The organism is Bradyrhizobium lupini (assembly GCF_040939785.1).
Classification (GTDB): Bacteria; Pseudomonadota; Alphaproteobacteria; order Rhizobiales; family Xanthobacteraceae; genus Bradyrhizobium; species Bradyrhizobium canariense_D.
This window is the reverse complement of sequence record NZ_CP162553.1, coordinates 496,948-607,669: the sequence shown is the minus strand read 5'-3', so window position 1 is coordinate 607,669 and position 110,722 is coordinate 496,948. Positions and strand designations below refer to the sequence as shown.

110 protein-coding genes and 10 pseudogenes (2 of these 120 running past the window's edge) are annotated in these 110,722 nt (G+C 64.0%); 70 read left to right on the top strand and 50 right to left on the bottom strand.

All coding sequences use genetic code 11. The features are described from left to right. Both AB3L03_RS03285 and AB3L03_RS03280 read left to right on the top strand, forming a co-directional pair. A pseudogene (locus AB3L03_RS03285) lies at positions 1-499 on the top strand (PaaI family thioesterase) (it extends 40 nt beyond the left edge of the window). 59 nt (positions 500-558) lie between these two features. After that, a complete protein-coding gene (locus tag AB3L03_RS03280) occupies positions 559-1,179 on the top strand; it encodes a TetR/AcrR family transcriptional regulator (protein WP_018459219.1) in 621 nt (206 codons plus the stop codon). 3 nt (positions 1,180-1,182) lie between these two features. Here AB3L03_RS03280 and AB3L03_RS03275 read toward each other — a convergent pair whose 3' ends face one another. Further along, a complete protein-coding gene (locus AB3L03_RS03275; protein ID WP_368508237.1) occupies positions 1,183-2,091 on the bottom strand; it encodes a LysR family transcriptional regulator in 909 nt (302 codons plus the stop codon). 101 nt (positions 2,092-2,192) lie between these two features. On the opposite strand from AB3L03_RS03275, the gene AB3L03_RS03270 reads away from it, so the two are divergent. From AB3L03_RS03270 to AB3L03_RS03235, 8 genes are all read left to right on the top strand, one after another. Then, on the top strand, positions 2,193-3,689 hold the full coding sequence (locus tag AB3L03_RS03270) for a CoA-acylating methylmalonate-semialdehyde dehydrogenase (RefSeq protein WP_368508236.1): 1,497 nt from the start codon (positions 2,193-2,195) through the stop codon (positions 3,687-3,689). 24 nt (positions 3,690-3,713) lie between these two features. Then, a complete protein-coding gene (locus tag AB3L03_RS03265) occupies positions 3,714-4,859 on the top strand; it encodes an isobutyryl-CoA dehydrogenase (protein ID WP_018459216.1) in 1,146 nt (381 codons plus the stop codon). Further along, a complete protein-coding gene (locus AB3L03_RS03260) occupies positions 4,856-5,923 on the top strand; it encodes an enoyl-CoA hydratase/isomerase family protein (RefSeq protein ID WP_018459215.1) in 1,068 nt (355 codons plus the stop codon). Before AB3L03_RS03265 ends, AB3L03_RS03260 begins: the two co-directional genes overlap by 4 nt. Positions 5,924-5,951: 28 nt before the next feature. Beyond that, on the top strand, positions 5,952-6,842 hold the full coding sequence (gene mmsB, locus AB3L03_RS03255) for a 3-hydroxyisobutyrate dehydrogenase (RefSeq protein ID WP_085352821.1): 891 nt from the start codon (positions 5,952-5,954) through the stop codon (positions 6,840-6,842). Continuing rightward, positions 6,842-8,560, top strand: a complete 1,719-nt coding sequence (locus AB3L03_RS03250; protein ID WP_018459213.1) for an AMP-binding protein — start codon at positions 6,842-6,844, stop codon at positions 8,558-8,560. Before mmsB ends, AB3L03_RS03250 begins: the two co-directional genes overlap by 1 nt. After that, positions 8,561-9,040: a MaoC family dehydratase gene (locus AB3L03_RS03245; protein WP_018459212.1), complete on the top strand. Its 480-nt coding sequence runs from the start codon at positions 8,561-8,563 to the stop codon at positions 9,038-9,040. 236 nt (positions 9,041-9,276) lie between these two features. Further along, positions 9,277-10,194, top strand: coding sequence for an SDR family NAD(P)-dependent oxidoreductase (locus AB3L03_RS03240; RefSeq protein ID WP_018459211.1), 918 nt, complete (start codon positions 9,277-9,279; stop codon positions 10,192-10,194). A 38-nt stretch (positions 10,195-10,232) separates the two neighbouring features. Next, complete coding sequence (locus AB3L03_RS03235; protein WP_368508235.1) at positions 10,233-11,417, top strand: TIGR03862 family flavoprotein; 1,185 nt, start codon at positions 10,233-10,235, stop codon at positions 11,415-11,417. A 9-nt stretch (positions 11,418-11,426) separates the two neighbouring features. On the opposite strand, the gene AB3L03_RS03230 is transcribed toward AB3L03_RS03235, so the two are convergent. Beyond that, the gene (locus AB3L03_RS03230) at positions 11,427-12,644 is read right to left on the bottom strand and encodes an MFS transporter (RefSeq protein ID WP_368508234.1); all 1,218 of its coding nucleotides are present in this window, start codon (positions 12,642-12,644) and stop codon (positions 11,427-11,429) included. A 91-nt stretch (positions 12,645-12,735) separates the two neighbouring features. On the opposite strand from AB3L03_RS03230, the gene AB3L03_RS03225 reads away from it, so the two are divergent. Beyond that, the gene (locus tag AB3L03_RS03225; RefSeq protein ID WP_204510951.1) at positions 12,736-13,638 is read left to right on the top strand and encodes a LysR family transcriptional regulator; all 903 of its coding nucleotides are present in this window, start codon (positions 12,736-12,738) and stop codon (positions 13,636-13,638) included. Here AB3L03_RS03225 and AB3L03_RS03220 read toward each other — a convergent pair whose 3' ends face one another. From AB3L03_RS03220 to AB3L03_RS03210, 3 genes are all read right to left on the bottom strand, one after another. After that, entirely contained in the window at positions 13,639-14,718 is a 1,080-nt protein-coding gene (locus AB3L03_RS03220; RefSeq protein ID WP_368508233.1) for an alanine racemase, read from the bottom strand. A gap of 64 nt (positions 14,719-14,782) precedes the next feature. Further along, on the bottom strand, positions 14,783-16,588 hold the full coding sequence (locus AB3L03_RS03215; protein ID WP_018459206.1) for an ABC-F family ATP-binding cassette domain-containing protein: 1,806 nt from the start codon (positions 16,586-16,588) through the stop codon (positions 14,783-14,785). An 8-nt stretch (positions 16,589-16,596) separates the two neighbouring features. Continuing rightward, positions 16,597-17,094: a YaiI/YqxD family protein gene (locus tag AB3L03_RS03210; RefSeq protein ID WP_018459205.1), complete on the bottom strand. Its 498-nt coding sequence runs from the start codon at positions 17,092-17,094 to the stop codon at positions 16,597-16,599. A 141-nt stretch (positions 17,095-17,235) separates the two neighbouring features. Here AB3L03_RS03210 and AB3L03_RS03205 point away from each other — a divergent pair, with 141 nt between their 5' ends. Continuing rightward, entirely contained in the window at positions 17,236-18,042 is an 807-nt protein-coding gene (locus AB3L03_RS03205; RefSeq protein ID WP_368508232.1) for a hypothetical protein, read from the top strand. Between the two features lie 162 nt (positions 18,043-18,204). Here the strand turns inward: AB3L03_RS03205 and AB3L03_RS03200 are convergent, their stop codons facing one another. Further along, positions 18,205-20,577 carry a xanthine dehydrogenase family protein molybdopterin-binding subunit gene (locus tag AB3L03_RS03200; protein WP_368508231.1) on the bottom strand — a complete coding sequence of 791 codons (2,373 nt, stop codon included), beginning with the start codon at positions 20,575-20,577 and terminating at the stop codon, positions 18,205-18,207. 210 nt (positions 20,578-20,787) lie between these two features. On the opposite strand from AB3L03_RS03200, the gene AB3L03_RS03195 reads away from it, so the two are divergent. After that, on the top strand, positions 20,788-21,855 hold the full coding sequence (locus AB3L03_RS03195; protein ID WP_368508230.1) for a Ppx/GppA phosphatase family protein: 1,068 nt from the start codon (positions 20,788-20,790) through the stop codon (positions 21,853-21,855). Position 21,856: 1 nt separating this feature from the next. Next, positions 21,857-22,603, top strand: coding sequence for an RlmE family RNA methyltransferase (locus tag AB3L03_RS03190; protein WP_368508229.1), 747 nt, complete (start codon positions 21,857-21,859; stop codon positions 22,601-22,603). Here the strand turns inward: AB3L03_RS03190 and AB3L03_RS03185 are convergent. Next, positions 22,551-24,041, bottom strand: coding sequence for an MFS transporter (locus AB3L03_RS03185; protein WP_368508228.1), 1,491 nt, complete (start codon positions 24,039-24,041; stop codon positions 22,551-22,553). The genes AB3L03_RS03190 and AB3L03_RS03185 overlap by 53 nt on opposite strands. Before the next feature lie 380 nt (positions 24,042-24,421). Between AB3L03_RS03185 and guaB the strand changes: the two genes are divergently transcribed. From guaB to AB3L03_RS03170, 3 genes are all read left to right on the top strand, one after another. Next, the gene (guaB, locus tag AB3L03_RS03180) at positions 24,422-25,912 is read left to right on the top strand and encodes an IMP dehydrogenase (RefSeq protein ID WP_007609139.1); all 1,491 of its coding nucleotides are present in this window, start codon (positions 24,422-24,424) and stop codon (positions 25,910-25,912) included. Positions 25,913-26,125: 213 nt separating this feature from the next. After that, positions 26,126-27,148: an NADP-dependent oxidoreductase gene (locus AB3L03_RS03175; RefSeq protein WP_085395926.1), complete on the top strand. Its 1,023-nt coding sequence runs from the start codon at positions 26,126-26,128 to the stop codon at positions 27,146-27,148. A gap of 150 nt (positions 27,149-27,298) precedes the next feature. Further along, complete coding sequence (locus AB3L03_RS03170) at positions 27,299-27,589, top strand: hypothetical protein (RefSeq protein WP_085396004.1); 291 nt, start codon at positions 27,299-27,301, stop codon at positions 27,587-27,589. A 16-nt stretch (positions 27,590-27,605) separates the two neighbouring features. Here AB3L03_RS03170 and AB3L03_RS03165 read toward each other — a convergent pair whose 3' ends face one another. Both AB3L03_RS03165 and AB3L03_RS03160 read right to left on the bottom strand, forming a co-directional pair. Then, entirely contained in the window at positions 27,606-28,448 is an 843-nt protein-coding gene (locus tag AB3L03_RS03165) for a metallophosphoesterase (protein ID WP_368508227.1), read from the bottom strand. Between the two features lie 70 nt (positions 28,449-28,518). Then, positions 28,519-29,178, bottom strand: a complete 660-nt coding sequence (locus tag AB3L03_RS03160) for a hypothetical protein (RefSeq protein WP_018459197.1) — start codon at positions 29,176-29,178, stop codon at positions 28,519-28,521. Between the two features lie 169 nt (positions 29,179-29,347). Here AB3L03_RS03160 and AB3L03_RS03155 point away from each other — a divergent pair, with 169 nt between their 5' ends. Together AB3L03_RS03155 and AB3L03_RS03150 are read left to right on the top strand one after the other, a co-directional pair. Next, entirely contained in the window at positions 29,348-29,770 is a 423-nt protein-coding gene (locus AB3L03_RS03155) for an MAPEG family protein (protein ID WP_007592199.1), read from the top strand. 34 nt (positions 29,771-29,804) lie between these two features. After that, positions 29,805-31,103, top strand: coding sequence for an RsmB/NOP family class I SAM-dependent RNA methyltransferase (locus AB3L03_RS03150; RefSeq protein ID WP_368508226.1), 1,299 nt, complete (start codon positions 29,805-29,807; stop codon positions 31,101-31,103). A 133-nt stretch (positions 31,104-31,236) separates the two neighbouring features. Here AB3L03_RS03150 and AB3L03_RS03145 read toward each other — a convergent pair whose 3' ends face one another. The 3 genes from AB3L03_RS03145 to AB3L03_RS03135 form a co-directional block, all read right to left on the bottom strand. Further along, on the bottom strand, positions 31,237-31,446 hold the full coding sequence (locus tag AB3L03_RS03145; protein WP_007592195.1) for a cold-shock protein: 210 nt from the start codon (positions 31,444-31,446) through the stop codon (positions 31,237-31,239). Between the two features lie 259 nt (positions 31,447-31,705). Then, positions 31,706-32,038, bottom strand: a complete 333-nt coding sequence (locus AB3L03_RS03140) for a DHCW motif cupin fold protein (RefSeq protein WP_085362172.1) — start codon at positions 32,036-32,038, stop codon at positions 31,706-31,708. A 92-nt stretch (positions 32,039-32,130) separates the two neighbouring features. Next, a complete protein-coding gene (locus AB3L03_RS03135; protein ID WP_368509122.1) occupies positions 32,131-33,315 on the bottom strand; it encodes an MFS transporter in 1,185 nt (394 codons plus the stop codon). A gap of 182 nt (positions 33,316-33,497) precedes the next feature. Between AB3L03_RS03135 and AB3L03_RS03130 the strand changes: the two are divergent. Next, positions 33,498-33,949, top strand: a pseudogene (locus tag AB3L03_RS03130) (winged helix-turn-helix transcriptional regulator). A 41-nt stretch (positions 33,950-33,990) separates the two neighbouring features. Here the strand turns inward: AB3L03_RS03130 and AB3L03_RS03125 are convergent. Then, positions 33,991-34,363 (bottom strand): annotated as a pseudogene (locus AB3L03_RS03125) (nuclear transport factor 2 family protein). 131 nt (positions 34,364-34,494) lie between these two features. Here AB3L03_RS03125 and guaA point away from each other — a divergent pair. The 4 genes and pseudogenes from guaA to AB3L03_RS03105 all read left to right on the top strand — a co-directional run bounded on the left by guaA (position 34,495) and on the right by AB3L03_RS03105 (position 38,721). Then, positions 34,495-36,093 (top strand): glutamine-hydrolyzing GMP synthase, encoded by a 1,599-nt coding sequence (gene guaA / locus AB3L03_RS03120; RefSeq protein WP_018459190.1) that lies wholly within the window; start codon positions 34,495-34,497, stop codon positions 36,091-36,093. Between the two features lie 43 nt (positions 36,094-36,136). After that, a complete protein-coding gene (locus AB3L03_RS03115; protein WP_368508225.1) occupies positions 36,137-37,924 on the top strand; it encodes a DUF262 domain-containing protein in 1,788 nt (595 codons plus the stop codon). Positions 37,925-38,185: 261 nt separating this feature from the next. Further along, positions 38,186-38,278 (top strand): annotated as a pseudogene (locus tag AB3L03_RS03110) (integrase); the annotation flags it as partial. 59 nt (positions 38,279-38,337) lie between these two features. Then, positions 38,338-38,721: a hypothetical protein gene (locus tag AB3L03_RS03105; RefSeq protein WP_368508224.1), complete on the top strand. Its 384-nt coding sequence runs from the start codon at positions 38,338-38,340 to the stop codon at positions 38,719-38,721. A gap of 145 nt (positions 38,722-38,866) precedes the next feature. Here AB3L03_RS03105 and AB3L03_RS03100 read toward each other — a convergent pair whose 3' ends face one another. From AB3L03_RS03100 to AB3L03_RS03080, 5 genes are all read right to left on the bottom strand, one after another. Next, positions 38,867-39,499: a methyltransferase gene (locus AB3L03_RS03100; RefSeq protein ID WP_368508223.1), complete on the bottom strand. Its 633-nt coding sequence runs from the start codon at positions 39,497-39,499 to the stop codon at positions 38,867-38,869. 11 nt (positions 39,500-39,510) lie between these two features. Continuing rightward, entirely contained in the window at positions 39,511-39,921 is a 411-nt protein-coding gene (locus tag AB3L03_RS03095) for a nuclear transport factor 2 family protein (protein WP_085352861.1), read from the bottom strand. Positions 39,922-40,006: 85 nt separating this feature from the next. Next, positions 40,007-40,606, bottom strand: a complete 600-nt coding sequence (locus AB3L03_RS03090) for an NADPH-dependent F420 reductase (protein WP_085352862.1) — start codon at positions 40,604-40,606, stop codon at positions 40,007-40,009. Between the two features lie 32 nt (positions 40,607-40,638). Next, positions 40,639-41,391, bottom strand: coding sequence for an SDR family NAD(P)-dependent oxidoreductase (locus tag AB3L03_RS03085; protein WP_247455685.1), 753 nt, complete (start codon positions 41,389-41,391; stop codon positions 40,639-40,641). 49 nt (positions 41,392-41,440) lie between these two features. Beyond that, positions 41,441-42,175 carry an SDR family NAD(P)-dependent oxidoreductase gene (locus AB3L03_RS03080; RefSeq protein WP_085352864.1) on the bottom strand — a complete coding sequence of 245 codons (735 nt, stop codon included), beginning with the start codon at positions 42,173-42,175 and terminating at the stop codon, positions 41,441-41,443. A gap of 265 nt (positions 42,176-42,440) precedes the next feature. On the opposite strand from AB3L03_RS03080, the gene AB3L03_RS03075 reads away from it, so the two are divergent. Continuing rightward, positions 42,441-43,337, top strand: coding sequence for a LysR family transcriptional regulator (locus tag AB3L03_RS03075; protein WP_018459184.1), 897 nt, complete (start codon positions 42,441-42,443; stop codon positions 43,335-43,337). A 149-nt stretch (positions 43,338-43,486) separates the two neighbouring features. After that, positions 43,487-44,389, top strand: a complete 903-nt coding sequence (locus AB3L03_RS03070; protein ID WP_368508222.1) for an HNH endonuclease — start codon at positions 43,487-43,489, stop codon at positions 44,387-44,389. A gap of 15 nt (positions 44,390-44,404) precedes the next feature. Here the strand turns inward: AB3L03_RS03070 and AB3L03_RS03065 are convergent, their stop codons facing one another. Further along, on the bottom strand, positions 44,405-45,301 hold the full coding sequence (locus AB3L03_RS03065; protein WP_368508221.1) for a LysR family transcriptional regulator: 897 nt from the start codon (positions 45,299-45,301) through the stop codon (positions 44,405-44,407). Between the two features lie 110 nt (positions 45,302-45,411). Here AB3L03_RS03065 and AB3L03_RS03060 point away from each other — a divergent pair, with 110 nt between their 5' ends. From AB3L03_RS03060 to AB3L03_RS03045, 4 genes are all read left to right on the top strand, one after another. After that, the gene (locus AB3L03_RS03060) at positions 45,412-46,056 is read left to right on the top strand and encodes a DsbA family protein (protein ID WP_368508220.1); all 645 of its coding nucleotides are present in this window, start codon (positions 45,412-45,414) and stop codon (positions 46,054-46,056) included. A gap of 70 nt (positions 46,057-46,126) precedes the next feature. Next, a complete protein-coding gene (locus tag AB3L03_RS03055; RefSeq protein WP_368508219.1) occupies positions 46,127-47,023 on the top strand; it encodes an MBL fold metallo-hydrolase in 897 nt (298 codons plus the stop codon). A 70-nt stretch (positions 47,024-47,093) separates the two neighbouring features. Beyond that, entirely contained in the window at positions 47,094-47,429 is a 336-nt protein-coding gene (locus AB3L03_RS03050) for a nuclear transport factor 2 family protein (protein ID WP_368508218.1), read from the top strand. Positions 47,430-47,800: 371 nt separating this feature from the next. Continuing rightward, entirely contained in the window at positions 47,801-48,259 is a 459-nt protein-coding gene (locus AB3L03_RS03045; protein WP_368508217.1) for a suppressor of fused domain protein, read from the top strand. 91 nt (positions 48,260-48,350) lie between these two features. On the opposite strand, the gene AB3L03_RS03040 is transcribed toward AB3L03_RS03045, so the two are convergent. Further along, complete coding sequence (locus AB3L03_RS03040; protein WP_368508216.1) at positions 48,351-48,767, bottom strand: hypothetical protein; 417 nt, start codon at positions 48,765-48,767, stop codon at positions 48,351-48,353. 293 nt (positions 48,768-49,060) lie between these two features. Here AB3L03_RS03040 and AB3L03_RS03035 point away from each other — a divergent pair, with 293 nt between their 5' ends. Both AB3L03_RS03035 and AB3L03_RS03030 read left to right on the top strand, forming a co-directional pair. Further along, entirely contained in the window at positions 49,061-49,942 is an 882-nt protein-coding gene (locus AB3L03_RS03035; RefSeq protein ID WP_368508215.1) for a GyrI-like domain-containing protein, read from the top strand. Between the two features lie 167 nt (positions 49,943-50,109). Next, positions 50,110-50,868 (top strand): SDR family oxidoreductase, encoded by a 759-nt coding sequence (locus tag AB3L03_RS03030; protein WP_204510964.1) that lies wholly within the window; start codon positions 50,110-50,112, stop codon positions 50,866-50,868. 90 nt (positions 50,869-50,958) lie between these two features. Here the strand turns inward: AB3L03_RS03030 and AB3L03_RS03025 are convergent, their stop codons facing one another. Beyond that, positions 50,959-51,309 carry an ethanolamine utilization protein gene (locus AB3L03_RS03025; protein WP_085395943.1) on the bottom strand — a complete coding sequence of 117 codons (351 nt, stop codon included), beginning with the start codon at positions 51,307-51,309 and terminating at the stop codon, positions 50,959-50,961. A 238-nt stretch (positions 51,310-51,547) separates the two neighbouring features. Between AB3L03_RS03025 and AB3L03_RS03020 the strand changes: the two genes are divergently transcribed. Then, complete coding sequence (locus tag AB3L03_RS03020; protein ID WP_368508214.1) at positions 51,548-52,804, top strand: serine hydrolase domain-containing protein; 1,257 nt, start codon at positions 51,548-51,550, stop codon at positions 52,802-52,804. A 7-nt stretch (positions 52,805-52,811) separates the two neighbouring features. Here AB3L03_RS03020 and AB3L03_RS03015 read toward each other — a convergent pair whose 3' ends face one another. Then, positions 52,812-53,519 carry a carboxylesterase family protein gene (locus AB3L03_RS03015; protein WP_368508213.1) on the bottom strand — a complete coding sequence of 236 codons (708 nt, stop codon included), beginning with the start codon at positions 53,517-53,519 and terminating at the stop codon, positions 52,812-52,814. A 38-nt stretch (positions 53,520-53,557) separates the two neighbouring features. After that, positions 53,558-54,361 (bottom strand): carboxylesterase/lipase family protein, encoded by an 804-nt coding sequence (locus AB3L03_RS03010; RefSeq protein ID WP_368508212.1) that lies wholly within the window; start codon positions 54,359-54,361, stop codon positions 53,558-53,560. Between the two features lie 121 nt (positions 54,362-54,482). On the opposite strand from AB3L03_RS03010, the gene AB3L03_RS03005 reads away from it, so the two are divergent. Genes AB3L03_RS03005 through AB3L03_RS02995 form a run of 3 tightly spaced genes read left to right on the top strand, consistent with a single transcriptional unit; the run spans position 54,483 to position 56,361 of the window. Beyond that, on the top strand, positions 54,483-55,280 hold the full coding sequence (locus AB3L03_RS03005) for a helix-turn-helix domain-containing protein (RefSeq protein WP_231188590.1): 798 nt from the start codon (positions 54,483-54,485) through the stop codon (positions 55,278-55,280). Positions 55,281-55,336: 56 nt separating this feature from the next. After that, positions 55,337-55,999, top strand: coding sequence for an SRPBCC family protein (locus AB3L03_RS03000; RefSeq protein ID WP_018459177.1), 663 nt, complete (start codon positions 55,337-55,339; stop codon positions 55,997-55,999). Next, on the top strand, positions 55,999-56,361 hold the full coding sequence (locus AB3L03_RS02995; RefSeq protein ID WP_368508211.1) for an ArsR/SmtB family transcription factor: 363 nt from the start codon (positions 55,999-56,001) through the stop codon (positions 56,359-56,361). Before AB3L03_RS03000 ends, AB3L03_RS02995 begins: the two co-directional genes overlap by 1 nt. A 361-nt stretch (positions 56,362-56,722) precedes the next feature. Here the strand turns inward: AB3L03_RS02995 and AB3L03_RS02990 are convergent. Then, positions 56,723-57,004, bottom strand: a pseudogene (locus AB3L03_RS02990) (GFA family protein); the annotation flags it as partial. 59 nt (positions 57,005-57,063) lie between these two features. After that, positions 57,064-57,561 (bottom strand): peptide deformylase, encoded by a 498-nt coding sequence (locus tag AB3L03_RS02985; RefSeq protein WP_085395946.1) that lies wholly within the window; start codon positions 57,559-57,561, stop codon positions 57,064-57,066. A 76-nt stretch (positions 57,562-57,637) separates the two neighbouring features. On the opposite strand from AB3L03_RS02985, the gene AB3L03_RS02980 reads away from it, so the two are divergent. Together AB3L03_RS02980 and AB3L03_RS02975 are read left to right on the top strand one after the other, a co-directional pair. After that, positions 57,638-58,222 (top strand): TetR/AcrR family transcriptional regulator, encoded by a 585-nt coding sequence (locus tag AB3L03_RS02980; protein ID WP_085352877.1) that lies wholly within the window; start codon positions 57,638-57,640, stop codon positions 58,220-58,222. A 105-nt stretch (positions 58,223-58,327) separates the two neighbouring features. After that, the gene (locus AB3L03_RS02975; protein ID WP_018459172.1) at positions 58,328-58,906 is read left to right on the top strand and encodes a membrane protein; all 579 of its coding nucleotides are present in this window, start codon (positions 58,328-58,330) and stop codon (positions 58,904-58,906) included. 31 nt (positions 58,907-58,937) lie between these two features. Here the strand turns inward: AB3L03_RS02975 and AB3L03_RS02970 are convergent, their stop codons facing one another. Beyond that, positions 58,938-59,399: a cupin domain-containing protein gene (locus AB3L03_RS02970; RefSeq protein ID WP_368508210.1), complete on the bottom strand. Its 462-nt coding sequence runs from the start codon at positions 59,397-59,399 to the stop codon at positions 58,938-58,940. A gap of 420 nt (positions 59,400-59,819) precedes the next feature. Between AB3L03_RS02970 and AB3L03_RS02965 the strand changes: the two genes are divergently transcribed. Further along, positions 59,820-61,040, top strand: coding sequence for an MFS transporter (locus AB3L03_RS02965; RefSeq protein ID WP_368508209.1), 1,221 nt, complete (start codon positions 59,820-59,822; stop codon positions 61,038-61,040). A gap of 22 nt (positions 61,041-61,062) precedes the next feature. Here the strand turns inward: AB3L03_RS02965 and AB3L03_RS02960 are convergent, their stop codons facing one another. The 3 genes from AB3L03_RS02960 to AB3L03_RS02950 all read right to left on the bottom strand — a co-directional run bounded on the left by AB3L03_RS02960 (position 61,063) and on the right by AB3L03_RS02950 (position 62,807). Then, entirely contained in the window at positions 61,063-61,449 is a 387-nt protein-coding gene (locus AB3L03_RS02960; protein WP_204510968.1) for an ester cyclase, read from the bottom strand. A 56-nt stretch (positions 61,450-61,505) separates the two neighbouring features. Further along, the gene (locus tag AB3L03_RS02955; protein WP_204510969.1) at positions 61,506-62,378 is read right to left on the bottom strand and encodes a bifunctional helix-turn-helix transcriptional regulator/GNAT family N-acetyltransferase; all 873 of its coding nucleotides are present in this window, start codon (positions 62,376-62,378) and stop codon (positions 61,506-61,508) included. Between the two features lie 75 nt (positions 62,379-62,453). After that, the gene (locus tag AB3L03_RS02950) at positions 62,454-62,807 is read right to left on the bottom strand and encodes an MmcQ/YjbR family DNA-binding protein (RefSeq protein ID WP_368508208.1); all 354 of its coding nucleotides are present in this window, start codon (positions 62,805-62,807) and stop codon (positions 62,454-62,456) included. Between the two features lie 162 nt (positions 62,808-62,969). Here AB3L03_RS02950 and AB3L03_RS02945 point away from each other — a divergent pair, with 162 nt between their 5' ends. From AB3L03_RS02945 to AB3L03_RS02905, 9 genes and pseudogenes are all read left to right on the top strand, one after another. Beyond that, entirely contained in the window at positions 62,970-63,317 is a 348-nt protein-coding gene (locus AB3L03_RS02945) for a Lin0512 family protein (RefSeq protein WP_026233749.1), read from the top strand. Positions 63,318-63,321: 4 nt separating this feature from the next. Beyond that, complete coding sequence (locus AB3L03_RS02940; protein ID WP_204510970.1) at positions 63,322-64,014, top strand: GNAT family N-acetyltransferase; 693 nt, start codon at positions 63,322-63,324, stop codon at positions 64,012-64,014. 74 nt (positions 64,015-64,088) lie between these two features. Then, on the top strand, positions 64,089-65,273 hold the full coding sequence (locus AB3L03_RS02935) for a serine hydrolase (RefSeq protein ID WP_085395952.1): 1,185 nt from the start codon (positions 64,089-64,091) through the stop codon (positions 65,271-65,273). 98 nt (positions 65,274-65,371) lie between these two features. Then, positions 65,372-65,581: a DUF2892 domain-containing protein gene (locus tag AB3L03_RS02930; protein WP_162496413.1), complete on the top strand. Its 210-nt coding sequence runs from the start codon at positions 65,372-65,374 to the stop codon at positions 65,579-65,581. Beyond that, the gene (locus tag AB3L03_RS02925) at positions 65,578-66,099 is read left to right on the top strand and encodes an RNA polymerase sigma factor (RefSeq protein ID WP_085352883.1); all 522 of its coding nucleotides are present in this window, start codon (positions 65,578-65,580) and stop codon (positions 66,097-66,099) included. The genes AB3L03_RS02930 and AB3L03_RS02925 overlap by 4 nt, the downstream gene beginning before the upstream one ends. A 3-nt stretch (positions 66,100-66,102) precedes the next feature. After that, positions 66,103-66,463 (top strand): annotated as a pseudogene (locus AB3L03_RS02920) (carboxymuconolactone decarboxylase family protein). Next, a pseudogene (locus tag AB3L03_RS02915) lies at positions 66,460-66,979 on the top strand (DUF429 domain-containing protein). Before AB3L03_RS02920 ends, AB3L03_RS02915 begins: the two co-directional pseudogenes overlap by 4 nt. A 114-nt stretch (positions 66,980-67,093) precedes the next feature. After that, positions 67,094-67,237: a hypothetical protein gene (locus tag AB3L03_RS02910; protein WP_162847292.1), complete on the top strand. Its 144-nt coding sequence runs from the start codon at positions 67,094-67,096 to the stop codon at positions 67,235-67,237. 93 nt (positions 67,238-67,330) lie between these two features. Beyond that, positions 67,331-68,035 (top strand): glutathione S-transferase family protein, encoded by a 705-nt coding sequence (locus AB3L03_RS02905; RefSeq protein ID WP_204513924.1) that lies wholly within the window; start codon positions 67,331-67,333, stop codon positions 68,033-68,035. A gap of 2 nt (positions 68,036-68,037) precedes the next feature. On the opposite strand, the gene AB3L03_RS02900 is transcribed toward AB3L03_RS02905, so the two are convergent. The 3 genes from AB3L03_RS02900 to AB3L03_RS02890 form a co-directional block, all read right to left on the bottom strand. Next, complete coding sequence (locus AB3L03_RS02900; protein WP_368508207.1) at positions 68,038-68,820, bottom strand: sulfite exporter TauE/SafE family protein; 783 nt, start codon at positions 68,818-68,820, stop codon at positions 68,038-68,040. Positions 68,821-68,823: 3 nt separating this feature from the next. Next, complete coding sequence (locus AB3L03_RS02895; RefSeq protein WP_085362174.1) at positions 68,824-69,456, bottom strand: TetR/AcrR family transcriptional regulator; 633 nt, start codon at positions 69,454-69,456, stop codon at positions 68,824-68,826. A 212-nt stretch (positions 69,457-69,668) separates the two neighbouring features. Then, complete coding sequence (locus AB3L03_RS02890) at positions 69,669-70,040, bottom strand: tRNA-binding protein (protein WP_247391370.1); 372 nt, start codon at positions 70,038-70,040, stop codon at positions 69,669-69,671. A gap of 107 nt (positions 70,041-70,147) precedes the next feature. Here AB3L03_RS02890 and AB3L03_RS02885 point away from each other — a divergent pair, with 107 nt between their 5' ends. Beyond that, on the top strand, positions 70,148-70,522 hold the full coding sequence (locus AB3L03_RS02885) for an ArsC family reductase (protein WP_018459155.1): 375 nt from the start codon (positions 70,148-70,150) through the stop codon (positions 70,520-70,522). 3 nt (positions 70,523-70,525) lie between these two features. On the opposite strand, the gene AB3L03_RS02880 is transcribed toward AB3L03_RS02885, so the two are convergent. Beyond that, positions 70,526-71,209 carry a PAS domain-containing protein gene (locus AB3L03_RS02880; protein ID WP_018459154.1) on the bottom strand — a complete coding sequence of 228 codons (684 nt, stop codon included), beginning with the start codon at positions 71,207-71,209 and terminating at the stop codon, positions 70,526-70,528. A 336-nt stretch (positions 71,210-71,545) separates the two neighbouring features. Here AB3L03_RS02880 and AB3L03_RS02875 point away from each other — a divergent pair, with 336 nt between their 5' ends. The 7 genes from AB3L03_RS02875 to AB3L03_RS02845 all read left to right on the top strand — a co-directional run bounded on the left by AB3L03_RS02875 (position 71,546) and on the right by AB3L03_RS02845 (position 78,029). Then, complete coding sequence (locus tag AB3L03_RS02875) at positions 71,546-72,301, top strand: ABC transporter ATP-binding protein (protein ID WP_018459153.1); 756 nt, start codon at positions 71,546-71,548, stop codon at positions 72,299-72,301. After that, the gene (locus tag AB3L03_RS02870) at positions 72,294-73,040 is read left to right on the top strand and encodes an ABC transporter ATP-binding protein (protein WP_007609233.1); all 747 of its coding nucleotides are present in this window, start codon (positions 72,294-72,296) and stop codon (positions 73,038-73,040) included. Before AB3L03_RS02875 ends, AB3L03_RS02870 begins: the two co-directional genes overlap by 8 nt. Positions 73,041-73,073: 33 nt before the next feature. After that, positions 73,074-74,297 carry an ABC transporter substrate-binding protein gene (locus AB3L03_RS02865; RefSeq protein WP_018459152.1) on the top strand — a complete coding sequence of 408 codons (1,224 nt, stop codon included), beginning with the start codon at positions 73,074-73,076 and terminating at the stop codon, positions 74,295-74,297. Between the two features lie 72 nt (positions 74,298-74,369). Further along, on the top strand, positions 74,370-75,233 hold the full coding sequence (locus tag AB3L03_RS02860) for a branched-chain amino acid ABC transporter permease (protein ID WP_018459151.1): 864 nt from the start codon (positions 74,370-74,372) through the stop codon (positions 75,231-75,233). Position 75,234: 1 nt separating this feature from the next. After that, on the top strand, positions 75,235-76,203 hold the full coding sequence (locus AB3L03_RS02855) for a branched-chain amino acid ABC transporter permease (protein WP_007592084.1): 969 nt from the start codon (positions 75,235-75,237) through the stop codon (positions 76,201-76,203). Between the two features lie 158 nt (positions 76,204-76,361). Then, positions 76,362-77,006, top strand: coding sequence for a DUF47 domain-containing protein (locus AB3L03_RS02850; RefSeq protein WP_018459150.1), 645 nt, complete (start codon positions 76,362-76,364; stop codon positions 77,004-77,006). A gap of 15 nt (positions 77,007-77,021) precedes the next feature. Next, positions 77,022-78,029 carry an inorganic phosphate transporter gene (locus AB3L03_RS02845; protein ID WP_085395960.1) on the top strand — a complete coding sequence of 336 codons (1,008 nt, stop codon included), beginning with the start codon at positions 77,022-77,024 and terminating at the stop codon, positions 78,027-78,029. Here AB3L03_RS02845 and sugE read toward each other — a convergent pair. Beyond that, positions 78,022-78,336, bottom strand: coding sequence for a quaternary ammonium compound efflux SMR transporter SugE (sugE, locus tag AB3L03_RS02840; RefSeq protein ID WP_085395961.1), 315 nt, complete (start codon positions 78,334-78,336; stop codon positions 78,022-78,024). The two genes, AB3L03_RS02845 and sugE, sit on opposite strands and share 8 nt — an antisense overlap. A gap of 163 nt (positions 78,337-78,499) precedes the next feature. Here sugE and AB3L03_RS02835 point away from each other — a divergent pair, with 163 nt between their 5' ends. The 8 genes and pseudogenes from AB3L03_RS02835 to AB3L03_RS02800 all read left to right on the top strand — a co-directional run bounded on the left by AB3L03_RS02835 (position 78,500) and on the right by AB3L03_RS02800 (position 87,325). Further along, positions 78,500-80,119 (top strand): peptide chain release factor 3, encoded by a 1,620-nt coding sequence (locus AB3L03_RS02835; protein ID WP_085352891.1) that lies wholly within the window; start codon positions 78,500-78,502, stop codon positions 80,117-80,119. Between the two features lie 227 nt (positions 80,120-80,346). Beyond that, a complete protein-coding gene (locus tag AB3L03_RS02830; RefSeq protein ID WP_085352892.1) occupies positions 80,347-80,925 on the top strand; it encodes a hypothetical protein in 579 nt (192 codons plus the stop codon). Between the two features lie 71 nt (positions 80,926-80,996). Beyond that, on the top strand, positions 80,997-81,581 hold the full coding sequence (locus AB3L03_RS02825) for an NnrU family protein (protein WP_026233743.1): 585 nt from the start codon (positions 80,997-80,999) through the stop codon (positions 81,579-81,581). A gap of 72 nt (positions 81,582-81,653) precedes the next feature. Continuing rightward, positions 81,654-83,247 (top strand): annotated as a pseudogene (locus tag AB3L03_RS02820) (class I adenylate-forming enzyme family protein). A gap of 167 nt (positions 83,248-83,414) precedes the next feature. After that, on the top strand, positions 83,415-84,068 hold the full coding sequence (locus AB3L03_RS02815; RefSeq protein ID WP_018459142.1) for a tetratricopeptide repeat protein: 654 nt from the start codon (positions 83,415-83,417) through the stop codon (positions 84,066-84,068). Between the two features lie 26 nt (positions 84,069-84,094). Next, a complete protein-coding gene (locus AB3L03_RS02810) occupies positions 84,095-84,643 on the top strand; it encodes a hypothetical protein (RefSeq protein WP_026233742.1) in 549 nt (182 codons plus the stop codon). 49 nt (positions 84,644-84,692) lie between these two features. After that, positions 84,693-86,075: a ribosome biogenesis GTPase Der gene (gene der, locus AB3L03_RS02805; protein ID WP_018459140.1), complete on the top strand. Its 1,383-nt coding sequence runs from the start codon at positions 84,693-84,695 to the stop codon at positions 86,073-86,075. Next, positions 86,072-87,325, top strand: a complete 1,254-nt coding sequence (locus AB3L03_RS02800) for a tetracycline resistance MFS efflux pump (RefSeq protein ID WP_018459139.1) — start codon at positions 86,072-86,074, stop codon at positions 87,323-87,325. The genes der and AB3L03_RS02800 overlap by 4 nt, the downstream gene beginning before the upstream one ends. A 121-nt stretch (positions 87,326-87,446) precedes the next feature. On the opposite strand, the gene AB3L03_RS02795 is transcribed toward AB3L03_RS02800, so the two are convergent. The 7 genes from AB3L03_RS02795 to AB3L03_RS02765 all read right to left on the bottom strand — a co-directional run bounded on the left by AB3L03_RS02795 (position 87,447) and on the right by AB3L03_RS02765 (position 95,557). Then, a complete protein-coding gene (locus AB3L03_RS02795; protein ID WP_368508206.1) occupies positions 87,447-88,673 on the bottom strand; it encodes an ABC transporter substrate-binding protein in 1,227 nt (408 codons plus the stop codon). Between the two features lie 169 nt (positions 88,674-88,842). Further along, entirely contained in the window at positions 88,843-89,991 is a 1,149-nt protein-coding gene (locus tag AB3L03_RS02790) for a hypothetical protein (RefSeq protein ID WP_247297480.1), read from the bottom strand. Positions 89,992-90,069: 78 nt separating this feature from the next. After that, positions 90,070-90,810, bottom strand: a complete 741-nt coding sequence (locus AB3L03_RS02785) for an SDR family NAD(P)-dependent oxidoreductase (protein ID WP_018459136.1) — start codon at positions 90,808-90,810, stop codon at positions 90,070-90,072. Between the two features lie 144 nt (positions 90,811-90,954). After that, complete coding sequence (gene purF / locus AB3L03_RS02780; protein WP_018459135.1) at positions 90,955-92,460, bottom strand: amidophosphoribosyltransferase; 1,506 nt, start codon at positions 92,458-92,460, stop codon at positions 90,955-90,957. A 28-nt stretch (positions 92,461-92,488) separates the two neighbouring features. Beyond that, positions 92,489-93,118 carry a CvpA family protein gene (locus AB3L03_RS02775; RefSeq protein ID WP_007592055.1) on the bottom strand — a complete coding sequence of 210 codons (630 nt, stop codon included), beginning with the start codon at positions 93,116-93,118 and terminating at the stop codon, positions 92,489-92,491. A gap of 165 nt (positions 93,119-93,283) precedes the next feature. After that, positions 93,284-94,729 carry a DNA repair protein RadA gene (gene radA / locus AB3L03_RS02770; protein WP_018459134.1) on the bottom strand — a complete coding sequence of 482 codons (1,446 nt, stop codon included), beginning with the start codon at positions 94,727-94,729 and terminating at the stop codon, positions 93,284-93,286. A 102-nt stretch (positions 94,730-94,831) separates the two neighbouring features. Continuing rightward, positions 94,832-95,557: a sulfite exporter TauE/SafE family protein gene (locus tag AB3L03_RS02765; RefSeq protein WP_018459133.1), complete on the bottom strand. Its 726-nt coding sequence runs from the start codon at positions 95,555-95,557 to the stop codon at positions 94,832-94,834. 194 nt (positions 95,558-95,751) lie between these two features. On the opposite strand from AB3L03_RS02765, the gene AB3L03_RS02760 reads away from it, so the two are divergent. From AB3L03_RS02760 to AB3L03_RS02750, 3 genes are all read left to right on the top strand, one after another. Beyond that, complete coding sequence (locus AB3L03_RS02760) at positions 95,752-96,618, top strand: L,D-transpeptidase (protein WP_026233741.1); 867 nt, start codon at positions 95,752-95,754, stop codon at positions 96,616-96,618. A 629-nt stretch (positions 96,619-97,247) separates the two neighbouring features. Continuing rightward, entirely contained in the window at positions 97,248-97,616 is a 369-nt protein-coding gene (locus AB3L03_RS02755) for a GFA family protein (RefSeq protein WP_018459131.1), read from the top strand. A gap of 99 nt (positions 97,617-97,715) precedes the next feature. Next, positions 97,716-98,531, top strand: a complete 816-nt coding sequence (locus AB3L03_RS02750; protein ID WP_018459130.1) for a hypothetical protein — start codon at positions 97,716-97,718, stop codon at positions 98,529-98,531. Between the two features lies 1 nt (position 98,532). On the opposite strand, the gene AB3L03_RS02745 is transcribed toward AB3L03_RS02750, so the two are convergent. Continuing rightward, a complete protein-coding gene (locus tag AB3L03_RS02745) occupies positions 98,533-99,303 on the bottom strand; it encodes an exodeoxyribonuclease III (protein ID WP_204510983.1) in 771 nt (256 codons plus the stop codon). Between the two features lie 40 nt (positions 99,304-99,343). Here AB3L03_RS02745 and AB3L03_RS02740 point away from each other — a divergent pair. Continuing rightward, positions 99,344-99,556, top strand: a pseudogene (locus AB3L03_RS02740) (hypothetical protein); the annotation flags it as partial. 17 nt (positions 99,557-99,573) lie between these two features. Here AB3L03_RS02740 and alr read toward each other — a convergent pair. The 3 genes from alr to AB3L03_RS02725 form a co-directional block, all read right to left on the bottom strand. Further along, positions 99,574-100,854 (bottom strand): alanine racemase, encoded by a 1,281-nt coding sequence (gene alr, locus AB3L03_RS02735; protein ID WP_368509121.1) that lies wholly within the window; start codon positions 100,852-100,854, stop codon positions 99,574-99,576. Between the two features lie 51 nt (positions 100,855-100,905). After that, the gene (locus AB3L03_RS02730; RefSeq protein WP_018459126.1) at positions 100,906-102,414 is read right to left on the bottom strand and encodes a replicative DNA helicase; all 1,509 of its coding nucleotides are present in this window, start codon (positions 102,412-102,414) and stop codon (positions 100,906-100,908) included. Between the two features lie 756 nt (positions 102,415-103,170). Next, positions 103,171-104,421 carry a cyclopropane-fatty-acyl-phospholipid synthase family protein gene (locus AB3L03_RS02725; RefSeq protein WP_204510984.1) on the bottom strand — a complete coding sequence of 417 codons (1,251 nt, stop codon included), beginning with the start codon at positions 104,419-104,421 and terminating at the stop codon, positions 103,171-103,173. 281 nt (positions 104,422-104,702) lie between these two features. Between AB3L03_RS02725 and AB3L03_RS02720 the strand changes: the two genes are divergently transcribed. Beyond that, the gene (locus tag AB3L03_RS02720; protein ID WP_204510985.1) at positions 104,703-105,731 is read left to right on the top strand and encodes a hypothetical protein; all 1,029 of its coding nucleotides are present in this window, start codon (positions 104,703-104,705) and stop codon (positions 105,729-105,731) included. A 59-nt stretch (positions 105,732-105,790) separates the two neighbouring features. Next, a pseudogene (locus AB3L03_RS02715) lies at positions 105,791-105,996 on the top strand (PaaI family thioesterase); the annotation flags it as partial. A 37-nt stretch (positions 105,997-106,033) separates the two neighbouring features. On the opposite strand, the gene rplI reads toward AB3L03_RS02715, so the two are convergent. From rplI to AB3L03_RS02690, 5 genes are all read right to left on the bottom strand, one after another. Beyond that, positions 106,034-106,639 (bottom strand): 50S ribosomal protein L9, encoded by a 606-nt coding sequence (gene rplI / locus AB3L03_RS02710; RefSeq protein WP_007609316.1) that lies wholly within the window; start codon positions 106,637-106,639, stop codon positions 106,034-106,036. A gap of 63 nt (positions 106,640-106,702) precedes the next feature. Continuing rightward, a complete protein-coding gene (locus AB3L03_RS02705) occupies positions 106,703-107,680 on the bottom strand; it encodes a hypothetical protein (protein ID WP_204510986.1) in 978 nt (325 codons plus the stop codon). A gap of 220 nt (positions 107,681-107,900) precedes the next feature. Beyond that, positions 107,901-108,362, bottom strand: coding sequence for a hypothetical protein (locus AB3L03_RS02700; RefSeq protein WP_368509120.1), 462 nt, complete (start codon positions 108,360-108,362; stop codon positions 107,901-107,903). 146 nt (positions 108,363-108,508) lie between these two features. After that, a complete protein-coding gene (locus AB3L03_RS02695) occupies positions 108,509-109,087 on the bottom strand; it encodes a hypothetical protein (protein WP_368508205.1) in 579 nt (192 codons plus the stop codon). Between the two features lie 648 nt (positions 109,088-109,735). Further along, on the bottom strand, positions 109,736-110,722 hold the 3' end of the coding sequence (locus AB3L03_RS02690) for a phage tail tape measure protein (RefSeq protein ID WP_368508204.1). Its footprint extends 2,361 nt past the window's final position; the window shows 987 of its 3,348 coding nt (coding positions 2,362-3,348); its start codon lies beyond the right edge, outside the window; it ends in the stop codon at positions 109,736-109,738.

Below are 110,722 nucleotides of genomic sequence, written 5' to 3'. Positions count from 1 at the left end.
GCCGGCGCGAGCGGGTGGTTGAATGGCAGGTGCCTGCGCCGGTTGCGAAAGTGGCGATGGGCCTGTCAGGCATGGATGCGATGCTGGGCATCCGCGACGGAAGGCTGCCGCCGCCACCCTTTGCCAAGCTGATCGGCTTCATCATGGCCGTGGTCGAGCCGGGCCGGATCGTCATGGAACTCGAGCGCGCGAGGATCTCGAAAACACCATAGGCCTCCTGCACGGGGCCACAGCCGCCGCGCTGCTCGACACCGCCATGGGGTGTGCGGTCTCGACCCGGCTGGAGCCCGGGCAGGGCTCCGTCACCCTCGATCTGAAAATGACCTTCCTGCGTCCGCTCTCGGTCCGGTCCGGGTTGATCTCCGCCGAAGGCAAGGTGATCAAGCTGGGACGCCAGACCAGCTACGCCGAGGGATTTGTCCGCGACGGTAAGGGGGCGCTTGCGGTGCACGCAACGGCGACCTTTTCCATGATCGACAACAATTTTACCGGGAATTAATGCGCCGTCCGGCCGATATCCGTGTTATTAGATGACCCCCGACATCCAATGAGATCCGCATGCGCTATTCCCGGGAACACAAGCAGGAAACCCACGACCGCATCGTGAAGAAGGCTTCCGTGCGGCTGCGCGAAAAGGGCGCCCACGGCATCGGTGTCGCCGACCTCATGAAGGAAGCGGGCCTGACCCATGGCGGCTTCTACGCCCATTTCGATTCCCGCGAGGCGCTGGTGATCGAGGCGTTTGGCTACGCTATGGATCGCTCGATGGAGCACTGGCGCAAGCAATCCGATCAGGTCACGCCGGAGAAGCAGCTCAGTCAGATCGTTGAGACCTATCTCTCCGCGGTGCATCGCGACAACCCCGGTCACGGCTGCTCGATCCCCGCGCTCGGCGCCGAGATCGCCCGAGAGAGCCCGAAGACGCGAAAGGCCTTTGCCGGCAAGCTCGACGAGATGATCGAGATGATCACGGACTTCATCCCGAATCTGCCGCGCAAGGCCGCGCGCAAGCAGGCGATCGCGACGCTGGCGACCATGGCCGGCACCATGTTGCTCGCGCGCATTGCCGGCTCGAGCGAGCTGTCGGATGAGGTGCTGAAGACGGGCAAGGACAGCGCGCTGGACGGCGCGCGGCGTGAGCCGAAGGCTGCGGCGGCGAAAAAGGCGAAGCAGAGCTAGGCTTCAGAGCCCCGCAAACAACGCCCGCTCGCGCTCCACAATCTCGGAAATATAATCCGCCACCGCGCGGATGCGTGCGAGGTCCTTGCTGTCGGCGTGCATCAGCATCCAGAAGGTGCGGGTGATCGAGACCTCTTCCGCCAGCACCGCAATCAGCTGCGGATAGTCGGCCGCCATGAAGTGTGGCAGCACGGCGATACCGAAGCCGGCGAGCGTGGCGTTGAGTTGTGCGATCAGATTGGCGCTGCGCAAGCGCGCGGAGATCTTCGGCGAGACCTGCGGCAGATAGTCGAGCTCGGGCGTGAACAAGAGTTCCTCGATATAGCCGACGAATCGATGCTGCGGCAGGACCTCGCGCGAGGTGATTTTCGGGAAGCGGTCGAGATAGGCGGGCGCGGCATAGAGTCCGAGCCCGTAGTCGAGCAGCTTGCGGCCGACGATGCGGCCTTCCTTCGGCATGGTCAGGCTGATGGCGATATCGGCCTCGCGCTTGGAGAGGCTGAACAGCCGCGCGGTGGCCACCAGTTGCAGGTCGAGATCGGGATACCGGTCCGCGAACGGCGCCAGTCGCGGCGCCAGGAAGGCGGTGCCAAAACCGTCCGGCGCGCCGATCCGCACCGTGCCGGTCAGCCGCGCCACGGAGCCACCGACCTGCTCCTGGTTGGCGACGATGGTCGATTCCATCGATTCAGCGCTGTCGGCGACGCGCTGGCCGGCCTCTGTCAGCAGGTAGCCGGTCTTGCGCCGGTCAAACAGCTTGGCCGAGAGGTGCTTCTCCAGCCGGTCGACGCGGCGGATCACGGTGGCATGGTCGACGCCGAGCTGTTTTGCCGCAGCCGAAACCGAGCCGCCCCGCACGATGGCCAGCACGAAGCGGAAGTCGTCCCAGTCGATAGCGCCTTGATCCAGCATTTTCGCACATCTATGGTGCATTATCTCAGACTTGAATCCTATAAAATGCAGGTCGATAGGATTTGTCAAAGCGTTCAAGCTCGCCTCAAGGAGACCATTCCATGCGTTCAGTCGGACATTTCATTGGTGGCAAGGAGGTCAAGGGCACCTCGGGCCGCACCGCCGACGTTTTCGAGCCGATGACCGGTGACGTTCAGGCCAAGGTGGCGCTGGCGTCCAAGGCCGAGGTTCGCGCCGCCGTGGAAAACGCCCGCGCCGCGCAGCCGGAATGGGCCGCGACCAACCCGCAGCGCCGCGCTCGCGTCATGATGAAGTTCGTCGAGCTGGTGCAGCGCGACTACGACAAGCTGGCCGAACTGCTTGCCCGCGAGCATGGCAAGACCGTTCCTGACGCCAAGGGTGACATCCAGCGCGGCCTCGAGGTCGCGGAGTTCGCCTGCGGCATTCCGCATCTGATGAAGGGCGAGTACACCGAAGGCGCCGGCCCCGGCATCGACATCTATTCGATGCGCCAAGCGCTCGGCGTCGTCGCCGGCATCACGCCGTTCAATTTCCCGGCGATGATTCCGATGTGGAAGTTCGCTCCTGCGATTGCCTGCGGCAACGGCTTCATCCTGAAGCCGTCGGAGCGCGATCCCGGCGTGCCGATGATGCTTGCCGAACTGATGATCGAGGCGGGCCTGCCGCCCGGCATCCTCAATGTCGTCAACGGCGACAAGGAAGCGGTCGACGCCATCCTCGACGATCCCGACATCAAGGCCGTCGGCTTCGTCGGCTCCACCCCGATCGCGCAATACATCTACGAGCGCGCCGCCCAGACCGGCAAGCGCTGCCAATGTTTTGGCGGCGCCAAGAACCACGCCATCATCATGCCGGATGCCGACATGGACCAGGCAGTCGACGCACTGATCGGCGCCGGCTACGGTTCGGCCGGCGAACGCTGCATGGCCGTGTCAGTCGCGGTTCCGGTCGGCAAGGCCACTGCCGACCGCCTGATGGAAAAGCTGGTCCCGCGCGTCGAGAGTCTCAAGATCGGCACCTCGATCGATCCCTCCGCCGATTACGGTCCGCTGGTGACGCGCGAGGCGGTCGAGAAGGTCAAGGGCTATATCGACATCGGCATCAAGGAAGGCGCGACGCTCGCCGTCGACGGCCGCGGCTTCAAGATGCAGGGCTACGAGAACGGCTTCTATCTCGGCGGTTCGCTGTTCGACAACGTCACCAAGGACATGCGGATCTACAAGGAAGAGATTTTTGGCCCCGTGCTCTCGGTCGTGCGCGCGCACGATTACAAGGAAGCGCTGGCGCTGCCGTCGGAGCATGATTACGGCAACGGCGTTGCGATCTTCACCCGCGACGGCGACGCCGCGCGCGACTTCGCGGCCAAGGTCAACGTCGGCATGGTCGGGATCAACGTGCCGATCCCGGTGCCGATTGCGTATTACACCTTCGGCGGCTGGAAGAAGTCGGGCTTCGGCGATCTCAACCAGCACGGCCCGGATTCGGTCCGCTTCTACACCAAGACCAAGACGGTGACCTCGCGCTGGCCGTCCGGCGTCAAGGAAGGCGCGGAGTTCTCGATCCCGCTGATGAAGTAACCGTCGTTGGAGCGAAGCTAACAGATGCAGTTCGCTCTGAACGAGGATCAGATCGCGGTTCGCGACATGGCGTTGGCGTTTGCGGCGGAAAAGATCGCGCCGCACGCGCTGCGCTGGGACGAGGAGAAGCATTTTCCCGTCGAGGTGATGCGCGAGGCCGCCACGCTCGGCATGGGCGGCATCTACATCCGCGAGGATGTGGGTGGCTCCGCCATGACACGGTTCGACGCGGCGCTGATCTTCGAAGCGCTGGCGACGGGCTGTCCGACCACCTCGGCCTTCATCTCCATCCACAATATGGCGTCGTGGATGATCGATGCCTACGGCAGCGACACCCAGCGCCACAAATGGCTGCCCAAGCTCTGCACCATGGAGCTGATCGCGAGCTACTGCCTGACCGAGCCCGGCGCCGGCTCGGACGCGGCAGCGCTCCGCACCCGTGCCGTGCGCGACGGCGATCATTACGTTCTCAACGGCCAGAAGCAGTTCATCTCCGGCGCCGGCGGGACCGATCTCCTGGTCGCGATGGTGCGCACCGGCGGCGATGGCCCCGGCGGCATCTCGACGCTGGTCATCGACGGCAACACGCCGGGCGTCTCGTTCGGCGCCAACGAGCGCAAGATGGGCTGGAACGCGCAGCCGACCCGCGCCGTGATCTTCGAGAACGCCCGCGTGCCGGTCGCCAACCGGCTGAGCGAGGAGGGCGTCGGTTTCAAGATCGCGATGGCAGGCCTCGACGGCGGGCGTCTCAACATCACAGCGTGCTCACTAGGCGGCGCGCAGACCGCGCTCGACAAGGCGCGTTCCTACATGAAAGAGCGCAAGGCTTTTGGAAAACGCCTCGACGAATTCCAGGCATTGCAGTTCCGTCTCGCCGACATGGCGATCGAGCTCGAGGCCGCGCGTACGTTCCTGTGGCGCGCAGCGGCGGCGCTAGACCGCAAGGATCCCGACGCCACGATGCTCTGCGCGATGGCCAAACGCTTTGGCACCGATGCCGGCTTCGAGGTCGCCAACCAGGCGCTTCAGCTGCACGGCGGCTACGGCTATCTCAGCGAATACGGCATCGAGAAGATCGTGCGCGATTTGCGCGTGCACCAGATTCTCGAAGGCACCAACGAAATCATGCGGCTGATCGTGGCGCGCAAATTGATCGAGGGCGCCCGATGAGTGGAGCGGAGGAGGGCGATCTGGTCGCATGGGTCGAAGGCTCGGCCGGATTTATCAGGCTCAACCGCCCCAAGGCGATCAATGCCGTGACGCTGGAGATGTTTCGCGACATCGACAAGGCGCTCGACCGTTTTGAGGCCGATCCCGCCGTTGCCGTGATCGTGCTGGAAGGTGCCGGCGAGCGTGGCTTGTGTGCCGGCGGCGACATCCGTGCGCTCTGGGAAAGTTCGAAGGTCAATGGTGACCTCGGCAAGATCCTGTGGCGGGAAGAGTACATCCTCAACGCCCGGATCAAGAAATTCCCGAAACCTTATGTCGCCTTCATGGACGGCATTGTGATGGGCGGCGGCGTCGGACTCTCGGCGCATGCGAGCCATCGAATCGTGACTGACCGTACGAGGCTTGCGATGCCCGAGGTCGGGCTCGGTTTCTTTCCCGACGTCGGCGGCACTTGGCTGTTGTCACGCTCGCCGGGCGAGATCGGCACTTATTTCGGCCTGACCGGCCAGACCATGAACGGCCCCGATGCGATCCATGCCAGGTTTGCCGACGCGGTGGTATCGGCGGCCAAATGGCCCGAGTTGCGCGACGCGCTGACCAAAGTTCGCCAGGGCGTCACCGCGGCCGATGTCAGCAAGCTCATCAACGGTTTTGCGACCGGGGAGATCGCGGGGCCGGTCGCCGCAAAGGAGCCGGCGATCGACGCACTGTTCGGCTTCGACCGCATGCAAGACATTTTTGCCGCGCTCAAGCGCGACGGTTCCGAGTTCGCGCTGGCGACGTTGAAGGCGCTCAACGAAAAATCGCCGCGCGGCATGGTGGTGACGCTCAAGCTGCTGCGGCTCGCGCGCACCGCGTCGAGCCTGGAAGAATGCCTGGTGCGCGAATATCGGGCTGCGCTGGAAGTCTTCCGCAGCGACGACTTTCGCGAAGGCGTGCGCGCCGCCGTGATCGACAAGGACCGCAATCCGACCTGGTCGCCGTCGCGAATCGAGGACGTCACGCCGGACATGCTTGCGCACTATCTCGCCGAGATCGGCGCCGACGAATTGAAGTTCAACTAACAACGTCTTTCAAGCGGAGGAAACCAAGATGGCCACGATCGCATTCATCGGTCTCGGCAACATGGGCGGCCCCATGGCCGCCAATCTGGTCAAGGCCGGCCACAAGGTCGTCGCTTTCGACCTCGCCGAGGCCTCCCGCAACCAGGCCAAGGCCGACGGTGCCGGCATCGCAGAGAGCGCTGCGGGCGCCGTGAAAGGTGCCGATGTGGTCGTCACCATGCTGCCGGCCGGCAAGCATGTGCTCGGCGTGTGGGGCGAGGTCGTTCCCGCGATGACCAAGGGCGCGTTGATCATCGACTCCTCCACCATAGACGTCGAGAGCGCGCGGCAGGCGCATGCGCTCGCGGCCAAGCACGGCGTGCTTTCGGTCGACGCGCCGGTGTCCGGCGGCACCGGCGGAGCCAAGGGTGCGACGCTCACCTTCATGTGCGGCGGCGAGGACAACGCGTTTGCAGCGGCAAAGCCCGTGCTGGAGAACATGGGCAAGAAGATCGTGCATTGCGGCGGTGCCGGCGCGGGCCAGGCGGCAAAAATCTGCAACAACATGATCCTCGGCATTTCCATGATCGCCGTGAGTGAGGCGTTCGCGCTGGCCGAGAAGCTCGGGCTCTCGCACCAGGCGCTGTTCGACGTCGCCTCGACCTCGTCGGGCCAGTGCTGGTCGCTGACGACCTATTGTCCGGTGCCCGGGCCGGTGCCGACCTCGCCCGCCAACAACGACTACAAGCCGGGCTTTGCCTCGGCACTGATGGTGAAGGATCTGACACTGGCGCAGGACGCCGCCAAGGCCGCCGGCGCGGCGACGCCGCTCGGCAAGCATGCGCAGGAAATCTATCAGGCCTTTGACGCAGCCGGCCAGGGCGGGGTGGATTTTTCCGGAATTATCGAGCACGTTAGGGGGCTGGCCGGGAAAGCCTAATGACGACATTTCAGGAAGCGCGCGCGTTTCTGCTTCACAACCGCACGGACTATGAGACAGCGGTCAAGGGCTTCCGCTGGCCGGATCCGATTCCCTTCAACTGGGCGCTCGACTGGTTCGATGCCGAGCTAGCGGCGAATGCGGACAGCAAGGATCGTCCTGCGCTCTGGATCGTCGATGCCGCGCAGGATCGGCAGACCAAGCTCTCGTTCGGGGCGTTGTCGCGCCGCTCCAACCAGGTCGCCAACTTCCTCCGCGCGCAAGGCTTGAAGCGCGGCGATCATCTCCTGCTGCTGCTCGGCAATGTCGTTCCGCTGTGGGAGACGATGCTGGCCGCGATCAAGCTCGGCGTCGTCGTGATTCCCGCGACGACGCTGCTCACCGCCGACGAGCTGCGCGACCGGCTCGATCGCGGCAAGGCAAAGGCGGTGGTGGCCGCGCAGGACCAGGTTGCGAAGTTCGCAAGTCTTGGCGCCGATAATATCGTCCGCATCGTCGTGGGCGAGGCCTCCGATGGCTGGCTTTCCTATGATGACGCCGCAAGGGCGTCGGAGAGCTTTGCAGCCGACGGCCCGACCAACGCTGACGACCCGATGCTGCTCTATTTCACCTCGGGCACCACGGCAAAGCCGAAGCTGGTGCGGCACAGCCAGCGCAGTTATCCCGTCGGCCATCTCTCGACCATGTATTGGATCGGGTTGAAGCCCGGCGACGTCCATCTCAACATCTCCTCGCCCGGTTGGGCCAAGCACGCCTGGAGCTGTTTCTTTGCGCCGTGGAATGCGGGCGCGACCGTCTTTGTGGTCAACCAGCCGCGCTTCGACGCCAAGGGGCTGCTTGCCACCATTGGCCGCTGCGGCGTCACCACGCTGTGCGCGCCGCCGACGGTGTGGCGGCTGTTCATCCAGGAGAATCTTGCGTCGTTCAAGGTGGCCTTGCGCGAGGTCTGCGGCGCCGGCGAGCCCCTCAATCCTGAAGTGATCGAGCAGGTGCAGGCCGCCTGGGGCCTCACCATCCGCGACGGGTACGGCCAGACCGAAACCACGGCGCTGGCCGGCAACTCGCCGGGGCAAAAGATCAAGGTCGGCTCGATGGGCCGGCCGCTGCCGGGCTATCGCGTGCAGGTCAGCGACGCCGATGGTCATCCGGCCAAAGAGGGCGAGGTGGCTCTAGTGCTCGGCGAAAACCGCCCCGCCGGCCTGATGCAGGGCTATCAGGGCGACGACGGTGGGCTGTCCGGCGCCGAAGGCGAGCTTTATCGCAGCGGTGACGTCGTGTTCGAGGATGACGATGGCTATCTCACTTTCGTCGGCCGCTCCGACGACGTATTCAAATCCTCCGACTATCGCATCAGCCCGTTCGAACTCGAGAGCGTGTTGCTCGAGCACGAGCTCGTCGCGGAAGCTGCCGTGGTGCCGAGCCCGGACCCGATCCGGCTCGCGATCCCCAAGGCCTATGTGCTGCTGACATCCGGTGCGGAGCGTTCGCCGGAGACGGCGCTCTCCATCTTCAGGCATCTGCACACGCGCCTTGCACCGTTCAAGCGCATCCGGCGCCTCGAGATCGTCACGGAGCTGCCGAAGACGATCTCGGGAAAGATCCGCCGCGTTCAGCTGAGACGGCTGGAGCGTGACGACGACCGCAATGATGCCCTGCGCGGCCGGGAATTCCGCGAAGAGGACTTTCCGGAGCTGCCGAAAACACGGAGTGAGACCTAAGTGAACGAAGTCTGGAAGAAGCCGCCGATTTCCTTGGACGCCTATCAGGCCATGGTTGGCAAGGAGATCGGCGTGTCGTCGTGGCACCTGGTCGATCAGCCCCGCATCGACACCTATGCCGACGTGATCGAGGATCACCAGTTCATTCACGTCGACCCGGAGCGTGCGAAGAACGAGACGGCGTTCGGCACCACCATCGCGCACGGCTTCCTGACGATGTCGCTGCTGTCGATTATGTCCTACGAGGTGATGCCCGTCATCGCGGGCACCACGATGGGGGTCAATTACGGTTTTGACAAGCTGCGTTTCATCTCGCCGGTGCGCTCGGGCAAGCGCGTTCGGGGCCGTTTCGTGCTGGCGGAAGCCAAGCTGCGCAAGCCGAATGAATTGCAGTCGCGCACCAACGTCACCGTGGAAATCGAAGGCGAGGACAAGCCCGCGCTGGTCGCGGACTGGCTCGGGTTGATCTATTTCGCCTGAGTGGGCCGTCGCTGCCGGGCTTGACCCGGCAGCCCATCGCTGCTCAAAAGTTGTCCAAATCGGTGCGCTCGAACCCTCTCCCTCGCGAGAGAGGGTGGCGAAATCGAGCGGAGCGAGATGAAGCCGGGTGAGGGGTATCTCTCCACACGCTCATCTGCCGAGACAGATCCCTCATCCGGCGCTTCGCGCCACCTTCTCCCACAAGGGGAGAAGGGAAGACAGCACAAGGAAGCACAATGGCAATCAGGTTCGACGGACGCGTCGCCATCGTCACCGGCGCGGGCAATGGTTTGGGGCGCGCGCATGCGCTGGGATTGGCAAGCCGCGGCGCGAAAGTCGTGGTCAACGATTTCGGCGGCGCGCGCGACGGCAGCGGCGGCTCGCTGTCGCCGGCGGAGACCGTTGTCGAGGAGATCCGCAAAGCGGGCGGCACCGCCATGGCCGACGGCGCCGACGTCTCGAATTTCGAGCAGGTCACCGCGATGGTCGAGCGCGCCACCAAGGAGTGGGGCAGCGTGGACCTCTTGTGTGCCAATGCCGGCATTTTGCGCGACAAGTCGTTCGGCAAGATGGAAGCGGCCGATTTCCAGAAGGTGCTCGACGTGCACCTCGTCGGCACCTTCTATTGCTGCAAGGCGGCCTGGGCCGGCATGCGCGATCGCAACTATGGCCGCATCGTCCTGACGACGTCGTCCTCCGGCCTCTACGGCAATTTCGGCCAGGCCAATTACGGAGCGGCCAAGTCCGGCATGGTCGGCCTGATGAACGTGCTGGCGGAAGAAGGCCGCAAGAGCGACATCCGCGTCAACATCATCTCGCCGACGGCAGCGACCCGCATGACGGAAGAGCTGCTGCCGCCGCAGGCGCTGCAGTTGATGAAGCCGAACGCGATCACGCCCGCGGTCGAGTACATGCTGAGCGAGGACGCGCCGACCCGCACCATCATGGGCGCCGGCGCCGGCTCGTTCGCGGTGATCAAGATCGTCGAGAGCGAAGGCATCAACCTGCCGGAGTCCGAGTGGACCCCGGATGCGGTCGCGGCGCATTTCGCCGAGATCAGCGACATGTCAAAAGCGAAGGCGCTGCAGGGAGCTTTCGAGCAGACGCAGAAATACGTGGCGCAAGCCGCTGCGCGCGCCGGGGTAAAACTCTGACAGCGGTCGCCGTCATCGGCGCCGGCCCTGCCGGTCTGATGGCGGCCGAAGTGCTCGTGCAGGGTGGTGCTCGCGTCACCGTCTACGATTCGATGCCGTCCGCTGGCCGCAAATTCCTGATGGCCGGCCGCGGCGGGCTCAATCTCACCCACAGCGAACCGCTGCCTCAGTTCATCACGCGCTACCGCGAGGCGGCGCAGAGGTTGCAGGCTGCGATCGAAGCGTTTCCGCCTGACGCGCTGCGCGCCTGGAGCGAGGCGCTGGGCGAGCCGACTTTTGTCGGCTCCAGCGGGCGTGTGTTTCCGAAGGCCTTCAAGGCCTCGCCCTTGCTGCGGGCCTGGCTGCGACGCCTCGATGCCGCCGGCGTGCACTTTGCGTTTCGCCAGCGCTGGATGGGCTGGGACGGGGACGGACAACTGGTCTTTGACCCACCCGGCGGCGAAGACGCCATCGCCGCGGACGCCACGGTGCTGGCACTCGGCGGCGCCAGCTGGCCGCGACTGGGCTCCGATGGCGGCTGGACGACGATCCTGGCCGACAAAGACGTTGCGATCTCGCCGCTGCGGCCGGCGAACTGTGGCTTCACCGTCGATTGGTCCGAAATTTTCCGCACGCGCTTCGAAGGCCAACCCCTCAAGGGTATCACGCTGTCCTTCGGCCCACACCGCGCCCGCGGCGAGGCCACGATCACAAGCGGCGGGATCGAGGGCGGGGCGATCTATGCGTTGTCCGCCGAGCTGCGCGAGGCGATCGCAGCGAACGGCGCAGCGGTCCTTCACGTCGCGTTGCGGCCGGATGTCGATCATGGCGAACTCGTCAAGCGCCTGTCCGCCTCGCGCGGCAAGCAATCCTTCTCCAGCTTCCTGCGCAAGGCTGCGCAGCTGTCGCCGGTCGCGGGCGGGCTGTTGCAGGAAGTCGCCATCGGTGCCGGCCGGTCGTTGTCGGCAATGTCGGCTGAACAATTGGCGGAGCTCATCAACGCCGTGCCGGTCAAGCTCATGGGCGTCGCGCCGATCGCGCGCGCGATCTCCAGCGCCGGCGGGATTTCCTTCGATGAACTCGACTCGGACTTCATGATCCGCAAGCTGCCGGGCGTGTTCGCAGCCGGTGAGATGCTGGACTGGGAGGCGCCGACCGGCGGCTATTTGCTCCAGGCCTCGTTCGCGACGGGAGCGGCGGCGGGCAGGGGTGTGTTGCGACGGCTCGCCGAACTGTCGTCCTGACCATCCGCATCATGACGTCCCGGTCCGGGTTGCGAGATCCGTGAGGAGGCCGAGCACGCCGAAGCTTGCCGCCACTGCGCAGACCATCGTCCAGCCCCCGTAGCTCCAGGCCAGCGATGCCGCCGCCGCGCCGATGCCACCGCCAATGAAGAACAGCGCGACGAACAGGCCGTTCATGCGACCGCGGGCCTCGGGGCGCAACAGGTTGATGGCGCGGCGGCCCAGCGTCTGGTCGGTGGTGATGCCGACGTCGAGCAGGATCGTGCCGAGGCTCAGTACCAGCAGACCGGTGATCTGGGATTCAAGCACGCTCGCCCAGGCACAGAGCGCAAGCGAGCCGATGATGAGCAGATGGGCGGCAAAGAACATCGGCCGCGCCCGGCCCTTGTCGCCCCAGCGTCCCGCGATCGGTGTCGCCGCGGCACCCGCCACACCGATCAGCGCGAAAGCCGCAATTCCCTTGGCATCGAGCTCGAACGGCGCATCCGGCAGCCGTAGCGCGACCGCCGACCAGAACGCCGTGAAGGAGGCCATGACAAGCGAGGCGGTCCAGGCCCGCACGCGTAGCACCGGCTCTTCGCGCAGCAGTCTTGGAAAGGACAGCAATAAATCGGCGTAACTCGCGCGTGCCGACGGTCGAAGGGTTGGAAGGTAACGGGCGAGTGCGCCGGCAAGCAGGGCCATCAGAGCGGCCGAAACGACATAGTAGGCGCGCCAGCTCCAGAGATCGGCGATCAGGCTCGCTGCAGGTCGTGACAAGAGGATGCCGATCATCAATCCGCCCATCACCTCGCCGATGGCCTGACCGCGGCGATCCGGCGCCACCATGGATGCGACCAGCGGAACCATCATCTGGATCGCCACGCAGCAGGCGCCAAGGATGAAGGTGGCGAGCAGCAGGAGCGCAGGCGTCGGCGCGAGCGCCGTCGCGAGAGCGGCGAGGATGGCGCAGCCGAGCGTGCGGAGGATGACAAGCCGGTTCTCGACGAGATCGACCAGAGGCACGAGCAGCAGCAGGCCGAGTGCATAGCCGAGCAAGGTCAGCGTGCTGATCAGGCCCGCCTGCCACGCAGGCATGGACATTGACCGGCCGATCAGGCCAAGCAGGATCTGCGGCGCGAACAGATTGGTGACGACGACACCGGCGGTGATCGCGCCGAGCCAGATCAGCGGCCGCTCGGCGAACTGGTTTCGGGACGCGGGCCTGGCGGTTTCGGAGATACTCATGGGACCTCGCAGCTGTGGCGCGGGACCCTTTAAGCGGGGACATCAATATGCTACAATTCAAATAAGCCTATAAAGAATATGCGAGTTTGTTATGAATACCCATGACCTTGTTGCCTTCGTCGCCGTGGTCGAGACCGGATCGATTGTCGCAGCTTCGGCGCGTCTCAATCTCACCCAGCCTGGCGTGACCCGACGCATCCAGAATCTCGAGGAGATGTTGGGGGCGCAGCTTCTGGATCGGCTCTCGAAGCCCCTGAAGCCGACGGCAGCGGGGCATGAGGCCTACGAGCAGGGCAGGCGCCTGCTCAGGATGCTGGACGACCTCAAGTCGGGCGTTGCCAGCGACGGAATGGTCCGCGGCGAGTTCAGGCTCGGCCTGACGCCGTTTCTCTCGGAAGCGGGCTTGACCGCACCACTCGATGCGGTGCGCGCCGAATTTCCCGCGCTGGCGGTGCGGGTGGTCTCCGGTTGGTCGCCGAACCAGCTCGAGCGTGTCTGCCGCAACGAGCTCGATGCAGCCGCGATTTGTCTCCCCGACGGTGCAGTGCCGCCCGCCGATCTGGCGGCCGACGATCTCGGCGCGCAGCCCGTCGTCTTCGTCGTCGCACGCGAGATGAAGATCCCGCGCACCGTCGACCTGGAACGGCTGTCCCAACTGTCGTGGGTGATCAACCAGGACGGCTGTGGATTTCGCGATACGCTGAAGCGAAAATTCGATGCCTCGCATCTGCCGTTCAACATCGCCGTCGAGGCGCTGGACAGTGAGCTCCGCCTGTCGCTGGTGTCGCGCGGCCTCGGCGTCGGGCTGGTCACCCCGATCGCCCTGAAACGTAGCGCATTTCGCGACAGGCTCAAGCCGGTCGCCGCGCGCGACTTCAAACCCGCCGTGCGCGCTTGGGTGGTGCATCGCGCCCCCGCCGGTCGGCTGGAGCGGCCGATCAAACTCTTTCGCGACGGATTGGTCCGGGAACTCCAGGCACTGATCGGGGGCTAGCTATCTCAGCTTCCCCCGTGCCGCCACCGGCAGCGTGCCGATGATCTCCTCGCCGCGCACCATCACCACTTCGTCCATCATGTTGACGACGACGCAGACATGATTTGGCACGACCCGCACGACGTCGCCGACGTTAGGCCGGGTGTTGCTGCGGGAGAGGTCGAGGAAGCCGTGCTCCTCGGCGAAGCGTGCGATCTTCGCTTCGGGGTGCTCCAGGATGAGGCCGTGGCCGTCGAGGCCGCCGGTGTCCGTCGTCAGAGTCTTTGAGCCGGCGTCCAGAATCCCGCGCTCAGGCGCGGCGCGGCTGACCACGGTCGAATAGATGTGCAGCGCGCAGTCGTCCCAGGTGGCGACGCCGGCCGCGACCTGCATGCGGTCGTTATAGATGTAGGTGCCGAAGCGATGCTCGGTGCCGCCCTTGAGCTTGCCGAGGTTCTTCAGGTTCGGCGTGCCGCCGGTCGAGACGATTTTTGCATCCAGCCCGTGTGCGCGCACGCCGGCCAGAGCTTCGTCATAGAATTTTTGGGCGTCCGCCCAACCAGTCTCGGTCGGATACAGCATGAAGCCGGCGAATTGCAGGCCCTTGGATGCGGCAATCTTCTGCGCCAGTGCAATCGCCTCGGCGGGCGTCTCGACGCCGGCGCGCTGGCGGCCGGTATCGCATTCGACCACGACCGATAGCGGTCGACCTGAGGCTGCGGCGGCCTTGGGCAGGCCGGCGACGACGGTCGAATTGTCAGCGGCGACCGTCATGTTGGCCTTCGCCTGCAGCGCCCCTAACCGCGCCATCTTCTCTTCGCCGAGCAGGTTGTAGCTGATCAGGATATCGTCGATGCCGGCATTGGCCATGATCTCGGCTTCACCGAGCTTCTGGCACGTGATGCCCTTGGCACCGGCCGCGATCTGCATCTTCGCGATGGTGGGGTTCTTGTGCGTCTTGACGTGGGGACGGTTGGCGATCCCGGCGTCGTCGCAAGCCTTCTGAATCCGCGCGATGTTGCGCTCTACCTTGTCTATGTCGATAACGGCGCAGGGCGTGCCGTATTCGCGGGCGATCTTGGCGGCAAGGGTCGTTGTCATGGAAGTCTCTGAGTTGGCGCGCATCCCGTTTGCAAAAGCGGTGCCCACTTTTGCGGAATGCACGCTAGGCCTGTTCAATCTCTTCGCGCCGCACTTCGAGCTCCAGCCATTTGTCCTCGGCCTCGGCCAGTTCCTTTTGCGCCTTCGTCAGAGCGTCGGAGGCCTGGTCGAAGCGCTTGCGATCCTTGCGAAAGAGATCGGGGTCGTCAAGGAAGCGCTGCTGCTTGGCGATCTCGGCCTGCAGCTTGGCGATGGTCTTGGGCAGCGTCTCCAGCGCGTGTTGCTCGTTGAAGGTCAAGCGTCGTCTCGCGACGCCGGACGGCACGGCTGATCGCTGCTCTCTCGTCTCTTCGACGGCCTTCGCGGTCGCGCGCTTCACGTCGGCGCCGCGCTGGGCCAGCATGTCGGTATAGCCGCCGGCATATTCGAGCCAGCGTCCGTTGCCCTCGGGCACGATCACTGACGTCACCACGCGGTCGAGAAAATCGCGATCGTGGCTGATCAGAATCACGGTGCCCTCGTAGTCGCTGAGCATCTCCTCGAGGACGTCGAGGGTCTCCAGGTCGAGGTCGTTGGTCGGCTCGTCCAGCACCAGGAGGTTGGAGGGTTTTGCCAGCGCGCGTGCCAGCATCAGCCGGCCGCGCTCACCGCCCGACAGCACCTCCAGCGGCGTGCGCATCTGTTCCTGGGCGAACAGGAAGTCCTTCATGTAACTGACGACATGCTTCGGCTTGCCGCCAACCATGACATGGTCGCCGCGGCCGCCGGTCAGCGCCTCGGCCAGCGTCGTCTTCGGATCGAGACTTTCACGATGCTGGTCGAGCGTCGCCATCTCGATGTTGGCGCCGAGCCGTATGCTGCCGCTGTCCGGTGCGCTGCCGCCGGTCAGCATCTCGATCAGCGTGGTCTTGCCGGCGCCGTTCGGGCCGACGATGCCGATGCGATCGCCGCGCTGGACGCGGATCGAGAAGCCGTCGACGATCTTTCGCTCGCCATAGGACCGGCTGATATTCTTGGCCTCGATGACGAGCTTGCCGGACTTGTCGGCCTCGGCAGCCGCCAGGTTGGCGTTGCCCGTCGCGCCGCGATGGGTGCGGCGCTGGTCGCGCAGCGCGTGGAGATTGCCGAGTCGCTTGACGTTGCGCTTGCGGCGGCCCGAGACGCCGTAACGCAGCCAGTGCTCCTCGTTGACGATCTTGCGGTCGAGCTTGTGCTGGTCGCGCTCTTCCTCCGCGAGCACCTCGTCGCGCCAAGCCTCGAAGGCACTGAAGCCGCGGTCGATCTGCCGGATCTGGCCGCGGTCGAGCCAGGCGGTGCTGCGCGAGAGATTGCCGAGGAAGCGCCGATCGTGGCTGATGATCACCAGCGCGCAGCGGCGGCTCTCCAGTTCACTCTCCAGCCATTCGATGGTCGGAAGATCCAGATGGTTGGTCGGCTCATCCAGCAGCAGGATGTCGGGCGAGGGCGCCAGCACGCGTGCCAGCGCGGCGCGGCGCGCTTCGCCGCCGGAGACATGCGCCGGATCTTCTTCGCCGCTGAGACCGAGCTGCTCGACCAGATAGCGCGCCTGATAGTGGTCGTCGCCAGCATTGAGGCCGGCCTCGACATAAGCGAGCGTGGTGGAGAAACCGGAAAAATCCGGCTCCTGCGGCAGGTAGCGAATGGTGGCGCCGGGCTGCACGAAACGGCTGCCGCCATCCGGTTCGACCAGGCCGGCGGCGATCTTGAGCAGCGTCGATTTGCCGGAACCGTTGCGGCCGATCAGGCAGACGCGCTCGCCGGTCGAAACCGACAGTTCGACGCCCGCCAGGAGCGGCGTGCCGCCAAAGGTCAGCTTGATATCGCGCAGTTGAATCAGCGGTGGCGCCATGCGGTGTCTCAGTCCTGTCTTGTTGCGGCCTGGTCGGCGCGGCGGCGCTGAATGCGGCGGATGGTCTGGTCGAGCGTCGACAGAAACGTCGAGCGGTCGCGCGGTGAATACGATTTCGGACCGCCGGTGACTTCGCCGGCCGAGCGCAAATCGGTCATCAGGTTGCGGACCGCGAGCGTCATCCCGATCGATTCCTCGGTGAACGCCTTGCCGTTGGACGCGATCACATCGGCGCCGGCCTTCACGCAGCGGCTTGCGAGCGGAATATCCGAGGTAATGACGATATCGCCGGGCCCGGCGCGTTCCGCGATCCAGTCATCGGCTGCGTCCATGCTGGCACCAGCGGCGATCCGCTCGATGAGTGGATCCTGGGGCACGCGGATGAAATTGCCCGCGACCACGCTCACGGGCAGGCCGTGCCTGCCGGCAACGCGATAGATCTCGTCCTTCACCGGACAGGCATCGGCGTCGACATAGATACGAGTGGTGTTTTGAGGGTTCGTCATGGTCCGTAGATGGGGCTTGCGAAGCGGTTCCGCAGCAGCCGCGTGGTACCCCATTCGGGCCGCAAAGGCGAGGGGATTGACCCCGGTTCCTCAGGGCCTACGATCGGGCCGAAACAACAAGAAATTGGGGAAAGCCAAGCCATGCCGAACCGGCTCGAAACCTATCGCGTCCAGGCCTACAACACGGCCAAGCAATCCGAAAACAAGATGCATGACGATGCAGTGGCGCGCCGCTTGGGGTTCTCCGGCGGGCTGGTCCCCGGCGTCGACGTCTTCGCCTACATGATGCATGTGCCGGTGTCGCGCTGGGGCCGCGATTTCCTGTCGCGCGGGCTGATCGAGGCGCGTTTCATCAAGCCGGTCTATGACGGCGAGACCGCCGACGTCGATGCGACCGAGCACAACGGCCTGCTCACCATCGAGGTGTTCAGCCGCACCGAGCTCTGTGCCACCGGCACGGCGGCGCTGCAGGCAACTGCGACTGCGGCTGCGGTGTCGTTGAGCGACTATGTCGAGGTCCCCGCGGTTGCCGAGCGCAAACCGGTCAGCCCAGCAACCTTCGAGACCGGCAAATGGTTGGGCACGACGCCGCGCCGCTGGGCCGGGCAGGATGCCGCCGACTATCTCGCCGACATCCGTGAGACCGATCCGATCTTCGCGGGCGAGGGGCTCGGCCATCCCGGCCTGATCCAGCGCGTCATGAACCGCGTGCTGGTGGACAACACGATGCTCGGCCCCTGGATCCATGTCGGCAGCCGCATGCAATTGCTGTCAGCCGCGCGCGCCGGCGACGAGATCACCGCGCGGGCAAAAGTCACCGCGAACTACGAGAAGAAGGGCCACCGCTTCGTCGAGCTCGACGCGCTGGTGGTCGCCAACGGCACGACGCCGCTGGCGCACTGCCAGCACATCGCGATCTACCAGCCGCGCGAGCAGGCGGCGGCGTAGGGAAGGAGCACAGCGCGTCCTCACACTCGCTGTCATTCCCCGCGAAGGCGGGGAATCCAGTACGCCGAGGCTCCTCCGTATCCCACGACCGTCTCTGGAATACTGGATCGTCCGCTTTCGCGGACGATGACAGCGGAGTTTGTGGCGACGACGGAACGCCCTTTACGCCGCTTTCCCCTTCGCATCCTGGATCGCGCGCCACACGCGTTCCGGCGTCAGCGGCATGTCGATGTGCTTGATGCCGTATTCGGAGAGCGCGTCGATCACCGCGTTCACGACCGTCGACAGGCTGCCGGCGCAGCCGGCTTCGCCGCAGCCTTTGCTGCCGAGCGGATTGGTCGTGGCCGGCACCGGGTGGTCGCCGACCGTCATGTTCGGAACGTCCTCGGCGCGCGGCAGAGCGTAGTCCATCAGCGAGCCCGTGATCGGCTGGCCGCTCTCGTCGTAGCGGACGTGCTCCATCAGCGCCTGGCCGATGCCCTGGACCACGCCGCCATGGAGCTGGCCCGCGACCAGCAGCGGATTGATCACCGTGCCGAAATCGTTGACCGCGCTGTAGCGCACGATCTGCACGACGCCGGTCTCAGGGTCGATCTCGACCTCGGCGACATGGCAGCCGTTCGGGAAGGCTGATGGCACCGGTTCGCTGGTGTGATCGACGTCGAGGCTGTCGGGTACGCCCTCCGGCATCTTGCTGTCGTGCAGGCGTTTGGCGAGCTCCATGATGTCGATGCTGCGGTCGGTGCCGGCGATCGTAAAGCTGCCGCCTTCGAATTCGATATCGGCTTCGGAGGCCTCCAGCATGTGCGCGGCGGCGCGCTTGCCCTTTTCGATCACGAGCTTGGCGGCGCCCACGATCGCCATGCCGGTCGCGGTGATCGAGCGCGAGCCACCGGTGCCGTTGCCGGTGTGGACGATGTCGCTGTCGCCCTGCACCAGCTTGACGCTGTCGAAGGGAACGCCGAGCTGCTGGCAGAGGACCTGCGCGAATGCGGATGCGTGGCCCTGACCGTAATCGAGCGTCCCGGTGATGAGCTGCACCGAGCCATCGGGATCGAACACGATCTTGCCGAGCTCGACGCCGGGAGGTGCGGTCACCTCCAGATAGGAGCCGACGGCGATGCCGCGCAGCTTGCCGGACTTCTTGCTCTCCTTCTTGCGCTTGGCAAAATTCTCGTGGTCGGAGATTTCGAGGGCCTTGTTGAAGACGGCCTGGAAGTCGCCGCTGTCATAGGTGACGCCGGAGGACGCGGCGAACGGCATCTGGTTCTGCTTGATGAAGTTGCGCTTCCGCAGGGTCAGCCGGTTGATGCCCATCTCGTCCGCGGCGCGGTCGATTAGCCGCTCCATGTAGTAGTTGGCCTCGGGCCGGCCGGCGCCGCGATAGGCGCCCATCAACGTGGTGTTGGTCAGCACCGTCTTGATGTCGACGGCCATCAGCGGCGTGCGATAGACGCTGGAAAAGTTCTTGCTGGTGTTGAGCGAGAGCGGACTGGGAGCAACGCCGGTGATGTAGGCACCGAGATTGCCGTAACCCGAGAGCTTGGCGGCGAGGAAATGCCCCTCGGCGTCCAGCGCGAGCTCGGCATGAATCTTCTGCGCGCGGCCGTGACTATCGGAGAGGAAGCTGGTCGAGCGCTCGTCCAGCCACTTCACCGGTCGTCCCAGCGTCTTCGCCGCGTACAGGATGCACATGTATTCGGGGTAATTGATGTTCTTCATGCCGAAGGAGCCGCCGACATTGGCGGTGAGAATGCGCACGTTTTCGTTCGGCACTTTCAGATTCTTGGCGAGATTGGCACGGTTGCCTGCCACCCCCTGCGTGGGCACCTGAAGAGTGTAGCGCTCGGTCTTCTTGTCATAGGAGGCAAGGCCAACGCGTGGCTCCATCGAGACCACGGCGACGCGGGTGTTCTCGATGTCGACCTTGGTCACGTGAGCAGCACTGGCGAAGGCCGCGTTCACCTTGTCGGTGTCGCCATAGTGGTAGTCGAGCGCGACATTGTTCGGGATGTGGTCGTACAGTTGCGGCGCGCCGGGTTTTGCGGCTTCCTCGGGATCGGTCACCGCCGGCAGCGGCTCGATGTCGAGTTCGACCGCCTCGGCCGCGTCGCGCGCCTGGGCCAGCGTCTCCGCCACCACGAAGGCGACGGGATCGCCGACGAAGCGGACCTTGTCGGTTCCGAGCGGCTGGCGGTTGGTCTGGAGCAGGGGCGAGCCGTCACGGCTCTTCAGCGGCAGGCCGCAGGTGAAGGGGCCGTAGCCGGCCGCATCGAGGTCTTTGCCGGTCCACACCCCGAGCACGCCCGGCATTGCTCTGGCTGCATCGATGTTGATGCCGCGAATGACGCCATGGGCATGGGTCGAGCGAACGATCACGGCGTGGGCCTGGCCGGGCAGGTTGAAATCGTCGGTGTAGCGGCCCTTGCCGCGCACCAGGGTATCGTCCTCCTTGCGGCGGACCGGCTGCCCGACGCCATATTTTTGCAGTGCAATAGCGTTTTCGAGCGTGGAGGATTTGGTGTGTTCTTGCATGGAATTGACCTGAAAAGCCGGCAAATGCGCGGTTTGGGGGGCGCCTGGGGTCCGGACCCCTCAAAAATAACCCACCGGCCCGCTCACGACAACGCACGAATGGGCATGGTCCCATGTGATGCGTTGTTGCGCAGGATTGGTGCGCTGCTAATGTTTCAGGCGAAAAAGCAATTCCAGATCGGCCTAACCGGCCGCGGAAAGACAGTTTGTATGAATGACCACACGCGGCTCCGCGACGGCCTTGCGCCGCACGGTGAGCTGGGGTCGATGGCGGCGGCGTTCGCCACTGAACCGGCCGTCGGCGCGCAAGTGCCGGGAACCGGCGTCTACGCGGCGCTCGACCTCGGCACCAACAATTGCAGGCTCCTGATCGCCTGTCCGACCCACGACGGCTTTCGCGTGGTCGATTCCTTCTCGCGCATCATCCGGCTCGGCGAGGGCGTCTCGGCAACCGGGTGCATCAGCGAGGCCGCGATCGAACGCGCCATCGTGGCGCTTGGCATCTGCCGCGACAAGATCAACCTGCGCAAAGCGCGGCGGCTGCGGCTGATCGCCACCGAAGCGTGCCGCGCCGCCTCGAATGCCGAAGGCTTTCGCAGCCGCGTCGCTGCCGAGACCGGGATCGAGCTCGAGGTAATCGACCGCGAGACCGAGGCGGCGCTTGCCGTGCTCGGCTGCTCGCCGCTGGTCGATCCCAGGGGGCGCGGCGCAATCCTGTTCGACATCGGCGGCGGCTCGACCGAGCTGGTACGGATCGAGCGCGACGCCGCAAATCCGGAGCCGCGCATCAAAGCCTGGATGTCGATCCCGTTCGGTGTGGTCACGCTTGCCGAGCAGTTCGGGGGCCGCGACGTGACGCCCGAGATCTACGCCGCGATGGAGCGCGAGGTCGCCCATCACATCGCGCCGTTCGCCGAACAGCATGGCGGCGATCTCACTGATATGCATCTGCTCGGCACGTCAGGCACTGTGACGACGCTCGCCGGCATCCATCTCAACCTCGCGCGCTACGACCGCCGCCGCATCGACAGCGTCTGGATGAACGATACCGACGTCACCGCGACCATTAACAAGCTGCTTGGCATGAGCTACGAGGAGCGCGCCGCGAACAGCTGCATTAGCGTTGAGCGCGCCGATCTCGTCCTGGCCGGCTGCGCCATCCTCGACGCGATCCGCCGCGCCTTTCCGCTGCCACGCCTGCGCGTCGCCGACCGGGGCTTGCGCGAAGGCATGCTGGTCGAGATGATGCGCGAAGACGGCGCGCTCAGGAGCTGGTGAGATGGTCAAGGACACCACCGGCCGTTTGCACGTCCAGGTCAAGACCCACGGCAAGCGCAAATTGTCGTCGAAGCTCTGGCTGGAGCGGCAGCTCAACGATCCCTATGTGGTGAAGGCGAAGGCGCTGGGCTATCGCTCGCGCGCCGCGTTCAAGCTGCTCGAGATCGATGACAAATACCGGCTGCTGAAGCACGGCATGGCTGTGGTCGATCTCGGCGCCGCGCCGGGCGGCTGGAGCCAGATTGCCGCCAAGCGCGTCGGCTCGGTCGACGGCAAGGGCAAGGTCATCGCGATCGACCTGCTCGAAATCCCCGAGATTGCCGGCGTCGAGTTCGCGCAGCTCGACTTCATGGACAATGACGCGCCGGACAAGCTCAAGGCCATGCTCGACGGCGGCGCCGACATTGTCATGTCCGACATGGCTGCCAACACCACCGGTCATCGCAAGACCGACCAGCTTCGCATCGTCGGCCTGATCGAGACCGCTGCCGCGTTCGCCTGCGATGTGCTGAGGCCGGGCGGGACCTTCCTGGCGAAGGCGTTCCAGAGTGGCGCCGACGCCGAACTGCTCGCCCAGCTCAAGCGCGATTTCGCCACGGTGCGTCACGTCAAGCCGGCCGCAAGCCGTGCGGATTCCTCGGAGCGCTACGTTCTCGCGACGGGATTTCGGGGGCTCGCAACGACGAGGTGGAGCACTAGCCCAGCCGCTGATCCCGCACATCCTGCGTATCCTCGGTCGCCGCCTTGACGGCCGCCTTGGCCGCGCCCTTGCCGGCACCTTTGCGGCTCGCGATCTCCACCGCTTTGCGGCCGGAAACTTCGTGGCCGGCATCGGTGGGCATCTGCCAGAAGAACCAGCTCGACGCCGCCGAAGTCAGGGCGATCACGAGAAAGGCCGGCGCAAACACGGTGGCGTCGAGCTCGCTGACGTGGCTGAACCACATCGTCGTCTCCACGGAGGCGGCGCCGACCGCGACGCCGGCCGAGACCGCGAGCTGCTGGTTGACGCTGACGAGCGTGGTGGCGCGGCTCATCTGCGCCTGCTCGACCTCGGCATAGGCCACCGTGTTGATCGCGGTGAACTCGAGCGAACGGAAGAAGCCGCCGACCACCAGGATGATCATGATGATCAGCAGGGGCGTCGTCACGGTGAAGAGGGCACAGGCGGCCAGGAAAACCGCACTGATGATCGCGTTCACCGTCATCAGGTTGCGGAAGCCGAAGGCGCGGATGATGCGCGCGGCCAGCGCCTTCATGCCCATGGCGCCGAGCGAGGAGCCAAACGTGACGAGGCCGGACTTGAACGGCGAGAGGCCGAATCCGATCTGCATCAGCAGTGGCAGCAGGAACGGCAGCGCGCCGATGCCGAGCCGGAACATGAAGCCGCCGAGAACGGCCGCGCGCAGTGTCGGCAGCCTCAGCAGCGTAAAGTCCAGCACCGGCGACCCCGTTCGCCGCGCGTGAAGGACATACAGCGTCATCGAGATCGATCCGCCGACGACCAGGGCGGCAACCGTGCTCCATGGCAGCAGATTGAGTCCGGCGACCGACAGCCCGAAGGCGATGCCGGCGAGCCCGAGGCCCGCGAGCACCATGCCGTAGAGGTCGAACGGCTCTCGTTCCTCGCTTTTGATGGGATCGATGAAGCGCAAGGCCATGAAGATGCCGAGCAGCCCGATCGGGATGTTGATCAGGAAGATCCAGTGCCATGACGCGTAGGTGGTGATGAAGCCGCCGAGCGGCGGCCCGATCACGGGGCCGATCAGGGCAGGGACCGTCACCCACGCCATCGCGTTGACCAGCGCGCTCTTGTCGACCGACCGCAGCAGCACGAGGCGCCCGACCGGCGTCATCATTGCCCCGCCCATGCCTTGGAGGATGCGCGCGAACACGAAATCGGTGACCGATGTCGAGAGCGCGCAGCCGACCGAGCCGACCATGAACACGCCGACGGCAATCGCAAACACCAGGCGCGCGCCGAACCGGTCGGCGGTCCAGCCGCTCGCCGGGATGAAGACCGCAAGCGACAGCAGATAGGAAGTGATCGCGAGCTTGAGCGTCAGTGGGCTGGTGCCGATGTCGGCCGCAATCGCGGGCAGCGACGTGGCGATCACCGTCGAGTCCATGTTCTCCATGAAGAGAGCAGTGGCTACGATCAGCGGAATGATGCGTTGCTTGTCGACCATGACGGATTGGTAATGGACATCGGGAACGAAGGGCGAGAATTGCGGCTTATCACCGCCACTGGGCCGCGACCATTGCGGATCGACGCATAGCACCTAAATCCCGCGTGACCCCAGGCGGGTGCGCCCTGCGCCGGAGATCACGATGATCTGCCGTTCGCCAGTACGTGCCGCCGCGAAGGCTATCCGCCACCGAACTTGCCCAAAAAAGCCTGTGCATGGCTGGCCGGCGGTCCGAATTGCTTTGATTCGTCGCCCGCCCGTGCTATCGACCCGCGTCAACCCCACCGATGGGCTCCGATTCTCCGGCGTTGCCGCAAGGTACGCCGAGGGCGGCGCTCATCCATAGCTATTTGCGGCAGGGCCGCGGAAGGAGTTGGCACATGGCCACGGTGCAACAAGGCATTCGCGAAGCCCTCACATTCGACGACGTGCTGCTGAAGCCGGGCCTGTCGGACGTCATGCCGGGCGAGGTCGACATCCGCTCCCGCGTCACCCGCGCCATTCCGCTCAACATCCCGATCATGGCCTCCGCCATGGACACGGTCACCGAAGCCCGCATGGCGATCGCCATGGCGCAGGCCGGCGGCATCGGCGTCATCCATCGCAATTTCGATCCCGAAGGGCAGGCTGCCCAGGTGCGGCAGGTCAAGCGCTACGAGTCGGGCATGGTGGTGAACCCGCTCACGATCAGCCCGGACGCCACGCTGGACGACGCGCTCAAGCTGATGAGCGATCACGGCATCTCCGGCATTCCCGTCGTCACCGGTGCGGGCAAATCCACGCCGGGCAAGCTGGTCGGCATTCTCACCAACCGCGACGTCCGCTTCGCCACCGACCGCCAGCAAAAAATCTCCGAGCTGATGACCCATGAAGGTCTCGTCACGGTGCGCGAGAATGTCAGCCAGGACGAGGCGCGGCGGATGCTGCATCAGCATCGCATCGAGAAGCTGCTTGTGGTCGACGAGCAGTATCGCTGCGTCGGCCTGGTCACCGTGAAGGACATGGAGAAGGCGGTCGCCCATCCGCTGGCCTGCAAGGACGCGCAGGGCCGCCTCCGCGTCGCCGCCGCCACCACGGTCGGCGATAGCGGCTTCGAGCGCACCGAGCGGCTGATCGATGCCGGCGTCGATCTCGTCGTGGTCGACACCGCGCACGGCCATTCCCGTCACGTGCTCCATGCGGTCAACCGCATCAAGCGCCTGTCCAATTCCGTGCAGGTCGTTGCCGGCAACGTCGCGACCTCGGAGGGTGCGCAGGCGCTGATCGATGCGGGCGCGGACTGCATCAAGGTCGGCATCGGCCCGGGCTCGATCTGCACCACGCGCATCGTCGCCGGCGTCGGCGTTCCCCAGCTCACCGCGATCATGGATGCGGTCGAGGCGGCGAAGAAGTCGGACATCCCCGTCATTGCCGACGGCGGCATCAAGTTTTCCGGAGACCTTGCCAAAGCGCTCGCTGCCGGTGCCGACATCGCGATGGTCGGCTCGCTGCTCGCCGGCACCGACGAGACGCCCGGTGAAGTGTTCTTGTGGCAGGGCCGATCCTACAAGGCCTATCGCGGCATGGGCTCGGTCGGCGCGATGGCGCGCGGCTCGGCCGACCGCTACTTCCAGCAGGACATCAAGGACACGCTCAAGCTCGTGCCCGAAGGCATCGAGGGCCAGGTGCCCTACAAGGGCCCGGTCGGCAACGTCATGCACCAGCTCGCCGGCGGCCTGCGCGCCGCGATGGGCTATGTCGGTGCAAAGGACATGAAGGACCTGCACGACAAGGCCCAGTTCGTCCGCATCACCGGCGCGGGCCTGCGCGAAAGCCACGTCCACGACGTCACCATCACGCGCGAGGCGCCGAACTATCCGGGCGGGGGTTAGGCTCGCGGCTGCGCGTTGGAATTGCCCAAATGACCATGCCCCGCGAAGGCGGGGCATCCAGTACGCCGCGGCCTTTCGGCTCTACCACGACCCTCTCGGATTACTGGATCGCCCGCCTTCGCGGGCGATGACAGCGAGAGTGTGCTTTTGTGTTGACGTGCTCCGCTCCCTCCGCTTCCGTTCGCGCCGAAGCATAATCAGGAGGAAGCCATCATGTCCCAAGGCAAACGCATCGTTCTCGCCGCGCGTCCCGTCGGCGAGCCAAAACCGTCCGATTTCCGCATCGAGGAATTCGCGGTTCCTACGCCTGCCGCAGGCGAAGTCCTGCTGCGCACGATCTGGCTCTCGCTCGATCCCTATATGCGCGGGCGCATGAGCGACGGTCCATCCTACGCGACGCCGGTCCCCGTCGGTGGTGTGATGGAGGCCGGTACGGTCTGCGAGGTCGCAGCCTCCAACAATCCAAACTTTGCCAAGGGTGACATCGTGCTCTCGCGCGCGGGCTGGCAGACGCACGCGATCTCCGACGGCAAGGGGCTGAACAAGATCGACCCGAAGCTCGCGCCGATCTCGACGGCCGTCGGCGTGCTGGGCATGCCCGGCATGACCGCCTACACGGGCCTACTCGATATCGGCAAGCCGCAGCAAGGCGAGACCGTCGTCGTCGCCGGCGCCTCCGGCGCGGTCGGCTCGGCCGTGGGACAGATCGCGAAGATCAAGGGCGCACGCGCGGTTGGAATCGCCGGCGGCAAGGACAAATGCGATTACGTCGTGAAGGAGCTCGGCTTCGATGCCTGCATCGATCACCGCGATCCCGATCTGGCGACGAAGCTGAAGGACGCCTGCCCGAAGGGTATCGACGTCTATTTTGAGAATGTCGGCGGCGCCGTGTTCGAGGCGGTGTTCCCGCTGCTCAATGCGTTTGCGCGCGTACCCGTCTGCGGCCTCATCGCCCACTACAACGACACTGAAGCGAAGCCGCCGAAATGGGCCGCCAGCATGATGCGCGCGACCCTGACCAAGCGGCTGACCTTCCGCGGCTTCATCGTCTCCGACTTCGCCTCCCGCCATGGCGACTTCCTGCGCGACATGTCCGGCTGGGTCCGCGAGGGCAAGGTCAAGTACAAGGAGTTCGTCACCGAGGGCCTGGAGAGCGCGCCCGAAGCCTTCATGGGGCTTCTCAAGGGGGCCAATTTCGGCAAGCAGCTGGTGCGGGTCGGGCCGGACAAAGCTTGATCGGCCGCTCTCGCCCCCTCGGGGGCCGGGTATGGTTAACAAAGAGTGACTGATCGGCCACACCCGCCCGTAAAATCCGCAGGTGTGACCGTCGGTTCATTGACGGGCTCGCGAAGGCATTGAATCATTGCGCATATTTCAGGTGCGATGATGTTAGAGCTTGTTGTTTTCTGCGTAATCCTGCTGGCTGCCGGTTATTGGGCGACCATGTTTGTCATGGGCCGTCGCGACGACGTCATCCATGGCAAGTTCGTCCATACCGAGGACGTGTTCGCGCAATCCGCGATGCCCACACCCACGCCGCCATTCCCCAAGCGTCCGGCCAAAGCCGCGCGGCCTGCCAATGTTCCGCCTGCCAGTAACGGGGCCAGGCCGGTGAACAGCGACGCGCTGCAGTCCTTGCTTGCCGCGATCCAGCAGGATCTCAAAAGCGTCGCTTGAGCAGCGATGGGCGGCGCTAATGCGCACCGCCCATCTGGGCGAGCAGCTCCTCGATATCGATATCGACCTGGCCCGCAGCCCTGACGTGGCGAACCTCGAAGCCGTCGGGCTGGAAGCGGTACTCCACGAGCCCGACCTCCTTGATCGCGATCCGGTCCTGGCGCGCATCGTTGATCTTGAAGCCGGCCGACGGCGCCCAGACGTGGCGGGTGTGGCGCCAGGTAAAGTCGCGCCGCTGGTGCACGTGACCGCTGGCGATGAGGCGCAGGTCGACATGTGCAAACATCTCGATCAGCCGCGCGCGGGCCGGCTGCGGCACATAGCGGATCGACGTCTCCGGCGTCTCGGGGTCGTCGGGCCCGTTGAGAAATACCGGCTTGTGTACGAACAGCGCGACCGGCTTGCCGTTCGTGCGCGAAACTTCCGAAGCAAGCCAATCGAACTGCTCGGCCTCGAAGGCGAGCCCTGAGTTCATCACCAGCGAGTTGAGGCCGAGGAAGCACCAGCCCGCGGCCTCGAACGACCAATGGTCCTCGCCGATGATCTCGCGGAATTGCTGACGATGCGCTTCCGCGACCGGCGGCTTCGGCGCAGGGCCGATCGCGGTCGGATTGTCGCCAATGTCGTGATTGCCGGGGATGTAGCGGCAGGCGGCGGGCAGGGCATCGTGCAGGCCCTTGGCGAATTCGACATCGTCGCGGCTGGTCGGCCCGTCGAACGAGACGTCGCCGGTGTTGACAACGAGATCGGGCCTATCGGTGTCGATATGCTCGCTGAGCGCCTGGAAGTTGGCGATCAGGCCAGGGAAGCGCCGGCCAAGATGGGTGTCGGAGATCTGTGTCAGGCGAAATTCGGACATGGATCGATCATAGGCCACGCCCGACGTCGGAACGATGACGGCGCGTCCGCGGTCAGCGATCGAACAAAGTTTAAAGCACGCGATAGCGGATTGTGTAGGCGTCTTGCGGGGCGACCGGGCTTGCCAGCGGCGAGGCGATGCGGTCGGCGAGGTGCCAAGGGCCGAACTGAGGGCCGAACTGAGCGCCGGACTGTTCGGAGCGATGCGGCTCGGCCGGCAGGCGGAGGCGGAATTCGAAGGTGCCCTTGCCGGGCAGGTTCACGACCAGCACGCGGTCCGCAGTGCGGTGGTTGAGCGGTACCGCGCCACGCAGCACGGAGCGGCCATCACCGAGCTCCCGCACGCCCTCGACCAGTGCCAGCGTCTGGTTGCGGTCGGTATGCAGCTCGATCTGGGTGTCGGACGCCGCCGCCAAGGTCTCCTTGGGCATGCGGATCTCGAACTCGACCGCGGGTTTCGAGGGATTGAGGCCGAGATAGGCCAGCGCGGCATGGCGCATGTCGTAGGCGGCAAACGCAAACAGAGCGAGGGCGGCGAGCGCAGCGAGGCCATGCCTGAGGACATCGCGCCAGGTCCGATAGCTCATTCGGAAGTAGACCGTCATTGCCAGCGCCACCGCGAGCGCCGTCGCGATGCCTGCCAGCGCCGACATCAGGATGCCGAACTGGCCGTCGGCGGACTCGGTCAAAGCGCCGGTCAGGCTGCCGAACTGGCTGAAGAGGGTGTTCATGGCGGTCTCTCGCCTTGCGCCCCCGAGGGGCCAAAATCGCTTTAACTGTCGACAGTTGGTCGCCTCATCGGGAACGCCGGTTCAACTCGTTGATTGTCAGGACCAGCGGTGACCGCTAATGGACGCTAGCTGTGCCTTCCGCCGGATGGGAAAATCCCGAGAAATTCCGATGTCCATTCAAATGGTTTTGCTGCCGGTCTTCGTGCAAGTCGGCCTCACCTTCGCGCTCCTGATCGCCATGGCGATGGGACGCCGGCGCGCGCTCGTTTCCGGCGAGACCAAGAGCCGCGACATTGCGCTCGGCGAGCCGAACTGGCCGAAGGGCGCCACACAAATCGCCAATTGCTACCGCAACCAGTTCGAGCTGCCGGTGCTGTTCTACGCCCTGATCGCGCTGGCGCTCCCGTTGCGCCATGCCGATTTGTTCATCGTGCTGATGTCCTGGGTGTTCGTGGTGACGCGCTTCGTCCATGCTGGAATCTTCGTCTCCTCCAACAATCTCGGCCGCCGCTCCACGATCTGGCTCGCCGGCGTGCTCGTCCTGCTCGCGATGTGGATCTACTTCGCACTGAAGATGCTCTTGTTGATCTGACGGTTAGCCGTCGGATTTGATCTGAAAGATTCAAATGACTCCCGCTGCCCGGCTGTCCGCAGCCATCGAACTGATCGACACCATCGAGAAGGACCGCGTGCCCGCGGCCAAGGCGCTGAAGGAGTGGGGCACCGCGCACCGCTTCGCCGGATCCGGCGACCGCGCCGCCATTGCCGGCCTCGTCTGGGACGTGCTGCGCCGCTATGCTTCGAGCGCCTACCTGATGGATTCGGACACCGCGCGTGCTCGGCTGATCGGCATGCTCCGCCTCGAGTGCAACATGGACGCGGCGACCATGGCCGCGCTGTTCGACGGCAGCCGCTTTGCCCCCGCGCCGTTGACCGAGGCCGAGCAGGCCGCGCTCGCCTCGCGGTCGCTTGAAGGTGCCCCGGCCGCGATCGCCGGTGACTATCCGGAATGGCTGGATCCGTATTTGGCAAAAGCGTTCGGCGACGAACGCGTCGCGGAGGCGGCCGCGATGGCGAGCCGGGCGCCGCTCGACCTGCGCGTCAACACGTTAAAATCCAATCGCGACAAGACGCTGGGGGCGCTTGCTCACCTTCATGCGAAACCGACGCGTTGGTCCGCAACCGGCCTGCGCATCGAGCTTTCGGCCGATGCGCGCAACCCCGGTATCCAGGCCGAAGAGGATTTTATCAAGGGTGCCATTGAAGTGCAGGATGAGGGGTCACAGCTTGCGGCTGCCTTGACCGCGGCAAAACCTGGCGAGCAGGTGATCGATCTCTGTGCGGGGGCCGGCGGCAAGACGCTGGCGCTCGCCGCGATGATGCAGGGCAAGGGCCGGCTGATCGCGACCGACAGCGACAAGCGGCAACTTGCGCCCATTCACGAACGCCTGTCGCGCGCCGGCGTCCACAATGCCGATGTGCGCACGCCCAAGGGCGAGGCCGATCCGCTGGCGGAGATCAGCGCGACCGCCGACCTCGTCGTGATCGACGCGCCCTGCACGGGAACCGGAACCTGGCGCCGCAATCCCGATGCCAAATGGCGCATGCGTCCGGGCGCGTTGGAGATCCGCTTGCGGGACCAGACCGCGGTGCTCGATCGCGCGGTTCCGCTGCTCAAGGCCGGCGGCCGCATTGCCTACATCACCTGCTCGGTGCTCTCAGAGGAGAACGGCGACCAGGTGAGGGCGTTCACCGCCCGCCATCCCGAGTTCGCTGTGGTGCCGCCCGAGCAGACCGCGAGCGTGCTCTGGGACAAGGCCGAGGAGTTTGCGCAAGCCGCGCTGCAATCGCCGGAAGGCTGGCTGATGACGCCGCGGCGGACGGGGACGGACGGGTTCTTCGTCTCGGTCTTGAAGAAGGCATAGCCCACCCCACGACATCGCGGATGACGCGACGCCTGTCACACCAAACAAGAACCCCGCGAACCGGAACCCGGTCGCGGGGTTTTCTAACTCGACGTTCTGCCGGTACGTCCGTGGTCAGAACGGTGCGCGGGCTTTAGCCGACGCGGAGATTGTCAGCCGAGGACTTGCCGCTGCGACGATCGGCGACGATGTCGAACGAGACCTTCTGACCTTCGTTGAGGGTCGAGAGGCCAGCGCGCTCGACGGCGCTGATGTGCACGAACACGTCCTTGTCGCCGTCATCCGGCTGAATGAAACCAAAACCCTTTTGATTGTTGAACCACTTCACGGTGCCCATAGCCATGGGAATTTCCTTTGCTTAAGAAGTTAACACGCGGACCGGTACGCACTATTGCGCCCATAGTCCTGATCAGTCGATGTTGGAGAAATCATCTGAAGCGTGCGCGCCCGTCAGCAACGAAGCGAAGCGGCCCAGTCGTTCGGCCAAGTATCGATGATCACAATATAGCGAGATTTTGGGGCCACTTCAAGGCACCACCCGCCGCTCGGGATGTCGCCGAATTTTGCTATTTTGCGGTGCAAATTAACCCTTCCGGGGCGCCTCAATCGACGATAAACAGCGTCGCCCCCGTCGTCGTCGAGGATCGGTGCGCTGCATCGCCGAAATCCGAGACCTGGTAGCTCATCCCCGCCGTGAGCTTGAACTTGCGGCCGTCGCGCAGCTCGCTGTCGAGCTCGCCCTGCAGCACGTACAGCACGTGGCCGCGGTCGCACCAATGGTCGGCGAGATAGCCCGGCGAATATTCGACCATCCGCACCCGGAGATCGCCGATGTCGAGCGTACGCCACTTGGCTTGCCCGGTCTCGCCGGGATGGACGGTCGGCTCGACCTTGCTCCAGTCGGTGACGGTGAAAGGGGAGGTGGGGAGCTTCATGATGGTGATCCTGAGGCGGCGACGGCAGTGCCGTTACTATCGGATGCTTTCGCGGTAGTCCTCATTTTTACAGTTCTTATTGTTTTCGGCCCTTATTTTTGCCCATGCATCAGCGCGCAATCTGCCGTCACCGGCATCCTGCTTGCGATGATGACCCAGACCAGCAGCGCGGCGGCACTGATTCCCGCGCCGAGCACGCAGACGCCGGACCAGCCGGCCATCGCGTACACCATCGTCGACGCGATCGCGCCAATCGCGCTTCCGACCGAGTAGAACACCATGTAACCGCCCACCAGTCGGCTCGCCGCATCGGGCCACACGGCGATGATCAGGCTCTGGCTCGTCACGTGCACGGCCTGGAGTCCCAGATCCAGCACGATCACGCCGGCGACGACCAGCCAGAGCGAGCTTTGCAGGCAGGCGATCGGAGCCCAGGCACCCAGCATCAGCAGCAGTGACAGCCCGGTGGTCCGCTGGGCCCATCCGAGATCGGCAAGCCGCCCGGCATTGCGCGCCGCGAGCGCTCCGGCGAACCCGGCGACGCCGAGCAATCCGATGGTGGTATGCGACAGCGCGAAGGGAGGCGCCGAGAGCGGCAGCACGATCGACGTCCAGAACACGTTGAGATTGGCGAAGATCAGAAACGCAAACAACGCGCGCTCGCGCAGTATCGGCTCCTCGACAAACAGCGAGGCGGTTGAGCGCAACAGCGACAGATAAGAGGATCGGGCCAGCGCCGACTGCCGGCCGCGCGGCAGCACGCGCAGGAGCAGCGCCGCCATGGCCAGCATGAGGCCGGCCGAGACCAGGTAGACCATTCGCCAGCCGCCGAAATCGGCCAGCGCGCCCGAGGCGAACCGCGCCAGCAGGATGCCGGCGACGACGCCGCTCGTGACGGTGCCGATCGCGCGGCCGCGCCCGTCCGGTCTGGCCAGCGTCGCGGCAAAGGCGACGAGGACCTGGACGACGACGGCGAGCATGCCGACTAGCGCCATTCCCACAAGCAGCACGGCGGCATGCGCCGCCGTGCCGACGATGACGAGGCCGATCGCCGACAGCACGGTCTGGCCGACGATCAGGCGGCGGCGATCCCAGAGGTCGCCGAGCGGCACGATTAGGATCAAGCCGAACGCGTAGCCGATCTGGGTAAAGGTCACCACCATCCCGATCGCGGCGGGGTCGATGCCGAGATCGCGCGCCATGGCATCGAGCAGCGGCTGCGCGAAGTAGATATTGGCGACGCTCAGGCCGCAGGTCAGCGCCAGCAGCATCGCCATCCCGCGCGAGAGCCCGCGCCCGGCGGTGTCGTCGGCCTTTTCGTCGGCGTTGGTCGGTCCGGCTGTGGCGGCATCGTGGATTGTCATTGTCGTCTCCGGCACGTTCTATCTAGTCTTAAAATAAGACCAGTTGCACACCGCGCTGTCCAGTCCTATTTTAAGACCAATTTGGAGGGCGGCGAATGAAGCGGACCGGTTTTGCCGAGGCTGACTGCCCGGTGGCGCGTGCACTGGACGCAGTTGGGGACATTTGGTCGCTTCTGATCGTGCGCGATGCCTTCGACGGGCTGCGTCGATTTGGCGATTTCCAGAAGAACCTCGGCATCGCCAAGGGCATGCTCACTGCGCGGCTGCACAGGCTGGTGGAGCTTGGCGTGCTCGAACTGATTCCGGCCTCCGACGGCAGCGCCTATCGGGAATATGCGCTGACCAAGAGGGGGCGCGAGCTGTTTCCAGTCGTGGTCAGCTTGCGCCAATGGGGCGAAGCGATCTCTACGCGCGCGGCGAAGTCCATTCGGACCTGGTGGACGAGACGGGCCAGCCGGTCGGGAAGCTCGTGCTTCCGTCGCGGGCCGGCCGTCCGCTGGCATGGTCCGATACCAGGGTGAGAAAGGCCGGTCTGCGCAAGCGCTGATTCGCGTCGGCCTTGGTGCGTCCTCGAGCTAGAAGCGCGACTCAGGGCACCGGATGATTCGCCGATCCCTGCACGATCTTTCCGGCCGCGTTCAACCAGCAGATATTCGCAGATCCGCTTTCCCCGCTCGTTCTCGTAGAACACCACCACGCTATCAGGGCTGACGAACAATTCGATCAGCGAGAAATGCAGGTTCGGCAACAGCGCGAGCGCCTTGCCCCAATAGGCGCGTAACGCATCCTTGCCGCGCACGGTACCGCTTTCATCGAACCCCAACATGGGGATGCGGTCCGAGGTCATCACGGCGTCCTCGTCATAGAGCGTGAGCACGCGTTCGAGGTCGCGCGCGTTCCAGGCCTCGACCCAGGTGCGGCCGAGCTCTGCAAGCGATGAGGGCTGATGATGGTTTGGCATGGCGTTCTCCCTGATCGGGCCATATAGGTCAATAATACTTACCTATATCGATTTGTCCATACCCCAAAGAAGAATGTGGGCGCGCGGCCCGCGCGGTTGCGGGAAAAGCCCCCGTCGCGTATCTGCTTGCCATGACAGCAGCACAGACCGACCGCTCCGCGTCGACGCCCTCCGTGGCCTCGGCGCATGACAAGATTCTCATCGTCGACTTCGGCAGCCAGGTGACGCAGCTCATTGCGCGTCGCGTGCGCGAGGACGGCGTCTATTGCGAGATCGTCCCGTTCAACAAGGCCGAACAAGCCTTCAACGAGATGAAGCCGAAGGCGGTGATTCTCTCCGGCGGCCCTGAATCGGTGCATGAGGCGGGCTCGCCCCGCGCGCCGCAAGCGATCTTCGATTCCGGCGTGCCCGTGATGGGCATCTGCTACGGCCAGATGGCGATGGCAGAGCAGCTCGGCGGCACTGTCGAGGGTGGCCATCACCGCGAATTCGGCCGCGCCGATGTCGAGGTGAAGGCGCCGAGCAAGCTGTTCGAGGACGTCTGGTTACCAGGCGGCAAGAACCAGGTCTGGATGAGCCATGGCGACCGCATCACCAAGATGCCGCCGGGCTTCTCGGTGGCCGGCACCTCGCCGAACGCGCCGTTCGCCATCATCCAGGACGAGACGCGCAAATATTACGGCCTGATGTTCCACCCGGAAGTGGTGCACACGCCCGACGGCGCCAAACTGATCCGCAATTTCGTTCGCAAGATCGCGGGCCTTTCCGGCGACTGGACCATGCGCGCCTTCCGCGAGGAGGAGATCGCGAAGATCCGCACCCAGGTCGGCAAGGGCAGGGTGCTCTGCGGCCTGTCCGGCGGAGTCGATTCCGCCGTCGCGGCCGTGCTGATCCACGAAGCCATCGGCGAGCAGCTCACCTGCGTGTTCGTCGATCACGGCATGCTGCGCCTTGACGAAGCCAAGACCGTGGTCGACCTGTTCCGCCACCACTACAACATCCCGCTCGTGCACGTGGATGCCTCGAAGCAGTTTTTGGGCGAGCTCGAAGGCGTCACCGACCCGGAAGTGAAGCGCAAGACCATCGGTCGCCTCTTCATCGAGGTGTTCGAGGCGGAGGCCAAGAAGATCGGCGGCGCTGACTTCCTGGCGCAAGGCACGCTCTATCCTGACGTGATCGAGAGCGTCTCCTTCACCGGCGGCCCGTCGGTGACGATCAAGTCGCACCACAATGTCGGCGGTCTCCCCGAGCGCATGAACATGAAGCTGGTCGAGCCCCTGCGCGAGCTGTTCAAGGACGAGGTGCGCAAGCTCGGCCGCGAGCTCGGCCTGCCCGAAATCTTCGTCGGCCGCCACCCGTTCCCGGGCCCCGGTCTCGCCATCCGCTGCCCCGGCGAGATCACCCGCGACAAGCTCGAGATCCTGCGCAAGGCGGACGCGGTCTACATCGACCAGATCAGGAAGCACGGTCTCTACGACGACATCTGGCAGGCCTTTGCCGTGCTGCTTCCTGTGAAGACCGTGGGCGTCATGGGCGACGGCCGCACCTACGACTTCGTCGTCGGCCTGCGCGCCGTCACCTCCACCGACGGCATGACCGCGGACTTCTACCAGTTCGACATGAAGTTCTTGGGCGAGACCGCGACGCGCATCATCAACGAGGTGAAGGGCGTGAACCGGGTGGTGTATGACGTGACCAGCAAGCCGCCTGGGACGATTGAGTGGGAGTAGGGGGCTGCAGCAAGCTCTAGGTATTCAAGGATCGGGAAATCTCATGGCCGACTTGGCGTCTCAGCCTACATCTGTCCAGACCATCTATAGCTGGTACCGTGAGGGCAAGCTTTTAGTAAACCGGCGCTACCAGCGAAAACTCGTGTGGACGCTGGAGGAAAAGCAAAAGCTAATCGAGTCATTCTTGAAAAAATATCCGGTGCCAGCGATCTTGCTCGCTGAGCGTGATGGCGGGCCGGCGACGTACGAAATTATCGATGGGCTGCAAAGGCTCCACTCGATCGTATCGTTCATTGAGAACGCCTTTCCTCTCATGGACGGGAGATATTTCCACGTTGATCTTTTTCCGACAGCAAAAGCTGCTGCGGACGAGGGGCGTTTTTCTAAGGCTAAGGACGTAGCGCTGGTCGGGGCTAAGGAAGTTTCTACTCTGCTCGATTATTCTCTGGCTATGTCTGTGATGAGGAATGCGTCTGACGGCGAGATCAACGACGTTTTCGATCGAATTAACACATATGGGCATCGCCTGAGCGATCAAGAGCGAAGGCAGGCAGGAGTCCAGAACGAGTTTTCTTCGACCGTTCGGAACCTCGCAAGCCTTCTTCGGGGGGATGTTTCTCTCGATATCCTGCCCCTTGAATCGATGCCATCCATCAGCATCGATCTACCGATGTCCAATCACGGCTATGAAGTTAAGGCAGACGAAGTCTTTTGGGTTAACCAGGGAGTTCTCAGATCCACCGACCTGAGAGACAGTCTCGACGAACAGTATATTGCTGATATCGTTGCATGCATTGTTGGCGGTGAGCCCATCGAAAGATCGAAGGATGCACTCGATGAGATCTACGTCAAGGGAGCGAGTGAGTCCGATAGGATCCTAAGCGCCTTGGAGGTCTACGGGGCCAACAAAGTCACTGATGAGATCAAATTTTGCATTGGTGAGGTGTTGAAGGTCTGCAACGCCGGTCAACCTGTTAAGCTCCGTAGTCTAATCTTTCCGAAGACAAACACCAATGCGTTTCCTTCGATCTTTGCGGTTCTCCTGATTGCATTTCATGAGCTGATTGTTGGAGAAGGTAAAAAAGTCGCGGACTACGAAGGGCTCCAAAAAGCACTAGAGAATATCTCAAGTCGAATAGAGGCGGGTCGGAAGGCTACTGCTCCAGAAGAACGGCGCAAGAACGTCAATGCCGTCAAGGGGATCATTGGCTCCAACTTTGTGAAGGGGACAAAGTTGGCGGAAGAAATCTATTCCAATCATACGGCAGTCGACATCGAGAGTGTCATTCGTCGTTCCGAAATCGAACTGGCAAATTATGAGTTGAAGCAGGGGCTGTTGGTTTTGGAGCCCAATGGCGCGGAAGATCCTAAGATGATCGCCAAAGTCGTCAAGACCATTTGTGCGGTCGCAAACATTGGCCCGAAGAGCACAGGAAAAATATCAATCGGCGTTACAGACAAGAAAGCCGATGCAGATCGCATTAAGAAAATTGATGGTATCGATGCCAAGAAGATCGGCAAGAGGTTCGTTGTCGGTGTGAATAGAGAGGCCGATCGCCTTGGTATTTCCGTCGAAAAATACTTCGCGAAATGGAAGGATGGAATCAAGAAATCTGGTCTATCGCCTGTGCTTCGTGATGACGTGCTCTCGAATATGGATTTCAATTCCTTTTACGGCTTGGGTTTAATTGCGATTTCTGTACCGCCGCAAAAGGAGCTGTCGTACGTCGACGATGAAGTTTATTGGCGCAATGGGGATTCGACAGAGCGCGCCACGACATCCAAGCAAGTTGCGGGCATCGCTCTGCGATTTGGATCGAGCGCAGGATGATCAACGACAGTGACGAAGCTGTCGTCCCCGCATGTGGAATTGGTGGTCGATGCACCGTCCAGCTTACACCGCGCCTAGTCGTGCCAATCAAAGCACCGGGTTCGATCAATGAATGAACGGTTTAGGAATTCGACCGGAGTGTCGGATCCCGGTGAAGTGCATAGATCCATGCTTCAGGTAGGACGCTTGTGAGGGCCGTAGGTCACGGCTTTACGAAGCGATAGGCGAAGCGATCGGTCTTGCCCTTGAACGGAGAATACCTTGTTGACCGATACGGGACTTCAGAAGCTCAAGCCTGGCAAGAAGCTTTACAAGCTCGGCGACCTCGACGGCATGTACGTTGCCGTCCTGCCCATCAATGGGCGCAAGCAGGTCTGTGAAAGTGGCGACCACACCATCAAGGTGGTGCATTGATGCGCGCCGCGTTGAAAGTGGTGATGGCCGCAATATTTGCCATGCCGGCTGCGGTGGCTCTGGCGAAGTCTCCGGACTGCGCGAGTTGGCCCACTAACATGGCCCTCGTGCACCTCAAGAACGCCGGCCTGATTGATATCCCATCGGTGATCGAGGCGCAGACCAAGGCCGTTCGTCTCGCATCCGAAAAGATCGGCAAGGACCTCTACCAGCAAATTTACGACATCACCTTTCACACCAGGGATGGCAAGACGATCGAGGTCATCACGAAAAACCAGGCATCGAGCGAGGAATGCTCCATGAGCGGCGTCGACGTCTACGTGGTCTCGAACAAAATCGGTGGCTCGACAGAGCTGCCATCTGCCGGCACGCCTAAAAAGTGATCCGGCTGCACCGAAAGCTCAAGACCTGCAACTGACCCGCGGCGGATGCGTAGGGCGGATTAGCCGCAAGGCGTCATCCGCCCTCTCTCGCCGAGTGGCGCGCAAGATGGCGGATTACGCCTCGCTAATCCGCCTACGATCTCTGTCACGGCTTCACGAATCGATAGGCGAAGCGGTCGGTCTTGCCCTTGATCGCGGGATCGGACGCCTTGATCGTGTGCGGATCGTCCTTGTTCGCGAGCAGGGTGCTTTCGGCGTCCAGGACGAAGCCGGCCGCCTCCACCTCCGCGCGAACGGAGGCAGGCTCGATCCGATGCAGCGATTGGGCCTCGCTCGTGCCCGCCCCGAGGGCGGCGGCGTGGTCTACGATGACGTAGGACCCGCCGGGCTTCAGCCGCTCGTAGACGGCGCGATTGAAGTCGGCCGCCGTCGCGCCCCTGGCCTGGATCAGCGCGGTGTGGAGGTCGTGATAGAACAGGTGCAGCCACAGGACATCCGCTGGTCGAGTGACCTGCGGCATCGCCACGAGGTCCGCTGACACGGCTTCGACGTTGTCTCGGCCCGGCTCCTTCGCAAGCCTCCGCATAAGGCCGAGCGGATCGTTCTTGAAGTGCGCGACTTCGGCCGGCACGAAGCTGTCAACCCGTCCTTCGGGTCCCACGATCTCGGAGAAGACACGGGTCCAGTCGCCGTCGCCTGGGTAAACGTCGATCACGGTGGCGCCCGCATCGATACGTGCGAACCGGATCAACTCGGACAGCTTGGATTGGTCGTACATCTGGATTTCCTTTAGGCTTGGGCATTCGACACGCGCGCGGCTCGTGCCAGTGCCTGCGTGTCGACGTACTCCCGGATGTTCGTCAGTTTGCCGTTGCGAACGGCGATGGCGAAGACCCAGTCGTCCCTAAACGTCTTGTTCGTGGCTTTGATCTTTCCCTTTGCGAATCCGACGACCAGGACCCGGTCTCCTTGCGCCACGAACTCGCGGGGTTCGGTGGACGTTTCGATCGACTTGGATGCCGTCTCGAGCAAATCCGCCACCCCGTCGTGCCCGCGATGCGTTCCGGCCAGCGGCCAGTCCTCGCCGGGGATGATCCACTCGATGTCCTCGCTGACCAGCGCCAGCAGAGCCTCGCTGTCGCCGCGGCCGATCGCGGCGAAGAAGTCCTTCACGGTCTGGATGTTCTTGTCGGTGCTCATAGTCATTTCTCCATGTCACTCGGATCGGATCGCGCGCGATCCGATCCCGTGTGTCGTATCCCCCAGGGTGGGAACCTCGTGTTCGTCAGTCGAACTTGACCAGATCCTTGAAGATCAGTTGACCCCAGCTGTTTCCACGCGCCTGCAGGAGCAGTCCGCCTTCCGAAAGCCCGCCAAGCTTGATCGGCGCGAAGCCGAGAGTTTCCGCAAGCGTGCCAATCTCCACTGTGGCGTCGTGATCGTCGCTCGCCAGGAACACGACTCTCCTGCCACCATGGAGGGCCGGATCCTGGGCAAGGACGGCAGCACCCAAATGGTTGAAGCCCTTGACCAGTCGACCGCCGGTGAAGGCTTGCGCGAGGGCCTTGGACGAAGGTTGTCCCCCCAGTCTCTCAGGCGGCACGCCGTAGGCGTTGGTCACATCGACGATCGTCTTGCCCTGCCAGGTGGGCAGCGCTTTCGCGACATCCTGGTGCGACTCGAAACGGACCGCCAAAAAGACGATGTCCGCCTTGACGGCGTCCGCCAGCTTTTTGGGAATGATCGAGGGTCCGATCACGGCCGCGGCGGATGTAAAGCTTTCCGGGTCGCGCGTGGTTGCAACGGAGACTTCGATGCCGTTGCGGGCAAACGCGCTGGCCAGGGCTTGGCCGATAGGGCCGAAGCCGATGATTGCGTAGCTCATGATGTTTCTCCGAATTTGTGTCGATGGCGCGGTCAGACCTGGGCCATGCCGCCATCGACGGCGAGATCCACGCCGGTGATGTAAGAACTTTCATCGGAGGCGAGGAACGTGACGGCAGCCGCGATTTCCTCCGGCTTGCCCCTGCGACCCATCGGGACCTGTGAAGCAAATTGGCTGGCCGCTTGCTCGGCTTGCTCGCGGGTCAAGCCCGTCGTCGTCTCCAGGGCGGGAGTCTCCGTTGGCCCGGGGCTCATCGTATTGACGCGGATTTTGCGGTCCTTCAGCTCCAGCGTCCAAGCGCGCGAGAAGCTGCGCACCGCCGCCTTGCTCGCGGCGTAGACGCTGAACCCCGGCAACCCCTTCACGTTCGACACCGAAGAGTTCAGGATGATCGAACCGCCGTCCTTAAAGAGGGGGAGGGCTTTCTGCACCGTAAAGAACAGGCCTTTCACGTTCACATCGAAGGTCTGGTCGAAATGGGCCTTGGTCGCTAGCGCGAGCGGCGCGATTGTCCCCGCGCCTGCGTTCGCGAAGAGAATGTCGATGTGACCATGTTTCTCCTTCACGACGGCATAGAGCCGGTCCAGATCTTCCAGGCGCGACACGTCGCTCACGACCGTCGTCACGTTTCTCTCGATGAAGGCTGCGGCCTCCTTCAGCTCTTTCTCGCGTCGCCCGGTGATCACCACGTGCGCACCTTCGTCCACGAAGCGCTTGGCCGTGGCCAATCCAATGCCGCTGCTGCCGCCGGTGATGACGGCGATCTTGCCTTCTAGTTTTTTCATGATGTTTATCTTTCATTGTGTGTGGGCCAGGCGCGGGACCGCGCCGGGATCAGAGTTGCGCCAGGCCGCCGTCGACGGCGACTTCGCTGGCGGTCATGAAGCTGCTGTCCGAGGAGGCGAGAAAGGCAGCCACCGCCCCGATCTCCGCCGGATCGGCCATGCGCTGCAGCGGAGTCATCGCGGCGAACACCTTCTGTCCCTCTTCGCCCAGCGCTTCCTTCGCGAGTTCGGTCGCGGTCGCTCCGGGCGACAGCACGTTGACCCGGATGCCGCTGCCTTTCAGGTCCTCCGCCCAGGTCCGCGCGAGGTTTCGCACGGCCGCCTTGCTCGCGCTGTAGGCGCTCATGGCCGGGGCGCCCGTCGTGCCGGCGCTCGATCCCGTCAGGATGATCGAACCGCCCCGGCGCATCAGCGGCAGCGCCTTCTGCACCGTGAAAATCGTACCCTTCACATTGGTGTCGAAGGCCTCATCGATGTGCGCGGCGGTGATCTTGCCGAGCGCAAGCTGACTTCCCGCGCCGGCATTGGCGAAGACGATGTCGAGGGTTCCGCGCTCGGCCTTCACCGCCGCGTAGAGGCGGTCGAGGTCGGCTTCATCCGAGACCGAGCCCTTCACCGCGCGGGCATTGGGCCCGAGGGCGGCGACAGCAGCGTCGAGGGCTTGCTGTCGGCGGCCGAAGATGAAGACGAAAGCGCCATCCTCGATGAAGCGCTTTGCCGCGGCGCGGCCGATGCCGGTCGCGCCACCCGTGATGACTGCAACCTTGCCGTCAAGCTTTCCCATAATGTCTCCTGTCGTGGTGTCGGGGCAGCATCTGCCCCCGAGGACCCCGACATAGGTCCGCCGGCCCTAAGCGTTGAGTGCGGAAGCGCGCACATCGGTGGTGCGAAATCGATCCGGCCGGACGACTAACGCCGACGGCGACGATCGGTGTCCGTCGCTCAGAAAGGGCCCTGCTGGCCGGAACCGGCTATGATCACTGCCCATACTGCTGTAGGAGGCATCAGATACGGCTTGAAAGGCGCACCGCGCGGTGCGGGATTGCACCATGATCGACTGGGACGATGTTCGCTATTTTCTAGCCGTCGCGCGGGGAGGCTCGGTGCGGGCGGCCGCCGAGCACCTCGGCGTGAACCACGCGACCGTGCTGCGACGCATCGCCCAGCTCGAGGAACGCCTTGGGGTCCAGATGTTCGAAAAGCTGCCTTCGGGCTACCGGCTGACGGCTGCGGGCGAGGAGGTCCTCGAATTCGCCGACCAGATGGAAGCCTCGTCACACCAGCTGGAGACGCGCGTGTTCGGGCGCGATCAGAGCGTGCGCGGGCGTCTGCGGGTGACGCTGGCGCCGCCGATGGCGACACATTTGCTGATGCCTGATTTCGCCGATTTCGCGCGTCTGCATCCCGATATCGAGATGGATGTCCTGTCGTTCGGCGAACTGGCAAATCTGACCAACCGTGAGGCCGACGTCGCGATCCGCGTCGTCTACGAGCGCAAAACCCTGCCGCAAAATCTTCATGGCATGAAGGGACCGGAGCTGTTCGGCGCCGTCTACATGTCCAGGGATCGACTGGCCGCGTGGCGTGCGGGCGCGCCGGATCCCTTCCGCTGGATCGTCATCAGCATGCACGGCATCCCGGATTGGGCCAGCGCGGGCGAGGTTCGCACCACGGACGTTCCATTCAGGACCAGTGACGCCGGAGCGCAGATCGCTGCTGTCCGGCAAGGGCTGGGGATCACGACACTGCCGTGCTTCGTCGGCGATGCCGACCCGCTGCTGGTGCGGGTGCCGGGGACCGACCTGCACATGTACGGAACGGTCTGGCTCCTCACGCAGGGAGAGACGCGCAAGACCAAGCGCGTGCGGCTGTTCACGGAGTTCGTATCACGCAGGCTCGCCGCGTACGCGCCGCTGCTGGCGGGGCTGTCGGTGGCGCGCGAGTGACGCGGGGCGGGTCGTGGGCGGAAAGCTTGGCCTCGACAGATCAAGGCGTTATCGTGCTTCCGAAACAATCGAGTGGGAGTAGGGTTGTGACTGCTATTGATCCAGCATCGCTGGGTGTTGTTTCCTGGAGAGGCAGCGCCGCTTAGGTCATGGGGTTTGGGGTATTCATCCATCGATTGGACTCGATCTACGACGACAGCCCCGCTGAGCAGTACCAATTTCCCAGTCAATATCTTCATCGCGTTGAAGCCTGCATCGGCGATTGGATAGTATATTACGAACCGAGCAAGGTTGCTGAAACGCGCGGTTACTTTGCAATTGCTCGGGTTCAGCAGGTTCTTCCCGATCCCGGTACTTCCGGGATGTATCTCGCTTTAATGGAACCGGGAAGCTATCTCGATTTTGCCAATTCAGTCCCATTCAACGGACCGACGGGTCCAGTAGAGCGCGGTGTTCTTAACGAACAGGGGCGGATTTCAGGACGCGCTCAGTCCGCAGTCCGCCCAATCTCTCCCGACGATTTCAATAGAATATGCGAGCTTGGTTTCGCGGAGAACGCGCCGCTGCTGCCGCGGCGCGACGGCGACCTTCCATCGCTCGATCTTAATGACCAGCCGCAGGTGCCATTCGCGGTTGAGCAGCAGCGCGACCGTGTTAGCGTAACGATCTCGAAAGTCCTGCGTGATCGAGTTTTCCGCCGCATCGTGCTGCGTGCCTATAAAGAGCGTTGCGCCATCACCGGCCTCAAGCTCATCAATGGAATGGGGCGCGCGGAGGTCGCGGCGGCTCACATACGCTCCGTCGAGGCAAACGGGCCGGACATCATCAGCAATGGCGTTGCTCTTTCGGGCACCGCACATTGGATGTTTGATCGTGGTCTCATCAGCTTCGCGGACGATCTGGAGATATTGATCTCGCGCCAGACAAACGATCTGGAGGGAGTGCAATCGATCATCAACAAGACGGAGCGCGCTCTTGCGCCGCGTCGTGCGTCAGATCGGCCACATCCGCACTTCTTAAAGTGGCACCGCGAGCATTGTTTCAAGCAATAAGCAAAACCATACGGCTCATGCGTTCGTACCCGCCCGCCGCTGAGCCGCAATCAGCATCTCCACAAACGCGGTCACCTTCGGCGGGCGGAAGCGGGCTGCGGGGTAGACCGTGTGGATGCCGCCGGATGGCAGTTGCCATTGCGGCAGGATGTGGATGAGGCGGCCCGCCGCGAGATCGTCGGCCACCAGGAAATCCGGCAGCACCGAAAGGCCGCCGCCGGCGAGCACCGCTGCGAGCACCCCCGGCGTCGTGTCGATGGCGATGCTCGCCTGCAGGCGCACGGCGCGTCGGTCGAGATCACCGCGCGAGAACTGCCACAGCAACGGCTCGCGCAGCGCCATGTTGGCGATGAACGGTAGCGTCACCAATTCGTCGGGATCGCGCGCGGCGATCCGATCCGCGAATGCGGGAGCGCCGACCAGACATTGCCGGAACGATCCGATCTTGCGCGCCTGCAGGCTGGAATCGACCAGCCACCCCACACGGATCGCCATGTCGATCTGGCCTGAGGCGAGATCGACGGTCTGATCTTCGAGCGTCAACTCCACGCGGCAGTGGGGATAGCGTGCCGCGTAGGCCGTGACGACGGCGACGACGACGGCGGTGCCGTAGTCGTTGGGCGCCGTGATCCGCAAGGTGCCGGTCGGCGCGGCGGCTGCCTGAGCGAGCTCGTCGAAGGCATCCTCCGCTTCGCGCAGGATCATGACGCAGCGCGCATGAAACATGCGGCCCGCCTCGGTCGGATGAACCCGGCGCGTCGTGCGCACGAGCAGGCTGGTGCCGAGATCGCGCTCCAGCTGCGCCACCTGCTGGCTCACCACGGCCTTGGTGATGCCGAGCCGTTCGGCGGCCCGCGTGAACGATCCGCTGTCCACGACGGCTGCGAAGTAGGCCAGTCGGTTCAGGTTCATGGGCTCTGTCCGGTCAGATTTATTGTCAGTCAATACCATACATTATGTCTGTTTTGTTGATATTTATCTACCAATGTGCGCGTGCCACATTGCGGTTCAAGGAGATCGCCATGTCCGCGCCCATTCAAATCACCTACCTGTTCGATCCGCTCTGCGGCTGGTGCTACGGCGCCGCCACGCTGCTCGAACAGCTCGTGACCTGTCCGGATTTCGCTGTCGAACTTGCGCCGACAGGTCTGTTCGCCGGCGAGGGCGCCCGTCCGATGGACGACGGCTTTGCCGCTTATGCCTGGAGCAACGACCAGCGGATTTCGCGCTTGAGCGGCCAGCCCTTCAGCGAAGCCTATCGCCGCGATGTGCTGGGCGACCGTACGGGCCTGTTCGATTCCGGTCCGGCGACACTGGCGCTCACGGCTGTCGCGCTCACGGCGCCTGATCGGGAGTTCGCGGCGCTGAAGGCCTTCCAGCTCGTCCGCTATGTCGAGGGCCGCGACAGCACGGACATCTCCGTTCTGTCGGATGTGCTGCGCGCGATGAATTTCCCGGAGGTTGCCGCGCGCCTGGCGAGCCCCGACGCCGCGTTGATCGCCGCGTATCGCGCACGCCTCGAGGCCGCGCGTGCCGAGATGCGCCGGTTCGGTGCAAGCGGCGTCCCGGCCCTCATCGTCGGGGCGGGCGATGACCGCCGCCTCGTGCAGGCAAGCGCCCTGTTCGGCAGCCTGAACGTCCTGATCGACGGACTGAAGGCGGCCTGAGCGCAGCGGTCAACACGACCGGACGATAAGTGTGAATTTCCCAATCGCAGACTAGCACCAGGAGACCAACATGCCGACAAGGAGAACCATCATGAAAACCACTCTCGCCGCGGGCGCCGCCGCCGTCTTCGCACCCGCAGGCCTCGGCCATGCCGCGGGCGGGCTCGCCTGGAAGCATTTTCCGGCCGGACAGAACGGCTTCTTCCGGGCGCCCGTTCTGGTGTCCGGGCCAAGCGAAGCCGTGCTGATCGATGGCGGCTTCACGCTGTCCGATGGCAAGGCTGTCGCCGACGCCATCAAGGCCACCGGCAAGAAGCTCACCACCATCTATATCAGCCAGTCGGACCCGGATTATTATTTCAGCCTCGGCGCGATCAAGGCTGTCTTCCCCGAGGCCCGCGTGCTCGCGTCGCCAGCGACATTGGCGGCCATTCACGCCAGCGTCGAAAAGAAGCTTGCCGTCTGGGGGCCGCAACTCAAGGCGAACGGCCCGCAGGTGCTGGCCGATGTGGTCATCCCCGAAGCGTTCGACGGCAAGACGCTCAGCGTCGACGGCGAGACCATCGAGATCGTCAGCGCCGACGGCCTGGCCAACCGGCGCTATCTGTTCGTACCCTCGCTCAACGCGGTGTTCGGCGGCGTGCTGATCTTCTCCGGCGTCCATGTCTGGACCGCCGACACGCCGACCAGGGAGCAGCGCGTCGCCTGGATCGCCAATCTCGAAAAGATCGCGGCGCGCAAGCCGGCGATCGTCGTGCCCGGCCATTTGTCGGCGGATGCGAAGACCGACCTGTCCGGTGTCGAGCACACCATCGCCTACCTCAAGGCGTTCGACGAAGAGTTGGCCAAAACCAAGGATTCGGCGGCGCTCAAGGCGGCGATGGAAGCGCGCTTCCCCGGCCTCGGCATGGGCGTTGCGCTCGACATCGGCGCCAAGGTCGCCACCGGCGAGATGAAGTGGGGTTGAGATGGGGGCGAACCTCGACCTGATCCGCGCCACCTATGAGGGATCATCGTCGTAAGAGAACGGCCGCAACTTGCTGGCCGCTCTCGCTCCCGATGCCGCATGGACCGAAGCGGAAGGGTTTCCATACGCGGGCACCTATGTCGGGGCGCACGCGATCATATCAGGCGTGTTCCGGCGTCTCGCCACCGAATGGACCGGCTACCGCGCCGACGTTCACACCTATCTCGAAGACGGCGACCGCGTCGCCGCCTTCGGCGTCTACTCCGGGACCTACAAGGCGACGGGCAAGTCCATGCGCGCCAATTTCGCGCATCTCTATCTGGTGAAGGACGGCAAGATCGCCAGCATGACCCAATATGTCGACACCGCGATGGTGCAAAAGGCATTGGAGCCTGCCGGCCGGTAACAGCCGCATCACGTCGGAATGCAGGAGGGGGGCCCGCGACATGCGGGCTCCCTTTTTCGTTCCGGCGTCTGCTAGATCTTGATGGAATTGTGCCTGGCCGAGGAAGTCCACCGCGCGCCAGAACGTGGTCATGGATATGACCGCCGGCCCCGTCTATACCGAGGTCCCACGACAGGCCAGAGCGGCGATCGTATGCTCGCAGTCATGGTGTTGAAGATATGACTGCCGACGACCTTGGATTTTTGACGTGAGGAGCCATGGCGGTTTCGGAAGACAACAAATCTCTCGCCCGCTATCTGAGAGATGTTACGCAGAGTTCACCGACGGTTACGAAATATTGGGATGACGCCCACGTCAGTGACGTCGACATCATGATCATCAAGGACGTGCCGGCAGGAGGCGTTTCCACTTATGCCAGCCTCGCGCTCTCTGATGCGAAGACAGGCCTGACATCAGGCGGCAAGGCCCTGGGCGTCGAGATTCTGCTGGCTCTGGCGACGGAATGCGCCGAGGGCGCCAACATGATCGCGACTTGCGCTTTCAGCATCAAGAAGGGCGAGATCACACCCTTGCCCGGCGTCGTCATTCCGCGAGCCCTGGAACTGTATGGCGAAGGGCGCGAGATGAAGCACGCCATGCTCATCTCTCCGTTCTTGTGGGACCTGAAAACACAGTCCTTCTCGGCCAAGTCCGTCGCCTGGCTGCAGGTACTGCCTATTTCCGACGCCGAGCGGGACTACGCGCTGGCGAACGGGCCCGAAGCGCTGGAGGATCTGTTCCAGGACCGACAGATCGACGTGTTCGACATCGATCGTCCCAGCGCTCTTTGATACCCGGACCGCCGCTATCTTCGTGGACGCCTGCGCCTCGCCTGGATGATGCTGATGGCATTCAGCCTGGAGGGTATCGCTTCGGGTCTCCCTACCGCGGCGCCAGCCCCGCGCCGTTTTGAAATGCCAACAGCCCAATGCAGAAAATCGCTGCGCCAACCCACAGCACCACCGGGACCAGGTACGGCGACGAAATGACTTCGAGCACCGGGAACGCCTTGTCTGATACAAACCTTCTGTGCGCCACCCATGCGGTTACGACGAGGGGTGTAAAGGCGACAACGAAGTAAAGCGCCCCCAGGACCCAGCCAAAGGCAGTCAAATCCCTGGATCGCGTGACCTCTCCCGCGAAGCCAAGCGCGGCAATTGATACGAACGCGCCTACGCGCTGATGAGGAGCTCGGCAGCCAGGACGACGATGGATAGAGTTGCAGTCATGCTTGGATTCCGTTTGCGAATGAGATTTCCCTGAAGCCGCAGCCCGATGGCCGGTGACCGCATCAGCCACGATTGAAGTCCTCGAGATCGCGGATGAAGCGTTCGAAGTCGGGCGCCAGTTCGTGTAGAGGAAGGTAGTTCATCCGTACTGACATCTTGAAGGGGAACGCCCACTTTGTGGGTGAAGGGGGGCCGACAGTCTAACGCGTAGAGGAAGGTGCTTGCAATCGGTGTGGTCTTCCCTGAGGAAACCAGTTGCCGGACGTAGCTCCATCCGGGCTAGCGATCCGTGCCAAACCGCAAGATCGGTCGAGCGTGTCATGGCCGTCAGCGACTAGATGGAGCCGCCACGGAGGAGGGACGATGAAGGCGGCGGTGCAAAACTATCAGGACCGCATGCGACGGGTGCTGGACCATATCGACCGGCATCTCGACGGAGATCTGGACCTGGACGGCTTAAGCGCTGTTGCCGCCTTCTCGAAATTTCATTTCCACCGGCAGTTCTCGGCAACCTTCGGATTATCTGTGCATCGCTATGTCCAGCTGGCCCGCATGAAGCGCGCTTCGCACCAGCTGGCCTATATGGACGCCCTTGATGTCACGGATGTTGCGATGGATGCCGGTTACGACGCACCGGATGCCTTCGCCCGCGCCTTTCGGCAACGGTTCGGGCAATCTCCGTCGTCGTTCCGGAAGTCTCCCGACTGGGAGCCGTGGCTTGCGGCCTTAGGGCCTCTCGACAATGCGAGGAGCAAGCTCATGCAGAAGACCCTTACCACTGACGACGTGACGATCCGCGATGTGCCCCCGACACCGGTGGCGATCATGGAGCATCGCGGCGACCCGGCGACGCTTCCCGCCACAATCCAGCGCTTCATCGCGTGGCGCAAGGCGGCTCACCTGCACCCCAGCACAAGTCCGACCTTCAATGTCTGGCGTTCCGAGCGCCGGCCTGCATCACCCGCCGATTACAGCGTGGACCTTTGCGTCGGGACCGCACAAGCGATCGTGGCGAACGGCGAAGAAATCAAGGCCAGCGAGATCCCCGGCGGACGCTGCGCGGTGCTGCGCGTCGTCGGCTACACCGACAATCTCGAGCCGGCCGCGCTCTTCCTTTATCGCGACTGGCTTCCCGCCAGCGGCGAAGAAGCGCGCGACTTCCCGATCTATTGCCAGCGGCTGAGCCTGTTCCCGGAGGTGCCGGAGCACGAGACGGTCGCGGACGTTTTCTTGCCGCTGAAGTAGCGTCTGCTGACGGCGGCCTGTCACTCCGATCGCGGAGACCGGCAGGCCGCCATTCGCGGATCAATACCGCCACGATGTGATCCCGCGTTCAACTCGGGAAACGGGTGGCAGCTCGCTGGTGCCTGATGTCTTGTTCGGCTCCTTTTTGACATCAGGAGAGTCTCACGGTGGAACTGGCAAACAAGACGATCATCGTAACCGGCGCCAGCAGCGGTATCGGTGCTGCCGCAGCATCGTTGTTCGCGTCCGAAGGCGCCGATGTGGTGCTCGGGGCGCGTCGCGGCCCCGAGCTGCAGGCCGTTGTTGCAAGCATCAAGAGCGCCGGAGGGCGCGCGACGTTTCTCGCCGGGGATGTTCGGGACACCGGCCATGCAGCCCGCCTTGTCGAGCACGCCGTCAAGACTTTCGGAAAGCTCGACGGCGCTTTCAACAATGCCGGCATTGTCGGCGAGATGACGCCAGTCCCCGAGATGAGCGTCGAAAACTGGACCGATGTGCTTGCGGTGAATCTCACCTCGGCGTTCCTCAGCGCGAAGGCGCAGATCCCGGCACTGCGCAAGCAGGGCGGCGGTTCGATCGTTTTCACCTCGTCCTTCGTTGGCTTCAGCAACGGGGGCCTGCCGGGAATGGCGGCGTACGCAGCCTCAAAGGCAGGACTGATCGGCCTGGCTCAATCACTGGGCGCCGAGCATGCGGCCGAAGGCATTCGCGTCAACGCGCTTCTGCCTGGAGGGACCATCACCCCGGCGGCGGGCGAAGGAAATCCCGACGCCCTGAATTTCATCGCCGGGCTCCACCCGATGAAGCGGATGGCCAGTCCCAAGGAGATCGCGCAGGCGGCGGTTTTTCTCCTGAGCGACCGGGCATCGTTCATGACGGGCAGCCCCATGACGGTTGACGGCGGCATGTCGGTCCGCCTGACCTGACCACGAATCCGCTCGGGCCCGATCGACGGGGCTCTGCGCCGTCGATCGAGCCAATTGATAGCGGGGCGCGCAGTGCGCGAAAGGCCTGCTTCACCCGTGCGCCTCCTGCCAGTGCGGATAGGTGACATAGGCGGTGACGGCGCCTTGCTCATGCGAGCGAATGGTGACCTGCGTGCCCTTGGGCATGTGGACGGTCTCGCCCGGACCGGCGGTCACGGTGCCGGCGTTGCTCGACACCGAGAGCTTCCCTTCGAGCACGATCATCACGTCGTCGACGGCGATTGTCTCGTCGAGGATCTGGTTCGGCGCGTAGCGGCCGTAGCCGATGGTGATCGGCGCGCCGTGACGCTGGTCGATCACGTTGCCGACGAATATGTCGCCATCCTGGCCGGGCGAACGCTCGAGCGTTGCGTCCGAGATGGCAAACTTGCGAACTTGCATGAGATGTCGTCCGTCTTTTCAAAGTGGGCGGGTTGAGGACGATAGAAGCCTCAGGCAAGTGTTTTGTTCAGCGCGCCTTGCGGGACCGTTTGACGCAGAATGGTGCGACGATGGCTGGCGCGCAGGAGACGATTGGTGCCCAGCCCACGGCGACGGTCGCCTCGGCGCAAACACTGGATGTTCGCCACGCGTCTCCATGATACGAAACCCCCGTCGTTCGCTTCCGGAGCCAATGTTCATGTCTGCCACCGCGCCGAGTCAGTCGCCCGCAACCTCCGCCGAAACCGATCCCGAAACACTCGGCTGGATGAAAGGCTTCCCGCCGTCTCCGGACCGCACCATCAGCTTCCAGGATGGTTCGTTCCGCAGCTTCCCCGAGCTACGCTGGGCATGGAGCAACATGCGCCAGCTGGTGCCGACCGTGAATGTCTGGCGCGGGGCGGGGCCTGCATCGGTGTTGCCGCGGGAAGACCACGACATCGGTGCGTCGGCCTCGACCACCATGGACAGGCGGCCCATGACGTTCGCGAAGATGCTCGAGGAAACCTACACCGACGGCATCGCCGTGCTGCATCGGGGCAAGCTGATGTATGAGCGCTATTTCGGCGCGTTGAAGCCGCACAAGCCGCATATCGCGATGTCGGTGACGAAGTCGTTCACCGGCTTGCTCGCCGGCATTCTGGTCGCCGAGGGCAAGATCGATCCGCAGGCGCCCGTCACGGACTATGTGCCGGAGCTGAAGGCGAGCGCGTTCGGCGACGCGCGCGTGCACGAGGTCATGGATATGACCACCGGGCTCGAATACACCGAAATTTACACCGACAAGAACTCGCATGTGTGGGGACTGCGGCGCGCCAACGGCATGGCGCCGATTCCACCCGACTATGACGGTGCGACCACCATCTTCGATTTCCTGGTCGGGCAAAAGAAGCAGGGCGAGCACGGCAAGGTCTTTGCCTACAAGACCGTCAACACAGACGTGCTGGCCTGGATCATCCGGCGCGTCAGCGGCATGACGTTGTCCGATCTGCTCTCCGAGCGCATCTGGCAGCCGATGGGCGCGGAGGAAGACGCGCATTACCACGTCGATCGCATCGGCACCGAAAGCGGCGGCGGCGGCCTGTCGACCTGCTTGCGCGATCTCGCCCGATTCGGCGAGACCGTGCGCAATCACGGCCGCTTCAACGGCCGGCAGATCGTGCCTTCATCTGTCGTCGAGGACATCGCGCGCGGCGGCGATCCCGAAAAATTCAAGCCGGCTGGCTACACCACGCTAACAGGTGCCTCCTATCGCAATCAATGGTGGGTCACGCACAACGCCCACGGCGCCTATATGGCGCGTGGCGTTCACGGCCAGGGCATCTATATCGATCCCAAGGCCGAGATGGTGATCGCGCGCTACGCCTCGCACCCCGCCGCGGGCAACGCCGCCAACGATCCCGTGACGCTGCCTGCCTACATGGCGCTGGCGAAGGAGCTGATGGCGGGCGGGTGAGGTACGCCTATGGCAGCTCCCGCCAGCGCATCGGCAAAATGCCGTCCTGCCTGAAACTGGCGAGGAAGCGGAACCGGGCGGCTTGCGGATTGGGACGGGCTTCGATCGGTGTGCCCAGGATCTGCACGACGTCGTTCTCGTCATAGGTGGGCCAGGGTGGCAGGCCTGATCCGTTGGGATCGCCGTGCGCTGCGAAATTCACCCAATAGGCCATCATGGTCCGCGCCAGAGCGCGGTCCTCTTCGGCCGGCGGTGCCGAGCTGCCGATCACCTGTTGCGGAGTGAGTGTGCCGAACACGAACGGAATTTCAGTCACGTGCGAGGCGATCGGCGTGTAGTGCGAGGTATAGCTGAAGTGATAGCCGTAGACCGGCGCTCGTCCCCCGCGCCGATGCAGACGCAGCCACTGCCAGCATTGCTCGCCGACCACGATGTCGCCCGTGAGCGCCGCCGCGGAAGTCCTGGCCTCCGCATCGGTCGCCGCGGGATAGACCTTCAAGAAATCGGTCATGCGCTCCTTCCCGAACATCGCCTCGGCCGCGGCGAGAAAGACTTGTGCCGATTGATCGGGGAGTGACTGCGAACGGAAAGGAAATTCCTCGGCCGCATTCCAGCCCGCCAGCAGCGGGATGTGCATCTGTTCGCCGCGCCGGAAGCGCCGCGCGGGCACATCAGGAACGACAAGACCATCGATACTCGGCGAGAAGGCCGTCACGACCGGGCTGGTCCTGAAACTCCACGGCGCGGCTGCATTCAACGATCGGCCGGCATGCTGCGCAAAGCTGCGATCGACGCGTTGTCCTGCTGCCGGGCAAAAGCGAGACCACGCGCGCGGGCTTCTTCAAAGCCCTGAAGCGGGCCGTGTTTGCCATCCCAGAACGCGCCGCTCTGTCCTATGGCCTTGTGAAACAGTCCGTGCGCGAGCGGCGAGGCGATCAGGATTCCGACGGCCATGGCGCCGGCGGATTCGCCGAACACGGTGACGTTCTCGGGGTCGCCTCCGAAGCCGGCGATGTTGGCCTTGACCCAGCGCAGCGCCGCCAGTTGATCCTGCAGGCCGTAATTGCCTGAAGGCGCCTCCGCGTCGAGATCGGGGTGGGCGAAGAAGCCTAAGATGCCGAGGCGGTAGTTGAAGCTGACGACGACGACACCTTTCGCTGCTAGCGCGTTGCCATCGGTTGCGGGATTCGCCGAGGAGCCGAACTGAAAGCCGCCGCCGTGAATCCACACCATCACGGGCCGGTTCTCATCCGCGTGCTTCGCCGCGGTCCAGATGTTGAGATAGAGGCAATCCTCGTCGCGCGGTCCCGGCCGCGGGTCGTTTTCGAGCGCCGATAGACACCCCGCGCCGAACACAAGCGCATCGCGCACGCCATCCCAGGACTCCGGGGGCTGCGGAGCGCACCAACGCAGAGGCCCGACCGGCGGTGCTGCGTAGGGAATGCCTTTGAACGCGATCACGCCGCTTGCATCGCGCGGGCCGCCACGCACGGCCCCCGCTTGCGTGCGGACCACGCGTTGCAGCCCGGCTGCTGTCGTACTCGTGAAACCATGCATGGCCGTTTCGATAGCGTGGGCGGCGCCCGGACGCCCCCGGGCAGGTTCAGGCGGCACCCTATCGACATTCCTCTTCGCTCGATTTAGATGTTCTGCCAATCAATTTCTAAAAACCGGCAACATGCGGCAGCCGCTCCGTTTTCCATGGCCTGATCTTGATGTGGATGATGTCTCCGCGCCCGTTATCGCCGTGCGCGTCGACGTGATCGGGACCAAGGACGAGGTGCCCGATCACAGGCACCGCAAGGGGCAACTTGTCTTTGCGCTGGGCGGCGCCGTGACGTGCCGCGTTCCCACCGGTCTGTGGATGGTGCCGCCGCATTGCGCGGTGTGGATTCCAGGAGGCATGCAGCACAGCAACCTCGCGACGGAAAACGCCCGGCTGTTTTTCGTCTACATCGAGCCTGAGGTCGTGGACCTGCCGGATCGGTGCTGCACGCTTTCGATCTCCCCACTGCTGCGTGAAGTGATCGTCGAGCTGGCCAATCAGATCGCGGATGACGAGGCGAGGGTGGAGCTTCTGGCGAGCGTCCTGCTGCGCGAGCTTCCCCGCATGCCGGTTCAGCAGCTGCATCTGCCGCTCTCGCCCGAGCCGCGGTTGAAGAAGATTGCCGCGGCGCTGGCGAAAAACCCTTCCGATCGCAGGACGCTGGCCGAATGGGCCGATCGCGTCGCGCTGAGCGAGAGCAGCCTCGCGCGTCTCGTGGTCAGGGAGACGGGCTTAAGCTTCGGGCGGTGGCGCCAGCAATTGCACCTGATCGTCGCCTTGCGGGAGCTGACGTCCGGCGCGAGCGTGCAGCAGGTGTCCGCCGATCTCGGCTACGACTCCGTCGCGGCCTTCATCACCATGTTCAAGAAGGCGCTCGGGAAACCACCAGGGAAATATCTGAGCGGTATTTTCCCTGAATATAAGAATTGACTTATATTAGCGTCGACCGATATTAATCCTGGCACGAAACGACAAGGAGGAGCGCCATGGAGATCGACGTCGTCAGGGTATTAGGGCTGGTTACGCGTTCGGTGAGGAATTTCGAGAAGGACGGGAAGGCAGCCAGTGCGGTGACACTGACGCGGCTTTACGAGACCAGCGTCGACGATCTCTGGGACGCAGTGACCAGCGAGCAACGCATTCCGCGCTGGTTCTTGCCGGTCGAGGGAGATCTCCGGCTCGGCGGAAAATACCAGCTCAAGGGGAATGCAGGCGGGACCATCACGGCATGTACGCCGCCGACCCATTTTGCGGCGACCTGGGAATTCGGCGGCGCGATGAGCTGGATCGACGTCAAGCTGACGGCAGAACGAAGCCAGGCGCGGCTGACGCTCGAGCACACCGCGATGATCGAGGATCATTGGAATCAGTTCGGTCCAGGGGCAGTCGGGATCGGCTGGGATCTCGCCATTGCCGGGCTGGAGCGATATGTTGCGACCGGGGCATCGGTCGACCATGAGACGGCCGAGGCATGGATGGGCTCTCCCGCGGGCAAGGAATTCATGACGAGCAGCGGCGAGTATTGGCGCGCAGCGCATGTCGCAAGCGGCGTGGATCCTGCGTCCGCGAAACAGCGGTCGGACCGTACCATCGCTTTCTATCGCGGCGAGACGCCGCCCGACGTGGCGCATCCGGGCACAGGAAGCTGATGCAAATCTTCGAGGTCCTTGCCGACCCCGTCCGCCGTCGCATCCTCGAGCTGCTTGCGCCCGGCGAGATGGCGTCCGGCGAGGTCGTCGAAGTGATCGGAGCGGAGTTCGGGATCACGCAGGCCGCCGTGTCGCAGCACCTCAAGGTGCTGCGCGAGAGCGGCTTCGCGATGGTTCGGGCGGAGGCGCAAAGACGGCTCTATTCGGTCGATGCTGCGGGCCTCCAAGCGGTGGATGCATGGATCGGTCAGTTCCGCAATTTCTGGGAGCCGAAGCTGGATGCGCTGGCGACGGAAATCGCGCGCGGCAAACGCGAGCGTCGTAACGCGCCAATGAGCAAGCGGAGCGGGAAGCGGGCGTGAAGGCATCGCGGCCACGCCTCATGGAGACGTTTCCGTTCTTTGCCCGGCGGGGGATGGGCTTAAGCGGCGGCATCTCGGTGTCGCCCGGGCTGGCGACCCATCTGAGGCCGTACTGCAGGTTCGCGGCCTGCGCGGCGGCGACAAGCTGTACAAAGCCCCAGACGATTGCGGCGGGCAGCATCGATAGCTCGAAGCTCATCGCCATTGGCTGTCCCCCAATCTGCAAGAAATCAGCGCGATCCCGGGTGCCATCCGGGAGTTTGGGAATCTCGGGATCGAGGTGATCCCAGGCATATCCGCGCGAGCAGAACAGCACGACGGACGGTTTGAACGTGCTGGCATCGTCCAGCGTGCCGACATAGATGCCGATTAAGTCCGGCTTCTCGTCCGGCTTGTTGTAGATGGGCGAGCCGCAGTTCGGACAGAACCCTTTGCGCTTGACCGCGCCGCTGACGGCAGTGCGCTCGATTTCGCGCACCTCGCCTGTCACCGCGACTGCGCTGCGCGCGAACACGAAGATGGAGCTGTGGCCGCTGCCGGTATCGCGCTGACAGTCGCTGCACTGGCATTGGAAGCCGCGGATCGGCGCGGACGCAATGGTGTAACAAACCGCGCCGCAGGCACAACGACCTGAATATGTCATTCGTCTCCCTCCCAACGGGCCGGCGCGATTTCACACAAGCCGGATATTTGCCGGCCCGCTCACTCGCGCGACATCTTCTCGAACCTCTTCACCAGCCGCTCCCGCTTCAGCCGCGACAGGCGCTGGATCCAGAACATGCCGTCGAGCTGGTCGATCTCGTGCTGGTGGCAGACAGCACGCAAGGCTTCCGACTCCTCTTTGTGCATGCTGCCGTCGAGATCCCGATAGCTGATCCGCACGCGGGCGTGGCGCTGGACCTCGTCGTTGACGCCGGGCATCGAGACGCTGCCTTCGCGATGCAGGATCATCTCGGGTGAGGCCCATTCGATCTCCGGATTGACATAGGTCTGTGCACCGTCCCTGGCGTCGAGCTCGAGCACGACGACGCGCAAGGGCACGCCGACATGCGGCGCCGTGATGCCGATGCCGGGCGCGGCGCGCATGGTCTCGAGCAGATCATTTGCAAGCTCGCGGAGCGCATCGTCGAACGCGGTGACGGGGTGAGCCGGCATGGCGAGCCGGCGGTCGGGATAGCGGACGATCGGGCGAATGGTCATGCAAGCTCCTAGCACTCACGGATGGTTGAAGCATCCCGTTCTTGACGCCCTACCAACTGGAAGGTAGCTAGGGACCATGACCCACGTTTCCTCGACAGCCGACGACATCCTGGCCTGCGCGCGCAGCTTGATCATCGCGGGCGGCTACAATGGTTTCAGCTACGCCGACGTGGCCGAGGTGGTCGGTATCCGCAAGCCGAGCATCCACCATCATTTCGCCAGCAAGGTCGATCTGGTCCGCACGCTCGTGTCGCGCTACCGCGCCGAAGCCGAGGCGGGACTGTCCGCGCTCGAGCGCAATGTCCCTGATCCGCGCGACCAGCTCGAAAACTATGTCGCGTACTGGAAGGCGTGCATCAATGATGCGACAGCGCCGTTCTGCGTGTGCGCGCTGCTGGCCAGCGAGCTTCCGATCCTGCCGGAGGAGGTTGCGCTCGAAGTCCGTGCGCACTTCCGCTCCTTGGCTTCCTGGCTGACGGCCGTCATGGAGCGTGGCAAGCGGAAAGGGCAACTCAAACTCTCCGGCACAGCCCGCGTCGAGGCCGAAGGATTCATGGCGACCATTCACGGCGCCATGCTGTCGGCGCGTGCCTATGGCGATCCAAAGATGTTCGGTGTGATTACCACCCCGCTGCTGGACCGGCTGTCCAACAAGCACTGAGAGACATCGGCGAGACGATGACGATAGCCAGCAAGTGGGCTGGATCGAAGACGGTTTCGTTGTGTGTAAGAAAACTACCAACTAGTAGGTATAGGAGAGACTGCGATGGCGCGATATCAATTGAATCCGGTTCATTGCGACCGCGAGCGATGGCTGAAGCAATATTACTTCGTGCGAGCGGCGTTCTCGGTTGCCTGGGTCGCTGCTGCGTTTGCCGCCGGGGCTTCTTCTCCAGTGATCGCCGGCGCCTTGCTCGTCCTCTATCCCGCATGGGACGCCGCTGCCAACTTCGCGGACGCGGTTCGCAGCGGCGGACTCGCTCAAAGCCGCCCGCAGGCTCTGAACGTTGTGGTCAGCCTGGCGACCACCGTCGCGGTGCTTGTGACCTTGCAGATGAGCATGAACCGGGTGCTCGGAATCTTCGGGGCATGGGCGATCCTGTCGGGATTGCTCCAACTCGGAACGGCCATCCAGCGCTGGCGGAGTTTTGGCGCGCAATGGGCCATGGTGCTCAGCGGGGGCCAGTCGGCTCTCGCAGGCGGCTTCTTCATCTTTCAGGCCACGATGCCCGCGATTCCCTCGATCGCGAATGTCGCGGGCTATGCTGCAGTCGGTGCGCTCTACTTCCTGGTCTCGGCGGTCTGGCTCACGGTCGGCGAGTGGCGGCGTAGCGCGGCTGTTTGAAGCCTTGCCATTCAAGCCTTGTCGCGGACGCTCACCCGTCCGGATAGGGCGTGCCGTCCTTGTGCACGAATCGGCCGTCGGAGTTGGCGCTCATCATGTCGATGTCGGAGCAAATCGTGAGATCGTCGGGCGAGCGAGAGCCGACTTCGAGATAGAGGGCGATGGCGCTCGAACGGTTGATCAAGTGATGGCCGTTGCCGCTGTTTTTCGCGAAAGCGGCGCAGTCACCGGCGCGGAGCACGATCTCGCATTTGCCCTCGATCAGCGTCACTTCGCCTTCGAGGACATAGACGAATTCGTCCTCATGCGAGTGCCAATGCCGCTGGCTCGACCAGTTGCCGGGCGGCAAGCGCATCAGGTTGACGCCGAAATCGGACAAGCCTCCGGCATTGCCGAGCCGCTGCCGGACCCGATCGGCGCAAGGTGCATCGAAGGGCGCGGGGTAGCCGGCGCCCTTGCGGGCGGGTACGGCAGCGATGTCGATTTTCGGCATAAGCATTTCCCTGCAGTTCTCTAGCGTTGCGTGGCCTGGCACATCGCGGAGCGCCAGGCGCGTCGTCGAACCCGGTCACGGATTTCGCCGCATCCGCACGGCCAGTTCCGCACGGCAAGGCCGGATGGCGCGCGAGGAGGCGGACGATCACGTTAGCGACGGGACGAATTCAATAGCGGCGGGATGATGCCATCATGCAGGTGTTTTGCCCGACGAGTCAAACGGCGGGTCTTCCTTCGCACTGCAAAGAGCTGCGCTGTAAGTCCTTGATCCGACAGCGCCCCGCTACTGTGCATGGGGTTGTTTTCGCGTTTTTTGTTTGGCAGGTCACAAAAGCGTGCCGCAAAAACTTGCGTCGGCCTGTCGGCCCACCATGTTCCCATTCGTCTTCCACCCAGACAGATCTGACGGGAGACCAAAATGAACGCTTCCTCCTATCGCTGGGTGATCGTCGCCGCGGGCGGCTTGCTCGGCTGCGTCGCCATCGGCGGCATGTTTTCGCTGCCGGTATTCCTGCAGCCGATCGCAAAGGACACCGGCTGGTCCGTGACCGGCATCTCCAGCGCCATGACGATCGGCTTTCTGGCAATGGCCTGCACCAGCATGGTCTGGGGCACGTTGACGGACCGGTTCGGGCCGCGGCTGGTGGTGCTGACGGGATCGACGGTGCTGACCGTGAGCCTGTTCGCGGCGAGTCACGCCACCTCGCTGCTGGCGTTTCAGTTCGTCTTCGGGCTTCTGGTCGGAGCGTCCTGTGCGGCGATCTTCGCGCCGATGATGGCGACCGTGACCGGCTGGTTCGACACCCATCGCAGCCTCGCGGTCTCGCTGGTGTCGGCCGGCATGGGCATGGCGCCGATGACGATGGCGCCGCTCGCGGCCTGGCTCGTCTCCGGCCATGACTGGCGCACCTCGATGCAGATCGTGGCGCTGGTGGTCGGCGCCAGCATGATCCCGGTCTCGTTCCTGGTGCGCCGCCCGCCGGCGCTCGCGCACGCCGTGGCCGCGCCTGCGGGCGAGGGGTCCGTGCAAGGTGAGATGTCGATGGGAGAGGCGCTGCGCTCGCCGCAATTCCTGATCCTGCTCGCGACCAATTTCTTCTGCTGCGCCACGCATTCCGGTCCGATCATTCACACCGTCTCCTATGCCGTGAGCTGCGGCATCCCGCTGGTCGCGGCGGTGACGATCTACAGTATCGAAGGCTTTGCCGGCCTCGGCGGACGCATCGCCTTCGGCCTGATGGGTGACCGCTTCGGCGCCAAGCGCGTGCTCGTCTCGGGCCTGCTGTTGCAGGCCTTCGGCGCACTCGCCTATGTCTTCGCGCATCAGCTCGCGACGTTCTACGCCGTCGGGGCCGTCTTTGGCTTCATCTATGCCGGCACCATGCCGCTCTACGCGGTGCTGATCCGCGAAAATTTCCCGCTCAAGATGATGGGCACCGTGATCGGCGGCACCGCCATGGCCGGCAGTCTCGGCATGGCCACGGGCCCGCTCGCCGGCGGCCTGATCTACGATGCGTTCTCGAGCTACGCCTGGCTCTATATCGCCTCCTGGGCGATGGGCCTCGGCGCCTTCCTGATGGCGATGAATTTCAAGCCGTTCCCGAAGCCGCAAGCGGAGTTGGCGCCGGCGGCAGCGTAAGCAGGTTCATCGAGGCGCAGCGCTAGAGCTGCGCCTCGATCGCGAGCTTGTCGACGATGGACCACACGTGCCGTATTTTTCCGTCGCGAAATCGATAGAACACGTTTTCGCAAAAGGACACGCGCCTGCCGTTCACATCCAGCCCCAGAAACTTTCCAGCCGGCGTGCAATCGAACTTCAGCCGGGACGCGATGTGGGGCGGATCGCAGACCAGCAGCTCGATGTCGAAATGCAGATCCGGAATTGCGCGAAAATCCTGCTCCAGCATGGCGCGATAGCCGGACAGTCCGAATGGTCGCGCATTGTGGGCGACGTCATCGTGGACGAACTGTCCGAGGGCGGGCCAATCCTGCCGGTTCAGGCAGGCGATGTAGTCGCGGTAGATGTCGGCGAGGTCGGACCTGGTCATGGCGTGCTCCTGCGGCTCCGGCCCTAACGCGGCAACGAGAGAAAAGGCGCCGGCGCTCACAGGCGTTTTTCGAAGAACAGGTCCGGGTAGGGGTCGTCATTGAAGCGGGGGATCTCGCTCCAGCCGCTTCGTCGGTAGAGCTGGCCGGCTTCCGCCAAGGCGCTGTTGGTGTCGAGCCGCAATAGCTTGATGCCGAGCCCGCGCGCGGCGTTCTCGGTCATGTCCATCAGGCGCCGGCCGAGCCGCAATCCGCGCGCCGCCGGTGCGACCCACAGCCGCTTGATCTCGGCATAGCCGTGATCGGTGCCCTTGAGCCCGACGCAGCCGACCGGTAGCGTGTCCGACATCGCGACGATGAACGTGCCGCGCGGGCGGCGCATATCCTTGGCGTCGGGATCGCGCGACAGCGAGACGTCGAACCCCTGCTTGAAGCGGCGGCCGAGCTCGCCATAATATTCGCCGAGGCAATAGCGCGCCTGTTCGCTCCGCGGGTCCATCTCGTCCAGCGTGACGCGCTCGCGCGTCAGCGCGGAAGCAACCAAATCCATCGCCGCCAGCAGCGCCTCGCGTTGCGCATGTTGGGCGAGGAAGCCCTCGGCCTGCGTATTCGACAGCGCCTCGTAGGCCGCGAACTCGCGCCGGCCCGCACGCGTCAACGTCGCGACGCGACGGCGCGCATCGTCCTCATGCGCATTGGTCTCGACCAGCCCTTCGTCCTCGAGGCAGCGGAGGAGGCGGCTCATCAGGCCGGAATCGAGGCCGAGATAGTCGCGAATCTCGGCCACGTCCGAACGTCCATGCCCGATCGCGTTGAGCACGCGCGCCGCCCCCAGTGGCCGCCCGCGTCCCAGGAATGACGTGTCGAGCGCGCCGACAGCGGACGTGACGGCACGATTGAAGCGGCGGACGCGGGAAACAGGGTCGAGCATGATATATCTGACTTTAGTCAGACATATCATCGAAGTCAATCAGTGCACGTTTTCGCTTCACCAGCGAACTGCGCTTCAATCCAGGCCCAGGACCTTGCGGGATTTCCGCGTGAGTTTCGCCGCGATCAGCGCGAGCGCCTGCGCCAGATAGGCCGTGAGCTCGGCGTCCGGCAGCGCGTTGTTGCCGACGAGTTGCACCCATTTGGCGCGCGCCAGATAGGGCGCCGGCCGCGCAAGGCCGTGCTCGATCAGCATGGCATAGGCCATGTTCGAGACCTTGAACATGTAGCCGCCGGAGCGCGCGGCAAAGCCGCCGCGGAGTGCGAACATCTTGCCGCCGACCTTGAACACGGAGGTGCCCTCCCACTGCACCACCTTGGTGACGGCGGGCAGGCGCAGGCAGCGGGTTTCGAAAGTTTTGGGAGTCATCGCCTAAGCGATAGCACAGCGTACGCGGCTTGCAACGCCGCAACGATGGAGCGCCTCTGCGTGCCGCACCGCGTCCGCGATACGAGAGGAACGACCCCACTTGTATCGTGCCGTCCGATCCCCCACACTCCACATCACTCAATCAGTCACAGGAATAAGGTCATGGCTCGCATTCGCTGTATCACCGAGATGGGGATGGGCGTCGACGTTCACGGCAGGGACGCCACCAAGGCGGCGAAGCGTGCCGTTTCTGATGCCATCAGGCATTCGAGCCTCGGCTTCTTCCGGATGATCGACAAGACTGCGAACGACATGTTCGTCGACGTCACGATCGCGGTGCCGAATCCCGAAGCCGTCGACAAGGACGCGGTCGCGAAGGAACTGCCTTACGGCACCGTCACCGTCAACGCGGTGAAGGGCGGGCTGGAGATTCCCTCGGCTGCGGAGCAGGGTAACGACCCCATCCTCATCGCCAATGCCGCCGTCATCGTCAGCTTCGATAAGGACTAGGCCGGTGTCCGACGGTGACGTGACCCTACTGGATCGCCCGATCTGGAGCGCGCTGACGACCAGCCACAAACATCTGGCCGAGGGTGGCCCGGGAGCGCTGCGCTATCCGGTGGACGTGACGCCTTTTGCCGACATGGTCGACATGTCCGAGACGAGCTTTGCCGAGCTCGGCAATCTCCTGTCGGGCTCGCAGGTCGCCGCGCTGTTCACACCCGAGGCCGTCGACGTTCCCGCCGGTTTCAAGGTCGTGCTGGCCGGACCCTGCGAGCAGATGATCGGCTCCCCGGCCGATAGCCCGCTTCGCGATGCCGAGATCGTCCGGCTGGGTGCAGCCGACGTTCCCGCCATGATGGCATTGACGGATTTGACGAAGCCCGGTCCATTCGCGCGGCGCACGCACGAACTCGGGACGTTTCTTGGCATCCGCGCCGGCGGCGAATTGGTCGCGATGGCCGGCGAGCGCATGAAGCCGGGCAATTTCGTCGAGATGACGGCCGTCTGCGTCCACCCTGATCATCGGGGGCGGGGCTACGCGCAGGCGCTGCTGGCGGCGGTCGCGCGGCAGATCGAGGCGCGCAGCGAAATTCCGTTCCTGCACGTGTTCTCGAGCAACTCGTCGGCCATCGCGCTGTACCAGCGGCAGGGGATGCGGACTCGGCGCCGCCTGCACGTGACTGCGTTCATGAAGCAGAGATGAGCCGCGCCGTCCGGTCAGGCTTCATATCTGGCGAATTCACGCTATATCGATCCCAACCATCATTGGGGAAACACATGGACGCCAGAACACCTGATTTTTCCGCCACGCGGACAGCAATGCAGCGTTACGTCGATCAGGAGATCATTCCGGGTGCATCCTGGGCGGTGCTGCGGGGCCGCGAGGTCGTCGATCAGCAGTGCGTCGGTTTCGCCGATCGCGAGACCAGCACCGCGCTGCGGCCCGATCACATTTTTCGCGCCTTCTCCAATACCAAGATCTTCGTCACCTGCGCGATCATGCTGTTGGCCGAGGAAGGCCGCATCGGGCTCGATGACGTTGTCGAGAAATTCCTGCCGCAACTCGGCAATCGCAAGGTTCTGAAGCCGGGCGCTTTGAGCCTTGCCGACGTCGAACCGGCGAAGAGCCCGATCACGATCCGGCAGCTTCTGACCCATACCTCCGGCCTCAGCTACGGCATCTTCGATCCCGGCACGGTGCTGTTCAAAAGCTATAACGAGGCACGCGTTCTCAATCCGTTGACGCCGCTGACTGACATGATCGACCGGCTCGCCGATCTGCCGCTGTCCTTTCATCCCGGCGCGTCCTGGGAATATTCGGTTGCGACCGACGTGCTCGGGCGCGTCGTGGAGGTCGTCTCCGGCAAGCCGCTCGACGCCGTGCTCAAGGCGCGCATTTTCGAGCCGCTCGGCATGACCGACACCGGCTTCCACGTGCCGGACGCGCAGCAGGGCAGGCTGGTCGCCCTCTACAACGGCGCGGATGTGCTCGATCCCATGAAGCCCGGCCTCACCCGGGCCGACGACCTGCCTTATCCGCAGGCCTATCGGCGGCAGTTCCCGCGGCTGTCGGGTGGCGGCGGACTGGTCTCGACCTTGCCCGACATGCTCGCTTTGATACAGGCGCTGCTTCCCGGCTCGGATGCTCTGCTGAAGCCGGAGACGCTGCGGCAGATGACGACGAACCAGCTGCCCGCCGGCGAGAACATTCGCTTCGCCAATCTCGGCCCGATCCCCGGCAAGGGCTTTGGCCTCGGCGGCGCGGTCACCTTCGCGCCGATGCCGTTCGATCCCCCGAATTCGACCGGCGAATTCCAGTGGGGCGGCCTCGCCGGCACCCATTGGTGGATCTGCCCGCAGGCCAATACCGCCGGTGTGCTGATGACGCAGCGCTACATGGGCTTCTGGAATCCGTTCTTCTTCGAGTTCAAGCGTCTGGCCTATCAGGCCGTCGGAGGCTGATCGCGAAAAAAATTGCAGGTTGCCGCGAATCCTTTCCGGTCGTCGCGCCCTCTCTTGACGGTCGAGGCATTTTGCTTCGGCTCATCTCGGAGGATGTGATGGCATTTTACAGAAAGAACATCGGCGGCCTGCATCAGGCCGTGCGGATCGCCTTAGGCGTCGCGGTGGCGGTCGCGGCATTCGTGTATCTTACCGGCGCTGCGGCGTGGCTGGTTGCGCTCGGCGGCGCCGGCTTCGCACTGACCGGCCTCGTCGGCTATTGTCCGATTTGCGCGATGGCCGGCATCGGAAGAGGAGGCGCGTCGTGAGCGCGGCCGGGATCTCGCCGGACCTGTTCGAGGCCGCGCGCCTCGGCGATCCCCAGGCGATCGCGTCTCTGCTCGAGACGGCGCAACCGAACATCCGCCGCTACGCCCGCGCCACCTGTCGCAGCTCGGCGGACGCCGAGGATGCGACGCAGGAGGCGCTGTGGATCCTGTTTCGCCATGTCGGCACGATCCGCTCGTGGCTGGCGTTTTCGGCCTGGCTGTTCAGTGTGGTCCGCCGCGAATGCCTGCGGCTTGCCCGCAAGGCAGGCCTCGCGCCGGCGATCGACGACGGAGAGGCAGAGGCGCTGCTGCTGTCGCGTCCTGAAGCCGATTTGCGGATCGACATCGCGGCGGCCTTCGAGGCGCTGCCGCCGCACTACCGCGACGTCGCGCTGATGCGCGACGTCAAGGAAATGACCATCGACGAGATCGCCGTCGCGCTCGGCGCGACCCGGCAGACCGTGAAGGCACGTCTGCATCGCGCCCGCGCCCTGATGCGCGAATATCTGACGAGATGAGCCATGACCGATTATCAAAGCCGTGACGACCTGAAATCTATCCCGGCCTTCGTGGCGCTCGCGCCGGTCGAGGCCAACGCGTTCCTTGCGTTCAACCACGCGGTCGAAGGACGGATTGATCCCGCTAAAATATCGCGAGCTGATCTCGCTCGCAGTCGTGCTCACCACGCAATGCGCCTATTGCCTCGACGTGCACACTGCGCAGGCGGCGAAGGCCGGTGCAACGCGCGAAGAAGTCGCGGAAGCCGCGTTGATTGCGGCCGCGGTTCGCGCCGGCGGCACGCTCGGCCACGCGTTGCTGGCGCAGCGCCTGCTCGGCCGGGTCTTGAGCGGCTGCTCGCGCTGCCGCATGCCCGGGCGATGATCGACATGCCGATCGGATTGAAATGGAGTGGTTATCGCATCTGCGATTTGCGCGCACGCGAGCTGGTCGGTCCCGCCGTGTTTCTCGGCGCCCGCCGCGATCTCTGGACGTTCGCCGATATGGCGGCAGCCAATCGCCACTACTGGGAGCGCGAGGGCAAGGGCAGGGGCGTATCGGCGCAGCTCTGGAACATCAGGGACAAGATCAGGGACGTCGACGCGATCATGACGCCGGCGCGGCAGGCGACCATCGGCGAAGCGCATCCGGAATTTGGCTGGGCGGGTCCGGCTTGCAAAGAAGACATCGGCGGAGGGCCGCGGGCAGCGCATCGCACTCCTGCAGCAGCGCGGCTTCGGGCGCTTGCCGACATGGCTGACTCAACGACATGGCACCGGCATCGGCGGTGACGATCTGATCGACGCCTGTGCCTGCGCGATCGCGGCACGCGACAGCACGCAGCGGTTCGGCGGGGAGGAGACCGATCCGCGGGGCTTGCGGATGGAGATCAATTATTGAGGCCGTCGGGGTGCGAGGAGCCGGGAAAAAGCTGCAATTTATTTGAAGCTTGCAGGAACAGACGACGGCTGGCCCGCGTTCCTCGTGCGAACCGAACACGGAGAAGCTCGTCCGATGAGGGATGTCAGTCAGTTCGCGACCGCGATGCTTGCGCTCGTCTTCACCGGAGCACTGCTCGTCACCGGCCAGCTCTTCATCGAGCAACGCGCACAGCGCGATGTGATGCACGCCACCAACCATTTGCTGCGGCCATTGTGACCTGTACGGGAAAATGACCTGACTACTCGACCTTGCGTCGTTCGTCCGCTCGCCTAGACTAGGCGGCATCTCATGAACGAAGCCGGGGTCCTGATGTCCGATCTGTCCGCCTTTCCCATCACCAAGCGCTGGCCGGCCAAGCAACCGGAGCTGCTCCAGCTTTATTCGCTACCGACGCCGAACGGCGTCAAGGTCTCGATCATGCTGGAAGAGATCGGGCTTCCCTACGAAGTCCATCTCGTCGATTTCGGCAAGGATGACCAGAAGACGCCGGAATTCCTCTCGCTCAATCCGAACGGCAAGATCCCGGCGATCCTCGATCCCGATGGTCCCGGCGGCAGGCCGCTGCCGCTGTTCGAGTCCGGGGCGATCCTGCAATACCTCGCGGAGAAGACCGGCAAGCTGCTGCCGCAGGACGCCGCGCGCCGTTATCAGACCATCCAGTGGCTGCATTTCCAGATGGGCGGCATCGGGCCGATGTTCGGCCAGGTCGGCTTTTTCCACAAATTCGCCGGCAAGGACTTCGAGGACAAGCGGCCGCTCGAGCGCTACGTGGGCGAAGCCAAGCGGCTGCTCGGGGTGATGGAGATGCATCTTGCCGGCCGGCAATGGTTCATGGACGACGATTACACCATCGCGGACATCTCCATGCTCGGCTGGGTGCGCAACCTCATCGGGTTCTACGGCGCCCGCGATCTCGTCGAGTTCAGCCAGTTCAAATCCGTCGCCGCCTGGCTCGACCGCGGGCTGGCGCGTCCGGCGGTCGAGCGCGGGCTGAACATTCCGAAGCGGCCGTGAGATCAGGTTAGCGCCTTGTGGGTCATGTAGAGCGCCATCAGCAAGATGAGGGCGATCATGACCCGGCGCAGCACCGATTTGCTGACGCCATTAGCCGCGCGTGCGCCGAGATCGGTGCCGACCCAGAGGCCGGCAAGGATGCCGATGATGGCAGGCCAGCCGACCATGAGGCCCTTGCTCCAGTAGATCCAGGCCGCCGGAATATTGGTCGGGATGACCGAGAAGACGAGGCTGACGAGCTGGGCCTGATGCTGCGGCACCCGCAGGCCCGCCGCGAGCCCGACGGTGATCGCGAGCCCACCGCCGATGCCCATGAAGCCGGAGGAAAATCCGGCAAGCATGCCGATGAGGAGCAGCGGCAGCCAAGGCAGCTTGTCTCGGTCGCAGGTCTCATTGCTTTTCTCCTCGCGGTCGCGGCGCAGGATCAGGAGAGCGATCAGCGCGACGAGATAGACGACGTAGGTCCATTGCAACACCGAGTCGGAGACTGCGGCCGCAGCGTAGCCGCCGCCGGCACCGCCGAAGAGAGACCCGATGCCGATCCAGACGATCCACAGCAACGGGCTGCGATTGCCGCTCTGCCAGTAGCGGCGAACGCCCGCGAGTCCCGTCGGTGGAACCTGCGTGATCAGCGATGTCCCCTGGGCGACGTGTTGCTCGGCGCCCAGTAGCAGTACGCTGAAAATCACGAGGCCGCCTCCGGGACTCGTGCCCATGAAGCCCGATGTCAGCCCGCCGATGAGGCCGACCCCAATGCCTGCGAGCAGGTCATGGACCCACGACATCGCTCAGCTCCTGGTCCGTCGCTTGACGTCGGCCTTTGTGGTGCGAAATCCATCGATCACGCCGGTCACGGCCGCCATGCAGGCCTCGATGTCAAAATCCTGGCCCCAGCATTTTTGCAGCACAAAACCCTGGAAGATCGCGATCAGCACGCGCGCGATCGCTTCCGCACCGAGATCGCGTTTGATGAGGCCGTCATGCTGGCCCCGCTCGACCAGGGCGACGATCAGGGCGCGGGGCATGTCGATGCCTTCCACGACGCTGGTGCGGACGCGGCGGTTGCGTAGGGCTTCGGCCCAGCCATGGATGCCGACACGGCGGCGCGCTTCGCCGGCGGAGTCGGTGAGCCATTGCGCGTAGACGCCGACCAGCGCGTGAAGTCCTTCGATCGGATCGCCGGATCCTTGCGCGACCGAATTGAGCACGGCCTCGCGCCGATGCCGGTCGTCGGCGAGTGCCTCGATCAGATCGTCCTTGCTCTGGAAGTAGAGATAGACCGCACCGTGGCTCAGCCCCGACCGTTTGACGATGTCGGCCATCCCGGTCTGGTGAAAACCGTCCTCGGCGAAGCAGGCAAGGGCGGCTTCGAGAATCTGCTGCCGCCGGCCTTCACGTTGCTTGTCGCTGATTTTCGGCATTCGCCATCCACAAAAAAATGACAAATCAATCGTTTTAGTCGTTCTGCAGGACAAGCGGCTTCGCAACACTGATTTGATAAAAAACGATCAGTCAGTCATTTTTATTATGAAAGGGTATCGTGGTCAAGCCCGAGGAACCGGGGGCCGGGAAACAGGAGGTAACCTTCAAAGGCGCCCCCGGCGGCCAGGAAACGCCCCTTGAGCGCGCGGTCCTAGAACAGCCGTCCGCCGTTCGGCACGGGCTTGCTCGGCTGCACCAGCACGACCTTGCCGTCGGCATCGGGGAAACCGAGGGTCAGCACCTCCGAGACAACGGGGCCGATCTGGCGCGGCGGGAAATTCACGACCGCAGCCACCTGTTGGCCCACTAGCGTTTCAAGCGGATGATTTTCGGTGATCTGCGCCGAGCTCTTGCGCACGCCGATCGCGGGACCGAAGTCGATCCACAGCCGCCAGGCCGGCTTGCGCGCCTCGGGGAACGGCTTTGCATCGACGATGGTCCCGACGCGGATATCGACCGCGAGAAAAGTGTCGAAGTTGATGGTCGGCGATGCGGTCGCGGCTGGATCGTGGGTGACGTGCATGGAGTGTCCGTTCGAAGAGCTGGCATCGTTTTCGCAATATTGTCGCGCGAACCGGAGTTGCGTACAACGCCTTGGGATCACGATACGACGCATGCGCGAGGAACGCTTTGCCCAACATCATCTACGGCATCAAGAACTGCGACACCATGAAGAAGGCGCGCGCCTGGCTCGACAGCCATGGCGTCGCCTACGCGTTTCACGACTACAAGACGGCGGGCGTGGAGAAGGACAAGCTCAAGCAGTGGAGCGAGAAGGTCGGTTGGGAGACGCTGCTCAACCGCGCCGGCACGACTTTCAAGAAGCTGCCCGATGCCGACAAGGAAGGCCTCTCCGAGAAAAAGGCGCTGGCGTTGATGCTAGCGCAACCATCGATGATCAAGCGGCCGGTGCTTGAAGTCGGCGGCAAGCTGCTGGTCGGCTTCAAGCCGGAGATCTATGCCAAGGAAGTCACGACCAAGGAAGCCGCCGCCAAATCGCGCTGACCGCTAGTTCAGCTCGATGATCTCGGTGGGAACACCTGAGCCCTGCTGGTCCGCGAACTCGACCAGTTCGGCCGGCGCGATGCGGCCCGGGGTGCGATGGAACAGGTCGTGGTCGATCACCGCGCGCAATCTCGGGCGCGGCAGCGCGTCATTTCCGCGCATCAGATTCTTGATCTCGAAGCCGCCGTCCTCGCAGAAGGTCTTGAGCGACGCGATGATGTGACAGACCTTGCCGTCGCTCTGGAACGGCAGCAGCAGGCGCTCATAGGCGACGATACGGCCGTAGATGTCATCGACGTCGGCAACGCTGTAGACAGGCAGCCCACGCGCCACGCATTCATGATAGACCGGCATCACCAGGGGCGCGAGACGCGGCCCGATATAGTCGTCGAGCAGAACGCCCTTGCCGGTGTGTCCATAGGCGCGCGAGATGCGCGTGCCTTCGCTCTGGATGGTCAGACGCGGTGTCGGCATCGACGCATCCACCGTATAATAGATCAGATCGGAGAGCTCTTCCTCGAGCCGCGCAGGCTGGTACTCCCAGATCGCCGGGGCCGTCTGCTCGCGCGCATAGAGCCGCAGCCACGTGTTCAGGAGATCACGCTGCCTGATCGACTTGACCACGGAAGGAGCCGCGCTTGCAAAATCCAAGACAATATTCCCGGCGAATAGAAATTCCGGACGCATGAAACCCGCGCATGATCCTCGCTGCGGGAAAATTTTCTATGAAGGCTGGCGCATGGAACGAAAGACCGTTAACGACGGCTTGATGACCGGCGCTTTGCGAACCGGGAAGCCGGGCAGGCGCGACATCAAAACATGTCCGACTAAGGGAGCATAAGTCTCCCGGCCGGAGGCCTGACCTGCTCAGCTTTCCGCCTTGCCTAACCCCCGTCACCTCCGGCATATTCCGCGCCCGGAGGCGGCGTTCCGGATGGGCTCCAGGGAGTGGCTCCAAGGGCCTCCGGAAAGCCGAAGCAACAAGGATAGCCACGCGCGTTGTGCGGGCAGGGGGAAAACTGTTTGGCCGATGAGTTCATTCTCGAAACGGAAGGCTTGACCAAGGAGTTCGCGGGCTTCTTCGCCGTCCGCGACGTTGCGCTCAAGGTTCGCCGTGGGAGCATTCACGCGTTGATCGGCCCGAACGGCGCCGGCAAGACGACGTGCTTCAATCTTTTGACCAAGTTCCTCAAACCGTCTGCCGGAAAAATCCTGTACAAGGGGCAGGACATCACCGCGATGGCGCCCGCCGACGTGGCTCGCCTGGGGCTGGTTCGCTCGTTCCAGATCTCGGCGGTATTTCCCCATCTCACCGCGCTGGAAAACGTGCGCGTCGCGCTTCAGCGCCAGCACGGCAGCTCCTTCGATTTCTGGCGCTCCAAGTCCGTCCTCAACCAATTCAACGATCGCGCGCGCGAGCTGTTGAACGATGTCGGCCTCAGCGAGTTTTCCAATACGCCCGCGGTCGAGATGCCCTACGGGCGCAAGCGCGCACTGGAGATCGCAACCACGCTCGCGCTCGACCCGGAGATGATGCTGCTGGACGAGCCGATGGCCGGCATGGGCCACGAGGACATCGACAAGATCGCGGCGTTGATCAAGCGCATCTCCGCGAAATACACCATCCTGATGGTCGAGCATAATCTGAGCGTCGTTGCCAATCTCTCCGACATCATCACCGTGTTGACGCGCGGCCAGGTGCTGGCGCAAGGCCATTACAGCGAGCTCACCAAGGACGAACGCGTCAAGGAAGCCTATCTGGGAGCCGGTCATGGCTGAGACTGCAACGGCGGAAGCTCCCGCAAAGGCCGCGAGCGGCGGCAACCTCCTCCAGGTCCGCAACCTCGAAGCTTGGTACGGCGAGTCCCACATCCTGCACGGGATCAACTTCGACGTGAACGCGGGCGAGGTCGTCACCCTGCTCGGGCGCAACGGCGCCGGCAAGACCACCACGCTGAAGTCGATCATGGGCATCATCGGCAAGCGCACCGGCTCGGTGAAGTTCAATAACCAGGACATCATCCGCACGACCTCGGACAAGATCGCGCGGATGGGAATCGCGTTCTGCCCGGAAGAGCGGGGAATTTTCGCCAGCCTCGATGTCCGCGAGAACCTGCTGCTGCCACCGGTGGTGCGTCCCGGCGGATTGCCGCTCGAGCAGATCTTCGATCTGTTTCCGAACCTGAAGGAACGGCTCAACAGCCAGGGAACCAAACTCTCCGGCGGCGAGCAGCAGATGCTCGCGATCGCGCGCATCCTGCGCACCGGCGCGAACTTCCTGATGCTGGACGAGCCGACGGAGGGTCTCGCGCCCGTCATCATCCAGCAGATCGGCCACACCATTGCGCGGCTCAAGAAGGAGGGTTTTACGATCCTCCTGGTCGAGCAGAACTTCCGGTTCGCATCCACTGTCGCTGACCGCTATTACGTGGTCGAGCACGGCAAGATCATTGACGGATTTTCCAATGCGGAGCTCGCCGCCAACATGGACAAGCTCCACACCTATCTCGGTGTCTAGAACTGCCAACAAGAAGATTCATAGGGAAGTAGCATGATGACAAAGTCGATTGCGTCGTTTCTGCTCGGCACGGCGCTGGCCGTGACCACCGCGGGCGTAGCCTTCGCGCAGGACAAGACCGTCAAGATCGGCGCGCTGTCCGATCAGTCCGGGCTCTATGCCGATCTTGGCGGGCCGGGCTCGACGCTCGCCGCGCAGATGGCCATTGAAGATTCCGGTCTGGCTGCGAAGGGCTGGAAGATCGACATCATCTCGGGTGATCACCAGAACAAGCCCGACATCGGCACCGCGATCGCGCGGCAATGGTTCGACGTCGACAAGGTCGACCTCATCGTCGACGTGCCGAATTCCGGCGTGGCGCTCGCGGTCAACAACGTCATCAAGGAAAAGAACGGCGTCTATATCAACTCGGGCGCGGCGACCTCGGATTTGACCAACGCGCAGTGCTCGCCCAACACGGTGCACTGGACCTACGACACCTACATGCTTGCCCACACCACCGGCCAGGCGCTGGTGAAGGCCGGCGGCGACACGTGGTTCTTCCTGACCGCGGACTACGCCTTTGGCGCGGCGCTGGAGCGCGACACCACCGCTGTCGTTACCGCAAATGGCGGCAAGGTGGTCGGCGGCGTCAAGCACCCGCTGAACACGCCGGACTTCTCGTCCTTCCTGCTGCAGGCGCAGGCTTCCAAGGCCAAGATCATCGGCCTTGCCAATGCCGGCGGCGATACCACCAACACGATCAAGCAGGCGGCCGAGTTCGGCATCGTCAAGGGCGGCCAGAAGCTCGCGGCGCTGCTGCTGTTCCTCACCGACGTCAAGGCGATCGGGCTCGAGACCGCACAGGGCCTCAACTTCACCGAGACCTTCTACTGGGACATGAACGACCAGACCCGGGCGTTCTCGAAGCGCTTCGCCGAGAAGATGAAGAACAACGCGCCGCCGACCATGGTGCAGGCCGGCGTCTATGCGGGCGTGCGTCACTATTTCAAGGCACTGGAAGCGCTCGGCGGCAACCCGCATGACGGCGTCAAGGTCGTCGAGAAGATGAAGTCGATGCCGACGGAAGACGATCTGTTCGGCAAGGGCGAGATCCAGCCCAACGGCCGCACCATCCACAATGCCTATCTGTTCGAGGTGAAGAAGCCCTCCGAGTCCAAGGGACCGTGGGACTTCTACAAGCTGGTCGGCACGGTGCCGGGCGACCAGGCCTTCACGCCGCTGTCCGAGAGCAAGTGCGCGCTCTTGAAGAAGTAAGCTAACCGCCCGCAGGCCATCAGGCCTGCGGGCGACTTTCAGGGAACGCCGAAGGGACCAGGTGCGGGATCGATGCAGGCTCTTTACGCTCAGCTACTGGTAGGACTGATCAACGGCTCGTTCTACGCGCTGCTCAGTCTCGGGCTTGCCGTGATCTTCGGCATGCTCAACATCATCAATTTCGCCCATGGCGCGCTCTACATGATGGGCGCGTTCGTCGCCTACTTCCTGCTGAACCTCGGCGGCATCAACTACTGGTGGGCGTTGCTGCTTGCGCCTGTTATCGTCGGCATCTTCGGCATGATCCTGGAACGGACCATGCTGCAATGGCTGACCGGGCTGGATCATCTCTACGGCCTGCTGCTGACCTTCGGCATTGCGCTGATCGTGCAGGGCGTGTTTCAGAACTACTTCGGCTCCTCCGGCCTGCCTTACGCCATTCCGGACCAGCTCAAGGGCGGCATGAATCTCGGCTTCATGTTCCTGCCGGTCTATCGCGGCTGGGTCGTCATCTTCTCGCTGGTGGTCTGCATCGCGACCTGGTTTCTGATCGAGAAGACGCGGCTCGGCGCCTATTTGCGCGCCGCCACCGAAAACCCGACGCTCGTGCGCGCCTTCGGCGTCAACGTGCCGCGCATGATCACGCTGACCTACGGCCTCGGTGTCGGCCTTGCAGCGCTCGCCGGCGTGCTGTCGGCGCCGATCAACCAGGTGCGGCCGTTGATGGGCGCCGACCTCATCATCGTGGTGTTCGCGGTGGTCGTGATCGGCGGCATGGGATCGATCATGGGGTCCATCATCACCGGCTTCGCGCTCGGTGTGATCGAAGGCCTGACCAAATATTTCTACCCCGAGGCCTCCAACACCGTCGTGTTCGTGCTGATGGTGCTGGTGCTCTTGGTGAAGCCAACGGGATTGACGGGAAGGGCGGCCTGATATGACAGCCTTGACGGACGACACGCTGCCGGTAACCCCGCGCGCGATCCGCGACGAGATGATCGTGTTCGTGGTGATGGCGCTGCTGCTGGCTTCGGTGCCATTCACGGGGGTCTACCCGTTCTTCGTGATGCAGGCGCTGTGCTTCGCGCTGCTCGCCTGCGCCTTCAACCTGCTGATCGGCTACGGCGGTTTGCTGTCCTTCGGCCATGCGATGTTCCTGGGCACGGCCGGCTATTGCAGCGCGCATGCGCTGAAAGTATGGGCGCTGCCGCCGGAACTCGGCATCCTCGTCGGGGTCGCCGGTGCCTTCGTGCTCTCGCTCATCACGGGCTATATCTCGATCCGCCGCCAGGGCATCTATTTCTCGATGATCACGCTGGCGCTGTCGCAGCTCTTGTACTTCATCTACCTCCAGGCGCCGTTCACCCATGGCGAAGACGGCATCCAGGGTATTCCGCAGGGACGCATGTTCGGCGTCTTCGATCTGACCAAGCCCACCGTGCTCTACTACGTGGTGCTGGTCGGTTTCCTCGCCGGCTTCCTGCTGATCTTCCGCATCATCAACTCGCCGTTCGGCGAAGTCCTCAAGGCGATCCGCGAGAACGAGCCGCGCGCGATCTCGCTGGGTTACCGCACCGATCAGTACAAGTTTCTGGCTTTCGTCCTGTCGGGCACGCTGGCCGGCTTTGCCGGTGCGCTGAAAGTCTTCGTGGCGCAGAATGCCTCGCTCACCGACGTGCACTGGTCGATGTCGGGCGAAGTCGTGCTGATGACGCTGGTCGGCGGACTCGGAACCGTCTTCGGTCCCGTGGTCGGTGCCTTCGTGATCATCGCCATGCAGCAATATTTGGCGGGGTTCGGCCAATGGGTGACCGTGATCCAGGGCTCGATCTTCGTGATCTGCGTGCTCACCTTCCGCCGTGGCGTCATCGGCGAAATCGCGCATTACTTCCGGCGGTCGCTGTAAGTCATTGATATAATAGAAGATGTGTTGACGCGCGAAAGCGGTGGATGATCCAGCTCCACGGGCGTGAGGTGGCACGCGCGTGGATCGAAAATGGTCTATGACAGTTTCATGACGGCCCGCTTGGGCCAGGCCATCATCCAACCGGTAGTCTCTCCCCCATGATGCGATTGTTTCGCGCTTTCCTGCCGAAGGAAGAACGGTTCTTCGACCTGTTCGACCGCCACGCCCAGACCGTGATCCAGGGCTCGATCGCGCTCCAGAGCATGCTCAACGGGGGCGAGGAGACGCCGGTCTATTGCCAGCGCGTCAACCAGTTCGAGAACGATGCCGACAACATCACCCGTGAGGTGCTGACCGCGGTGCGCCGCACCTTCATCACCCCGTTCGACCGCGGCGACATCAAGAACCTGATCACCTCGATGGACGACGCCATCGACCAGATGCAGCAGACCGCCAAGGCCGTGATGCTGTTCGAGGTCCGCAGCTTCGAGCCGCCGATGCGGGAGATCGGCGGGCTTCTGATCGAATGCGCCAATCTGGTCGGCCGCGCGCTGCCGCTGATGCAGAAGATCGGTCAGAACGTGGCCATGCTGACCGCGATCACGGAAGAGCTTGGCAAGCTGGAAGGCCGCGTCGACGATCTCCATGATATCGGGCTGAAGGAACTGTTCCTCAAGCATCGCGGCGGCAACGCGATGGATTTCATCGTCGGCGCAGAGATCTACGACCATCTCGAGAAAGTCGCCGACCGCTTCGACGACGTCGCGAACGAGATCAACAGCATCGTCATCGAGCAAGTTTAGGGCAGGGGCCACGCCGTGGATGTTGCGTTGGGTCTTCCCGTCCTGGTCGGATTGATCGCCGTCGCGCTGCTGTTCGACTTCCTGAACGGCCTGCACGACGCCGCCAATTCGATCGCGACCATCGTCTCGACCCGCGTATTGCGGCCGCAATACGCGGTGTTCTGGGCCGCGTTCTTCAACTTCGTCGCCTTCATGGTGTTCGGGCTGCACGTTGCCCAGACTATCGGCACCGGCATCATCGATCCCGCGATCGTGGATGCTCAGGTGATCTTCGCCGCGCTGGTCGGCGCCATCGTCTGGAACCTGGTGACATGGGCGCTCGGCATCCCATCGTCCTCGTCTCATGCATTGATCGGCGGCTTGTTTGGTGCCGGCGTGGCCAAAGCCGGCCTTTCAGCGGCGGTCTGGAGCGGGTTGTCCAAGACGGTGATCGCCATCGTGCTGTCTCCGCTGGTCGGCTTCCTGCTCGCGATGGTGCTGGTCGCGATCGTCTCCTGGGCCTCGGTGCGCTCCACGCCCTTTGCCGTGGATCGCGCCTTCCGCATCCTGCAATTCGCCTCCGCCTCGCTCTATTCGCTCGGCCATGGTGGTAACGACGCTCAGAAGACCATGGGCATCATCGCCGTGCTGCTCTATTCGCAGGGCCAGCTCGGCGGCGAATTCTTCGTACCCTTCTGGGTGGTGCTCTCGTGCCAGGCCGCGATGGCGATGGGGACGCTGATGGGCGGCTGGCGCATCGTCCGCACCATGGGCCTGCGCATCACTAAGCTGACCCCGATGCAGGGCTTTTGCGCCGAGACCGGCGGTGCCGCGACCCTGTTCATGGCGACCTTTCTCGGTGTTCCGGTCTCGACCACCCACACCATCACCGGCGCCATCGTCGGCGTCGGCGCGGCCCGCCGCCTCTCGGCGGTGCGCTGGAACGTCGCCAGCTCGATCGTCTATGCCTGGGTGATTACGATGCCGGCCTCGGCCATCGTCGCCGCACTGAGCTGGTGGGCGGTCAAGATCTTCGTCAGGTAACCAGCTTCAGTCCGACAATGCCGGCGACGATCAGCCCGATGCTGGCGAGGCGGAACGCGGTGGCCGGCTCGCCGAACAGGATGATGCCGAGCGTCGCGGTGCCGACCGCACCGATGCCGGTCCAGACCGCATAAGCGGTTCCAATCGGCAGCGATTTGAGAGCGAGCCCGAGCAGGATGATGCTGCCGGCCATGGCGCCGAGCGTGAGGATTGACGGAACGAGCCTGGTGAACCCCTCGGTATATTTGAGGCCGATCGCCCAGGAGATCTCCAGCAGACCGGCGACGAACAGGATGCTCCAGGCCATGACGACCCTCCATTCAAGGCAGGGTCGTCCCCGCGACTGGTGTGCTGATAGCAAGGGAAGGCCGTCCCTCCCAACCCAAGCCCGATATGGGGCTGGCCGGAAGCCTCCGCAATCACCAGATCAGGCTTGATCAGGCTCATTTTCCCTGCCAAACGCTGCCGCAATGTCCGACATCGCCACCACAGCCGAATCGACGGCCCGTTCCTCGCTTGCCGCTGAAGTGTCGCGGCGGCGTACTTTTGCGATCATCTCGCATCCGGACGCCGGCAAGACCACGCTGACCGAAAAGCTGCTGCTGTTCGGTGGCGCCATCAATCTCGCTGGCCAGGTCAAGGCCAAGGGCGAGCGGCGCAACACGCGTTCGGACTGGATGAAGATCGAGCGCGAGCGCGGCATCTCGGTCGTGACCTCGGTCATGACCTTCGAGTTCGAGGGCCTCGTGTTCAACCTGCTGGACACGCCGGGCCACGAGGACTTTTCGGAAGACACCTATCGCACGCTTACGGCGGTCGATTCCGCCGTCATGGTGATCGACGCCGCCAAGGGCATCGAGGCGCGCACCCGAAAGCTGTTCGAGGTATGTCGTCTTCGGGATATCCCGATCATCACCTTCATCAACAAGATGGACCGCGAGAGCCGCGACGTCTTCGAGCTCCTCGACGAGATCGAGAAGACGCTGGCGCTCGATACCACGCCGATGACCTGGCCTGTCGGCCGCGGCCGCGAGTTCCTCGGCACCTATGACGTCGTCAATGGCGGCGTGCGCCTGCTCGAAGGCGGTGGCGCCAAGACCGGCGCGGCGCAGCAGATCGAGATCGCCGAGCTCGCCAAGCTCAATGCCAATCTCGACGTGTCGGCGGTCAAGGACGAGCTCGAGCTCGTCACCGCGGCTTCAAAACCGTTCGAGCTCGAAGCGTTTCGCGAGGGCCATCTGACGCCGGTTTATTTCGGCAGCGCGCTACGCAATTTCGGCGTCGGCGACCTGCTGCAAGGGCTCGGCAAGTTCGCGCCCGAGCCGCGCGCGCAGGAGAGCGACCAGCGCAAGGTCGAAGCCACCGACCCGCGCATGAGCGCCTTCGTGTTCAAGATCCAGGCCAATATGGATCCCAACCACCGCGACCGTATCGCCTTCGCGCGGCTGTGCTCCGGCAAGCTGAGCCGCGGCATGAAGGCGAAGCTCGTGCGCACCGGCAAGAGCATGCCGCTGTCCAGCCCGCAATTCTTCTTCGCGCAGGACCGTTCGGTTGCGGACGAAGCCTATGCCGGCGACGTCGTCGGCATTCCCAATCACGGCACGCTGCGCATCGGCGATACGCTGACCGACGGTGAGGATTTCAACTTCGTCGGCGTGCCGAGCTTTGCGCCGGAAATCGTCCGCCGCGTGCGTCTCACCGATGCGATGAAAGCGAAGAAGTTGAAGGAAGCGCTTCAGCAGATGTCGGAAGAGGGCGTGGTGCAGGTGTTCCGCCCGCGCGACGGCGCACCGGCGTTGGTCGGAGTCGTTGGCGCACTCCAGCTCGACGTGCTCAAGGCCCGGCTGGATGCGGAATATTCCCTGCCAGTCGAATTCGAGGTCAGCGAGTTCCAGCTCGCGCGCTGGGTCTCGTCGGACGACCGCAAGAAGCTCGATACCTTCATCGCTGCCAACACCTCCAGCATCGCCGACGATGTCGACGGCGATCCCGTCTATCTGGCGCGGAACGAGTTCTATCTCGGCTACACAAGGGAACGGGCGGAGGGCATCGAGTTCACCAACGTCAAGGACGTCAAGAAGAAGGGCTAGGGTGGGGCTCCGTCCGCTCCTCACCCTCCGCTGTCATGCCCCGGCTTAACCGGGGCATCCAGTACGCCGCGGCCTCTCGGCTCAACAACGATCGCCTCTGGAATACTGGGTCGTCCGATCAAGCCGGACGACGACACCGTGGGTAAACGCGAGCACGTGAACGCGAATGGCTTGAAGCCGCTTCAAGTCCTACCAATTTGAATGTGGTCGCCCGTTTGGTGCTCCCGATGTTGCGCGCAATCCTCGTGCTGTTCCTGACCGTCTTTGCCGTGATCGCCGCCGATGCGCGGCCGCGACAAATCAACCCAATTCCGTTTTCGCACGAGCCGTGCAGCGTCCTAGATGGCCGGCCCTGCACGCCGTCCTATTGCAGCCCGCTCGAGCCTGGCCCCTGCATTCCCGAGATCGACTATCCCTACGGCCAGAACCTCCAGCTCACGATCCAAAGCGTGCCGGCGGAGGCGGATCGCGCCAAATACCAAAAGCCGGATCACGATCTCGATACGATTGGCGATCTCTTCGCCGAGCTGCGCAGCTGCTGGTCGCCGCCATCGGACAATGCGCGCGCGGGCATGCAGATCGCCGTGCGCTTCAGCTTCAACAAATCGGGCGGCCTGATCGGCCCGCCGCGCCTGACCTTTGCGACCGCAGGCGTGCCCGCCGAGACGAGAACTACCTATCTTAATGCAATCAATTCATCGTTGAACGCCTGCCTGCCGCTGAAGTTCACCGGCGGTTTTGGCGGTGCCATCGCCGGGCGGCCGATCGCGATCCGGTATGTCGACAATCGCGAGATCGGCAAGTAGCGCATCAGTTGCGACCCGCGGCCAATCGATGATACGCCATGGGCTGGGGCGCTGGTTGAGGGGAGAATCTCGTGGGTCTGCTGGTTATGATCCTGGGGCTTGCGCTGTTTTTTGCGGCGCATGTGTTCACGACGAAACGCGATGCACGCGCGCAGGCCATCGCGAGAGTGGGCGAGGGGACCTACAAGATCCTCTATTCGCTTGCCTCGCTTGCGGGGCTCGCACTGATCATCTGGGGCTTCGCGCATTATCGCGCGACCGGCTGGATCGACGTCTGGTATCCGCCGAAGGCGCTGAAGCACATCACGCTCGCACTGATGCTGCCCGCGGTCATCCTGGTGGTTGCGTCCTATCTGCGCGGCCGCATTTACGCGACACTGAAGCATCCGATGCTGGCCGGCATCAAGCTGTGGGCGGCGGCGCATCTTCTGGCCAATGGCGATCTCGGCTCCATCATCCTGTTCGGGTCCTTTCTGGGCTGGGCGGTGTATGACCGCATCACGCTGAAGCGTCGCACCGATGGCGGCGGTCCGCCGATTCCGGTCGGCGGCGTCACCAACGATCTGATCGCGGTCGTGGTTGGAATCGTCGCTTATCTGGCGCTGGCTTTTGCGTTCCATCCCGTCGTCATCGGCGTTCCCGTGATGGGCGGCTAGCCGATCAGCACAAGACAGGACCGCATGCCCGTGCGCGGAAGATAACGAAAGTAACAAGCCAAGGGCAATCCGATGGACTGGTCGCATTCTCCAGATCCCGCCAATGCGGTTCGAGGCGCGCTTCGGCGATCGGGTGGTACCGGCATTTTGCGATCGGCCGTCGAGCCTGTGGGCGATGATTGCGGACGCCTGCGCCCGCAATCCCGACGGCGAAGCGCTGATCTCAGGCGGTGTCCGGCTGAGCTGGCGGCAGGCCGTCGAGCAGGCTGCGCGGATCGCGGCGGGATTTCGCAAGCTCGGATTGCAGCGCGGCGATCGTGTCGCGATCCTGCTCGGCAACCGCGTCGAATTCCCGCTGCTGCTGTTTGCTGCCGCCCATGAGGGGCTCGTCACGGTGCTGCTCAGCACGCGGCAGCAGAAGCCGGAAATCGCCTATGTGCTCGCCGACTGCGGCGCCAAGATCCTGATCCACGAGGCGGCACTTGCGGAGCGGCTGCCGGACGCACTGGACGTGCCCGATGTGATCGACCGCATCGCCATCGACCACGATCCGGCTCTGTCGGATTTCGCGGTGCTCGTCGACAACGCCCCGGCCGCGGCACCGGTCGAGACGAGCGAGGAGGACACCGCGATGATCCTCTACACCTCGGGCACGACAGGCAAGCCGAAGGGCGCGATGCTGGCCCATTGCAACATCGTCCATTCCTCGATGATCTTCATGTCCTGCCTGCAATTGACGGCGGCCGACCGTTCGATCGCGGCAGTGCCGCTCGGCCATGTCACCGGCGTGGTCGCCAACATCACGACGATGATCTGCTGCGGTGGCGCGTTGATCATCATGCCGGAGTTCAAAGCCGGCGAATATCTCAAGCTCGCCGCGCGCGAGCGCGTCACCTACACGGTGATGGTGCCGGCGATGTACAATCTGTGCCTGCTCCAGCCCGATTTCGAGAGCTACGATCTGTCGAGCTGGCGCATCGGCGGCTTTGGCGGTGCTCCGATGCCGGTTGCCACCATCGAGAAGCTCAAGGCGATCATTCCCGGCCTCGCGCTGGCGAATTGCTACGGTGCGACCGAGACCACGTCGCCGTCCACGATCATGCCGGGCGAGTTGACGGAAAGCCATATCGACAGCGTCGGACTGCCGTGTCCGGGTGCGCGCATCCTGGCGATGGACGCGGACGGGCGTGAGCTGCCGCCTGGGGAAATCGGCGAGCTCTGGATCCAGAGTGCGTCCGTCATCAAGGGCTACTGGAACAATCCCAAAGCCACGGCCGAAAGCTTCACCAGCGGGTTCTGGCATTCCGGCGATCTCGGCTCGGTCGACGCGGAGGGATTTGTCCGGGTGTTCGACCGGCAGAAGGACATGATCAATCGGGGTGGCCTCAAGATCTATTCGGCCGAGGTCGAATCCGTTCTGGCCGGCCACCCGGCCGTGGTTGAGAGCGCGATCGTCGCCAAGACGTGCCCGGTGCTGGGGGAACGCGTCCACGCCGTGGTGGTGACGCGTGCACCGGTGGACAGCGAGGCCTTGCGCGCCTGGTGCGCGGAGCGGCTGTCGGACTACAAGGTCCCGGAAACCATGGTGATCACCGCGGAGCTCTTGCCGCGCAATGCCAATGGCAAGGTGCTGAAGCGGCAGCTGCGGGAGCCGTTGGGAACCTGACCCGGGGAGGCGGTCTCTCGGGCTGTCCCGGGTGGTTAACGCCTTGATCGGGCTCGCTTTGCCTTGCCACCGCCATATCGTTAGGGTACCCCGCCGCCACGTGGGGACGGGATTCCTGACGCGAACGCTTTGGCGCGCGCACCCGGACGGGCATGGGATTAGCATAAGTGTCTGAATTATTTGACGAAGTCGACGAGGAAGTACGTCGCGAACAGCTCAAGAAGCTGTGGGATAAATATTCGATCGTCTTTATCGCACTGATGGTGCTGATCGTCGCCGCCGTGGGTGGCTGGCGCGGTTACCAATATCTTGAAGCCAAGAAGGCTGCCGAGGCCGGTGCTGCCTTCGAGAAGGCCGCTGAGCTGTCCGAGCAGGACAAGCATGCGGAGGCCGAGGCGGCCTTCACCGAGCTCGCTGCCAAGGCTCCATCGGGCTATCGCACCCTGGCGCGGCTGCGTGCTGCGGCCGAGGCGGCGGCCCGCGATCCCAAGGCAGGCGCCAAGCTGTATGACGACATCGCCGCCGACCGCAGTGTAGGCGGCGAGTGGCAGGATCTGGCAAAGATCCGCGCCGCCGGTCTCCTGCTCGACAGCGCCGGCTATGCGGACATGCAGCAGCGGCTGGAAGCCTCGACCGCACCCAAATCGACCTTCCGTCACACCGCCCGCGAGATGCTGGCGCTGTCGGCCTGGCGCAACAACGATGTGACTGCGGCCCGCAAATGGCTCGACGCGATTGCCGAGGACGGCGAAACGCCGCCCGGCCTGCGCTCACGCGCCGAGGCGCTGCAGGCCCTGCTGCCGCCCGTAGCGAAGAGCTGAGCCGAGAGCTGAGACGAGATACCGACATGCGCCGCACGCCACGCTTGATCGCAACCGCCGTCCTGATCGCCTTCACGGGCGTGCTGGGCGGTTGCTCCAGCTTCGATCCGAGCGACATGCTCGACTTCCTCGACACCAAGAAGAAGCTGCCGGGCGACCGCAAGCCGGTGTTCCCGGAAGGCGTGCCCGGCCTCGAGCAAGGCGTTCCGAAGGATATGTACAAGGGCGCCCAGCAACAGCCCGATCCGAACGGACCCGCCGTTGCGGCTCTGCCCACCGAGCCTGCGCCCGAGCCGAAGCCGGCGAAGGGTGCCAAGGCGAAAAAGACCAGGCAGCCGGCCACCGCAGCCGTCGCGCCGGCTGAGGCGCCCGCCGGCGAAGTCGACGGCGAGGCCCAGCCCGAGGCCGCGCCGCCCGCGGCCACGCCGCCGCCCAGGCAGAAGATCGTGCGCAAGCGCACCACCGCGCCGCCGCCCGATCAATCCGTCCAGCAGGCGCAACCGACCCAGACCACCCAGCAGCAAACGCAGGGCGCCTTCCCGGCGCCCATGCCGAGCGGCAGCTTCTCGCGCTGATTTTTTCATTTCATTGACAGGCGCGGCTCCGGCAGCGCACGAATGACCCATGTCCTTTAAGATTGCCATTATCGGCCGACCCAATGTCGGCAAGTCGACGCTGTTCAACCGTCTGGTCGGGCAGAAGCTCGCGCTTGTCGATGACCTCCCCGGCGTCACCCGCGACCGCCGCGAGGGCGAGGCCAGGCTCGGCGATCTCGACTTCACGATCATCGACACCGCCGGCCTCGATGAGGGTGCCAAGGGCTCGCTGACCGCCCGCATGCAGGAGCAGACGGAGGCCGCGATCGCACAGGCCGACGCGCTGTTCTTCGTGATTGATGCCCGCATGGGCCTCACGCCCAACGATCGCGCCTTCGCCGATTTCGCCCGCAAGGCCAACAAGCCGGTGATGCTCGTCGCGAACAAGAGCGAAGGCAAGCACGGCGATGCCGGCGCGATGGAGGCTTTCGCGCTCGGCCTCGGCGATCCCATCCAGATCTCGGCCGAGCATGGCGAGGGCCTGGGTGAGCTCTATGACGCCTTGAGAGAGCTGATGCCGGAGCCCGTCGAGGAGGATGAGGTCGAGGACGACGAGCCGCTGACGGAGGAAGAGGCGGCCACGCGTCCGATCCGGGTCGCGATCGTCGGCCGGCCCAACGCCGGCAAGTCGACGATGATCAATCATCTGCTCGGCGAGGAGCGCCTGCTGACGAGCCCGGAGGCGGGTACCACGCGCGATTCCATCGCGGTCGAGATCAACTGGAAGGGGCGCGAGTTTCGGGTGTTCGACACCGCAGGTCTGCGCCGGCGCTCGCGGATCGAGGAGAAGCTCGAGAAGCTCTCGGTCGCCGACGCACTGCGCGCGGTGCGCTTTGCCGAAGTCGTCGTGATGATGATGGATGCGCAGAACCGCTTCGAGGAGCAGGATCTTCGCATTGCCGACCTGATCGAGCGCGAGGGTCGGGCCGTCGTGCTCGCCGTCAACAAATGGGACCTGATGGAAAGCAAGGGCGGCGGCGCGATCTCGAACCTGCGCCGCGATGCCGATCACTTGCTGCCGCAGATCAAGGGCGTGCCGATCGTCGCCGTCTCCGGCTTGATGGGCGAGGGCATCGATCGATTGATGCAGGCGATCCAGGATGCCTATGCGCTTTGGAACAGGCGTGTGTCGACCGCGGCGCTGAACCGCTGGTTCGAGGAGGCGGTCCAAGCCAATCCGCCGCCGGCCGTGTCCGGACGACGACTCAAGCTGAACTACATCACGCAGACCAAGGCCCGCCCGCCAAGCTTCGTGTTGTTCTGCTCGCGTGCGGACGCGGTACCGCAGTCGTATCTGCGATATCTCACCAATTCGCTGCGTGAGGCCTTCGAGCTGCCGGGCACGCCGGTGCGCATCACCTTGCGCGAGAAGGCCAATCCGTTCGCCCACAAGCGCAAGCGGCCGTCGTGAGCAACGACGCCGGCGAGGCGATGGCGCAGGGCGCAGCGCCAGTCCGGCGCGGTGCGGTCGCCTTCATCTTCGTCACCATCCTGCTCGACATGCTCGCGCTCGGCGTGATCATGCCGATCCTGCCAAAACTGATCGAGAGCTTCGTCGACAACGACACGGCCCATGCGGCCCGCATCTTCGGCCTGTTCGGCACCGCCTGGGCGCTGATGCAGTTCGTATTCTCGCCGGTGCTCGGCGCGCTGTCGGACCGCTTCGGGCGGCGGCCGGTGGTGCTGCTGTCGAATTTCGGGCTCGCGGCAGACTATGTGCTGATGGCGCTGGCGCCGTCGCTGGTCTGGCTGTTCGTCGGCCGCGTCATCTCGGGCATCACCTCGGCCAGCATCTCGACCGCCTTTGCCTATATCGCCGACATCACGCCGCCGGAGCGGCGCGCAGCGGTGTTCGGCAGGATTGGCGCTGCATTCGGCGCCGGCTTCGTGCTGGGCCCGGCGCTGGGCGGCCTGCTCGGCGATATCGATCCGCGCCTGCCGTTCTGGGCCTCGGCGGCCTTGAGCTTCGCCAATGCGCTCTATGGGCTCTTCGTCCTGCCGGAATCGTTGGCGCCGGACAAGCGCGCGCCGTTCCGCTGGAGGAGCGCCAATCCGCTCGGAGCGCTCCGCCTGCTGCGTTCCAACGCGGTGCTCGCCGCGCTGTCCGTCGTCAATTTCATCGCGCAGGTCGCGCATGTCGTGTTGCCCTCGACCTTCGTGCTCTACGCCACTTATCGCTACGGCTGGGATTCGAAAACCGTGGGGCTGACGCTGGCGATGGTCGGCATCTGCGCGATGGTGGTGCAGGGGCTCGCGATCGGCCCGATCGTGCGTGTGCTCGGCGAGCGGAACGCCTTGTTGCTCGGCCTGTGCTGTGGCGCGATTGGCTTCGTGATCTTCGGCGCGGCGCCGACCGGGCCGCTGTTCTGGATCGGCATTCCCGTGATGTCGCTGTGGGGCATTTCGGGCGCCGCCATGCAATCGCTGATGACGCGGCTGGTCGCGCCGGATCAGCAGGGCCAGTTGCAGGGCGCGACCGCGAGCGTGCAGAGCGTGTCGCAGCTCGTCGGCCCGTTCCTGTTCACGCTGACGTTTTCATATTTCATCGGCGCCAGCGCGCCGTGGCAGCTGCCCGGCGCGCCGTTCCTGCTCGCGGCGGTGCTGATGGTGGCGTGCGCGGCGATCGCGGTGCGGGCGCTGGCTGTCGCCAAGGGGCCTTGAAGAGGGCCGTCATGGCCGGGCTTGTCCCGGCCATCCACGTTCTTCGTCCGGTCCAGAACGTAGATGTCCGGGACAAGCCCGGGCATGACGTCGTGGAGGCAGTTGCGCAATTGCTACGCCCTTACTTCTTCACCAGCGGGCACTCGCTGTCCTTGAGCGGCTTGGCCGCGTCTTCCGCCGCGATCGTGGCGATCTGCTTGTAGTAATCCCACGGTCCCTTCGATCTGTCGGGCTTCTTCACCTCGAACAGATAGGCCGGGATGAGACGACGCCCATCCTCGCGCAGCGGACCCTTGCCGAACAGCGGATCGTCGGTCGGAAGCTCCTTCATCTTGGCGACGACCTTGGCGCCGTCATGCGGATTGCTGCCGAGCGCGTCCATCGCCTTGAGATAATGCAGCACCATCGCGTAATTGCCGGCCTGCGTCATGGAGGGCATCGCATTCTTGTTGGCCAGCGCCGAGAATCGCTTCGACCAGGCGCGGGTCTGCTCGTTCATGTCCCAGTAGAAGGATTCCGTGAAGGTCAGGCCCTGGGCGGTCTTCAGACCCAGCGAATGCACGTCGTTGATGAACAGCAGCAGCGCCGCGAGCTTCTGCCCGCCCTGCACAATGCCGAACTCGGCGGCCTGCTTGATCGAGTTCGTGGTGTCGCCGCCGGCATTGGCAAGGCCCACCACCTTGGCCTTGGACGATTGCGCCTGCAGCAGGAAGGACGAGAAGTCCGCGGTATTGATCGGATGCTTGACGCTGCCGAGCACCTTGCCGCCGTTCGCAGTCACGACCGCGGTGGTGTCGCGTTCGAGCGCATGGCCGAAGGCATAATCTGCGGTCAGGAAAAACCAGCTGTCGCCGCCGGCCTTGGTCAGCGCCTTGCCGGTGCCGTTGGCCAACATGTAGGTGTCGTAGGTATAGGAGACCGTGTTCGGCGTGCAGGCCTTGCCGGTCAGGTCGGCGGAGGCCGCGCCGGAATTGAGCAGCACCGAGTTCTTTTCCTTGACCAGGTTGCTGACCGCCAGGGCGACACCGGAATTCGGCGTGTCGGCGATCGCATCGACCTTGTCGTTGTCGATCCATTGCCGGGCAATGTTGACGCCGACGTCCGGCTTGTTCTGATGGTCGCCGCTGATGACGTCGATCTTCCAGCCCTTCTTGAGCAGGCCGGAATCCTCAACGGCCATCTTGATTGCGACCACGGAGTTCGGGCCGCCGATGTCGGCATAGAGGCTCGACATGTCGTTGAGCACGCCGATCTTGACGGTCTTGTCTTGAGCGAAGGCGGATGTGGCAAAACCGAAGGCGGCACAGGCCAGAAGGGCCGCGGAGCGGCGCGCGAACGTCGTCGTCATAAAAGGTTTCCTCCATTGTCAAACATGCGGACGGCTCTCTTAAACGGAGCCTTGTTCCGGCTGATGGCTCTACCGTGTCCCACGGCCGGCGGCAATGCGCCTAAAGCCGGATGACGCTGCGTCGCAGCGTCCTCCCTCGGTTAACTTTTGGGCAAAATGCGTCGAGACGCTATTTCAGCGCGTCCGATGTCAGCTTGAATTTCTGGATCCGCTTTCCGGTGTCGACCTCGGCGGTATAGACGTTACCCTTGGCGTCGATCGCCATGGCATGCACCCAGTGGAATTGTCCGGCATTGCGGCCGTTGTGCCCGAAGCTGCCGACCACGCTGCCGTCCTCGCGCCTGATCACCCTGATCTCGTTGTTCTCACCGTCGGCGCTGAGCAGCCAGGTCTGCTTCGGATCGGGCCAGATCGCGATGTCCCACACCGCGCCGTTGCCGAGCGTGTTCTTCTCGAAGAAGAACTCCTTCACGAAGGTGCCGTCCGTCTTGAACACCTGGATGCGGTTGTTGATGCGATCGCAGACGTAGACAAGCCCGTCATTGGCGAGCTTCACGCAGTGGACGGGATTACCGAATTGCTGCGCAACCGGCGCTTTGGGATCGTAAGGAGCCTGCTTGGTATCGTCAGGCTTGTTGCCGTAGGCGCCCCAGTGCCGCTTGTAGGCGAGCGTGGTCGCATCGAACACGATGACGCGGCGATTGCCGTAGCCATCGGCAACGTAGATTTCGTTGGCGGCCTTGTCGATCGCGGTCTCGGCGGGCTTGCCGAGCTGGGTCGTGTCGCTGCTGCCGAGGCTCGGCGCGATCTTGCCGATCTGGGCGACGAACTTGCCGTCGAGCGTGAATTTCAGGATGGCGTTGTCATTGTCGGCATTGCCGCCGACCCAGACGAAGCCGCGCTCGTCGACCTCGATGCCGTGCTCGCGGCCGACCCATTCATAGCCTTCGCCCGCGCCGCCCCACGATCGCAGCAGATTGCCATCCGTGTCGAATTCGAGCACGGGCGGCGCCGACACGCAGCATTTCGAGCGGGGCGGGGTGAGGCTCGCGCCTTTCTCGTCGTCGGTGAGCGAGCGTGGGCGATGGATCACCCAGATGTGGCCCTGCCAGTCGACGGTGATGCCGCCGACCTGGCCGAGGATCCAGTTGTTCGGCAACGGCTTTGGCCAGGAAGCATCGACCGCGAAGGTCGGGACGTCGCCGGCGGTTGCCGCGCCCGGAAGCGCGAACGCGACGGCCGCGATCAGGACGGAGAGGACGCGAGAGACATTTGCGAGCGCATGCGTAGAGCCTGCGCGATTCCGCCATGGCGCCATGGCAACCTCCCTTTATTGGCCTGCAGCTTGCTGCCGCTTGAGCGCGGGCAGTCAATCGCGGGGAGGCGGTCAAGTCAATCAGGCCGGGGAGCGGAAGCTCATCAAGGTCCGGGTCTTGTAGTCGTAGAACTTGCCGGTCTCGGTCCAATCCGGCGCGCACATCGGCACGATGAATTCGGCGACCTGCTCGGCTGTATCGAGCGTCGCCGGATCCTCGCCCGGCATCAGCGTCGCGCGCATCCGGGTGCGGACGGGGCCCGGATTGAACAGATTGACGCGCAGCTTGGTGTTCGCGGTCTCCTGCGCCCAGGCGCGCGCCAGCGTTTCCAGCGCCGCCTTGGAGGCGGCGTAGGGGCTGACATAGGCGGTCGCCTTGTTGGCCGCGCCGGAAGTGACGAACACCGCGCGGCCGGCGTCCGACTGCTTGAGCAGCGGCTCCATGCAGCGGATCAACTGGAAATTCGCGGAGACATTGACCGCCATCACGTCGGTGAAGGCCTTCAGCTCGATATGGCCGATCGGCGAGGAGGGGCCGAGCACGCCGGCATTGCCGACCAGGATGTCGAGCTTGCCGTAGCGTTCGTGCAGGCCGGCGCCGAGCCGCGCGATGCCGTCGGAATCGGTGAGGTTGAGCGGCACCAGCGTGGCGCTGCCGCCGTCCTTGCGGATCTCGTCGTCGAGCTCTTCCAGCCCGCCCTGCGTGCGCGCGACCGCAACGATATGCGCGCCGGCCCTGGCCAGCGCTTTTGCCGTGGCGAAGCCGATGCCGCGCGAGGCGCCGGTGACGAGAGCGATGCGGTTGGCGAGGGGATTTGTCATTGAAAGGTTCTATCCAGCGTCGTCCTGGCGAAAGCCAGGACCCATACGCCGTGACGTTTATGGCTAGGGAAGATGATTGTCACACCTTCTTCGAACCAGAAAGGCCTGTGGTAATGGGTCCTGGCTTTCGCCACGACGACGAGCCTAGCTCGCCTCCGCCAGCAACGACAATTGCCGCGGCTGCTGCTCGGTCTGGGTCTGGTCGGTGAGGTGGGTCGGATAAGCCCCGGTGAAGCAATGATCCGAGAATTTCGGATTGGCGGGGTCACGGCCGGGCTCGCCCATGGCGCGGTACATGCCGTCGATCGACAGGAAGGCGAGCGAGTCGGCGCCGATGATCTCGCGCATCTCTTCCAGCGAATGTGTCGCCGCAAGAAGACCACCACGGTCCGGCAGATCGATACCGTAATAGTCGGGATAGAGGATCGGCGGCGAGGCGAGGCGGAAATGCACTTCCTTGGCGCCGGCATCGCGCATCATGCGGACGATCTTCTTCGAGGTGGTGCCGCGTACCAGCGAATCGTCGATCAGGATGATGCGCTTGCCTTCGATCGCGGCGCGGTTGGCCGAATGCTTCATGCGCACACCGGATTCGCGGATCGCCTGCGTCGGCTGGATGAAGGTGCGGCCGACATAGTGGTTGCGGATGATGCCGAGTTCGAACGGGATGCCGGAATGCTGGCTGTAGCCAACCGCCGCGGGCACGCCGGAATCCGGCACCGGCACCACGACGTCGACCGGCACGTGGCTCTCGCGCGCAAGCTGGGCACCAAAGGCCTTGCGCACCTCGTAGACCGAGCGGCCGTGGACGATGGAATCCGGACGGGAGAAGTAGATGTACTCGAAGATGCAGGGACGCGGCGCGATCGGCGGGAACGGCTTGTGGATGTCCTGCCCGTTCTCGTCGAACACGATGACCTCGCCGGGCTCGATGTCGCGGACGAAGCGTGCGCCGATGATGTCCAGTGCGCAGGTCTCGGAGGTCAGGATCGGACAACCATCGAGTTCGCCGAGCACCAGCGGACGGATGCCGCGCGGATCGCGCGCGCCGACCAGCTTCTTGTTGGTCAGCGACACCAGCGCATAGGCGCCCTCGATCTCGCGCAGCGCGTCGATATAGCGTTCGATGAAGCGGCTGCGCCTGGAGCGCGCGACCAGGTGCAGGATCACCTCGGTGTCGGTGGTCGACTGCATCATCGCGCCGTTCCTCACGAGCTCGCGGCGCAGCGTCAGGCCGTTGGTGAGATTGCCGTTGTGGGCGACCGCAAGGCCGCCGGCATTCAGTTCGGCGAACAGCGGTTGCACGTTGCGCAGGATCGTCGCGCCGGTGGTGGAATAGCGGACATGGCCGACTGCCATTGTGCCGGGCAGGCGATCGATCACCTCGCGGCGGGAGAAGGTGTCGCCGACGAGGCCGAGGCGGCGTTCGGAATGAAAGCGGCCGCCGTCATAGGAGACGATGCCGGCGGCTTCCTGGCCGCGGTGCTGAAGGGCATGCAGGCCGAGCGCCGTGATGGCGGCGGCATCGGGGTGGCCGTAGATGCCGAAGACGCCGCATTCCTCGCGCAGCGTATCCCCCTCCAGATCGTCTTGAAGTTCCAGCGCGGCCGGGCCGAGATCAAGTAGGGCGTCCTGGTCAGGATTTCGCATCTCGTCCGAGCCTCTCGTTAGGGCTTAATCAACGCGCCGCGGGTTTCTCGATCAGCTTTTTAAGGCTGTCACGAGCCGGTTTGCTGTATCCGTCGCCACTGCCCGAAGGCTGCTGCTCGGAATCAGTTTGCTCTTCATCTGGTTTGTTTTTCTTGAATCTCTTCAAGATGGTGTTCTCGGGGTCGTCAGGCAAGAGGGCCATCAGCCAATCCCCGGTTCCCTGCAGCACCACGCGGGATTTGGCCCCCGTGACCCAATCCGGGCGCTGCTTGTCCGGCACGAGCCAGGTGAAGAACAGGAAGGCGACCACGACGATCAAAAGTCCGCGCGCCAGCCCGAACAGAAAGCCGAGGGTGCGGTCCAGTGCGCCGATGCGCGAATCCAGGATCATGTCGGAGATCCGGACCGTGATCACGGAGACCACGACCAAAGTGCCCACGAACACGCCGGCAACCACGACCACGCTCGCGACGGTATCGTTGTTGAAATAGGTCTTTGCGGTCGGCAGCAGCTTCGAGAATGAATAAAGCGTGACAATCGCCGCCGTGCCCCAGGCCGCGATCGACAGGATCTCGCGCATGAAGCCGCGAACCATGGCGAGCAGGCCCGAAATCAGCATCACACCGAGCAGGATCAGGTCGAGGATGGTTACTGGCATCGGCTGGTCTGGTCCGCTCGTACTTCAAGGTGCTCAGCGAATCGGTGCTTGGCCGCCGCCCTAAGTGAGGGCCAGACGACGTTCCCGGCAAGGCCGCAACCACGCAATCCCATGCTGCTTTTGTGACGGCTGTATAGCGGCGAGGGCGGGGGACGTCACCACCGGCTAACCCTCTCCACGGCGGAATCTTGCTGGTGTGGCATTTTTCTCTGCCGGTGCGCTCGAGTCGCCCCGCCGGGAGCCGCGTGCGGCGATCTCGGCGACCAATGTCGTCAGGCTGTTGATCGCGTTCAGCGACAAGCCGGCATCGCCGCCGGCTTCGCCCCGGGCCGATTCGGGCAGAACGGCACGCTGGAAGCCGAGTTTTGCCGCTTCTTTCAGCCGGGCCGGGGTCTGCGCTACCGGGCGCACCACGCCGGACAGCGAGATCTCGCCGAAATAGACCGCATCGGAGGGCAACTGCGCATTAACCAGCGAGGACACCAGCGCCGCCGCGGCGGCCAGATCAGCCGCGGGCTCGTGGATGCGCAGGCCGCCCGCGACGTTCAGATAGACGTCGTGGCCGGACAGCTTCACCCCGCAATGGGCTTCCAGCACCGCCAGCACCATCGATAGCCGGCTCGGATCCCAGCCCACCACGGCCCGGCGCGGGGTGCCGAGCGAGGTCGGCGCCACCAGTGCCTGCAATTCGACCAGAACGGGTCTTGTACCCTCGATACCCGCGAAGACTGCGGTGCCGGGCGTGCCGAGATCGCGCTCCGACAAAAACAGCTCGGAAGGATTGGTGACTTCGCGCAGGCCAAGCCCGGTCATCTCGAACACGCCGATCTCGTCGGTCGGCCCGAAACGATTCTTCACGGCGCGCAGGATGCGGAATTGCTGCGAGCCTTCGCCCTCGAACGACAGCACCGCATCGACCATGTGCTCGACCACGCGAGGGCCGGCGATCTGTCCGTCCTTGGTGACATGGCCGACCAGGATGATGGCCGCGCCGGTCCTTTTGGCAAAACGGATCAGGGCCTGCGCCGAGGCGCGCACCTGCGTCACCGTGCCGGGTGCCGATTCCACCGTGTCGGTCCACATGGTCTGGATCGAATCGATCACGATCAGCCGCGGCACCGCGCCCTCAGACAGCGTCGAGACAATGTCCTCGACCGACGTTTCGGCGGCGAGCTGCACCGGCGCATCCGACAGCCCGAGCCGTTCGGCGCGCAACCGCACCTGCGCGACCGCCTCTTCGCCGGAGATGTAGACGACGCGGTGTCCGGCGCGCGCGAGCAGGCTTGTGGCCTGCGTCAGCAGCGTCGACTTGCCGATGCCGGGATCGCCGCCGACCAGCAGCACCGAGCCGCGGACAAAGCCGCCGCCGGTCACGCGATCGAGCTCCGTCATGCCGGAGGACAGGCGCGGGGCGTCCTGGGTTTTTCCGGACAGGCTCTCGAGCGCGAAGGTCCGCCCCTTGCGCTTGGAGCGGATCGACACCGGCACGCTGCCGGTCGTGTCCTCCTCCGCGAGCGTATTCCACTCGCCACAGGACTCGCACTTGCCCTGCCAGCGGTTATAGGCCGCGCCGCAGTTCTGGCAGACGAAGGAAAGTGTGTTCTTGGCCATGGGGACAGCGAGTCCGGGGACAGCGAGTCGGGGGTTTCAGGTTTGCTGATAGCACGGAATGACGGGTCGAGAGAGTGAGTCCGGGCGCTCCCCGAAGCCCGGCTACGGCTGCGCCGCGTTCCAGAGCATGGAGAGGCCGGCCGCGATCATGATTGCGTCCATCACCAAGCGGAACATCTCCGGCTTCAAGCGCAGCACGAAGCGTTTGGCGATGAAGGCGCCGGCCATCAGCGACGATCCTGCGACCAGGCCTTTGACGAACACATCGCCGGTCAGCGCGCCGAAACGTTCGAAGGTCACGGATTTCGCAACATAGAGCCCGAGCGAAGATGCCGCTTCGGTGGCGAGGAAAGCGCCGCGGGACAAGCCGTAGAACAGGAATAGCGGCACGCTGAGCGGGCCGGTGGAGACGACGATGCCGGTGAGATAGCCGATGACGGCCCCACCGATCGCCAGATGCCAGAGATTGGCCTTGAGATCGTGCCGCGCCAGCCAGTGCCGAACCGGCACCATCGCGATCAGGAAGACGCCGATGGCGAGATCGACGGCGTGCGAGGGCAGGGCCAGCAGCGTCCGCGCGCCGAGCACGGCGGCTGGAATGCCTGTCACCGAATAAGCCGTGCAGGCCCGCCAGTCGACCTCGCGCCACCAGGCCAGGATTCGTGACAAGTTGGCCATGACGGCGGCCAATGCCATGATCGGCACCGCCTCCTTTGGCCCATAGGCATAGACCAGCACCGGCATCAGCATGATCGACGAGCCCGTGCCGACGATGCCGGAAATGGTGCCTGCGACGAGGCCGACGATCAGGACGAACAAGAAAGCCAAACCAGTCTCCACGAATCGGGAGAGTTTAGCCGCGGCCAGCGGCGCGGGCGATCCGCGAGGCGAGAGAACCTTATCTTGCCGAGAGCCCGGCGTTAACCATCGCCGACGGTTCCAGTCTGAGCGAAATCGCTTCGAAGTTTCTTAAATCTTACTGGGTACCTCTCTTGGGCATAGTGACCTGGGGGAAGAAGAGTATGGGTAAGCGAGCCAAACGCGGAAAGGCGCAGACGTTCGCAATCCCGATGGCCGCGAGAGTTGCAGTTGGCGCCGTCGCCGTCGCAGCGTTGGGGTACGGCTTGCTGTCCCGACCGGCGAACGTGCAACCGGCACGAAAGCCGTCCGCGCACGAAGCCCAAGCGTCATCAACTCCGGTTTACGTCTCAACGCCTGTTCATGCATCAGCTCCGACGCCGGCTTCGGCTCCGCTTACGGCCCCGGCGCCTCTGGTCGAACCGCCCAAAGCGGCTGACGTTCCCGGAGCATTCGTGCGGCAGGTGGTTGACTACGCCAGCCGCCAGACGCCGGGCACCGTGATCATCGATACCAAGAACACATTCCTCTATCTCGTTCTGAACGACGCGCAGGCACTGCGCTATGGCATCGGTGTTGGCCGCGAAGGTTTCACATGGTCCGGTGAGCAGACTGTGGCTCGTAAGGCAGAATGGCCGGATTGGCATCCGCCTGCGGAGATGGTCTCGCGTCAGCCTTATCTGCCGCGGTTCATGGCCGGAGGTCCTGGCAACCCGCTCGGCGCTCGGGCGATGTATCTGGGCGAGACCGAATATCGAATTCACGGCACCAACAAGCCCGATACGATCGGGAAGCGGGTCTCGTCCGGCTGTATCCGACTGACCAATGAGGACGTCGTTGACCTCTATGATCGCGTGAAAGTCGGCGCGAAAGTGATCGTGCTTCCGACGACCGTTGCCCGCCGAGCACCCCAGGGAGCGCCAGCCGACGCCGCTTTCCGATTACCGGACCCGGCATCACCGCCGAACCGGCCCTCGGCAACTCACGCGCAGATGCCGTCATCTGGAGCGAAGATCGCCGAGGCGCAGTAATTCGTCCTCCGTCCTCATCCTGCAACGGAGGACAAGGAGGCAATTCAAGTCGCCTACGAGGTCATCCGGTCGGAAGCTTGTGACAGGCACAAACAATTTATGGCTTGTAGGGCGGAGGACAGACCACCACCTCGCCCGAAGAACTTCTCCGGCACGGCTCAGTCACCCCGATTGCGGTATGAGTATAAGCGTAGCTCAGAGCTGCGCCGGTTAGAGCAGCACCAAGGATTGCAATTTGCCATCGCAATTTCATGCCGTCGACGTCCCCGAAGAGGGGCGTCGACGGGCTGCCCCTTCATATCGAAGCCCGAGCTGTCTCCCGTAGGCCCTTCGCATCGCATGACGCGCTGCTGCGATGAAGTCCACGCTCCACCGTGTCGACGACCGCTTCTGAAAACATCCCGCCAGTGTTTGCCCGACGCGTCAAATCAGTGTTTCGGAGCATGCGTAACCCATTGATTTGCCAGCCATCGGCTACTGTGCATGGGGTTGTTTTTCATGTTTTTGTTGAGTTGGCGCGGCAAGTCGGTGCTCGCAGCACATGGGGCAAGTCCGGCTGCGCGCTGCTGACAGCATGTTGGCAGCAGGGTCCGGCTACGACCATCTCCTGACAAAACAAAGAGTGGGTCATGCGGGTCGAGGGAAGCTGTCATTGCGGTGAGACGGTGTTCGAGGTGACGGAGGCGCCCGCGAGCGTCACCCGTTGCACCTGTTCGCTCTGCGCCAAGCGCGGCGCGTTGTGGGCCTATTACACGCCGGCGCAGTTTCGGCTGCTGTCGCCCGCGGAGAACCTCGCGACCTATCTCTGGGGCAGCCGAACGGTCAAACACCATTTCTGCGCAAGCTGCGGCTGCGGTACCTATTCGGAGTCGCCGGACTGGTCGACCGGCAAGCCCGATTTCGACAATCCGAGGGTCGCCGTCAACGCGCGCCTGTTCGACGAGTTCGATCTCGAGACCGTGCCGGTGACCATGATCGATGGCAAGAATTTATGGTGAGCATGCGCTCTCGCGCATGTCTGCTGCTCGTCCGTGCTCTTGAGGCACTCTTGAAAAGCTGATCTGTTTCCGGCCCGACAGAAAAAGGGGAGGAAGCCGATGATGCGTCTTTTCGCGCGAGTGATGCTCGCGATGTGTCTGGCCGTTGTAGCCGGCTTCAATGCGCAGGCGCAGACCAGGCCCAAGGTCACGACATCAGGACCGGATTTCCCCAAGGCCGCGCTGTTCGTCGGCAACAGCTTCTTCTATTACAACAACGGCATGCCCGGGCATCTCTCCTTCATGGAGCGGGCTGCGGACCCTGAAAACAAGACGGCCTATCGCAACACCATGGCGACGATCGGCGGTTCCGGCCTCGATTGGCATGACATGGACAACCTGCTGCGGCCGGGTGGCCTCGGCGCCTATTCGTTCGACGAGCAGAACAACGTCGTCTTCAACAAGCCGGGCAGGCAGTACGACGCCGTCGTGATGATGGATTGCAGCCAGTGCCCCATCCATCCGCAATTGAAGGACGCGTTCACGACCTTCGTAAAGAAGGACAGCGAGATCGTCCGCGCCAACGGCATGCGGCCGGTCTTGTTCATGTCCTGGGCTTACGCCGACAAGCCTGAGATGACGGAAGCGTTGGCCGAGGCCTACACAATCGCAGGCAATGCCAATGATGCGCTGGTGATCCCCGCAGGTTTTGCCTTCGCGCGCGTGCGCAAGCTGCAGCCCGAGCTCAATCTGTATGCGCCGGACAAGCGGCACCCGAGCCCCGCAGGCACATATCTGGCGACCTGCGTGACGTTCGCCGCGCTGACCGGCCGCTCGCCGGTCGGCAATTCCTACACGATGGGACTGGACGGCCCGACGGTGGAGCTGCTGCAGAAAGCAGCGTGGGACACGGTGCAGGAGTATTACGGGCGTTGACCTAGCGCAGCACGACCCACGCCGGTGCGTGGTCGCTCGCGCCTTCTTCGCCGCGAACCTTCTTGTCCACGCCGGCTTTTGCCAGGCGTGAGACGAGGGCAGGGCTGAGCAGGAGATGGTCGAGCCGCAGGCCCGCATCTCGCGGCCAGCGGTTTCGCTTGTAATCCCAGAAGGTGTAGATGCGCTGCTCGGGGTGCAGTTCGCGGATCGCGTCACACCAGCCTTGTGCCAGCAGCGAGGCAAAGGCCGCACGGCTCTTCGGTTGGATCAAGGCATCCTTGTCCCACGAGCGCGTCGGATAGATGTCGAGCTCATCAGGTGCAACGTTGTAGTCGCCGGCGAGCACCACGGGCAGCTCCTGCTTGAGCAAGGTTCTGGCATGGCGCTTGAGCCGCGCGAACCAGTCGAGCTTGTAGTCGAATTTCGGTCCCGGCTGCGGATTGCCGTTCGGCAGGTAGATGCTGGTGACGATGACACCGCGTACCGCGGCCTCGATGTAGCGGGCTTCGTGATCGGCAGGTTTTCCCGGCAAGCGATCGCGGGTGAGAATGGGCTCGGCATTGCGGGCCAGGATGGCGACGCCGTTCCAGGTCTTCTGTCCACACCACACTGCGCCGTAACCGGCCTTTTCGATCGCGGTCGCCGGAAATTCGCCATCACTTGCCTTCAACTCCTGAAGTGCGACGACATCTGGCTTCGCCGTTCGCATCCATGCCAACAGATTGGGCAGGCGGCGATTGATGTTGTTGATGTTGAATGTCGCGATCTTCATGTAGAGCTACCGGCTCCTGCCTTCCGCTACCGGAGAAACAATGTCCAAGTTGAGCTTTGCCGTCATCGCCGTCGCCGTTGCGTTCTCCGGGGTTGCCTCGGCACAATCATCCGATCCGCGCGGCGCGTGCAAGGCGGACTATGACAAATTCTGCGCCGGCATTGCGCCGGGCGGCGGCATCGTCGCCTGCCTCAACGCCAAGCGCGACAAGCTCAGCGCAACCTGCAAGACGGCGCTGGACAGCAGGAAAAGAAGTAGGCGGCAAGCCGCTCAGCCCGGCAGCGGCGGCGGGCTTGTGGGCTGTTCGACCGATGGCGGAGCGGGCGTCTGCTGCTCGACCGCCTGCGCGGAAGCCGGCCTGGCCAGCGGCTCCACCACGTTCCCGCCCTTGTAGATGCGGGCGTAGCGGCGGCCGAGGCTGGTCAGCACCTCGTAGCCGATCGTTCCGAAATGATGCGCGAGCTCGTCGACGGTGATGCCCTCGCCGAGCAGCGTGACCATGTGGCCGCGCCGCGCCGCGTTCGGCGGCAGATCGGTGATGTCGATCGCGATCAGGTCCATCGAGACGCGGCCGGCGACCGGACAGCGCTTGCCGGCGACGATGACCTCGGCGCCGCGGGTGCCGTCATTGGAGCTTGCGGCGCGGAAATAGCCGTCGGCATAACCGACCGCGATGATCGCGAGTTTCGTCGGCCGCCGTGCCGTCCAGGTGCCGCCATAGCCGACGCTCTCGCCGCGCTCGACATTGCGGATCTGCACGATGCGGGCCTTGAGATCGACCACCGGCTGCATCGGATTGTCGGCCTCGGGCGTCGGGTTGACGCCGTAAAGCGCGGCGCCCGGCCGCACCATGTCGAACTGGAAGGGCGCGCCGAGGAAGACGCCGGACGAATTGGCGAGCGCCGCCGGCACGCCGGAGAATTCGCTGGCGATGCCGCGAAAGGCCGCGAGTTGCTTGGCATTCACCGGGTTGTTGAGCTGCTCGGCCGAAACCAGATGGCTCATCACCAGCGTAATGCCGTGATCGCCGGCGTTGATGCGGGGGATGATAGCCTGCGCTTCCGCAAGCGTCAGGCCGAGCCGGTTCATGCCGGTGTCGATGTGGATGGCGGCGCCACCGGTCCAGCCGGTGCGGCGGCAGAACACGTCCCATTCGGCGAGCTCGTTGAGATCGCCGATCACGGGGCGGCAGTTGATCTGGGCGTAGTGTTCGCCGGTGTTCTGGAAATAGCCCCCGAGCACGTAGATCGCAGGCTCGGGCACCTCCGCGCGCACCTTACGCGCTTCCTCGATGGTAGCGACGAAGAAGGTGTTGCAGCCGGCCTTATTCAGGGCACGCGCGACCTGCTCGGCGCCGCAGCCATAGGCGTCTGCCTTGATCACCGCCGAGCATTCGGCCGGCACCGCCGTCTTCTCGAGCTTACGCCAATTGGCGATGATGGCATCGAGATCGACGGTGAGCACGCCGCCGAAGGTCGCGAGCGCGGCAGCCTGATTGGCCTCCGCGGAGAGAAGGCCGGATTGCGGGATCATTTTCGGGTCGGACGCCATTGTCATGGCGCCGTTTTACGCAAGAGGCCGGTCAGGTTCAACCCAGGGAACTCAGTAGTCGCCGCCGCCGCGGTCCGGCACCTGGCTGTCCGGCGCAAGGTCGCCGAACCGAGTGACCGACGCTTCGAAGGCCAGATCGACGGTGCCGGTGGGGCCGTGGCGCTGCTTGCCGATGATGACTTCGGCCTTGCCGTGCGCAAGATCCATGTCCAGGCGCCATTTTTCGTGCTCGGGTGTGCCCGGGCGCGGCTCCTTGTTTCCGAGGTAATATTCCTCGCGATAGACGAACAGCACGACGTCGGCGTCCTGCTCGATCGAGCCGGATTCGCGCAAATCCGATAGCTGTGGCCGCTTGTCGTCGCGTGATTCGACCTGGCGCGAGAGCTGCGAAAGCGCAATCACGGGCACGCTGAGTTCCTTGGCGAGCGCCTTCAGACTGGTCGTGATCTCGGTGATTTCCTGCACGCGGTTTTCGCTGCGCTTGCCCGAACCCGACAAGAGCTGGATGTAGTCGATGACGATGAGGTCGAGGCCCTTCTGCCGCTTCAGCCGGCGGGCGCGCGCCATGAGCTGCGCAATCGAGAGACCGCCGGTCTCGTCGACATAGAAGGGCAGCGACTGCAGCTCGATCGAGACCTCGCGGATCTTCTCGAAATCGGCCTCCGAGATGCCGCCGCGGCGGATCGACGAGGAGGGAATGCCGGTGCGCTCGGCCACGATACGCGTGGCGAGCTGGTCGGCAGACATTTCGCAGGAGAAGAAGCCGATGACGCCGCCATGGGCGGCCTTCATGGTGCCGTCGGCCTGGAGTTCTGGAACGTAGGCCCGGGCGACGTTGTAGGCGATGTTGGTTGCAAGCGACGTCTTGCCCATGCCGGGGCGGCCGGCGACGATGATGAGGTCGGAGTGCTGCAACCCGCCCATCTTGGTGTCGAGGTCGCGCAGGCCCGTCGAGATGCCCGACAGCTTTCCATCGCGCTGGAACGCTTTCGCGGCCAGATCGACCGCAAGCGTCAGCGCCTGCGAAAATTTCTGGAAGCCTCCGTCATAGCGGCCGGATTCGGCGAGTTCGTAGAGGCGGCGCTCGGCGTCCTCGATCTGCGCCCGCGGCGCGAAGTCGACCGGGGCGTCATAGGCGACATTGACCATGTCCTCGCCGATGCCGATCAGGTCGCGTCGCAATGCCAGATCGTAGATGGTGCGCCCATAATCCTGCGCATTGATGATGGTGGTCGCTTCGGCGGCGAGGCGCGCCAGATATTGCCCAATGGTCATGCCGCCGATGTCGGTGTCGGCGGGCAGGAAGGTCTTCAGGGTGACGGGCGTCGCGATCTTGCCCATCCGGATCAGGCTGCTGGCGGTCTCGAAGATGGTCTGGTGCAGCGGCTCGAAATAATGCTTCGGCTCCAGAAAATCGGAGACGCGGTAAAACGCGTCGTTGTTGACCAGGATCGCGCCCAGAAGGCTCTGTTCCGCCTCGATGTTATGCGGCGCGCTCCGATAGGCCGGGGTTCCGGCTTCGGGCGCGAGTTTGAGAACGTTCGAATCAGTCAGGGCCATGGTCGAGCGATAGCAATTTTCTGGGGCGGATGCGGGGCCGGGATAAAGCGCCGCCTCAGCCCAAAGCGGAAGCAAAAGCTCGCCGCTATCAACCGATCATTAAAATGGTGGATGATTGACCGCCGCAGCACGCGCCGCGCTTGACGGATTTTCGTGGAACCAGGTCGCGGCCTAGATGCGGTCGTTACGCACCCCGGAAAACGCCCGATGAAGTGAACCTGACGGGTTGCCGGGCAGACATATCGAGACGCGCGCAAATGACGCACGGCGAGGCGCTTTTGGCTCGGTTTAGACCAGCAGGAGGTAGACCAGTGCAACCAGGGCCGCCCCGACGCCGGTAGCGATCAGGGCGTAATCGGTGCGGAGGTCGTCCTGCACGTCGAATGAGGTTTTGGTCTTGTTGCTCATGGCGACGGTCTAAGCCAGGGCCGACGAGACTTATGTGAAGCAGATCACATCTCCCCGGATTCTTTCGGGGGTACAGCCGGAACAGGTTAGCGGGCGGGGGGTTGTCTCCTGATCTGCCACCAGGGAACGAGGCAAGCGATGCGGCCAGAACGGCAGCCCTGGAATTGGCGAAGCGAAGCAGGCAGCCGACTTTGGCTGTCGGGGCTGATCGCGGCCATGGAGCACGCTGAGCGGCCGGAAGTGCGTCGGGAACCGGTCGCCCCTGAAATCCTGAAAGCGCTGCGGATGCAATTGGCCTTAACGGCCTCTTCCCCGTCCGCTCCGGTTTCGACCCTGCGCCACTAGGACTCATTCACCAGCCAGCTTCAGCCTCGGCGTGGCGCCGGCTTCGACGGCCCGCAGTCGGGCTTCTTCACGCGCGATGTAGTTGCGCGTCATCGGCACGACGCCCTGACGGCGGGTGAGTTGAATCTGGAAGTTCATCATATGCTGCTTGCGGAACGTCATCTCGCTGGCTGCTAGATAAAATTCCCACATCAGCGCGAAGCGCTCGTCATACAGCTGCACGGCTTCTTCGCGTCGCGCCATGAAGCGCTCGCGCCATGCCTTCAGGGTTTCGGCGTAATGAAGGCGCAAAATCTCGATGTCGCAGACCAGCAAGCCCGCCCGCTCGATCGCCGGCAGCACCTCCGAGAGGGCGGGGATGTAGCCGCCGGGAAAGATGTATTTGGCGATCCAGGGATTGGTGGAGTCCGGGCCCTGCGAACGGCCGATCGAGTGCAGCAACATGACGCCGTCCTTATCCAGCAGCTCGGCGCAGCGCCGGAAGTAGGTGTCGTAGAAGCGGGCGCCGACATGCTCCAGCATGCCGACTGAGACGATGCGGTCGAACGGACCGGCGATGTCGCGATAGTCCTGAAGCAGGAATTTGGCCGATCCGGTCAGGCCCTTTTCGGCTGCGCGCGCATTGGCGATCTGCAACTGCTCGGTCGACAACGTTATGCCGGTGACGTCAGCACCTGCGATCTCGGCGAGATAGAGCCCAAGTCCGCCCCAGCCCGAACCGATGTCGAGGACGCGCTGGCCGCTCTTGACGAGCAGCTTTGCGGCGACGTGCCGTTTCTTGGCAAGCTGTGCATCGTCGAGCGTGCTCTCCGGCGTCTCGAAATAGGCGCAGCTATATTGCTTGTCGGCGTCGAGGAAGAGCGAATAGAGCCTCGCATCGAGATCGTAATGATGTGCGACGTTGCGGCGGGATCGCGGGCGCGGATTGAACTGCTTCAGGTGCCGCACCAGATAGCGCAGGTGCCACCAGGGTTTTGCCCAGTGCGGCAACAGCTCGGGTTGACCGAGCAGGATCGCGAGAGCATCAGCTATGGTGCCATGCTCGACAATGAACTCGCCGTCCATATAGGCCTCGCCAAGCCCGAGCTCGGGATTGACGAGGATCTTCCGCTCTGCGTCCGCGGTGACGAAGCGGACTGCGACCGGTTCGCCCGAGCCGTCGCCGACGGTGAACTTCGAGCCCTTCGCCGTGGTCACCGTCATCGACCCGCGGCGGATGAATTGAGACAGGAATTGACGCAACAATCGGTCCATCGGCACCCATCCTCTCGAGCGAACCCGAAGAGATGCGACTAACCCGGCCTTTCACACCCTACGCCCGGGCATCTCAGCGGTTCCTATGCGCTTGCATCTAGATCTAGGGAGGTGTCCCGGGCCCGCTATTGCGCTGTGCTCAAAGCGGATATTCCAAAACCGCTTAATCACATCCTTGCGCGCGGTGCCTGCTTCCATTCGCGGCTCAATCGGATAAAAGGTGACCCGCCGCGGCGCCGCCTGCCGGCTGCACCTCTCGGAATTCAATGGAGATGATGGGAATGTCGAGCCGAGCGCTCAGCCTCGCGACGATCTTGCTTCTGATCGGCTTCGGCGCGACCGATACCGTTTTCGCGCAGGCGACGAACCTCGAGGCCGGCAAGGCCCCATCCCAGCTTTTCGCGCAGACCTGTAATGCATGTCACAAGAGCCCGCGCGGCCTTTTGAAAACAGTGGCGCCGGGCTCCTTGCCGGGCTTCCTGCGCCAGCATTACACGACCAGCCCCGACATGGCCGGCGTGCTTGCCTCCTACCTCGTCTCCAACGGGGCCACCGACACCCGCTTCCAGGCGAAGGACGGCCATAAGGACGGCAAGGACAAGAAGGACGGCGCCAAGGATAAGGACAAGGAAGCCAATACCAATCCCGCGCAGTCTCCTGAACATCAGGGCCGCCGGCAACGTTCCCAGGAGTCCGCCAAGCCGGAAGGCGAGGGTGCCGCTCCCGCGGCCGAGGGCGCGCGTCAGAAGCGCGCCGCGCGGCCGGCCGAAGAAGGAACGAAGGAAGGTGCGAAGCCCGAGGGCCAGGCTGTCCCCGAAGGGCGCAAGGCCAAGCGTCTCGGCAAGCGCGGCAAGCCGGGAAGTGATGAGGCGCCGAAGGTCGATGCCGCGGCGCCGACGGCAGACGACAAGAAGAGCGAGCCGAAGGTCGAGTCCAAGCCTGAGACAAAGCCCGAGACTGCGAAGGTGGATTCCGGCGAAGCTAAATCCGAAGGCAGCAAACCCGAAGGCAGCAAGCCGTCCGACAAGCCCGCCGAGGCCAAGCCGGAAAGCGCCAAGGTGGAGCCGCGCGGCAGCGAAGCTCCGGCGTTGCGGCCCGATCCGGTGCCGCAGGTGATGCCGGCCGCACCGTCCGCCGCGAAGCCCCCCGAGCCAGCTGCGCCCAAGGCGGCGGAAGAGGCTGCTCCCAAGCCCGCCGCGAGCGCCGAACCGCCAGCGAAGTCGCAGGAACCGGCGCCGCCCGCGACCGCTGCGACTCCACCGGCGCCAGCCGAATCGTCCGGTCCGCCGACGCCGCCGATTTCGCGATAGGCGACCACATTTTTAGACATGCGAAGGCCGCGCTCTCGCGCGGCCTTCGTCGTTTCGGCTACAAGCTCAATCTGTTGTCGCCCGCGGTCGGCGAGAAGCGGATCTGCCGGGCGAGGGTGATCAAGTCGGGCCGTCAGGTCTCCGTCGCCGCAGCCGGCGTTTTCTGCGTCAGCGCCGGGGTCGAGACCATACGGCGACGGCGCTCGCGTCGATCGCGATGCTGAGCAAGGATTGTGCCGCCACAACGAAAAACCCGGCCGCCTGAGGCGACCGGGCTTCGAAAGCCTGCGCGAACGCGAGGCTTACTTCTCGGTCTCTTCCGCGGCCGGCGCCGGCTCGGCGTCGTCCTGCAGGGCTTCCGGGTCGAAGAACTCGCCGGCGGCTGCGATCGCTTCGGCCGCAGCATCCCGGTCTTCGTTCCGGCTCGAGATGTCCTCGCCGCGGTTGATGCGCTCGGCCTCGTCCTGGCTGCGCGCCACGGTGACACTGATCTCGACCTCGACCTCGGGGTGGATGGCGACCGTGATGGTGTGCTTGCCGATGGTCTTGATCGGCGCATCGAGCTGAACCTGCGGGCGGGACAGCGAAACGCCGTCGGCTTCGAACGCCACGACGATGTCGCGCACGTTGACCGAGCCGAACAGTTGACCGGCTTCCGAAGCTTGACGGATCACGATGATGTTCTTGCCCTGGATCTTCTCGGCGACCTTGGACGCCTCGCCCTTGGACTCAAGGTTGCGAGCCTCGAGCTCGGCCTTCATGCCGTCGTACTTGGCACGGTTGTCGGCGGTGGCGCGCAGCGCCTTGCCGCGCTTGAGCAGGAAATTGCGGGCATAGCCGTCGCGAACCTTCACGACTTCGCCCATGTGACCGAGCTTGTTGACGCGTTCCAGCAAAATGACTTCCATATTCGTTCTCCTTTGATGTGTTGAGTGAGGTGGAATTTCGAACTTGAACTTTCGGACTTGAACTCAAGAGGTCGGCAGCGGCGGTGGCTGGCGCGTGCGAAGGAAGCGTTCGCGGAGGCCGAACACGGCATCGGCGAGGCCGAGGATCACCATCGCGATGACGGGCCATCCGAACACGACGACGACGGCGTAGGTCGAGCCGAGCCAGAAGGTGCGGCTCTTCAGCGCCAGCGTCAGCGTATGCAGCACGGCAAAGCCGGTCAGCGCGTACCCCATCATCAGCGCAGCCGTCGCGATTTGCGCCGCGATCGCAAGCAGTCCGCCGGTGAAGCAGAAGGCGAGCGCGACGCAGAGCGCCACGAGCGTCATCGGCGGCAGCTCCGCGGTCATCAGGTCCGGCCAGGGGCGCCGCAACCGGCCCGACGTCGCCGTCACCTTGGTGCTGAGCCAGAGGTTGAGGGTCAGCGTCATCATCGCAACGATGGTGGCACCCGCCGGCAAGATACGCACCAGTGCGCCGACGAATTGGTCGGTCTCGCCGGAGCTCTGCGGGTCGGCGGCGCGGAGGAGGCGCATCAAGCCACGGCGCAGCGTGCCGGTGATGGTCTCCGCGTCGGTGCCGATCGTGAGCAGCGCGGCGATCGTGGTCAGTGTGGCGAAGCCCGCGATCCACAGCAGGATACGGCCGACCGGATACCACTCCAGCGCAGGCTCGGTGGGCGGCTCGGCGGCGGGCTCCGGCGCGGCGGCTCCGACCGGCCGGCTGAGCAGGACGAGATGGCCGAGCCACCAGGCCGGCAATGCGACGGTGAGGGCGAAGGCGATGCAATAGGGCAGGCCGAACAGGGCGCCGAGGCCAAGCGCGGCGGCGATGCCGCCGAGGCTCGCGCAAAGCGGTCCCCAGCCGATCGAAGCGACCATCAGCGGCAGCGGTGCGAGATAGAACAGGACGAGCGAGATCAGCGCGCCCGAAATGATCGAGGCGAACATCAGGGCCGACGCAGCGCCGGCGATCAGGGCTATCAGTCCAAAGGCCATCATCAGCTGTCCCGCTCCCTTCGAGCGGTTAGAGCGAGACCAGCGAAAGCGCTAGTATTATCAGAGGCTTATGCGGATCGGTTGATGCTCTGTAGCAGAAACCGTAGCAGAAACCTCAGCTCACTCAGCCCTGCGAACTACCTCGCGGCAGTCGCAAACGAGTGAGGCTCCCCACGGGAGCCCCAAACCAATGCCGGCCTTCTATCCACTTTCGCCCGGATATTCAACGCCCAATCTGGTGGGCAGCGTCGAGCAGGTCATCGAAGGTTCCCGGCATAACGTGGCGATAGGTCTTCCGGATCGTCGCCACCGAGACCCCGCAATAGAGGCTGACCTTCTCGATATCGACGCCCTGGTCCAAGTACCATGTGATCGCCGTGTGTCGCATGGTGTGGCGGATGACCTTCTCTTGCTTGTTCTCAGTCGCGAGACCGGCCAGCTCTACCACTGAAGCCCACCCCTCTCTGACCGAACGGACCGGCTTGCCGTTGAACTCGATAACGGCGCGCCGCGATATGCCGAGCCGGTGCCAGCGCCGCATATGCGCCAGTAGCCGGGGAGGGATGGGGACCGTGGGTTGCCTCTTCGAGGTCTCTTTCTTGTCGTCCGGCTTGCGTTTGAAGATGCCCTTCTCAAGGTCGACGTAGCCGCGCCCGATAGTCGGGATGGTGGCGGCGCCGCAGATGTCCCCATTCCGGGAGCCCGTGTAGAGCGCGACCAGGATATACCTCGCAATGTGGCGTGAGGTATGCCGGCCCTTGCTCCCCGGGAGCTTGGTTTCCTTCCTCGCCCGCCACGCGGCCCATAACAGCTTGGCTGCTTCCGATCGCGTCAGCCATCGGATACGGGACTCGGGGCCTCCGGCAGCACAGGGCTGAACTGCGTGACGACGCCACCGACCTTATGTTTGAAGTACCGGTTGATCGCAGCGGCAAGAAACTTCAGGTCTCGATACGCCGCTACGGGAGCGTGCTCGCCGGTATCGACGTTGGTTCGCACGCCTTCGACCATCTTGATAACGTGGCGCGTCCGTTCTGCCGCGTAGCGCTCCTGTAACTCGCCGTTCAGGTCACCGACCACACGATCGCCGAACCAGTTTCCCATGTTCTGACAGACCGCGATCAGTTCCTTCTTTCGGTGGTTGTCCAGGTTCGGCTTGGCCGCGATCCGGGTCATCTCGACAGCCAAGATGTCGGCTATCTTGACCTCATTTGGACTACCTGACCTGATCGCCCTGGCCGGGTCGTGCTTGGCGAGGATGTATTCTGCAAGTCTTGCCTCAGCCTGTTCGCGGTCGCATTCATCGCATCGAGTGCTGATGTTTTTTGCCCCGTCTCGGATGATCCACTTAGGGGTCCGGCCTTCTCCGGTTTGGAGTTCAAGTCGGGGGCCTTTGCTACGACGCGGCATGATGCGCGAAACTCCTCAATTGCGTTCAACGTGACGAAGTATTTTCCAGCAAAAAACTCATGAGTGATCTTGCCTGAGACCACGAGTCTCCTCAACGCCGAAACTGACATCGACCCATCGGGAAAAGCGAGTCGTGCGGCCACGTCCAGCCGGAGGGGGGTAGTCGCGTTGATGATACCGACATCAGAGTTGATGGTCATTTGCCGTAAGCCAACATGGAGGGGTGGGTACTGGATTATGAGGGTGCGTTCCGCGGCAGTCCACGCGAACAAAGCGAAACGCCCCCGGTATGGCCGAGGGCGGTGCAGTTAAGTTGAGCCGGGTGGCTCTAGCCTACAGGTCTGCCGAGGCCCCCGGGGTCTCCACGTCGGCAAAAGCTCCGTGGAATGCCTGCACGTCGATCAGACACATGAGATTCTCGGCTGCCGATCTCGCCGGCTCTCGATGGTCTGCACTAACTCGAAACAGGGCCGGTAATATCAATTCGATCGCGGTCTCTACTGGATGGCTCTTCACGGTGATGCTTTCCTTTCAACGCGACCGAACGTCGATCGCGACTCGAACATGATCGATCGGCATTTGCATTGGAATTTTTATTGACGCAAACGGCGAAAAAGTTGCCCGGCCCCGTGGGGCCGAGCTGCTGTCTTAGGTGTATTCGGACTCGCTGTCGTGAGCGCGCCAGTTCATCTTCTCGTCGACGCGGCGCTGGACCAGGGTGGCCAGAGCTTCCGGATCGTGCGAGCCACCGTTGATGTGGATCGCGACGTTGCCACGACCACCACCGCCAAAGTCACCCCTCATCGGGATGCCGGACTGCGGAGCAGCAGGAACGTTCTTGACCACGTCAGCCGGCGACGGGACCTGACCGATGGGATTGCCGCGACGAACCATCAGGTTCTTGTCGGCGTCGATCCAGTGCTCACGCACCGAGTCTCCGTCATTGCCGGCCAGCATCTTGATTTGCAGTCGGCCGTTTTGCATGCGGGTCTCGCCTGTCGCGAGGCCTACGTGGCCACCGGGCTGATTGTAACCAAGGCCGTGCGTCTGAAGCAGAACGTCATTGCGCTTGACCTCGGGCGGGCTGATCGCGGAGCCCCACTTCTGGAAGCTGTTCGCCACCGCGCTGCCTGTGCCGTTACCCCCGGCGGCTTCCAACGCCTTGTTGACGAAGCGAGCACACCAAGCATTCGACTTGCCGCGCACGTCGCCGCCAAGGGCCGCCGCTAACACTCGGTTGTCGGTATGCTCGTTCATGCCCTTGTACTTTTCGGCCCATGCAAGGGCATCGCCGCTGCCGGCTGATCCACCGCCGGACAGCGCATTCATCTGCTTGCGCACGCCCGCGGGCCAGCCACCGTTCAACCTACGTGGATCATTCGCGGCACCGACCGGTGCATAGCGCTCGCCCATCTTGTCGAGGTTGCCACCGGCCAGACGGTAGTTCTTCGCGACCACTTGGCCCGCCCGGCTGATACCCCCGTCGAGGCTGGCGAATTGCATCTTTTTCGCCATGCCGGTTGCGGGGTCCATCAGCCCTGCCACGTTGTTTCCCGACAGCACATGACCGTTGCCGGTTTCGTGCGCGATCACGCCGGCCAGCAGCGCAGGCGAGATGCCGTTGGCTCTTGCTGC

Coding starts and splice junctions, on each gene's coding strand:
- AB3L03_RS03145 (WP_007592195.1), bottom strand. CDS start 31,446: ATGGCTATGGGCACCGTGAAGTGGTTCAACAATCAAAAGGGTTTTGGT.
- AB3L03_RS03105 (WP_368508224.1), top strand. CDS start 38,338: ATGCGCGCCGCGTTGAAAGTGGTGATGGCCGCAATATTTGCCATGCCG.
- AB3L03_RS02830 (WP_085352892.1), top strand. CDS start 80,347: ATGTTGCGCGCAATCCTCGTGCTGTTCCTGACCGTCTTTGCCGTGATC.
- sugE (WP_085395961.1), bottom strand. CDS start 78,336: ATGGCCTGGAGCATCCTGTTCGTCGCCGGTCTGCTGGAGATCTCCTGG.
- guaB (WP_007609139.1), top strand. CDS start 24,422: ATGGCCACGGTGCAACAAGGCATTCGCGAAGCCCTCACATTCGACGAC.
- AB3L03_RS02900 (WP_368508207.1), bottom strand. CDS start 68,820: ATGTCGTGGGTCCATGACCTGCTCGCAGGCATTGGGGTCGGCCTCATC.
- AB3L03_RS03035 (WP_368508215.1), top strand. CDS start 49,061: ATGAAGGCGGCGGTGCAAAACTATCAGGACCGCATGCGACGGGTGCTG.
- AB3L03_RS02755 (WP_018459131.1), top strand. CDS start 97,248: ATGCGGGTCGAGGGAAGCTGTCATTGCGGTGAGACGGTGTTCGAGGTG.
- AB3L03_RS03195 (WP_368508230.1), top strand. CDS start 20,788: ATGAATGACCACACGCGGCTCCGCGACGGCCTTGCGCCGCACGGTGAG.
- AB3L03_RS02785 (WP_018459136.1), bottom strand. CDS start 90,810: ATGACAAATCCCCTCGCCAACCGCATCGCTCTCGTCACCGGCGCCTCG.
- AB3L03_RS02860 (WP_018459151.1), top strand. CDS start 74,370: ATGCAGGCTCTTTACGCTCAGCTACTGGTAGGACTGATCAACGGCTCG.
- AB3L03_RS03155 (WP_007592199.1), top strand. CDS start 29,348: ATGTCCATTCAAATGGTTTTGCTGCCGGTCTTCGTGCAAGTCGGCCTC.
- AB3L03_RS02790 (WP_247297480.1), bottom strand. CDS start 89,991: ATGGCGCCATGGCGGAATCGCGCAGGCTCTACGCATGCGCTCGCAAAT.
- AB3L03_RS02865 (WP_018459152.1), top strand. CDS start 73,074: ATGATGACAAAGTCGATTGCGTCGTTTCTGCTCGGCACGGCGCTGGCC.
- AB3L03_RS03275 (WP_368508237.1), bottom strand. CDS start 2,091: ATGCTGGATCAAGGCGCTATCGACTGGGACGACTTCCGCTTCGTGCTG.
- AB3L03_RS02750 (WP_018459130.1), top strand. CDS start 97,716: ATGATGCGTCTTTTCGCGCGAGTGATGCTCGCGATGTGTCTGGCCGTT.
- AB3L03_RS02775 (WP_007592055.1), bottom strand. CDS start 93,118: ATGCCAGTAACCATCCTCGACCTGATCCTGCTCGGTGTGATGCTGATT.
- AB3L03_RS03175 (WP_085395926.1), top strand. CDS start 26,126: ATGTCCCAAGGCAAACGCATCGTTCTCGCCGCGCGTCCCGTCGGCGAG.
- AB3L03_RS03070 (WP_368508222.1), top strand. CDS start 43,487: ATGGGGTTTGGGGTATTCATCCATCGATTGGACTCGATCTACGACGAC.
- guaA (WP_018459190.1), top strand. CDS start 34,495: ATGACAGCAGCACAGACCGACCGCTCCGCGTCGACGCCCTCCGTGGCC.
- AB3L03_RS02705 (WP_204510986.1), bottom strand. CDS start 107,680: ATGATGGCCTTTGGACTGATAGCCCTGATCGCCGGCGCTGCGTCGGCC.
- mmsB (WP_085352821.1), top strand. CDS start 5,952: ATGGCCACGATCGCATTCATCGGTCTCGGCAACATGGGCGGCCCCATG.
- AB3L03_RS02910 (WP_162847292.1), top strand. CDS start 67,094: ATGAGGGATGTCAGTCAGTTCGCGACCGCGATGCTTGCGCTCGTCTTC.
- AB3L03_RS03250 (WP_018459213.1), top strand. CDS start 6,842: ATGACGACATTTCAGGAAGCGCGCGCGTTTCTGCTTCACAACCGCACG.
- AB3L03_RS02855 (WP_007592084.1), top strand. CDS start 75,235: ATGACAGCCTTGACGGACGACACGCTGCCGGTAACCCCGCGCGCGATC.
- AB3L03_RS03095 (WP_085352861.1), bottom strand. CDS start 39,921: ATGAGCACCGACAAGAACATCCAGACCGTGAAGGACTTCTTCGCCGCG.
- AB3L03_RS03190 (WP_368508229.1), top strand. CDS start 21,857: ATGGTCAAGGACACCACCGGCCGTTTGCACGTCCAGGTCAAGACCCAC.
- AB3L03_RS03140 (WP_085362172.1), bottom strand. CDS start 32,038: ATGAAGCTCCCCACCTCCCCTTTCACCGTCACCGACTGGAGCAAGGTC.
- AB3L03_RS03205 (WP_368508232.1), top strand. CDS start 17,236: ATGCCGAACCGGCTCGAAACCTATCGCGTCCAGGCCTACAACACGGCC.
- AB3L03_RS03060 (WP_368508220.1), top strand. CDS start 45,412: ATGTCCGCGCCCATTCAAATCACCTACCTGTTCGATCCGCTCTGCGGC.
- AB3L03_RS02995 (WP_368508211.1), top strand. CDS start 55,999: ATGCAAATCTTCGAGGTCCTTGCCGACCCCGTCCGCCGTCGCATCCTC.
- AB3L03_RS02950 (WP_368508208.1), bottom strand. CDS start 62,807: ATGACTCCCAAAACTTTCGAAACCCGCTGCCTGCGCCTGCCCGCCGTC.
- AB3L03_RS02695 (WP_368508205.1), bottom strand. CDS start 109,087: ATGCCGCGTCGTAGCAAAGGCCCCCGACTTGAACTCCAAACCGGAGAA.
- AB3L03_RS02980 (WP_085352877.1), top strand. CDS start 57,638: ATGACCCACGTTTCCTCGACAGCCGACGACATCCTGGCCTGCGCGCGC.
- AB3L03_RS02810 (WP_026233742.1), top strand. CDS start 84,095: ATGCGCCGCACGCCACGCTTGATCGCAACCGCCGTCCTGATCGCCTTC.
- radA (WP_018459134.1), bottom strand. CDS start 94,729: ATGGCCAAGAACACACTTTCCTTCGTCTGCCAGAACTGCGGCGCGGCC.
- AB3L03_RS03085 (WP_247455685.1), bottom strand. CDS start 41,391: ATGAAAAAACTAGAAGGCAAGATCGCCGTCATCACCGGCGGCAGCAGC.
- AB3L03_RS03230 (WP_368508234.1), bottom strand. CDS start 12,644: ATGAGTATCTCCGAAACCGCCAGGCCCGCGTCCCGAAACCAGTTCGCC.
- AB3L03_RS02720 (WP_204510985.1), top strand. CDS start 104,703: ATGTCGAGCCGAGCGCTCAGCCTCGCGACGATCTTGCTTCTGATCGGC.
- AB3L03_RS02905 (WP_204513924.1), top strand. CDS start 67,331: ATGTCCGATCTGTCCGCCTTTCCCATCACCAAGCGCTGGCCGGCCAAG.
- AB3L03_RS03215 (WP_018459206.1), bottom strand. CDS start 16,588: ATGGCGCCACCGCTGATTCAACTGCGCGATATCAAGCTGACCTTTGGC.
- AB3L03_RS03235 (WP_368508235.1), top strand. CDS start 10,233: ATGGCGGCCGAAGTGCTCGTGCAGGGTGGTGCTCGCGTCACCGTCTAC.
- AB3L03_RS02890 (WP_247391370.1), bottom strand. CDS start 70,040: ATGCACGTCACCCACGATCCAGCCGCGACCGCATCGCCGACCATCAAC.
- AB3L03_RS03000 (WP_018459177.1), top strand. CDS start 55,337: ATGGAGATCGACGTCGTCAGGGTATTAGGGCTGGTTACGCGTTCGGTG.
- AB3L03_RS03115 (WP_368508225.1), top strand. CDS start 36,137: ATGGCCGACTTGGCGTCTCAGCCTACATCTGTCCAGACCATCTATAGC.
- AB3L03_RS02880 (WP_018459154.1), bottom strand. CDS start 71,209: ATGCGTCCGGAATTTCTATTCGCCGGGAATATTGTCTTGGATTTTGCA.
- AB3L03_RS03260 (WP_018459215.1), top strand. CDS start 4,856: ATGAGTGGAGCGGAGGAGGGCGATCTGGTCGCATGGGTCGAAGGCTCG.
- AB3L03_RS03165 (WP_368508227.1), bottom strand. CDS start 28,448: ATGTCCGAATTTCGCCTGACACAGATCTCCGACACCCATCTTGGCCGG.
- AB3L03_RS02870 (WP_007609233.1), top strand. CDS start 72,294: ATGGCTGAGACTGCAACGGCGGAAGCTCCCGCAAAGGCCGCGAGCGGC.
- AB3L03_RS03065 (WP_368508221.1), bottom strand. CDS start 45,301: ATGAACCTGAACCGACTGGCCTACTTCGCAGCCGTCGTGGACAGCGGA.
- AB3L03_RS03220 (WP_368508233.1), bottom strand. CDS start 14,718: ATGACAACGACCCTTGCCGCCAAGATCGCCCGCGAATACGGCACGCCC.
- AB3L03_RS03090 (WP_085352862.1), bottom strand. CDS start 40,606: ATGAGCTACGCAATCATCGGCTTCGGCCCTATCGGCCAAGCCCTGGCC.
- AB3L03_RS02895 (WP_085362174.1), bottom strand. CDS start 69,456: ATGCCGAAAATCAGCGACAAGCAACGTGAAGGCCGGCGGCAGCAGATT.
- AB3L03_RS02945 (WP_026233749.1), top strand. CDS start 62,970: ATGGCTCGCATTCGCTGTATCACCGAGATGGGGATGGGCGTCGACGTT.
- alr (WP_368509121.1), bottom strand. CDS start 100,854: ATGGCGTCCGACCCGAAAATGATCCCGCAATCCGGCCTTCTCTCCGCG.
- AB3L03_RS03080 (WP_085352864.1), bottom strand. CDS start 42,175: ATGGGAAAGCTTGACGGCAAGGTTGCAGTCATCACGGGTGGCGCGACC.
- AB3L03_RS03150 (WP_368508226.1), top strand. CDS start 29,805: ATGACTCCCGCTGCCCGGCTGTCCGCAGCCATCGAACTGATCGACACC.
- AB3L03_RS02985 (WP_085395946.1), bottom strand. CDS start 57,561: ATGACCATTCGCCCGATCGTCCGCTATCCCGACCGCCGGCTCGCCATG.
- AB3L03_RS03025 (WP_085395943.1), bottom strand. CDS start 51,309: ATGCAAGTTCGCAAGTTTGCCATCTCGGACGCAACGCTCGAGCGTTCG.
- AB3L03_RS02935 (WP_085395952.1), top strand. CDS start 64,089: ATGGACGCCAGAACACCTGATTTTTCCGCCACGCGGACAGCAATGCAG.
- AB3L03_RS03170 (WP_085396004.1), top strand. CDS start 27,299: ATGTTAGAGCTTGTTGTTTTCTGCGTAATCCTGCTGGCTGCCGGTTAT.
- AB3L03_RS02850 (WP_018459150.1), top strand. CDS start 76,362: ATGATGCGATTGTTTCGCGCTTTCCTGCCGAAGGAAGAACGGTTCTTC.
- AB3L03_RS03045 (WP_368508217.1), top strand. CDS start 47,801: ATGATCATCAAGGACGTGCCGGCAGGAGGCGTTTCCACTTATGCCAGC.
- AB3L03_RS02760 (WP_026233741.1), top strand. CDS start 95,752: ATGGGTAAGCGAGCCAAACGCGGAAAGGCGCAGACGTTCGCAATCCCG.
- AB3L03_RS03200 (WP_368508231.1), bottom strand. CDS start 20,577: ATGCAAGAACACACCAAATCCTCCACGCTCGAAAACGCTATTGCACTG.
- AB3L03_RS03270 (WP_368508236.1), top strand. CDS start 2,193: ATGCGTTCAGTCGGACATTTCATTGGTGGCAAGGAGGTCAAGGGCACC.
- AB3L03_RS03135 (WP_368509122.1), bottom strand. CDS start 33,315: ATGGCGATGCTGCTGGCGCTGACCTGCGGCCTGAGCGTCGCCAATATC.
- AB3L03_RS02965 (WP_368508209.1), top strand. CDS start 59,820: ATGAACGCTTCCTCCTATCGCTGGGTGATCGTCGCCGCGGGCGGCTTG.
- AB3L03_RS03010 (WP_368508212.1), bottom strand. CDS start 54,361: ATGCATGGTTTCACGAGTACGACAGCAGCCGGGCTGCAACGCGTGGTC.
- AB3L03_RS02725 (WP_204510984.1), bottom strand. CDS start 104,421: ATGGACCGATTGTTGCGTCAATTCCTGTCTCAATTCATCCGCCGCGGG.
- AB3L03_RS02730 (WP_018459126.1), bottom strand. CDS start 102,414: ATGGCCCTGACTGATTCGAACGTTCTCAAACTCGCGCCCGAAGCCGGA.
- AB3L03_RS03100 (WP_368508223.1), bottom strand. CDS start 39,499: ATGTACGACCAATCCAAGCTGTCCGAGTTGATCCGGTTCGCACGTATC.
- AB3L03_RS03020 (WP_368508214.1), top strand. CDS start 51,548: ATGTCTGCCACCGCGCCGAGTCAGTCGCCCGCAACCTCCGCCGAAACC.
- der (WP_018459140.1), top strand. CDS start 84,693: ATGTCCTTTAAGATTGCCATTATCGGCCGACCCAATGTCGGCAAGTCG.
- AB3L03_RS03240 (WP_018459211.1), top strand. CDS start 9,277: ATGGCAATCAGGTTCGACGGACGCGTCGCCATCGTCACCGGCGCGGGC.
- AB3L03_RS02795 (WP_368508206.1), bottom strand. CDS start 88,673: ATGACGACGACGTTCGCGCGCCGCTCCGCGGCCCTTCTGGCCTGTGCC.
- AB3L03_RS03160 (WP_018459197.1), bottom strand. CDS start 29,178: ATGAACACCCTCTTCAGCCAGTTCGGCAGCCTGACCGGCGCTTTGACC.
- AB3L03_RS03005 (WP_231188590.1), top strand. CDS start 54,483: ATGCGGCAGCCGCTCCGTTTTCCATGGCCTGATCTTGATGTGGATGAT.
- AB3L03_RS02930 (WP_162496413.1), top strand. CDS start 65,372: ATGGCATTTTACAGAAAGAACATCGGCGGCCTGCATCAGGCCGTGCGG.
- AB3L03_RS02835 (WP_085352891.1), top strand. CDS start 78,500: ATGTCCGACATCGCCACCACAGCCGAATCGACGGCCCGTTCCTCGCTT.
- AB3L03_RS02975 (WP_018459172.1), top strand. CDS start 58,328: ATGGCGCGATATCAATTGAATCCGGTTCATTGCGACCGCGAGCGATGG.
- AB3L03_RS03265 (WP_018459216.1), top strand. CDS start 3,714: ATGCAGTTCGCTCTGAACGAGGATCAGATCGCGGTTCGCGACATGGCG.
- purF (WP_018459135.1), bottom strand. CDS start 92,460: ATGCGAAATCCTGACCAGGACGCCCTACTTGATCTCGGCCCGGCCGCG.
- AB3L03_RS02960 (WP_204510968.1), bottom strand. CDS start 61,449: ATGACCAGGTCCGACCTCGCCGACATCTACCGCGACTACATCGCCTGC.
- rplI (WP_007609316.1), bottom strand. CDS start 106,639: ATGGAAGTCATTTTGCTGGAACGCGTCAACAAGCTCGGTCACATGGGC.
- AB3L03_RS03055 (WP_368508219.1), top strand. CDS start 46,127: ATGCCGACAAGGAGAACCATCATGAAAACCACTCTCGCCGCGGGCGCC.
- AB3L03_RS03210 (WP_018459205.1), bottom strand. CDS start 17,094: ATGACGAACCCTCAAAACACCACTCGTATCTATGTCGACGCCGATGCC.
- AB3L03_RS03280 (WP_018459219.1), top strand. CDS start 559: ATGCGCTATTCCCGGGAACACAAGCAGGAAACCCACGACCGCATCGTG.
- AB3L03_RS03225 (WP_204510951.1), top strand. CDS start 12,736: ATGAATACCCATGACCTTGTTGCCTTCGTCGCCGTGGTCGAGACCGGA.
- AB3L03_RS02955 (WP_204510969.1), bottom strand. CDS start 62,378: ATGCTCGACCCTGTTTCCCGCGTCCGCCGCTTCAATCGTGCCGTCACG.
- AB3L03_RS02970 (WP_368508210.1), bottom strand. CDS start 59,399: ATGCCGAAAATCGACATCGCTGCCGTACCCGCCCGCAAGGGCGCCGGC.
- AB3L03_RS03185 (WP_368508228.1), bottom strand. CDS start 24,041: ATGGTCGACAAGCAACGCATCATTCCGCTGATCGTAGCCACTGCTCTC.
- AB3L03_RS03075 (WP_018459184.1), top strand. CDS start 42,441: ATGATCGACTGGGACGATGTTCGCTATTTTCTAGCCGTCGCGCGGGGA.
- AB3L03_RS02745 (WP_204510983.1), bottom strand. CDS start 99,303: ATGAAGATCGCGACATTCAACATCAACAACATCAATCGCCGCCTGCCC.